This is a genomic window from Enterococcus sp. HMSC078F03, from assembly GCF_001811595.1.
Lineage (GTDB): Bacteria > Bacillota > Bacilli > Lactobacillales > Enterococcaceae > Enterococcus > Enterococcus faecalis.
Genome location: NZ_KV805535.1, coordinates 4733 through 120075 on the forward strand (window position 1 = coordinate 4733; position 115343 = coordinate 120075).

Genomic DNA, 115343 nt, shown 5'->3' on the forward strand with positions numbered 1-115343 from the left:
AAAATAATTTTTATAGTCAATAAAAAGTGATGATTTGAATTTGGAATAATGATACTTCCGTAAGGCTCTCCGTAAACTTGGAGAGAGGTGAAATTCCTATGTGCTTTTGACAAAAGCAGCTGATTAAGAATTACTTCCATATGTTGATTTCAACACTTTTTCTATTATTTTTAAAACCAAATTCAGTGAGACAAATAGCATCATGTAAATTTAGTTTTTCTATTAAACGTTCTCCACTTTTTAGTTTTTTATAGTACTCAAATTTAATCCTGTATGTTTAGAGATTTCATTTGCAGTATAGTTTTGTAAAGTTTCTCGGATTATTGTTATATTAGCAATTTCATTACTCATAATTATGTTCCTTTCTTATCAAAAATATCAATGACTACAGTGGGCTTTTAGTAAAAAAGCGGGGTACTACAGTCTTTTTTTAAAACAAAAAAATACAGTATATACGTTTTCTAAATGCTAAGCACCAACGTTTACACTGTATTTAAGGGTTTGGCACCCAATGGGCTGTGAGGGGCTCGAACCCGCGACCCGATGATTAAGAGTCATCTGCTCTACCAACTGAGCTAACAGCCCAAATTAATACTTTGTTATTCTAACACCTAAAATAAAAAAGTGCAATACTTATTATCAGAATGTAGGAGTGAATTTTATGGATTTTCAAGATTATGAAAAAATATTTGAAAGTTATCCCTCGATATTGAAAATTACTGATTTAACTAAAATGTTAAATATTGGAAAAAATAAAGCTTATAATTTGCTGAAAGATAAATCAATAGAAAATATAAAAATTGGAGCAAGGTACAAAATACCTAAAAAAGTTGTCATTGAGTATATATTAAAAATACAAGATGAAGGTAAAAATCATGCTATAATAGAATAGTCAAAATTTTTGCCGATATTTCAGTTTAAGAGGAGAGATTGAATTGAAATTAAGAGCAAACATAATTGAGAAAAGAGGAACATTACAAGTAATTGTATCTTATAAAGACTCTAACGGAAAAATTAGACAAAAGTGGAAAGATACAAAATTAAAAAAGAAAGGAAATAAAAAACGAGCAGAAAAAATTAGAGATGAATTTTTACTAGAATTGGAAAGTCAATTAGCTATGGAATGTGAATGTGCTAATCCAGATTTATTGTTTTATGACTATTTGCTTAATTATTTAGAAGTATCAAAAAAACAAGTAGCATTTAACACATATGTTGGGTATAAGCATTATGTCCATAATCGAATTTACAAGTTTTTCTATCCTAAAAAAATTAAACTAAATAGGTTAAAGCCTTATCATTTACAAGATTTTTACCAATATATGTTAAATGATGACTGTACAGCTAATACGGTCATTCATTATCACGCATTTATACGCAAAGCTCTTCAAGAGGCTGTTATTACAGAATTGATAAGTACAAATGTAGCAGATAAAGTAAGAAAGCCAAAAAAGAAACAATTTGTTTCTCAAGTTTATAATCAACACGAGATCTTGAAATTACTTGATATTTTGTCAGAAGAAAAGCTCTATTTAGTAGTTCTTTTAACAGCATTTTATGGATTGCGAAGAAGTGAAGTTTTAGGATTAAAATGGTCTGCTATTGATTTTTTTAACAAAAAAATCGTGATAAACCATGTAATCATAGAAAATCCAGAGAATATGTCCCAGTTAATAAAGAAAGATCAAACAAAGAACTCTTCCAGCTATCGTACGTTGCCTTTGGTTGAAACGATTGAACGAGCATTAGTAAATCAAGCTAAATGGCAACAAGATAATCGTATTCTCTTAGGAGATGATTATATTTTAGAAGATAATGAGTACGTATTTACTATGGAAGATGGACGGTTGATGAAACCTCAATATGTAACACATCGTTTGAGTAAGTTGATTAAGAAAAATGGATTGAAAAAAATTCGCTTTCATGACTTGCGTCATTCTAATGCTTCAATAATGTTAGATAGTGGACAGAATATGAAATCCATTCAAGAATGGCTTGGACATGCATCATATTCGACAACTGCTAATTTATATACGCATTTAACCGCAGGAGTAAAAGATCGTGCAGCAGAAGCGTTAGAAAACGCATTTGGATTTAAAGAATAAAAAAACAAGAAACAATATCTTTGTGGTATCGTTTCTTGTTTTTAGACTTTTTTTCGTTGGCAATTTGTTGGCAATATATTGCCAATGAAAAATTCACAAACTAAAAACCTATTTATAAAGCTTTATAAATCTTTTTTCACAAGCAGAGCATTTGGTTAAGAGTCAGATGCTCTAACCAACTGAGCTATGCCCCCGTTGTATAAAATGGCTTTTCAGCTACCTCAATATTGTAGCACTCCGCTATTATTTATACAAGAGGGAATTTTTTTCAGTTGTTATTCTTGTGAAGATTGTTCTTTTTTTACAGGACAAGCTGTTTGACAATCTTCACAACTTCGCCCTTTTTTGATTCGTCGATAGGTGATGATTCCTGCTGTTCCAAAAATTAAAATGGATAAAATAATTGTTGCCATCCGTTATTACCCTCTTTCTAAAGAAGTGATTGCTTGGACACTTTCTTTGCCTGGCTTTGGTTTTCTTATAAGGAAGTAAAATCCAGCTAAAACAACGCCCATCGCTAAAAAAGTCCCCAGAGTTAGTGTACCTTTTTCGACTAACACATGGCCCAATTGATAAATCACAAAACTAACCATATAAGCCAAACCGCATTGATAACCAATGGCTCCTAATGTCCATTTAAGGTCTCCCATTTCACGACGAATTGCGCCAATTGCAGCAAAACAAGGTGCACATAATAAGTTAAAAGTTAAGAACGAATAGGCCGCGACTGGCGTAAAAGTGTGTTGCAGTGCGCCCCAGACTTCTACCCCGTTTTCAGAAACATCTTTCACATTGCCAAATAAAATGCCTAAGGTACCAATAATATTTTCTTTCGCTATCAATCCTGTAATTGTGGCAACTGCCCCTTGCCAATTCCCCCAGCCTAATGGGATAAATAGCACCGCCAACCCTTTACCTAGAAATGCTAGAATACTTTGACTTTCTGGAACGGGTTGAAACGTCACAGAATAATGTGACATGAACCAAATGAGAATACTGGAAACAAAAATAATCGTTCCTGCTTTTTTTACAAATGAGCGACATCGTTCATAGGCATGTCGAACCACACTTCTAAGCTGTGGCAAATGATAGGCGGGAAGTTCCATAATAAATGGTGCTGGATCTCCCGAAAAATGCTTGGTCTTTTTTAAAGCAATCCCTGATAACACAATGGAAGCAACCCCTAAGAAATAAGCAGAGGGCGAAACCCAACTTTGGTTAGGAAAAAATGCACCTGCAATCAGAGCGATAATTGGCAACTTCGCCGAACACGGCATAAAAGTCGTGACCATAATAGTCATTCGCCGATCACGTTCATTTTCAATCGTTCGACTAGCCATCACGCCTGGGACCCCACAACCTGTCGCAATTAACATTGGAATAAACGACTTACCAGATAGGCCGAATTTCCGAAACAAGCGATCCATGACAAAGGCAATCCGTGCCATATAGCCACAATCTTCTAAAAAACCTAAACATAAAAACAGGACGGCCAGTTGCGGTAAAAAGCCTAACACAGCCCCAACACCTGCAATGATCCCATCTAAAATTAAACTTTGCATCCATGGCGCTACTTGCCATTGCGCCAACCAATTTCCTACAAATTGAGGAACCCATTCCCCAAAAAAGACATCGTTTAACCAGTCTGTCCCCATTGTACCAACCGTTTGAATAGACAAGTAATAGACCAACCACATCACAAACGCAAAGATTGGCAACGCAAACCACCGATTGGTTACCACTCGATCAATCTTATCACTGTGAGTAAATGTCATTTCTGTTTTTTTCGTCGCACACAAAGCAATTAATCGAGCAATAAAGGCATAGCGTTCATTGATGATAATGGCTTCACTTTCATCTTGAAAGATTTTTTCAGTAATTTGAATGACTTCTTCAATTTCTTTTTCTTGAAAAGAACTCAATAATAATTGCTCTTTGGTTCGAACATCTCGTTCAAAAAGTTTTAAACTATACCAACGCTGTTGCGTTTCAGGAACAGTATTCCCTAAAATATCAACAATTTCAGCAAGTGCTGCTTCTAAGCGATTATCATAAGAAGGATAAATAACCTCTGTCTCTATGGCATTCGCTCGCTGCTTACTTTGTTTTAAAGCATGATCCAATCCACGATTCTTCAAAGCACTAATCTCAACGACAGGCACGCCTAAGCCATAACTTAACTTTTCACTATTCAATGTTTGGCCGTTTTTTTCCAACAAATCCATCATGTTTAACGCACAAACAACCGGTAATCCGGTTTCAATTAATTGTGTTGTTAAATAAAGATTCCGTTCCAAATTGGTCACATCGAGAATATTCAAAATCACTGAAGGTTGGTCCTCCAAAAGATAATCTCGTGCCACAATTTCTTCAGGCGTATAAGGAGAAAGAGAGTAAATCCCTGGCAAATCTTGAATAATGAGTGTCTTATCTTTCTTTGCCACCCCCTCTTTGCGTTCCACAGTCACCCCTGGCCAGTTTCCAACATATTGGTTGGCTCCTGTTAACATATTGAACGTTGTCGTTTTACCGCTATTAGGGTTACCAGCTAGTGCAATTTGCTGAGTCATTCGCTTTCCTCCTTCTCAACCAAGATTAGTTCCGCTTCACTTTTTCGTAACGTTAGTTCGTAACCACGTACATTGATTTCAATTGGATCGGCTAAAGGAGCTACTTTACGAATAAAAATTACTGTTCCTTTTGTTAAGCCCATGTCCATCAACCGACGTTTCACCGCTCCTTGTCCGTGGATCCCTACTATTGTAGCGCGTTCTCCAACTTTCAAGGTATCTAAGGAGACCCAAACTTTCTCATTCGCCGAGCGCTCCTCCACATGAATCGCTTGTAAAATCGTATCTGTCAGCGCAATTCGACTATTATGTAATAAAACAATACCATTTTGATTCTGATAATTGACAAGGACAACTGCTTGGCCTGCAACGACACCTAAATTGTTCAGATGTTTCTTTGTCTGAACATCTGCTTGGACGCTTTCGACTGTATAGACTTTCCCAACTTCTGCCTGCGCTAACGTAATCATTTACTTCCCTCCATGTGAAAAAGTTTCAAACGAAAATGAGAATCGTTCTCAATTAAAAGAATACGCTTGCTTACACGGAAAGTCAATGAATTTCTGGATGTATCTCCTGTTTTCTTCTATTTTCCTTCTATATAGAGACACTTTTTTCAGGTTACCATTTTTGAAAAAAAGTCAGCTCTTGTTTTTTATGTTACTAGCTACTGTAAAATTCCACTCATTCAATAACAAATCCGCTTATTTTTTCTTCTTGTGCCTAACTCAAATGTCAACACAATATTTAGTGTTTTTTCACTAAATGTTCTCTTTCAAAATTTTAATTTTTTTGTTTGTCAAACACTGACCAATGTGTTTTTTCTCCCAAAAACGAGGATTCACGTGTTTTCATTTTTCTTTCAAAAACACAAAAACTAGTATTATGAGAAAAACGCACCACAATATATAGTGTTAAAGTGTTGACTTTTTTCTACATAGATTTATACTAGTCTATGTAGAAAAAAAGAGGAGGAACTTTCAATGAACGTAAAAATCTTTTCAAAAAATAACTGTATCCAATGTAAAATGGCGAAACGTTTCCTAAGTGAAAATAACATCGCTTTTGAAGAAATCAATATCGACGCACAACCAGATGCTATCGACTGGTTAAAAGAACAAGGGTTCCAAAGCGTACCGGTAATCACATCTGAAGCAACAACCGTTGTTGGCTTCCGTCCAGACCAATTAAAACAATTGGCTAGCTAAGATGAAACTTGTTTATTTTTCAGTCACCGGTCAAACAAGGCGCTTTATTAAAAAATTGGATTTGCCTGCTTATGAACTTGAGCCAGCGAATCCTTTTTTTGAAATAAATGAGCCTTTTATTCTTGTCATTCCTACCTATGATGCAGAAATTACAGAGGTAGTGAATGACTTTCTTGATTATAAAAGTAATCAAGAACTGTTAGTTGGTGTAGCTGGTGGGGGCAACCGTAATTTTGCTGAATTATTTGTCTATACCGCCAAAGATATTGCCCGCGATTATCACGTTCCGCTTCTATACTCCTTTGAGTTTAGCGGAACAGACGAAGACGTGGAGACCTTTAAGAAAGTAGTGGAAGAAATTGAGTCTAAAAGAAATTAAAGATGTCAGCTATTTCAAACTGAATAACGAGATTAACCGTCCTGTTGATGGTCAAATCCCTTTAAATAAAGATAAAGAAGCACTCGCGGCCTTCTTTAAAGAAAATGTAGAACCGAATACACGTAAATTCAGCTCTGCTGAAGAAAAAATCAACTTTTTAATGAAAGAAGATTTTATTGAAACTGAATTCATCGAAAAATATTCAATGGACTTTATTGAAAAATTATATGCTTTCTTAGATGAACAACATTTCCAATTCAAGTCTTTCATGGCGGCTTATAAATTTTATTCTCAATACGCTTTAAAGAACAACGCCGGAACAGAGTATTTAGAAACATATGAAGATCGGGTTGCCTTTAATGCCTTGTATTTTGCGGATGGCGATGAAGAGTTGGCTTTAACATTGGCGGATGAAATGATCCATCAACGGTATCAACCAGCCACACCTTCTTTCTTAAACGCTGGGCGTAAACGTCGAGGTGAATTGGTTTCTTGTTTCTTAGTTCAAGTAACAGATGATATGAATAGCATTGGGCGTTCAATTAATTCTGCCCTTCAATTATCACGAATCGGCGGTGGCGTAGGGATTACTCTTTCAAACTTACGTGAAGCGGGCGCACCAATCAAAGGTTATGATGGCGCAGCAAGTGGTGTTGTCCCTGTTATGAAATTATTTGAAGATAGCTTTAGCTACTCTAACCAACTAGGTCAACGTCAAGGTGCTGGTGTGGTTTATCTAAACGTCTTCCATCCAGATATTGAAATGTTCTTATCTGCTAAAAAAGAAAACGCTGATGAAAAAATCCGTGTAAAAACGTTGTCTCTTGGTGTTATTGTTCCAGATAAATTTTACGAATTAACACGTAACAACGAAGATATGTATTTATTTAGTCCTTATAGTGTGGAACGTGAATATGGTGTGCCTTATTCCTATGTAGATATCACCAAAGAATATGATAACCTAGTGGCCAATCCAAACATACGTAAACGTAAAATTAAAGCCCGTGACTTAGAAAATGAAATTTCTAAATTACAACAAGAATCTGGCTATCCTTATATCATCAATATTGATACAGCTAACAAAAACAATCCGATTGATGGCAAGATTATCATGAGTAACTTATGTTCTGAAATTCTTCAAGTTCAAACGCCTTCTGTTATTAATGGGAAACAAGAATATGAAGTTTTAGGAACAGATATTAGTTGTAACTTAGGTTCAACTAATATTGTTAATTTAATGGAAAGTCCTGACTTTGGAAAATCTGTCCGCGCTATGACGCGTGCGTTAACTTTTGTAACAGATGCTTCTGAAATTGATGTCGTGCCAACTATCCAAAATGGAAATCGTTTAAGCCATACAATCGGACTAGGCGCAATGGGCTTACACACCTTCTTCGCTAAAAATCATATGGAATACGGCTCTGAAGAATCATTAGACTTTACAGACATTTATTTCATGTTATTAAATTACTGGACTTTAATGGAAAGTAACCAAATTGCGAAAGAACGTAACCAAGTCTTCCACAATTTTGAAAAATCAGATTATGCTTCTGGTGCTTACTTCGATAAATATATTGAAGGCAACTTTACACCAAAATTTGATAAAGTGAAAGAAATTTTTAAAGACATTCAGATTCCAACGGCTGAAGATTGGGCTGCGTTACGCGATGCTGTGAAAAAAGATGGTCTTTATCATCAAAATCGTTTAGCCGTAGCGCCAAATGGTTCAATTTCATATATTAATGATACTAGTGCCAGCATTCATCCAATTACTCGCATGATTGAAGAACGTCAAGAGAAGAAAATTGGTAAGATTTACTATCCAGCGCCTTATTTAGCTAACGATACAATCCCTTACTATACTTCTGCTTACGACATGGATATGCGTAAAGTGATTGATGTCTACGCAACAGCGCAACAACACGTTGATCAAGGAATGAGTTTAACCTTGTTTATGCGTTCAGAAATTCCTGAAGGCTTGTATGAATGGAAAGAAACACCAAAACAAACAACCCGTGACTTGAACATTTTACGTCATTATGCGTTCAACAAAGGGATTAAATCAATTTACTATATTCGTACATTTACAGATGATGCTGAAGAAATTGGCAGCAATCAATGTGAGTCTTGCGTGATTTAATGAAAAGCACTTAAATAAGGCGTTCTGCTTGAGCGTCTTATTTTTTAGGAATGTTCTCTTTTTAAACAGGACATTTTCAGATATACTGGACAAAGAAGAACGGCTGCACGCTCCTATTTGGACTCTGTAGAACGTTTTAAGCGAAGAAACGAGACAACTAGTCAAACAGACTGCTGTCCCAGCATACAGGAGGAATAACCATGGCAACGTATTATGAAGCAATTAACTGGAACGCCATTGAAGACGTCATTGATAAATCCACTTGGGAAAAATTAACCGAACAATTTTGGTTAGATACACGGATTCCGTTATCCAATGACTTAGATGATTGGCGGACTCTTTCCGATTTAGAAAAAACTACTGTCGGCTACGTTTTTGGCGGTTTAACTTTATTAGATACCGTTCAATCAGAAAGCGGCATGGATCAACTGAGAAATGATGTGCGGACGCCCCATGAAGAAGCCGTCTTAAATAACATCCAATTCATGGAATCTGTCCATGCCAAAAGTTATTCTTCTATCTTCAGTACATTAAATACAAAAAAAGAGATTGATGATATTTTTGAGTGGACAAATACCAACAAACATCTGCAATATAAAGCAGAACGGATTAACGAAATTTATAAAAACGGCACTCCGTTAGAGAAAAAAATTGCTAGTGTATTTTTAGAAACGTTTTTATTCTATTCTGGGTTCTACACTCCCCTTTACTATTTAGGAAACAATAAACTAGCGAACGTCGCTGAAATTATTAAATTGATTATCCGTGATGAATCAGTGCACGGCACGTATATTGGCTATAAATTCCAATTAGGATTTAATGAATTACCAGAAGATGAGCAAGATAAACTAAAAGACTGGATGTATAATTTACTTTACGAATTGTACGAAAACGAAGAACGTTATACAGAAGAATTATATGATGACTTAGGTTGGACCGAAGAAGTAAAAACCTTTTTACGTTACAACGCCAACAAAGCTTTAATGAACTTAGGTATGGATCCCTTATTTGCGGATACAGCCAATGATGTGAACCCGATTGTAATGAATGGTATTTCGACAGGAACTAGCAACCATGACTTCTTCTCTCAAGTAGGAAATGGCTATTTACTAGGAACAGTTGAAGCCATGAAAGATGATGACTATCTTTACGGTTTAGATAAATAGCAAAAAGCTAGAAACGATTAACGTTTCTAGCTTTTTATTTTACCAACTTCCTGAGGCACCGCCACCGCCGAATGAGCCGCCACCGAATGAACCACCACTGCCGCTACCAGAACTACTATGATTAGACGGATTGTATTGTGAGTTTAAATAAGCATACGTCAAAACACTACCATCATAACTATATAAAGTATCTCCTACTAATAAACGCCCAAAAGATTGTTTTTTTGCATTTGGATATATACTTAGTAAAGAACCACGCTTAGTGGCACGTCTTATTTTCCCTTTTGTGGCAAATAACGTTGCTCCATTAAGATATAAACAATAAAAAGAAGTCTTTTTCATCTTATTTAATACTTTCTTTGTCTGTTCTGAGTTATTTAGGACAGCCTTTGTTGGTAAACAATTCAAATAATCTTGATACATTTTTTTAACAAGTTTTCTTGTTCTTAAAATTTGTAAAATATAAACAGCACAAATGAGCATCCCAGCAATACTTGCCATTAAAAGAACATTTCTTTTCGTTGTGTTAGTGTTTAACTCTGTTTGTATATTTGTTAATTCATTATCCACTTGTGCGGTTTTTGAATTGATTGCAGCCGATACTTGATCAATAATTTTATTGAGACCTGTATTATAATCCTCGTCTCTAAAAGCCTCTTTTACTTCTTCATTATTAATAATATCATCCGCATAGCTATCCGTTAAAATACTCTCTAAGCCATATCCAACTTCCAAGCGAGACTCGCGATCCTCAATTGCCATTAGAAAAACCACACCATTATTTTTTTCACGATCCCCTACACCTAATTGATTAGCAATCTTATTGCTGTAAGATTCAACAGATTCCCCACTAGGTAACGCAGGAACGGTAATAAGCATAAATTGTGCGCCATTCGCATTTTTCAACAATTGTTGATTCAATTGAAACATTTTCTGTTTAAGTTGATTTGAGACAATACCTGCATTATCTGAAACATAGATATTAGCATCATTAATGTTCAACTGCCCATTCGTTCCAGTAATTGTCACTAATTCATTTTCACCAGTTATTTCTTGTTTAGAAAAGTTATTTATTGTTGTCTGGGTTGACGCTTCAGTCATTTTCCCTGCTAAAATATCGTCTCTCTTTTTTTGTAAGACTTGTTGCTTCTCTCTCAGTGCAGTTTGTTTTGCTTCATAGGAGATTCCCTTTCCTTCATGCCAAGCAGCCATTCCTAATATTAAAATCATACTTAAACTAATTACCACAACAATCGTTGTATTCCGCTGATGCTTTTTATAAAACAAACGAACTTTTTCTTGAATTTTTTCGACTTTTTTATCCAACCTTCCTCACTTCTTTCTTTTTAACCCAAATTTTCTATAAATTTTTTATTTAAATTTTACTTGTGGCACTTCTTTTCCCTGCTCTGTCGCAACATAGTTAGTTTTCTTCTCAAATCCTAAAAGTTTTGCAATTATTTTATCAGGGAATTTTGAAATCTGTTGGTTATATGTTTCAACAGCTTGTATATAGTTACGGCGTTCAACAGAAATTCGATTTTCAGATCCTTCTAATTGAGTCATTAAGGTTTTGACATTTTCAGAAGAAGCTAACTTTGGGTAATTTTCATTCAATACTGTAACAAAATTACCTAATCCTTTTTCAATTTGCTCATTTGCTTGCCCTTTTTCAGAAGAAGATTTTGCTCCTGCGTATGCTTTACGTGCTTCCGTTATTTCTTTTAAAACTTCTTTTTCTTGAGTCATACTGCCTTGAACACTACTGACAAGATTCGGAATTAAATCAGCACGTCTTTGCATTACATTCTCTACTTGTGACCATTCTGCTTCGACTTTATTATCTAAAGTAATCAATTGATTATAAGCTTTCATCACAAATGCACCAATAATCACAACGACAACAACAATAATACTAAGAAATTTATTTTTTTTATTCATCTTACTTATCACCTTTCTTTCTAACTCGTAATACAATCATAACTCTTTTGTAATCTTTTTGAAATATTAAACTTAAAAAATCAGTCCTAGGTCCTAGAAGAAAAGAGCGTGGGACAAAAATCACTTTGGATTTTTGTTCCACGCTCAAAACTGATAAACGGCGGGAACAGAACCAACTCCTTCGGAAATAAGCCGAAATTCTCCAAAAATTATAGAGCAATTTTCGGAAATTTCTTCTTATTTCTCGGAGCTAAACGGTTCTGTCCCGACCTCTTGTCATTAATTATAAATAGATGTTTCTACACATTAATCAATCGTAATTTTGTTACATTATTTGAAACAGATAGATCTTCGATAACATCGGCATACGTTAGGCCTTTAGGCAAATCAATAGTATAGATATTCGTATAGATTTTTGTATCATCCACCCAAGAAACATTGAAGTTCACATCATAAATTTCAATATGTTTTTCTTCAAAATACTGATTAATAAATTCTTTGGTTTCTTGTTTATGTTGATAGCGAATTTCTAATTTTTTGATTGTTGGTACGTGAATAATTCGTTTGACAATGGTTAAGGCAAATAATACACCGATAAAACTTGTTAAGGCAATCGTATAGTAGCCCATGCCCACCGCAATCCCTAAACCAGCAACGGTCCATAGTGACGCGGCTGTCGTCAATCCTGTGACACTTTGTTTCGTTACAATGATGGTTCCAGCACCTAAAAAGCCGATTCCACTTACAACTTGTGCGATCAACCTTGCTTGATCTGAACGAATGACCCCCGTCAAAGCCGGATTAGCTAACGCATCTTTCAATGCATTGATTGCAATTTGCGACTGAATTAACGCAATAATAGCCGCGCCCATACAAACTAAAATGTGAGTCCGCATCCCTGCTGGGCGATTCTTATATTGTCTTTCAAAACCAATTGCGCCACCCATCACCATCGCTAGGACTAACCGTAAAATAATTTCTGGAATTGTTAGCTGTAACATCCTTTTCACCTCTTCTTCTATTACTTCCAGTATAACAAAAAAAGGACTTGAAACATAAGAAAATCCTTATATTTCAAGTCCTTTTTCATCAACGATTATAATTTACTTGCAGCTGCATCATCAATGATTACAACAACATCTTGATGGTTTTGTAATGCACTTGCTGGCATGTCTGTTGTTACTGGTCCGTCAATCATTCCTTTAATGGCCTCTGCTTTTGCTTCGCCATAAGCCATTAAAATCATTTTTTTACCTTTCATGATTGAGCCAATCCCCATAGAAACAGCACGTGTTGGGACATCTTCTACTTTGTCAAAATAACGTTTATTTGCGTTGATTGTTGATTCAGTCAACTCAACGACATGTGTTAAGCTATCTAGAGGTGTGCCTGGTTCGTTGAAACCAATGTGTCCATTTTGACCAATACCTAAGATTTGGATATCTACTGGATGTGTATCGATAATTTTTTCATATTCTGCGGAAGCAGCATCTAAATCTTCTGCTTTACCATTTGGTACAAATGTTTCTTTAAATGGTTTTTTGTCAAATAAGTGTTTGTTCATGAAATAACGGTAACTTTGCTCATCTTCGCCACCTAAACCAACATATTCATCTAAGTTTACAGAAGTCATTTCTGTAAAGTCGACATCACTTGCTGTCATTTCTTTATATAATGTTTCTGGTGTACTACCTGTTGCTAAGCCTAAAACTTTCGCACCATTGTTCATACCTTCTTTAATTAATTCAAACGCTTTTTTGCCGCCTTCTTCTGCATTTGCTACACGGATAATTTGCATTTTGACACGCTCCTTACGGTTTATTTTGGTATAGTCCAATTATAACACCTTCTGAAAAAAATTTCTAGAATAAAAGAAAAAAACTTCTATTTCCATCAGAAATAGAAGTTTTCGAGCTTGTTTAACAGATTAATATTGTGGTGCGTTGGGATCCACATACGTATTTGGATCAGCATAAGCGTTTGGATCTGTGTACGTATTTGGGTCAACGTACGTATTCGGATCATAGGCTCCTTCTGCTGCTTGTTGCGTATTGCCGTTGTATTCTGTTTGACCGGCTGTGGTGTCCGCTGTGCTACTCGAACTAGTAGAGCTATTGGCACTTGAATCACCAGATTCACCAATCAGTGCAGTATCTGTAACAGCATAGCTAAACTGATTATAAAAGGCTAAATCTTTTTCACGTTCAGAAGCATGTTCTTTTAAACCAAGTTGTTTTCTAAGTGTTGTTTGTGTTTTGTATAAACTATTTGGATCTAGGACTTGATAATAAATATCATCAATAGTTGCACTGTATCCTTGTAATTGTTCAGAGTCAATTGTTTTAAAGGCAGACAAATATTTTGATTGGATGTCCATCATATCATCCCAAGTTAAGTCTGTTTTTACGTTGGCTTCAACAGCATCAAGAATTTTTCGATATTTTGAAACACCATCAAAACTCATGACTTTGCGCACGATTTTCTCAACAACTTCTCGTTGGCGGCGTTGACGACCCACATCTCCTTCAGGATCTTCGTGACGCATCCGCGCATAAGCCAAACCTGTCGTGCCATCTAACTTGATTTTACCTGCTGGAACAGTAATACCGTCCAACGTAAATTCACCAATCGTATTATCTACTTCAATACCGCCTACCGCATCAATCAGGTCTTTTAACCCTTTCATATTGATGGATACATAGTGATGGATGGGAATATCCAGTAATTCTTGGACTGTATTAATCGCCATTTCGGCGCCACCAAATGCATAGGCATGGTTCAATTTGTCTTGTGTGTCATTTCCAACAATATCTGTTAGAATATCTCTATCCAAACTGATCATTGTGGACTTGTTTTCTTTCGGGTTGATGGTTACAACCATTGTAGTATCTGAACGACCTTGTTCTGTTCGGCCTAAATCGCCTGTGTCAATCCCCATTAAAAGAACAGAGAATGGTTCTTGCGCATCAATATTGGCCGTGGCTCCTTTATTGGACTTACGGTTAACTGATTGATAGATCCCATTAATTGTTGAATTGGCATCTGAATACATCTTAATCCCGTAAGCACATACCCCAGCTACTACCACTAGCAAGACGCTCAAGAAGCCCAGTACTACTTTTTTCCATAGTTTCATAAGACACTTCCTCGTTTATCTAAGAATAATTCTTAATTCATGCCCTTTATTTTCTCATAGTTTGCTTATTCAAGCAATATTTTTTATTTTTTGGAACAAGAACTTAACACAATTGTAAAATAAAAGAGCGCTTTATCAAGGAACAATTGTTATTTTTGAGAAAGTGTTTGCAGAAATTCTTGATAATGTTTTTGTTCATTCGTTTCAGTGATAGTTATTTTCTCAAATGCACCATTTAGTAAATCAGTCAGTGATCCTTCAATCAAATGCGTAATCGTGGCATTCCCAATTAATTCCATCCAATAACTGCCATCTGACGTTTCGTGGACGACTGTTTTCACCATACCTCCAGCATTTTTGACGGTTATTTCTTCATAAAAAACACCATCTTTCAATAACGTATAAAGTAAACTGCTTGCGCACATAGCTGTCCCACAAGCACTTGTAAAACCTACACCACGTTCATACGTTCGAACAAATAGTTGATTTTTGCCAAGAATTTCAACAAAACTCACATTTATCCCTTCTGGAAAATATGGATTTTCATTATTTACATAGGTAGCGATTCGTTCAAATTCTGGCCCATTTAAGGTTTCGTGATCCACAAATGCTACAAGGTGCGGATTAGGCACTGCTACCGCTGTAAAACGAATGGTGTTAGATAAGGCTGGTACGATTTCATCAATTAATGTTTGGACCCCTAAATGCATTGGGATAGTGACTGCTTCAAAACTTACTGGCGAAATTTCCACTTGGTAAGTCGCTACTTCTTCAGCTAAATTGGGGGCTTGACGTACTTTCAAATCTGCAAACATTGTTTCAACTGTAAATGATTTTTCTTGGTTTTTTTCAGCTAAATAACGGGCAACCGTACGCAAGCCGTTCCCGCACATGCTTGCTTCACTACCATCGCTGTTAATCACTCGCATTCTAGCATTGGACGTGCCGTGAGTCCCTTCTCCTACCAAAAGTAACCCATCTGCTCCCGCCAATAATCCTGTTTCCCGCGAACATAACTGGATGCGCAATTGCTCAATTTCCTCAGCGGTTAAAGAACGCTCAAACTGTGTCTCATCCAATAAAAAGAAATCATTTTCTGACCCGTGTACTTTTTGCATCATAACATTCATTTTTTTAGCTCCTTCTTTATGTATCCGTTATCTTTCCCTACTTACTTTAGTATGCCATAAACGAACAACTATTTCGACCCTGGATTTGTAAAAGGAAAGAGTCAAATGACAGCCGTCATTTGACTCTTTCCTTCACAATTGGCAAATTTATTTTGCTGCTACAAAAAGTTCGTTTACTTTATCCCAGTTAACAACGTTCCAGAATGCTTCAATGTAATCTGGACGAACGTTTTTATATTTTAAGTAATACGCATGTTCCCAAACGTCAAGACCTAAAACAGGTGTTTGGCCATCCATTAATGGTGAATCTTGGTTTGGTGTTGAAGTGATTTCTAATTTACCGTTATTCACAACTAACCAAGCCCAACCTGAACCAAAGCGGCCAGTTGCAGCTGTTTTGAAAGCAGCTTTCATTTCATCAAAGCTACCAAATGTTTCATCGATTGCTTCTTTAATAGCGCCAGTTGGTTGACCACCAGCATTTGGTGCCATAATTTCCCAGAAGAATGTATGGTTTGCGTGGCCGCCACCATTGTTACGAACGGCTGTGCGGATATCTTCAGGAATAGTATTCATATCTGAAATTAAGTCTTCTACAGATTTTTCGCCTAATTCTGGATGTTTTTCAATCGCTGCGTTTAAGTTAGTCACATAAGTGTTGTGGTGTTTATCATGGTGTAAGTGCATTGTTTCCACGTCAATGTAAGGTTCTAATGCATCATAAGCATATGGTAATTCTGGTAATGTGTAAGTCATTTTTTAAATCCCCCTATTTTTTAGTATGTAACATACGTCTTTCATACAACTATTATGATAACAGAGTGAACCGCTTTCTACAAAATAGTTTGCTTGCCAAAAGAAAAGTTTTACAAAAGAGGGAGATTACCTTGTGTTTCCCTCATAAATTCGCTAGAATGACCTGTAGAAGAACGATGTGAGGAGTAAATAAATGAATACATTGCAATTATTTAAGCAGGCCTTTTTTTCAGTTTCAGAATTACGGCATGCGAAAAAAATGGCGTTTTGGAAAGTAATTCTCTATGCTGTTTTTTTAAGTGCTATTTTAGCACTACCTATTACCAAACAAGTCTTTTCTGTGCTACAAGAGGTGCAACAAGATGGCCAAAAAATTGCAGAAAAGTTGCCTGACTTTTCTATTGAAAATGGCACGTTGCAAACAAGGGCCAAAGAATCTGGCTTTATTTATCAAACCGACTCGATTATTTTTACGTTTGATCCAGATGGAAAGCGTACAGCCGCTGATGTCCAAAAAGATTTAATTGGTAATGCGTTTGGTTTAGCTTTTTTACAAGATGAATTTGTAGTCGCCTTACCAAATTCAGGCGCAACTGAATCAATTCTAGGCACCGACCAATTTATCTTCCCCTATAGTAAAGGAACCTTAGATGGCGTTAACGCTCAGAGTATCAAGACTGCGCTAAGTGAAGCAGCGATCCCCTGGTGGACAAAACTCATTGTCTTTTTAGTGGCTATCTACCCTGTTCTAATCGGTTTAGTTTTAGACTTACTGATTGCCGCTATCGGTGCATCTCTCTATTCAAAATTACGTTTTTATTCTTTACGTTTGATTGATTGTTTAAAAATTATTACGTATTGTGCTACCGTGCCAGTTATCTTAAGTGCTATTTTAAACTTCGTAAATCCGATGTTTAACGATGGCATCCTAGTTATTTTACTAAGTCTGTTCTTTTTCTTTGTCACAACCAAAAACGAACCACGGAATATCCCTGGTTCTTAAAAAAGGTGTTGTCTTTGAGACAACACCTTTTTGCTATTCTTCAAATTCTTCTTCATCTGTTAATTCAGGTAAGTCAATCGTGGTCACCGCAGATTGGCCAATTTGCGTTAAATATGCAGCTAATTCATCCACATTTTCCACAGGTGACACGGCTGCTTCAATTGCCATTGCTAAATTAAGTCCGGCGACCACTCGCAATTGCGGATAAGTGCCCATGGCCATCATAGCCACATTACAAGGTGTTCCTCCTTTTAAATCAGCTAATACAAGCGTCGGGACATTGCCAGCTTCTTTTAAGATTGCTGCCAGTTTTGCTTGCGTGCCGCTCAAGCCATCTTCTGCGGTCATTGACACAATCGCAGCATCTGCTAATTCCCCGACAATCATTTGAGTAGAAGCTAAGGTTTCTTCTGCCATCCGTCCATGGCTCATTAAAATTAATTTTGGTTTCATCATTTCCTCCTAAAAATACTGCTGATAAATTTTTGTTCGTGCTTTTAAAAAGCCACGTTCTTCACGAGTGGGATGAACCCGATTCGTTAACAAAATTAGGGCTTCTTTGGTTTCTTTTTTCATACCAATCGCCGTTCCAGTAAAGCCAGTATGATACAAATAGTCTACCCCAGCTTGCGTCTTTTTCACTTCCCAACCAAATGTACGTCCCCCTTGGTTCATAGACCAGAGAGCATCGAACATTTTTTCAGAAAATAATGGTTTGCCAGACGGGTAGCGATTGTTCATAAAACACTGAACAAAAGTGAGTAAATCTGGTAAAGTTGCAAATAAACCTGCACTGCCGATTGGCGCTTTCAGTTGATAGGCTTTCGAATCGTGGACCACTCCCTGAATAACGCCGCGTTGTTTTGTAATCTCTGTGGGCACTGCCTGGGCAAAATCGCTGACCGTAAAACTTGTATGCTGTAGGTTCATTGGTTGAAATACGTATGTTTGAAAACTCTCTTCTAATGAGCAGCGATCCAATACTTGAATAATTTCTCCCAATAAGTAATACCCTAAATCAGAATAAATGGTTTTCCCTCGTTCAGATAACGAATGCGTCAAAATGATTTCTTGCAAGCTTTTTTTTGTGACATTTTTCTTATCAGCAACATCAGCTGGCAGTCCGCTCTGATGCAGTAGAAGCTCCCCTATCGAACAAGATAGTCCTTGATAAGTAGGTAGGATTTCTCCCACAGTGGTTGAAAAAGCAAGCTGATTTGTATCGATTAATTGTAACATTCGATTTGTTGTCCCAATAACTTTCGTTAAGGACGCTAAATCATACAGGCTAGCTGATGAAACCTTTTGTCTTGCAAATGGACCAGTATTACCTAAAAAGCCCGTATACTGTTCTGATAAGCTATCTTCTGTGATCGTCCCCCAAGCGACACCCGGAACGACTTGCTGATTAATCAGTCTCTGAATTGTTTCTTGAATTGCGATTTGATTCATTGTTCACCACTTCTATGCTAAAACTTCTGAAATCCGTCCGTCATGTTCTGCTAATAGTTGTTTGGCTTTTTGAAAATCAACGTGGGCTTTCGCCATTACAATAGCTGGTGCCACTTCTAGCTGCGCTGCCTCCAAATATTCTTTGGCTTGCGATTCCTCGATTTCTGCTGCTTCTTTAATGATATTCGTGGCACGTTGCATTAATTTTTCGTTCGTTGGTTGTACGTTGACCATCAAATTTTGATAGATATTCCCTACTTTAACCATAATCCCTGTTGAAAACATATTTAACACCATTTTCTGTGCTGAACCCGCTTTCATTCTAGTTGACCCTGTAATGACTTCCGGTCCGACAATTGGCGCAATCCCAATTTCCGCCAATTGATTCATCGGACTTTGATTATTACAGGTCACGGAGATGGTTAGAGCGCCCACTTTTTTTCCGTATTCAATTGCAGAAACGGCATATGGTGTCCGACCACTAGCAGCAATCGCAATTACAACATCTCGGGCGGTCAATTGATGTTGCGTTAAATCTTCGATGGCTAATTCTTTCGAGTCTTCAGCGCCTTCAATTGCTTGATACATTGCTTTTTCACCACCAGCTAAAATACCAAATGCGCGTTCTGGCGACACACTATATGTGGGCGTTAATTCAATCGCATCCAAAGCACCTAAACGTCCAGACGTTCCTGCACCACAATAGATTAAACGGCCCCCTTTTTTAAATCGTTCTGCCGCTGCATCAATTGCTGCAGCAATCTGCGGAAGCACCTTTTCAATTGCTTGTGCTACCTTTTGGTCTTCTTGATTTATTAAAGTCACCATCTCTAATGTTGACACTTGGTCAATCTTTTTAGTCGCTTCATTTCTGGCTTCTGTCGTTAATCCTTCTAAATTCATTTGCTTGCACACCCCTACTTCTCTTTTAGACGGCTGACAAGTTGACTCGTTTCAATCATATTACGTTCAATTTCTGTGTCTAAATCATCTTGAATTGAACCTAAATACAGAACATCGCCAATTGCCATTGACGAAGCAATCGATGAAATAGCCCCAACTCGAATGAGGTGCTCATTATTGGGGACTAAAAGAACTTCATCGCTCAATGATCGCACGTTTTCTCCATCGTTACTGGTAATAAAAATAACCGTTGCGCCTCTATTTTTGGCAATTTCACAGGCAATTAAGGCTTCTTTTGTCAAACCACTATAGGAGACCGTGATCAAAATGTCTTGTGCCGTTGCATAATTTAAAAACTCCAACATCATGTGACTATCATAATTAAAAATTGCTTGGCGACCAGCGCGGTTAAACTTGTGATAAAGATTATAAGTCGTTAAAGAAGAGGCACCAATTCCAACCAAATGAATTTTTTCCGCTTTTTTAACATGCGCGATTGCTCGTTCCAAGGCTTGTTTATCCACTGTATAAAACAAATCCTCAATCGTAGCATTTAATAAAGATTCCACTTTCATACAAATAGTATCCACCGAATCATCTGCCGCTACAATTGGATCAATATCTTTTTTACCGTTACTGGCAGCTTGTACCGCTGCAATGGATAGTTTTAACTCTTCCCAGCTGTCAAATCCTAATTGTTTAGAAAAACGGGTAACTGACGCTGGAGAAGTTTCGCTATTGCTAGCAATTTCGTTTGCTGTTAATGAGAGAAGACGGGTCGGATCCTTCAGTATATAGTCTGCGATTCTCTTATTTACTTTGGAAAAGTCCTTATATTTTTGTCTGATTGAACGGATTGGCTCCATCTTCTCATCTCCATTTCTATTTTATGAAAGTTAAAATTGCTTCGTTTGGTTCAGAAGGGATCATCTGTGCGGTAATAGTCACCCCATTATCTGTTAAACGACGAACGGTTTGAATATCTTCATCGGTTAATGCAACAGATTTTTTAATTGCTCGACTGCCTTCTTTTTGAGAAATATTGCCGACATTGAAGCTCTGTAACGGAACACCGCCATCAATTAAAGCCGCCATGTCTGCAATGTCTTTCGTAATTAAAAAGACTTTTTCTTCATCATAATTGCCTGCTAAAATTTTTTCAATCGCTTTACGTTTTGATAAAATGGATAATTTAACTCCTGCAGGCTTAGCCATTTTTAAGGCACCAATTTGTAATTGATCTTTGACCGCGGCATCATTTACTACCATGATTCTTTGTGCGCCAACCGTATTTGTCCAAACAGTTGCAACTTGTCCGTGAATTAAACGCTCATCTACTCTTGCATGTACAATTGTCATAATAAATCTCTCCTATTATATACTATTTTTTTAAAATAAACCGCCAACCCAAGCCAACATTGGTTGTAAATTGCCTAAAACCATGCCAATTAAAATTAAAACAAAGATTAGCCGTGTTGAATTCATTTTCTTTTTCCCTAGTAACCAATAGGATAAAAGAACAATCCCTAAAGGAATTAATGCGGGTAAAATTTTATCCAACATTTCTTGAACAGATAATGTTACATCTCCCATTTTATAAGTTAAATCTAATTTGTAAGTAATTACCGAAGGAATCAAACCGCCGACCACCGTTAAACCTAAAATAGCTGCACCTTGCGTAAACAATTTCATTTTATCCGCAAATTCTGTCGCAATTTTTTTCCCTTGATGGTAACCAATCCAAGTGAATTTATAGCGAACCCAAAGGACCACTGCTCCGGCAATTAACGGGATCAGTAACCCAACAACCTGGCCCCCTTGCGCCATGTAAGCTGCAATCGAAAAAACAATCGCACGATAAATCGCGATAAAAATGGTATCACCAACACCAGCAAACGGACCCATTAGACCTGTTTTCAAACCAGTAATGGCCGTTTCATCTTCAATGCCAACTTCTTCTTCCAAAGCCATATCAGCTCCGACAATTAAATGTGACATGGCTGGCGTCGTATTCATAAAGCCAAGATGTGTCTTCAAGGCTTTCTTCATAGCTACTGGATCTTCACTGTATAGTCGCTTTAATGCAGGCATCATCACCCAAGCGTAACCAAGTCCTTGCATTTTTTCATAGTTCCAGCCCCACTGATAGCCAAAAAGATTACGGACGTAAACTTTATTAATATCCTTTTTTGTTAATTTGTTAGTCATCAATCTCAACCTCCTCATCATCTTCGTAAATAACCGTGCCACTTGTTGTAGCTGCGCCGCCTTTGTTATGATTCATCACATAAATCGCTGCTAAAGCCAAGCCAACCAGTGCGACACCTAAAACTGAGAAGAATTGGGCCCCATAAGCAAGTAACACGAACCCAATAATAAAATAAGGCCAGTATGTTTTAATTGGCAAGTAACGCATTAAAATAGCAATCCCCATCGCTGGTAAAATAGCGCCTGCTGCTTTTAACCCATTCATCACCCAAATAGGAATCCAATTGTTGATAGCGTTTACAACTTGTTCACCAAAAGCTAGGCCAATAAAAACTGGGATGACACGAGAAATCGTCCAAGGAAAAATTCCTAAAACATTGCAGCGCTCGACCCCTTTATAATTTCCTTCTTCCGCATAGCGATCTGCTTTATGTTGGAAAAACGTATTAGCCATTCTGCCTAAAATATCTAGTTGTGTTAATAATAACCCAATCGGAACCGCAACTCCGATACCATACTCTGCCCCTTTCCCTGAAATGATTGCATAAGCCGTTCCCATAATGGCCCCTGAAAGAAAGTCTGGGACTGTTGCTCCTCCATAAGTCGCTACACCTAATGTCATCAATTGAAGCGTTGCCCCAATCATCAAACCTGTTTGAACATCCCCTAAGACTAGGCCAGTAAACGTTGCAGCAAACAATGGTGTATATGGACCAATCTGAATAGAAATTTGGTCAAGTACACCAACAACTGTGTAAAGACATAAAATCAAAATAATACCAATCGATACTGTCATGCTTTCTCATCCTCCTTGAATGCGTTTTCTTTTTTGTATTTGTAGAATACCATTAAAGAAATATCATTTCAAGTTCTTTTTAAAAATATTTTTAAATGAAATTGCATTTCTTATATAATTTTTGTGCTATACTAAAAGAAAACGTTTTAGGAGTGATTATGTGCGGGTTTTGCTGATTTATTTCATAACTATTTTTCTATCCAATACAGTTGGGGCGCTCTCTGGGATGGGTGGAGGCGTCATTATTAAGCCTGTTTTGGATTTTCTTGGGTTCCATTCGTTAAATAGTATTGCGTTCTATTCAAGTGTCGCTGTTTTTGTCATGTCCATTTCTTCGACTTATAAACAGTATCAAAATGGTGTCCAAATTGAATGGAAAAAAGCCGCGAGTATTTCGTTTGGTTCCTTAGTCGGCGGTATGTTGGGTGATTTACTTCTTAATCAGGCGATTGCACTAGCGCCAAATGAAGAAAAAGTACAACTAATCCAATATATCATCATGTTGTTGACCTTGGTTTTGGTTCTTCTCTACAATCAATTTTCCAACTGGCACTTACACCTCAACGGATTGAGCATTTTTCTGATTGTCGGATTAGGCTTAGGGATTCTATCAACCTTTTTAGGCATCGGTGGCGGTCCCATTAATGTAGCTTGCCTTATTCTCTTTTTTGGAATGGATATCAAATCAGCAACTGTTTATTCCATCATTACTATTTTTTTCTCCCAACTCGCCAAACTTGGCAATATCGGCTTGACCACAGGGTTTGCGGTTTTTGATTTGACAATGCTTTGGGCTATTATTCCTGCCGCTTTATTCGGTGGTTATGTCGGCGGTCTTTTCAGTAAAAAATTATCTCAACAACGGGTCGCCCAAATTTATAGTTTAGTTGTTTTTTTAGTTATTTTGTTAAATATGTATAATTTGTGGACTGTTATCTAAAAAAGAAGCGCTTTGTCTATACGACAAAGCGCTTCTTTTTTAATTAAATCACAGTTAATTTAACATCTATATTATTTCTTGTTGCTTTAGAATATGGGCAAATTTCGTGGGCTTTTTTAACAAGTTCTTCTGCTTTAGCTTGATCTACCCCATCAATATGAACTTCTAATTCAGCACCAACGCTAAAGCCATCTTCTCCTTGGAATAAGGAAACACGTGCAGTTACTGTACTTTTACCTTCGACTTTTTCTTGATCCATCACTAATTCTAATGCACCGTTAAAGCAAGCACTGTAAGCCGCTGCGAATAATTGTTCTGGATTTGTTGTATTTTCTTTCTTGACACCTGGCGAAGCAACCGCATAAGAAAATGATTTATCCGGTGAGTGAACTTCTCCTGCACGTCCACCCGTATTAATGATAGTTGTTTCATAGATTTTTTTCATGTAAATTCCTCTCCTTTGTAAAGTTTTACACTTCTGAGAACTTGTTACTTACATAATTATTGTAGGAAACTTTGTCAGATACAGCAAACGTTGTGCTTGTGAATAATAAAAAATAACATTTAATGTTGTATTTTTGACGTAGAAAAAGAACCCATTCTATGATAGGATAAAGTGAACTTGTACATTTGTACACAAACTATTTTACAAAGGAGACTTTCCCTTGACACACTTACTTGATTATCAACCATTAAACCTCTACACAAACTATCAAGAAGCCGCAGAAAAAACACCAACTGTTCCAATTATTTTTGATGAATCCTTGCCTGCTTTTCCTGCACTTGGCTTAGAAACAACTTATGGTGAAAGCCATCAAGAAATTTTGAAACGGGCATATCAATTAGCCGCTTTAGGTGTAAAAAAAGGCGACAAAATTATTATTTATAAAAGTCCTAAATTCGACACGTATTTACTAGCTGTTGCAGCCTCATATCTAGCAGCCGTTCCTGTAATGGTTTCATACCATTTACCTTTTGAAACAATTGAAGTATTCGTTGATCGTTTAGAAGATCCTTATATTTTATTTGATGATGTGACTGCTGAAAAAGTTCAAGCTGTTCGTAACAGCTCTGCCAATAAAAAACTTTCGGTTGCTTCTCTTTTAGAAGCTGATGCCACGGAAGTTCCTCAAGACGAACTGACTAAAGACGAAATTGCCTACATGACCCACACCTCTGGAACAACAGGTATTCCTAAACTTATCTGTCATTCCAATCACTCTATGGGTTGGCGTACAAAATGGCAAAAAACCATTTTTACAAAAATTGCTGAAAAGAAATTAGTTGGCTTTCATATTTCGCCAGTTCATTCTCGTTTTAACATTGGTGTGTCTTCTTTAATGGCCATGGGCTTCCCTATGATGCCTTTAGCAAATGCTTCGAGCGAAAAAGTCGCTGAAATGTTCAGCACCTATCAACCAATCGCTGTAGAAACACACCCCAATAACTTCGTTCAATGGGTTCGTTTGGCCAAAGAAAAACCTGAAGCTTTCGCTAGTGTCCATTATTATCATTCTACTTTTGATGCAATTAACAACGCTACAATGGTGGCTTTCTTAAAAGCATCTGCTGCCAATGAACCAATTTTCCTACAAGTTTATGGACAAAGTGAATGCGGGCCAATGATCTTACGAGCGCATACTTTAGAATCCCTAAAAGATTCAGATGCTCGTGACATGGGTGTTGGTTTAGAGGATTTAACACAAGCTCGAATTACCGATGAAAAAGGACAAGTTTTACCTGCGATGACGGATGGCCATATCCAATTCCTATCAAAAGGACGGGCCTTAACATATTACAAAGAAGATGCCCGCTTTGCAGAAAATGTCTACGGCGAATGGTGGGACAGCGGCGATTACGGAATGTTAGATGAACGCGGCCACTTATTCTTGAAAGATCGCCAAGTAGATCTAATTGAAAACATCGACAGTAATTTAGCTATTGAAGATCATTTATTGGATGCATTAGATTTCTTAGAAGAAGTGATTATTGTCCGTGGCAAAGAAAATGAACCTCAGCCAATTTTAGCGGTTGTCCCTGGGGAAGAAATGGATTGGGACGCTTGGTGGACACAAGTAGCCGATTTACCACATTTAAACGAACCTATCATTATGGCTTTTGATGAAATTCCTCACACAGCTACTATGAAAGTGCAACGTTTACAACTAGAAAAATGGTTAAAAGAACAATAAAATAAGATTCTTTGTCAAATAACGTTGGTCAAAAGAACGTTTAGGCCAGCGTTGGAGCAAGTGGAGCAGAAAGCTAAAAAGTTAACTCGTTGTAGGTTATCTTAAGCTTTAAAAAGAGGGGCAGTCGTCGTTTTGACGGCTGCCCCTCTTTCTTTTGTCTACCGTTAATTAAATCCTTTTTGTGAAGAACTTGACATGGGATGGTTCCCACAAATTATACTTAGCTTATTCAAAGAATGGAGTGTGCAAGTATGAAAATTTTAATTAAACAAGATTTCGACGCGATGAGCGAATGGGCAAAAATGTTACTTCTAAGCACGATGAGCCAAGATAAACGAGTGAATTTATCAATTACCGCTGGCAAAACGCCAACACTTGTTTACCAAAAATTAGCCTCGATTGTGAAAAATTCATCTGACTTTGATAATGTTCATTATTATAACTTTGATGAAATCCCAGTTCCTCATCAAAAGGAAGGCATTACCCTGACAGATTTGCGGACGCTGTATTTGACACCTGCAGAAATATCCGAGCAAAACATCCATCCATTAACTGTTGAAAACTTTCAACAACAAGAACAACGGATTGCTGACGCAGGCGGCTTAGATTTGATGTTAATTGGCTTAGGAGCAGATGGTCATTTTTGTGGGAACATGCCCACTACCACTCATTTTAAAAATGAAACCTATCAAGTGACCGTCACTGGTTCAGAGCCTTGGTTTGTTCCTGAAATGATGCAGCCAGGCATGACCTTTGTTACGATGGGTCCAGCCAGCATCATGAAAGTTAAGCATCTTGTCCTAATTGTAAATGGTGAACAAAAAGCTCAGATGGTCAAACAAGTGCTCCAAGGACCTGTCACAGAAACGTATCCTGCCTCTATTCTTCAACTCCATCCAAATTTAACGGTTCTCTTGGATGAAGCCGCAGCGAGTCAATTAGAAAAATAAAAAATTGCGCCTAGATTATGCTTCTCTGCATAGTCATAGGCGCAATTTTGTTATCATTACATGATTTTTTGATACTGACTGTATTTTAGCAAATTCGTCTGGGAAAGTGTAACACCAATACCAAGTCCCTGAGGCACAGTCATTGTCCCTTGCTCTAAAACAAAAGGTTCCGTGATGATATCTTCATAAAAATAGCGTTCCGTTGCTGAAATATCACCTGGAAAGGAAAAGGTAGGCTGTGACGCAAATTGCAAATTCAATGCGCGACCAACACCAGACTCAAACATACCACCTAACCAAACCAATAAATCATTTTCTTGGCAAAATGTGGCAATCTTCAACGCCTCGTGAATCCCACCTACACGAGGAATCTTCAAATTGATACTACGGCAACTGCCTAACGCTAAAGCCACTTGGCAGTCTTTGAGGCTGCGAATATTTTCATCCAAACAAATTCTTGTCTTCAGTTCTATTTGTAATTGTGCGTGATCTAAAAAATCATCTGCAGCAAAAGGCTGTTCAATCATCGCTAATTGATAGTGATCTAAACGTTGCAATTGAGGCAAATCTGCCAATGTATACGCTGAATTGGCATCGACCATTAAAGGCAAGTTAGGAAAATGCTGACGAATCAAAGCAACGGGTTCCACATCATAACCGGGACGAATTTTCAGCTTCACTCGTTGATACCCTTTTTCTACAGCTAACTGAACTTGTTTAAGCAATTGAGGTAACTCTTCTTGAATCCCTAAACTAATCCCTACAGGAATTTTCCTCCGCGTTGGTCCAAAAAATTCAGTTAAACTCTTCTGTTGCCGTTTGGCATATAAATCCCAGATGGCAGTTTCTAACGCAGCTTTTCCCATCCAATGCCCTTTAACTTCTTCAAAAATCGTTGAAACCTCTTGCGGCTGTTCAATCGCTTCTGTTAAAAGTAACGGAATTAAATGCTGTTGGATGATGAAGCGTTCGGTTACCAACGTTTCTTGCACATAATCAGGTTGCTCAAAAGCCACTAATTCGCCAAACCCTTGATTTCCTTGCTCATCCGTTATTACAAATAAATCAAACGCTTTTTCTTCCAGGCGACCATAGCTCGTGACAAACGGTGTTTTTAAAGGCAAACGAACCTGATAGGTTTCAATTGATTGAATGTTCATTCAGATGGCTCCTTCCAATAACGCTGTCACCTTTTCATAGAAAATCGTTGGTTGTTCCAAATGGATACAATGTCCTGCTTCAGGAAAAATTGTCAGCCTCAACAACGGTTGACGTGCCTGCATTTTTTTCGCAATCCCAATAAATTTTTGATCTTCGCCGCCTACCAATAAATCGGTAGGAATCGGCTGCAATTCTGCTAGACGTTCCCAGTAACTCTCTTGCGCTCCTGTACCCATATACCACAAACTACTAGCCAATCCAAAGGCCGATTGGCTCAAACGTTCCTGACGAATGGCCATTTGCTGTGCCACAGACAAGGCTTTTTGCGTTTGAAATAACGGTAATTCTTGCCAGAAATCAATAAAATCCACCAGCGGTTCCTCTAAGAGACGTTCCGCCAAACGATGATCTTGACAGATACGAGCCTGACGTTCTGCGGCGGTGGCCAAACCTGGTGATCCACTTTCCAATAAAAGCTGCTGTACCTTTTGTGGATAATGTAATGCAAAACCTAAAGCTGTTCGAGCGCCCATTGAATAGCCTAATAAACAAAAGCAAGGCAAATTTAGCGATTCGGTTAGTTCAGCAAGATCATGGCAAACCTGTTTCATGGTATAACGCTCTGGTGCTACCAAACTAGCAGTCGCGCCATGCCCAGGTAAATCAATGCCTAAAACGTTATAAGGTGTTTGACTGGGAAAAACAGCTGCAAACGTGGCTAACGTTCCTGTGAAACCATGTAAACAGACTAGTGTCGTTCGCTTTGCATCAAAAGGTGTTAACCATTGATAATGGTACTGCATCCCCCGAATTAACCGTTCCATGAAATCCCCTGTCTTTCTACTCGTCTACCAATTTCAGCTAAAATTGATTCGTACAAATGAACATTCTCTTGGCGATTTCCTTTGACTTCTATCACTTGAAATTGTGGTTCTTCAGCCGCTGTTTGTAAAATTTGCTTGAGCTCCGCGATTGTTTTGACTTCTTGATACGAAGCACCGTAAAGTTCAGCAACTAACGAGAAATCTAAATCAAGCGGTGTTCCAAATAAAGGCTCGAAATCGTCCTCACGTAAAGTTCGTTGAGATAGAAAAGAGAAAATCCCGCCACCATTGTTATTTAATAAAACAATTGTTAACGGCAACTGATAACGTTTAGCCAAAAATAAACCATTCATATCATGATATAGCGCTAAATCACCAATCAGTAAAACGTTTTGCTGTGTCGGTGCTACGGCACTCATCCCTAAAGCAGTTGAAACAATCCCATCAATCCCGTTGATGCCGCGATTTCCAAACATCCGATAAGGACGACTATCCATAAATCGATCTAAGTAGCGGATAGCCATACTATTAGATACAAATAACTGACCGTTCTCTTTCATCGTTTGGTGAACAGCTAAGCTGGCTGTTGTTTCATTTAATTCTGTCGCGTTCAGCGTTTCTAGAAGAACTTCAGAGACCGTTTTTTCCAGCAGGAGCCATTGTGCTAACCAAGTCGCTTCTGTTGGTTTGACAACCGTTAGCAGTTGTTCTACAAACGTGGTTTCCTTTGCCTGAATAACCGTTTGTGATTTTTTCAATTGCTCTTGCCATTGACCATTTTCGTCCACAAAATAAAAAGTAGTCTCTGTCGTTGTTAAGCGTTTCAACCATAACATGATGTTTTTAGAAATTGGCAGCGAACCAAAACGCACTACCACTTCTGGTTCTTGTGGCAAGGTCGTCACATTTAGAAACAGATCACTGTGTGCAATAACAACTTCACTATTTTGCCCATGTGTCACAATGTTTGCTAAAGGATCCGCTAGTAACGGCCATTGCAAAGCTTCGGCTAATTGAATAAATAACGCCGCTTCCTCCTCTGTATGACTGCCACCGACAACCAAGACGCCGTTTTTCTGGTACCATTGATCCGCTAAGTGTTGCACTTGTTCTGTAGAAAGGATTGATTGGCCAGCGAATAAAGCCGTTTGTTGAGAACTCTTTGTTTTTCTCTCTAAGTCAGGTAATAATGGTTCCCGCAAAGGAAAATTCAAATGAACAGGTGCAGCAGGCGTTTGTTGCGCGAATGCTGCTCCTTTAGCGCCTTGCCAATAGGCGTAATTCAACATCTCTTCTGTTGCTTCTGGCAAAGCCATTTCAACAAATAATTTCACATGATTTTGATACATTTGTAATTGGTCCATGGCTTGAGGAGCACCAACTTGACGTAACTCATGTGGCCGATCCGTTGTTAAAACAACTAAGGGTACATGGCTAATATTGGCTTCGCAAATTGCTGGATAATAGTTTGCAGCTGCTGTTCCAGAAGTACAAAGTAAGACCACTGGTTTTTGGCTCGCTTTACTTAATCCTAAAGCAAAAAAAGCAGCGGAACGTTCATCGACATCGACAAAAGTTTGGATTGCGGTTTCCCGATGAAGTAATAAAGCCAGTGGTGTGGAACGGGACCCTGGACTAATGACTGCTTGTTCAACCCCGCTATTTTTTAAGCCTTCAATAAAGGCCGTTAAATAATCGGTCATTGTTTCTTGATGATTCATTAAACCTGCCCTCCAATTCCTCGTAACATCGGTTGAAATTTTATTTTCGTTTCTTCTCTTTCTAGCTCTGCTTGGGAATCCGCAACAATACCACAACCTGCATAAAGAACGCCTTGCTGACCAGCAAAGACACCTGAACGCAAGGCCACAGCGAACTCGCCACTATCATCATTCCCTGAAATCCAACCGATTGGCGCACCATATAACCCACGACTCCCTGGCTCATATTGTCGAATCCATTCGACTGCCAACTCTTTGGGCTCACCGCCTAAAGCTGGCGTTGGGTGTAGCTGCATCACACTTTCCAAGAACGAAATTCCCGGTTTACGTTGACCCGAGATTGGCACATAAAGATGTTGTACATCTCGATTTTCCAAAATAATGGGTGCTTGAATACTGTTTTCAGAAGTCGTCATCTTCGCCAACTCTTTCGCTAAACGTTCCACCACAATTTGGTGTTCTCCGGTATTTTTGCGGTCTTGCAAAAGTTGTGCTCCTAAAGCTTTCGTTTCTTCTGGTGTTTGACCCGTTTTAATGGTTCCTGCAATACAAGCGGTCGCAAACGCTTCTTTAGTACCCAACAGAAGTCGTTCTGGTGTTGCACCAATGAAACTTGTGTCATTGGCTTCCAAAGCAAACAAATACGTATTTTGTTGTTGTGCCATTAAATTAACGAGCACTTGGTTACTTCGAATTTTTTCAGGACTGCTCACAGCAAGTTGTCGAGCCAAAACCACTTTTTTTAAAGGGCCATCTTCTCTTAAGACTGCTACGGTTTCGTTGACAGCTTGTAGCCATTCAGTCACGGCAACTTCTTCCTTGTCAATCTTTGTTTCCGCTACAGCTGGCAACTCCTCACAGGTAGCTAACAAGCGATCAAACTGAGCCACCAAAGTCGACCAACGTTCCTCGACTTCTTGTTCACTAGAACCTGAAAAGTTCAGCGTTCCATAAATACGTGAACCTGAAAAAGTAAATAGAATACTTGGTAGATAAAACCAACCTTCCCCTAACTCTCCCCAGGCCTCAGTAGGCGTTTGTTCTGTATCAAAAGGCAAACCGCCAAACAGAAGAGCCCCCGTACCAGAAATAGACATATTTTGAAAACGAGTTGCCGCCTCTTTTTTTAAAAAGTTGTTCAATTGATGCGTTTCTGTTTCTGCGCCTTTTAAGATAGTTTCATATCCGAAGCCAACCAAAGCAAAATCTTTTTTCGGCGTTTGCCAAAAAAAACGTTCTCCTTGGTATGCCTTTTCACCAGCGGCAAAAATTGCCAAGGCTGTTTGTTCTGTTTCTAATGGAAAAACCCAACTGAACTGACGGGCATTCTTCTGATAGGCTTGTCGTAATTCATCAGGCAATTTCATCTGATTAAAAACGCCTCTCTTTCTTCTGTCATGAAACGATGTTTGGCAATCTTTCCACTCGCTGTTTGCGGGAAAGAATGACAAAAATAAATGCGTTTCGGTCGTTTATATTTTGCCAGTTTTCGTGAACACTGGTCTTGAATTTGCGCTAAGGTGAGTTCTTGGTCACTAATCACATAAGCAACTGGGACGGCTCCCCATTGCACATCTGGTTCTCCTACAACTGCCGCTGCTTTAATTCCTGTTATCGCCTGTAACACCTGTTCAACCTCAGTGGGGTAAATATTTTCACCACCAGAGATAATGAGTTCACTTAAACGACTAACCAAATACAGGTAACCTTGTGCATCTAAATAGCCCATATCGCCTGTTTTAAACCAACCATCCGCTGTCCATTTTTCAGGTTGACGATGGTTAAGGTAACCTGAAACAACGTTTGGTCCCTTAAGTAAAATTTCTCCGACTTGCTTTTCTGGCTGTTCTTGTCCTAGTTCATCAACAATTTTGATCTGCATATCTTTTAACGGTTGCCCAGCAGAGCCGATTTTCAGTGCCGCATCTTCAAATTTCAAGGCAACAACTTGCGAACACGTTTCCGTCATCCCATAAGATTGAATAACTGGAATCCCTTTTTCCTCACACTGCGCTAATTTATCCGGTGCAATCGGTCCGCCGCCCAATAGCATTCCTTTAAAGCTGGCGCTGTAGCCAGCCTCAGGATAGACAGACAATAATTGTTGCAACATTGTCGCAACCACTGAAATGACGGTTCCACGGCCTTCTTGTAAATCTTGTGTCACTTGCTGTTCATCAAATTTATCGTAAAGGCGAATACTACAACCTAAGACGAGTTGTCGAACAACAATCGACAATCCGCTAATATGAAATAATGGGACTGCACACAACCAACAATCTTCAGCAGTAATCCCCATATTTTCTTGAGTGCCTCTAGCACTGGCCAGATGATTTTTAAACCGTTGCAAGACCCCTTTAGGCTGTCCTGTAGTTCCTGATGTATACATAATAGAAGCCACCGACTCTAAGTCACTTGGCTGTTGAAACTCCTGATGTGAAAGACTATGCTGTTTTTTAATCATTGGCTGAACGTCGACAAAAGAAATTTCTTCTAACAAAGCCTGCGTTTCAGGCGCACCAATAATCGTTTTAACTTGCGCATCTTTTAACTGAAAAGTCAGTTCAGCAAGTGTCAAATGCGTATTTAAAAATAATAACTCTTTCCCCAATTCCCATAAGGCTAGAATTGAAAAATACAACTCTTTGCTGTTCTTACTGAATAAAGCCACACGTTTTTCTTCTGGTGCAAGCACCTGTTGATATGTGGCTACCCAATGGCTGACTTCTTGTTGCACTTCTAAAAACGTCCAAGATTCATCCTGAAAATAAAAAGCAGGATGATCGGGACGTTTTTGTACTTGTTTATTTAACCAAGTCATTGGTTTATGGGAATTTAGGGAATTGATCGAAATCTGGTGTCCGTTTTTCTTTAAATGCATCTCGGCCTTCTTGTGCTTCAGCCATTGTATAGTAAAGAAGTGTCGCATCACCAGCTAATTGTTGCACACCAGCCAAGCCATCTGTATCGGCATTTAAAGAGGCTTTAATCATCCGTAAAGCAATCGGGCTTTTGGTTAACATTTCTTCTGCCCACTCCATTGTCACATCTTCTACTTGATCCAATGGAACAACGGTATTAATCCAACCCATATCTAAAGCTTCTTGGGCAGAATATTGTTTACACATAAACCAAACTTCTTTTGCTTTTTTATGGCCGATAACACGCGCTAAGTAACCTGAGCCGTATCCACCATCAAAGCTACCGACATTTGGTCCTGTTTGCCCAAACTTAGCATTTTCCGCCGCAATTGTTAAATCACAGACTAATTGTAAAACATTGCCGCCACCAATGGACCAGCCTTTCACCATTGCGATGACTGGTTTGGGAATGACACGGATTAACCGTTGTAAATCTAATACATTTAAACGTGGAATATTGTCTTCGCCAACGTAACCACCATTACCTCGAACTTTTTGATCGCCACCAGAACAGAATGCTTGGTCACCTGCGCCTGTTAAAATAATAACCCCGACATCTTCTTTATCACGACTAATGTTGAATGCATCAATCATTTCCATGACTGTTTTTGGTGTGAATGCGTTGTGAACATGCGGGCGGTTGATAGTAATTTTTGCTACTTTGCCTTCTTGCTCAAATAAAATTTCATCATATTCTTTAATTGTTGTCCAGTTTCTCATTAGGAAACCTCCTTCATTAATCTCATCTTTTCTATTATACACAAGAATCGGCACTTTAGAGAAAAAGTCGCTTGAATTTTAAGAAAAAACATGGCTATTTCAAATTTTCTTCATTCCTGTATAATAAATAAAAAACCTTTTATTCTCTCTTTTATTAGAAAGGACTGATTACTATTCATCTTTTAGAGTATTTAGGCATCACGATTCAACAGGTTTCTGCTGAGAAATGTCAGCTTACTTTAGCGGTAAAAGACGTGCATAAACAACCCTATGGCCTTGTCCACGGGGGCTTAAACGGCGTCTTAATTGAAACTGCCTGTAGTTTAGGTGCGAACGAAAACGTTCCTGAAAACACTTTTGCTGTCGGCATAGACTTACAAGTAAATCATCTTCGTAGTGTCCATGATGGTAGCCTTACCGTGATTGCGACACCCGATCACTCGGGAAAGACCCTTCAAGTTTGGGAAGCAAAAATTTATAACGCAGACCACCAATTGACGAGCGTGGGGCGCTGTACCTTAACAAATCGACAAAAAAAACAGTAATCTTTACAGGTTACTGTTTTTTTGTTTATGGTTTTTAATAAGTAATTAGATTACTTCGTTTATTTAATTTTAGTACCAACCATTTGCTAACCAGAATGATTTAGCTGCATCCCATGAACCATAGCGACCTGCTACGTACTGATCTGCCACGCGTTCTTGGTTGGCAGGTGAATAGTCACCATTTAAATAAGAGGCAGATAATTGGTAACGACCGATATACTGACCGTTTGTTGCATCGTAAGAACCACTAGATTCACGTTGTGCGATCCACTCTTTTGCATCACTGCTTGCGGCAGGTGCTGCTGGTTGCGCTACTTCTTGAGCAACAGGTTGTTGTACTTCTTGTTGTACTGGTTGTGCAACAGGTTGTTCAACTACTTGTTGAACTGGTGCAACTTCTACAGCTGGTGCTGGAGTATTAGCAACTTCTTTTTCTGAACGAATAACTAATTGTTCTCCTTCAAAAATTAAATCAAGGTTTGGCAATTTGTTATCAGAAGCAATTTTTTGAATTAAGCTATTGTCTCCTGCAAATTGATGAGAAATTGTTGATAAAGTATCTCCTGCTTTAACTGTATATAAGCTTTCTGCGTTTGCGTCTGTTCCTAAGAATAATCCTAAACCTGCGGCCAAAGTTGTTCCAAGTAAAATCGTTTTGATTGATTTCATGTATGTTTCTCCTTTGTAATTAAAAATATTTGATTGTTGCTCTTAGCTCTCGGCAACAACCACGTCTGCTTCGCTTTATCGAAACGACTTCACATACTTTATCATCGAATGGCCGGCCGTAGGTGAATATCTCGTGACAATTTATTACTAGAATGTCGGTTTTGTTACATTTTGTAATAAAAAGCTACTGGAAGCTTGATATTACCCTGTTTATATTTTGCGAAAAAAAGTTAAAAAAACAGGATTTTATTTTCTAGAAACCGTTTTCTAATCCTTGATTAGCCATTAAATGTCGGTTTTTTTACATTCGTTTCAGTCAAAAAGTAACAAAATGTTAAAGATACTAGACATGAGAATGTTTTTTTTAAAAACTCACGCCTAAAAAGAACAGGTGTTTTCTTTGAATTTTTTTATCATTCACTATTTTTATTTTTCCTTCTATTATATAGATAAATTTTTTGTCGTATTCGCTTTTTCGATTCTGAAAAAACACTAAGCACTTCCTATTGAAAAAAAAGAGTTAAACAAAAAAATCTTATATTTTGCTTGTTATTTATTCATTTTAATCTTATTCAAAAAAGGAACAGCTAAAGCAACTACGAAAACAAAGTATTGAAAATAAAGCAGAATAAATATTCATTTTTATTGTAATTCACGAATAAAAAACAAATAATCACTCGAACGCTTGTTATTTAAAAACGTAATCAGTTTTTTCTCTTTCTATTTTCCAATCTATGAGTAATAAAATATATGAATCTACATTTAAGTCATTTTATTATCAAATATTCTGAATATTATAAGAATTGGAGTTTTATCTATGAGTGACAAAGAACAACTTGAGAAATTAGACAAATCCTTTCTGGGACAACCGAAAGGACTAGCAACACTGTTCTTCACAGAAATGTGGGAACGTTTCAGTTACTACGGCATGCGTGCTATTCTAATGTATTACATTTACGATACCGTAGCCAATGGCGGTTTAGGTCTCCCCAAAGCAACTGCCTTAGCCATCATGTCCATTTATGGATCAATGGTTTTCATGTCCAGTATCATTGGCGGTTGGGTCTCTGACCGTGTCTTAGGTTCAAGGAAAACTGTTTTTATTGGTGGTTTGTTAATCATTGCTGGACATATTGTTCTCGCTACCCCATTTGGTGTCCCCGCCTTATTCGTTTCTATTATGTTAATTGTATTTGGGACTGGGATGTTAAAACCAAACGTTTCAGGGATGGTTGGCCATCTTTATTCAAAAACTGACTTACGTAGAGATGCAGGCTTCTCCATTTTTTACATGGGGATTAATATCGGAGCCTTAATCGCTCCCCTTGTTGTCGGAACTTTAGGACAAGAATATAATTATCATTTAGGCTTTTCCGTTGCTGCAGTAGGGATGTTCTTCGGGCTACTACAATATTATTTCCAAGGACGTAAATCTCTGGCTGGAATTGGTCAGGCCCCAACTAATCCAATGTCTAAAGAAGAGCAAAAGAAATTTGCTAAAGCATTTATGTTGGCAATTGTCGTTGCTTTACTTATTTTTGGTGGCGCCTATGTCACAGGACATTTAACAATTGATTTCTTTATTAATACCATCAGCGTGTTAGGAATCCTGTTACCTGTTTATTATTTCAGCAAAATGTTAACGTCTAAAGATGTCACTGCTGAAGAAAAACCAAAAGTTCTGGCTTACTTGCCATTATTCTTAGCAGCAATTGTTTTCTGGTCATTGGAAGAACAAGGTTCGTCTATTCTTGCTCTATTTGCAAATGAACGGACGCAAACGAGTTTGTTTGGCTTCCCGATTGCCGCTAGCTGGTTCCAATCATTAAATCCTGTATTCGTAGTTATTTTGACCCCTATTTTTGTTACATTATGGACAAAACTAGGTAAACGTCAACCATCAACAGTTGTGAAGTTTTCACTAGGGCTAGTCTTTGCTGGTCTTTCCTTCGTCCTATTAATGTTGCCAGGTATACTTTATGGTACCGAAGGACGGGTGAGTCCACTTTGGTTATTCTTTAGTTTCTTCATTATGATTGTCGGAGAAATGTGTTTATCTCCCGTTGGCTTATCGATTACTACAAAATTAGCACCGAAAGCTTTCGAAGCTCAAACCGTTGCTATTTGGTTATTAGCAGATGCCGCTTCACAAGCCATTAACGCTCAAATTGCTCGTTTCTATACACCTGGAACAGAGTCAGCATATTTTGGGATTGTCGGACTTGTAGCTGTCGTTGCTGGGATTCTCTTATTCATTGTGAAAAAACCAATCCAAAACTTAATGGGTGACGTCCGTTAAACCGTCAAAAAGTTGCCTTTCTCTTTTTTGAAAGGCAACTTTTTTATACAGCGTTTTGATAACGTTTTCATCAAGTGGTATACTAAATAGAAGGAGGACGAGGACATGCGTTACTTAATTGGCGGTATTTTTTTATTGATTAGTATCTGGCAATTCATTGTTACTGGACGGACATTTTCCTACTTAAAGAAAGAGAGCGGCAAAAGAACCTCACCATTTATTCTGTTAGGACTATGGAGTAGTTTAGTGTTTGCTATTATTTCATTTGCTGTGGCGATTGCTTCTTTCTTTTATGTGAGTTTTTAGTAGAAGGCTAGCCATAAGTAAAGGAGCGAGATTGCTAATCTCGCTCCTTTACTTATTTATTATGGTTGTTTTCCAATATAAGCTAAAATCCCACCATCAACATATAAGATATGTCCGTTAACAAAGTCAGAAGCGTTAGATGCTAAGAAAACTGCTGGGCCAGCTAAGTCTGCTGGTGTGCCCCAACGATTAGCAGGTGTTCGTCCCAAGATGAATTCGTTAAATGGATGCCCTGGTTCTCTTAATGGCGCCGTCTGTGGCGTTTCAATGTAGCCAGGTCCAATCCCATTACATTGAATATTATATTGTCCATATTCAGAAGCAATATTTTTCGTTAACATTTTTAGTCCGCCTTTTGCTGCCGCGTACGCACTAACTGTTTCACGACCTAGTTCACTCATCATTGAACAGATATTGATAATTTTGCCATGACCCTTTTCAATCATATCTGGAATAACCGCTTTTGCCATAATAAATGGCGCATTCAAGTCAACATCAATCACTTGACGGAACTCTTCTGCTGACATCTCCACCATTGGAATTCGTTTAATAATTCCCGCATTATTGACTAAAATATCAATAGAGCCGACTTCTTCTTTAATCTGAGCAACCATCGCTTGAACTTGCTCTTCATCAGTGACATCACACACATAACCACGTGCTTCAATCCCTGCAGCCCGATAATTTTCCAAGCCTTGTTCAACTGATTCAGGAGATAAGTTATTAAAAACAATTGTTGCTCCTGCTTCAGCTAGGGATTTCGCAATCTCAAAGCCAATCCCATAAACAGCACCTGTAATTAACGCTACTTTTCCATCTAATTGAAAATCATTCATTTTAAATTCCATGTTTTCTCCTCTTTCTTTAGTTTATTTTAATTGATCCATTGCAACCATATCCATGTCTGTGTACGTAATATTTTCTCCGCACATGGCCCAAATAAAGGAATAATTACTTGTACCAACCCCAGAATGAATTGACCAGCTTGGTGAAATAGCTGCTTGTTCATTACTCATTACTAAATGTTTCGTTTCGTCTGGTTTACCCATCATGTGGAAAATCCGCGTATCTTCTTCCATATCAAAATAAACATACGCTTCCATACGACGTTCATGTGTATGACAAGGCATTGTATTCCAAGCGCTACCTGGTTCTAAAATGGTGTAGCCCATTTGTAACTGGCAACTTTCACAAACGTTCGGATGAATGTATTGGTAAATTTTACGTTGGTTCAATGTTAATGGATCACCCGTTTCCATTGGGGTAATTTCATCAATACTAATTTTTACGTTGGGATATTTATGATGTGCTGGAACACAACTAATGTAAAATTTCGCTGGATTATCAGGGTTTTCTGAAGAAAAACGAACATGTTTTGTTTCTTTCCCAATATAATAGCCATCTTGTTTTTTCATTGTTTCTTTGGCGCCATCAATTTCAATAAAGCCTGGTCCCCCAATATTAATAACCCCTAGTTCACGGCGTTCTAAGAAATAGTCAACCCCTAATTCTTTGTCCAAAATAATTTCTAATTCTTCTGTGGTCGGTGTCACACCACCAAAAATCATCCGATCATTATGTGTGTAGGTTAAGCTGATTGCACCTGGAATAAAAACTTTCTCTACTAAAAATTCATCTCTCAATTGTTCTGTTGAATAGTGACGGATATCCGCCGGACTATGTGTATAACGTGTTTCCATATTTTGCATAACTAAAATCTCCTATCTATTTATTTTTCCTGAGCCCGTTGCCAAAAAAGCAAGGACTTCTTTTTGACTAAATTGATTACAATCACCATGGACAGTATGTTTTAACGCACTAGCCGCTGTCGCAAAATCAATGCAGGTTTGTGGATCATAGGCAGCTAATAAACCATGTAAAACCCCACCAGCAAACGCATCACCGGCACCGACACGGTCAACAATCGGTTGTAATCGATGACATTTGGACGTATAATACGCACCTTTGTACCATAGCGTTCCGATTAATTCATTATCTGTCGCTGAGTGTACTTGACGTTTGGTTGAATAAAATACTTGAATGTTGGGATAACGTTCTTGCATTTTTCGGTAGTACCACGTTAATGCGTCTTCAAGTTCTTCCTCTGGTTCTGGAATCTCCAGTAAATAACGAGCATCTAATACCCCAGCTGAACAAATATCAACAAATGGAAGAATGGCCTTCAATGCCACGCTCGCTTCTTTCTGGGACCAAAGTTTCCCTCGATAATTAATGTCAAAACTTACTTGGCACCCTGCTTGCTTCGCTGCTTTAACTAGCGCAACCGTCATACTTTGCCACGTTTTTGATAACGCCGCTGTAATTCCTGAAATATGAAAGATCTCTACTCCTGAAAACAGCTCATGTAAGTCCCATTCCATTTCTTCGATTTGAGCAAAGCTTGAACAGGCGCGATCATAGACAACACTGGCTGCTCGTTCTCCTGTACCAGTTTCCAAGTAATATGTTCCTAGGCGTGTTCCGCCAGTTCGTACAAATTCCGTTGAAACCCCATAACGACTTAAATGCTTTTTGGCGGCTTCTCCTAATGAATTATCGGGTACTTTACTAGCAAAAGTCACTTGGTGGCCATAGTTCGCTAACGAAATCGCTACATTCGCTTCACCACCGCCGTAATGTACAGCGAAATTTTCTGTTTGTGCTACGCGTATTCCGACAGGCGTGGACAAACGCAACATGATTTCTCCCAATGTTACGACTTTCCCCATGTGCCTACACCCCTTTGATTGCTTGGAATTTTTCCATATAGGCTTGGGCAACCTCACGAACTTTTTCAAAATCCCCAGTTGCTGCTGGCGCTAACAGATTGCCACCAACACCGACGGCCGTCACACCTGCAGCAAACCACTCGGCCATATTTTCCAAACTGACACCACCCGTTGGCATAATATTTAACTGAGGCAATGGCGCTTTAAATGCCGAAATAACTCTCGGTCCATAAACACTTCCCGGAAATAGTTTAATAATATCTGCTCCGCTTTTCAGTGCTTCTTTCATTTCTGTGATGGTCATACAGCCTGGCAAGTAGGGAACTTGATATAAATTGCAAATTTTAGCGGTTTCTTCATCGAAGCTTGGACTCACAATATATTCAGCCCCTGCTACAATAGCTAAACGAGCAGTCGTAGCATCCAAAACTGTCCCCGCACCAATGACTACGTCAGGATTTTCTTTGTATAACGCAACTAATTCCTGAATCACTTCTGTTGCTTGAGGAACAGTAAAGGTTAACTCAATCCCCCGCATACCGCCTGCTACAATAGCTTGACTAGCTTTTAGCGCTTCCTCTTTTGTCTTTCCGCGAACCACAGCAATCACGCCAGCATTTTCTAATTTTTGTAAAATTGATACTCGCTTCAACAGACTCCCTCATTTCTTATTTAGAAATATATATTTATTATAAAGAAATTCACAACTTCATTATACAGATAAAAAAAGAAAATGCAAACGTTTTTATAAAAATAAAAAAAGAAAGCCAAACAAAAATCTCAATCGACTTTTGTTTGGCTTTCTTTTTATACTATAATTTCGCTTCAATCGCTGCTTTTGTCGCTAAAAGGGCTTGATTAATCGTCGTTTTATTTTCCTCTGTCAAACGATATTTCGGCATGCTTACACTAAAAGCACCCGCAATTTCGCCATCTTTCATTAAAGATACTCCGCTACAGAAAATATCTTGTTCAATTTCTTCATCATCGTAAGCAACCCCCGTTTGTTGCACTTGTTTTAATTCTTTTTTCAAACGCAAGGGATTGGTAATCGTATTTTCGGTATAGGGAATTAATGTCTGCGTATCTAAATATTGTTGCACTTGTTCTTCCGAAAATTCTGCTAAAACGGCTTTACCCATGGCCGAATTATACAAAGGTCGAGTAATTCCCACTTTCGAAGACATGCGAATCGTTTGATTTTTCGGTTCTAATTTATTGATATACAGAATTTCATTATTATTTAAAATCCCTAAATGAATGGTTTCATCGACCGTATTTTGAAGGTTTTCTAAATAAGGTACCGCAATTTCAGCTAAATCGATTTGCTCCACACTTTGATTCGCATAGCGAATCAATTTTGTTCCTAAGCGGTACGTCTTGTTCGTGTCTTTTTGAACATAGCCAATTAATGTTAAGGTTTCTAAAATTTTGATTGCCGTTGATGCCGTCATTTCGGTATTCTTTGCAATTTCCTGTAAGGTTTGATCGGGTTGTAAACTTAGACAGTCCATGATTTTAGCCGCTTTTAACAAGACTGTTCCGTAAGGTTTTGTTTCTTTCATCGAAACCCTCCTTTTCCATATAAGAAATTATATAGAAAAATAAAGAAATTGCAAGAAAAAAAGAACTCGAAGATTCATTCAGTAACGTTTTACTTTCACTTCAGGTCTTTCTCCCAGTCCTATTTCATTCTTATTTTCTTTTCTTTAACTCATCAGAAACATCTGCATCCTTAGGAATTAAAAGATACTCACTGACTTCTGTGGTTTCATTAAATACGACATATAATTTTTGTTCTTCATCGAAATCGCCCAAATCAATCGCTACGTAATTGGGACAAACTTCTGAGATACCATGAAACATTTGACTAAAGATTTTTTTCGTCATCCCCACATTACGATGCTGCTCTTCTGCTTTTTCCACCGCACTTTGTAACGTATATCCTTCATCTAAAAAACGCTTGATCCAATGCACTTTGACGACTGTATGTAACCGATATTTCCGTGGACCGTTTGCGTCTTTCGCAATAGAAGAAATATACCCTTTTTCTTCCCAATAACGAAGTTGACGTGGTGAAACTTCAGCAATTTCACTTAGTTCACTAATTCCTATCAACAAATTTTCTTCATTTAATAAACGCTGAATCATTTTTGACCACATTAGTTTAACTTCCTTTCCCTTATCCTTTCCTTAATTGTAGTTTTTTTTACACCTTTGTCAAGTAAGTTGACAAAGATTCTAATTAGTTGTAAAGTAGTTAATACAATTTAATTTGAAACTTACAGAAAAAGGAGCGATATATGTGACTTCACAACAACCTGTGGATATTCACGGAAAACCTTATAACCGGTCGTTACTAGTCGGTGTTTTACTAATCGGAACATTTTGTACGATTTTAAACCAAACACTTTTAACGACGGCCTTACCTACATTAATGAAAGAATTTGATATCTCAGCTTCAAGTGTACAGTGGCTAACCACTGGATTCCTACTTGTGAACGGCATTATGATTCCCATCAGTGCTTGGTTGATTAACAAATTTAGTTCAAAAAAATTATACATAACAGCGATGTCAACGTTCTTAATCGGAACCATCATCTGTTTTGTAGCGCAAGACTTCGGCATGTTATTGACTGGACGTCTTGTTCAAGCCGCAGGGGTCGGCGTATCTATGCCTCTTTTACAAACAATTATGCTTTCAATTTTCCCGCCTGAAAAACGTGGCGCTGCCATGGGCACAACGGGAATTGTTATCGGATTAGCACCCGCTTTAGGTCCAACATTATCTGGTTGGATTATTGATTCTTATACATGGCGTGACCTTTTTGGGATGGTCATTCCAATTGTCGTTTTAGTCCTAATTTTGGCTTCATTCTTAATGAAAAATGTCATCCAATTATCTAATCCAAGTATCGATGTCTTATCGGTCATTCTTTCTACTCTCGGCTTTGGTAGCTTACTTTACGGCTTCTCAAGCGTTGGTGATAAAGGTTGGGGTAGCCCGCAAGTCTATGGATTCTTAATTGTTGGTGCGATTGTTTTATGTCTTTTTACATATCGACAATTGCATTTAGAACAACCTTTCTTAGAACTACGCGTTTTTAAATCAAAAGTCTTTACTGTTGCGGCCATTTTATCTGGCGTAACCAACATGGCAATGATTGGTGCCGAAATGGTTTTACCTTTGTATATCCAAAATATTCGTGGCGAATCTGCCTTCCATTCAGGGTTAATGCTTTTACCAGGAGCGTTAGTCATGGGACTTATGATGCCAGTAACTGGTCGCATTTTTGATAAAATTGGTGCCCGTCGTCTTGCGATTACCGGGATGTTTATTTTAACAGCTGCAACGTTACCGTTTGCTTTCTTAACAAAAGCAACACCTATTATTTATATCATTGTCCTATATGCGATTCGGATGTTTGGTATTTCGATGGTCATGATGCCTGTGACAACTTCTGGCATGAATGCTTTACCAATGAATTTATTAAGTCACGGAACTGCTGTAAACAACACCTTCCGACAAGTAGCCAGCTCAATTGGAACAGCTGTTTTGATTAGTGTTTTAACAAATGTTACCAAAGGCGGCTTACCTGCATCAGACTTATTAAAAACAGCCCCACTCGCTTATCGCGATCAAGCAACAAACGCAACATTAAACGGCTATCACGCAGCCTTCTTCGTGGCAACAATCTTTGGCGTTCTCGGCTTGGCGATTACTTTCTTCTTAAATAAAAAAGAAGCGATGCCGGTTAAGGAAGTAGGTGCAATGAAATAATGATTATTTTTCTTTTAATCCTTTGCGTGTTAGGCTTTGCCTACACAAATGTATTTGGCCGAAAAGTCTGGCATAAATTCTGTATGGTTATTTTTGGTTTAGGCTTCTTAGCTTCGTTAAGTCTTATCGTTTTAAACGATAAAGATCATTTTGGTATGACCGAAGTTACTCAGGACAAAACGTTTGAACTAAAAAGCAGTAGCGCAAGCAAAGATGGCCCCAACATGTTATTGTACCAGCCGTTGGGCGATGGTTCCGAAAAAGTTTATTTATATAACACACCAGATAAAAAGAAACTACAAAAAACAGGAACGGAAAACGTCACAAACACAGTTCAAAAAGATGCTCAAAAAGCCACATTAGTCCAAAAAACGACGAAATGGTCCTATCAAGAGTCTTGGGGCAAAACACTATTTGGCCTTGCTGACAACGATAACCAATTTGCAAAACAAGAAAACACCTTCAACGTTGCTAGTGACTGGCTAGTTTTAAGTGCTGATCAAGCCAAAAAATTAGGCGAATATATGGAACAACATGCCGCTGATATCAAAAAAGAAGGGACTGAAACAGTTGGCAAAAAAATGATGGCCGCTATGATGGCGAATCCATCAATGTCCCAAGAAGAACAAGCGAAACTCACCGAACAATATACCAAAGAGTTTCAACAAGAATTGATTCAGAAAATTCTTAGTGATATGAAATAAAAAAGCGAGCTTGATAGGATCATCAAACAAGATGCGACTACCAAGCTCTTCTTTTTAATTATAAATCGCTTTAATCGGATCCATCCTCGAGGCACCAATTGCTGGAATAATCCCGAAAAAGATACCTGTGAAGACCGAAACCAATGTTGAAATGGCAAAGATGGACGGCGTAATAATTGGCGTAATCGAAATATACCCACCGACCACAGTTGCCAATAAGTAGCCGCAGCCGACACCGATCAAACCACCAATCAATGTGATAAACGCTGCTTCCATTAAAAATTGGAATAAAATGACTCGTGGTTTAGCACCAATGGCCCGACGAATCCCGATTTCTCGTTTCCGTTCCGTGACAGACACATACATGATGTTCATGACGCCAATTCCCCCGACTAATAGGGAGATTGCAGTAATTGCCATCAGAAACATTGTCATACCCGTGACCATTTCTTCCATTTGTTGTTGGAGTTGTTGGTCTTGGTCGTTTTCTTTAAACGTTCCTTTCACTTCAGGATGATTTTCACTTAAAATGGTGATTGCCTGTCCTAAAATTGCTTCACGGTCCGCTCCCTCACGAACTTTAATATTGATGCCACTAATTGCTTTTGTTTTCGCTAATTTATTGTATGATTCTCGAGAAACAAAACTGCTCATAGCAGTTGCCCAATCATCGTTCATACCCAAACTATCTAAATCTTTTGGTGCTAAAATACCAATCACCTTGTACATATAACCACCAATTGAAACAGCTTTTCCAATGAGTTGGCTAGGATCATCAAGCCGAATTTGCGTTTCAAAGATATCATGATTTAAGACAATCGCATCTGTATTTGCATCGCTCGGTTGAAAATCACGACCATATAAAATATCATTCTGCCCTTTAGTCGACGTAATGGATAAATTCGCCTGCGCCCCAAAATAATCCATTGGTACAAACAAATTGTCTCCGCCCCCCATCATTGATTCACCATATTGAGGATAAATACTTTCAATTCCTTGAATGTCTTGTAATTTTTTCAAGTCCACACGGCTAAACGTATAATCTGGCTCTTCATAGGACATAAAATTGTCACTGCTACCATCCGACATTGTATAATGAATCTTCAAAACATCCGCGTTCACTGCACTGGATGCCTTCACAACTTGACGCTTCATCCCTTCACCTAGCGCAGAAATCGTTACGACTGATGTAATCCCAATAATAATCCCGACCATCGTTAAAAATACCCGCAACTTATGCGCCTTTAAGCTTAAAAAAGTACTAACAAATAAATTAGCAATCATCTAATCACCTCTTCTTCCAAAAAGCGACCATCTTTCATATGAATCACTCGTGAGGCATATTTTTTCATATCTTCATCATGTGTCACCATGACAATTGTTTTGCCCTGTTCATTCAATTCTTTCAATAATTCCATAATTTCTGTACCCGTTTCACTATCCAATGCCCCAGTCGGTTCATCAGCCATAATCAATAATGGATCATTCACCAAGGAACGAGCAATGGCTACTCTTTGTTGCTGTCCTCCAGAAAGTTCAGTAACTTTTGATTTGGCTTTTGTTTCCAAACCGACAATTTTTAGGTATTTTTCAGCAATCGCTTTTTTCTCAGCGCGGCTTTTTTTCCCTTCATAAACACAGGGCAATTGAACATTTTGACTAACATTTAAAGAATTAATCAAGAAAAATTGTTGAAAAATAAATCCTAGATATTCATTGCGAAAGGCTGATTTTTTATTTTCAGACAATTTTGAAACATCTGTTCCTGAGAAATGATAACTTCCGTCTGTTAAGCGATCCAAGAAACCAATAATGTTCATCAGCGTTGTCTTACCGCTACCGGACTTCCCCATGATTAAAATGAACTCTCCTTGATGGATGGTCAAGTTCAATTCTTTTAAAACATGTAGTTTTTCCTTACCTACTGGATAGAACTTGTTAATGTCCCGCAATTCAATGAGGGGTTGATTTGTATTGTTTGCTTCCACCATCAAGCCCTCCTATTTCGACGCATCTGTCATTGATTCGTTGGTTGCTGATTCATCAGAAGCAATCGCTGCATCTGATTCCACAATATCACCGACTTTTACTGGTTTTTTTGAAGAAATAACCACTCGGTCGGCTGATTCTAAGCCAGATTCAATCGCCATTTTGTCGCCATTTTCTTGCCCAACTTGGACATCACGACGAATGATGGTTCCAAAATCATTCACTAAAACGTAGGCCTGTTCACCCTCTTTTTGAATTGCTTTTTTCGGTAACTCAATCGCCCCTAAATCGCCTAAATCAATGGTTGCTTGCATATGATAGCCATTTTTGACTTTGTCTAAATTGGCCAACGCAATTTTGACGCTATAACTAGACATCGTTGTGCCGCCCTCTGGATTGCCACTCGCGGCATCGCTGTTGCCTTCAGGAGGATTATCATCGATGTAAGAAATTGAGCCATCCACAACCACATTATTGGAAACAGAAGTTAGTTTAGCTTTTTGCCCAACACTAATTTTAGTCAAGTCCTTTTCATTCACTTTCCCAGCTAAATAAAGATCTTCTGAAGTTAACCGTAAAATCGGTGAGTTGGCATCTTTTACTTCTGGAATTGATACGCGACCTTTGAAATTAGCCTTTGTGGAAATATATTGCTTCGCTCCTAAATCCGCTAAGGTTTCATTGGTGAAGGTAATCTCTTCATCTACTGCATCAACTTCTGTTTGATATTGTTCATTTAAATCATCCCCAGACATCGTGCGGTCTTCTTCTTTAGTTTTATTAAATTTATCAATGGCCCGATTCCACTTATTATAGATATTCGCCCGCTTCGTTTCTAATTTGGCTAAGCTATTTTGTTGTGCCTCAATTTCTTTTGTGACCGACTCATCTTCATAAGTAAATAATTCTGTGCCTGCATCTACGACATCGCCGTTTTTCACCTTAATCTCTGGATCCTTTGTTATTTTTTGATCGCGCGCAAAGGCTTCCATTTGTTCCGGTTGGATGACACCATTAATATAAATTTGCTGCAAGTCAGGAACGTCAAAATAGTCAATTCCCCAGTCATCTTTAGGCGCTTGCTTGACAGCTACTTGTTGTGCATTTTTATTTAACGCATTCACAGTTACGATGCCCCCAACCGCAATTACCGCAACTGCCCCCAATATAATTATCGTTTTCTTCTTCATTTTCTTCGTTTCATCTCCTCATTCTGTCTATTTTCCCCAACAAACTAAATTGCTCGGTCGTTCACTTATACCTATTTAACCATGCTTGAATTCAAGAAACAAGGGCCTTTCTCTAGGCCTTTAGTCTGATTTATTTCATTTTTGTTCATTTTTTTATTTATTTCACGACAATAAACAACCATTGTTGGGTCTTTGTGTTTCAACAATCAAAAAAGGTTATTTTTATGTTATTTATAACTAAACTATGCGCAATCGAGATTTTTTGCTTCTTTTTTTATTTAAGGTACACTAGAAGAAACAATTGAAAGTGAGGGCTTGCCATGAAAGTCATTATTTTTGGCGGTAGCGGTTTTTTAGGTCAACAAATCGCGAAAATTTTAGTTCAACGCCAACATCAAGTCATCAGTGTTTCACGTCATGGAAAGCCTACCACGCTCTCCGCATCTTGGAGCCACCAAGTGCAGTGGGTATGCTCCGATGTTACTCGTGACACGAATTGGCAAGAACAAGTCCAGCGTGCTGACTGGGTCATTGATACAGTAGGTATTTTATTTGAAAATCCACGAAAAAAGAAAACCTATCAACGGCTAATTCTGACGCCCGTGAAAAAAATCAGCTCTTTTTTAGCACAACAAAAAAAGCCAGCTAAGTTTTTATTTATTTCAGCCAATACTGTTCCTTTCCCTTTGAGAAAATATATGGATGCCAAATTGGCAGCGGAGGAACTAATCCACCAAGAAGTCGCCGAAGCGGTGATTTTTTATCCTAGTTTACTTGTAGGTCAAGAACGTACCGGCACCATACTTTTTAGTAAATGTATTTATTTTTTTAAGAAAATCCCCTTTTTAAAGAACTTATTTATTGGCTATGATCCCGTGCCTGTGGCAGAAATGGCACAAGAAATTGTTCACGTTTTAGAAGGCGGCAATTCTATTTATACACACAGAAGGACCCGCTAACAATTTATCTCTCAATCGTCTCTGTCTAGAGGCGGTTTTTTTGTGTTACAATACAACTGTTCGAAGGAGAGAAGAAGCATGAAAAAAATTGCCATTATTGGCGGCGGCATTATCGGAATGACGTTAGCTAATTATTTAGATCCACAAAAATTTGACATTACCGTTTATGATGAAGGGCTCGGCCAAGCGACTAAAGCGAGCGCCGGGATTATTTCCCCTTGGCTATCCAAACGTCGGAATAAGAAATGGTACCAATTAGCGCGAGAGGGCGCTGCCCTATTTCCAAAGCTAGTCAAAGATTTTCAGCTGACGGAGGATATTTATCGTCAATCAGGGACTGTCATTTTGCGCCCGGCAGCCGCTTTGGCAGACTTAGCCCATTTGGCAGAGGAGCGTAAGCAAACTGCACCTGAAATTGGAGAAATCACGATGTTGTCAGCAGTTCAAACAGCGAAGTTCTTACCGCTACTTAAGGAAACTCCCTCACTTTTTATTTCTGGCGGCGGTCGCCTAGATGGACCAGCTTATCTAAACCATCTTCAGAAACGCGCCGAAGCCAACGGGGTCACTTTTTGCTCACAACGGGCGCACTTTCGACAACTGAATCAAGGGTGGGAAATTGTCACAAATTCAGAAAAAAAGAGCGTTGATTTTCTCGCTTTAACACCTGGTCCTCATTTAAAGGAATTACTCGCTACTTTAAATTTATCTGTGGACATTCGTCCCCAAAAAGGACAATTATTAGTTTTCGAGACCCCTTTTACAAACAGTCAGCAATGGCCTGTTGCTATGTTAGATGGCGAAGCCGATTTAATTCCTTTTAATCAAGGAAAAATTTTATTAGGTGCCACCCACGAAAATGATCAAGCCTGGGATTTAGAAGAGACTGTTAGCGCTTTTCAACAACTAACTTCTGGGACTGCGCCATTTCTAAAAGAAGCAGAGCAGCTTTTTAAGCAACCCATGCATTACCGCGTCGGTACACGTGCTTATACATCCGATTTCGCTCCGTTTTTTGGCCCTTTGCCAGAAATGCCCCACCTTGTGGTTGCTAGCGGACTTGGTTCATCAGGACTCACTACTGGCCCATTCATTGGTTACCAATTAGCTGAATACTTCAATACAGGTGCCTTCAAAGGAGAGCTTTATCAAAAACCACTTAGTCAATATGTAAAAAACAACCCCTCACTTTAATCAGTGAGCGGTTGTTTTTTTCCCTTTAATTAAGAAATGTGAAGTATCTTGGTAGAAGGATTTTGTTATTATGCTACTTGTGGTCGCGCATAGCGTTCTACGTTTTGTTTAATATTTTTAACCGTTTCTGGATCTTCAATGCCCGTTACTTCAGCGATCACTGTATCAACACTTTCTTGGTCAAGCATTTCCTGTAATTGACGGCTTTGTTCATCTTCTGGATCATGATAATTAAAGACAATACCAATCATTGCTAATAAATGCGGCGACACTAGATTGCGTTCCTGTAATTCACGGATTGGTCGAATAAACCGTTCTTGCGCACCTAATTTTCTGATTGGTGTCCGTGCTACACGTGTAATAGCATCTGAAATATATTTATTTTGGAAACGTTGAATAATTTTTTCAATATAGGCTGCATGTTCTTGTTCATCAAAATTCCATTTGGCCACTAAAAGTTTACCGGTTTCCTGCAAAACTGATTTGAGTTGTGCTACCACTAAGGCATCCTGCATCGCTTCGTCAATGGTTTGATAGCCTAACAACGCCCCTGTATAGGCAACTGTAGCATGGCCAGTGTTTACACTAAATAATTTTCGTTCAATATACGGCTCTAAATCAGCAACGTAATGAACGCCTTCTAAATGAATCTCTTTGGCTTTTCGGTTGGTATCATCAATGACCCATTCACAAAAAGGCTCAACTTGAACAAAAAGTGGGTCTTCATGTTTTTGTAATGGAACAATCCGATCAACCGCCGCATCAGGAAAACCAATCCATTGTTCAGCATAAGCTGGATTTTTCAAATATTTGGCCACTTCTTCTGCTAAAAAGGTTGAACCACCAATCATATTTTCACAAGCGATAATATCCAGCGGCTTTTGGCAATTTGCTTCGGCACGTGCATCAATTCCTTGGGCAATTAATTCAGCAATTCTTGGTAAAATATTAGGACCAATCGCCGTCGTGACTAAATCGGCTTCCGCAATTGCTTCTACTACTTTTTCTGGTTCTGTCATGTTATTTAACCCAGTCACATTTTCAACGTTAATTTGTTGATGTGAGGCATCAGCCAATTCAATTGTATAACTTTTACGTTCTTTTAACGCTTGAATGATGGTTTCATTAACATCCACAAACGTAATATGAAACCCGTTTTTAGCTAAAATTTCGCCGATAAAGCCGCGTCCAATATTTCCTGCTCCAAAATGTACTGCGTTCATTCTTATTCTCTCCTTTAAGCAATGGCTAAATTTTCTGTTATTTCTTCTTTACTTAATGCGTCGGCAAGTTGCACCACGTTATCCATATCACTACAATAAAGTGCAATTTGTTGGACTAATTGCAAATGTTCTTCACCGACTCCGGCAATCCCAAATAATACGGTAGCTATTTTTTCATCTTCTTCGGTGCCAAAATTAACGCCCTCTGGGACTTGCACTACACAGATTCCTGATTTTTTCACTAATTTTTTGGCTTCTTCTGTTCCATGAGGAATGGCAATAAAATTCCCCATATAAACAGATAGCAATTGGTCTCTTTCAATCATTGCTTCGATATAAGCGGGCTCAACACAGCCTGCCTCGACTAGTTTTTCGCCGCAAAAGCGAATAGCTTCTTCTTTTGTATTAAACTGTTGATTTAATTCAATTGAAATATTCGTAAGATTTTCCATTGTTTTCTTCCTCTCTAGGCACTTTCTTTTAAAAGCGAAACCACTGTTTCATATTTTTGGGGATTAACCATACTTTTTACTGATAAGTGTGTCGCTTTCGGTGCTTTTTTACGGGCTTGTTCCGTTAGTTCAGCTTTTGTGACAATTAAAGCCTGTGTTTGTTGAGTTAATTCATTAATATTAATTTTTCGAATCGGCATTGAAATTTTCTCTTTATCTAAAATTTCTTCTAAGACTTTCATTCCCATCGTTGCTGACCCGACACGGTCATCGTGAACCAAAAGAATCTCATTGACATTTGCTAAATCTCCCTCAATTTCAGAAGCAGGTGTTGCTTTGGAGGCTGTTGGTTGTGCGTCGTTTTTTTCTTTGGTACCTGATAGTTCAGCCACAATTTCATCATAACGTGGTGAGTTCAAGAAATTTTCAACTGCTACAAAGGTTGCATTAGGTGCTTTCTGTTTAGCCCGTTCTTGCAATTCCGCTTGTGTGACAATCAATGTATTTCCCTCATCGGTCAAATTATTAATGGCCCGATTCGTCACAGTTTGTACTAAACCAGCCTCTTGGACCTTTTTCCGTAAGATAGACGCCCCCATTGCACTAGAGCCCATCCCAGCATCACAAGCAAAAATAATTTGTTGAATTCCTGACAATGAAGCACTACCATTTGCGACAGTTAATCCTTTTGATGCTGCTTTAGCCGCTTGGGTTTCTTTCACTTTTTGGGCAAATTCATCACTTTCTTCTTTCGCATCTGCTTTTAAAATGACTGCGGATACTGCAAAGGAAACAGCAGTTGCTGCCAAAACACCTAAAATAACTGGTAAGTAAGAACCCATTGGTGTCATCGCTAAAATAGCTATAATGGAGCCTGGTGAAGCGGGCGCACGTAAACCAGCATCTAACGTTTGGAAAACCAAACTACCTGTCGCACCACCTGCAATAACCGATAAGAATAATAACGGTTTCATCATTACATATGGGAAGTAAATTTCGTGGATACCACCAAGGAAATGAATAATTATTGCTCCCGGCGCAGAAGATTTTGCCGCACCTTTTCCAAAAAACATAAATGCTAATAAGACACCTAACCCAGGACCAGGGTTTGCTTCTAATAGGAAAAGAATTGATTTACCAGCCGATAAGACTTGTTCTGTCCCTAAGGGTGTTAAAATGCCATGATTAATCGCATTGTTTAAAAAGAGCACTTTTGCCGGTTCAATAAAAATACTCGTTAATGGAATCAAATGAGCATTTAAAATGATTTCCACACCACGTGCCATTGCAGCAGTCAGCGCATCGACAATTGGGCCAATCGCTGAAAAACCAAGTAAAGCTAACGCAAAACCAATTAATCCAGCTGAAAAATTGTTTACTAACATTTCAAAACCAGCTTTAATCCGATGTTGGAAATACTGATCAAATTTCTTAATTGTAAAGCCACCAAGTGGACCCATAATCATGGCACCTAGCATCATCGGAATATCGGTTCCCACAATCACGCCCATTGTCGCAATTGCGCCAACTACGGCACCGCGATCACCTGCAATTACTTTCCCACCAGTGTAGCCAATTAATAATGGAATTAAATAGGTCAACATTGGGCCAACCATCGTGGCAAAGGCTTTATTTGGCAGATATCCATCTGGGATAAATAGCGCTGTCAAAACGCCCCACGCAATCAACGCCCCGATATTGGGCATCACCATGCTAGATAAGGTACTGCCAAGTCTTTGGACTTTTGCTTTAATTGATACTTTATTTTTTTCTGGTACTTGTTCCATTTTTATTCCCCTTCTCTCAAGTAACTTTTCTTGTTGACTAAATTGTATCCGCTTTCCAAATCTGGAAAAAGTCGTACTTTGGCACAAACCATTGTGCCAAAAGTTGAAAGAAAAAAGCACGTGTTCTCTAGTTACGAAAACCAGAAAACACGTGCTTATTCCATTTCTAATAATTTCAATAATAAATGAACAACTTTTTATGCTATACTCAAATTGGCGACTTGCCTCGAAAGGAGGTGCATCACATGTACGAGATTGTCACAAAAATTCTTGTGCCGATTTTTGTCGGGATTGTCCTGAAACTTGTAACCATTTGGTTGGAAAAACAGAACGAGGAATAAACAAGTTGCTTCCAACCGCTGCTGTCTAAACAGCAAAAAAAGACACCCTACCACAATAGGGTGTCTTTTTAGTGCATCCATGCACGACTTTGTCACAAGTTACTTTAAATTTATCATAGGGCCTATTTTTTGTCAAGGAATCTTCTTATCTTTTTTGTTTAATCTCTTAAATAAAAATATTTTAATTTTTATTATAAAATTATTTCAATAATTATTGAGCATTTCAGAATGAATTGATTTTTTACTACCAATTTTTTCCAGATGTAACTTTAGGCTTGAGCCAGAATTTTTTGCGCTTCATCGATTGTTTGACAATCACTGAGCCGCTGAATGTTTTCGAGATCTGAACAGAAAAAAGCTAATTCTTGAAGCATGCTTAGTTGCCGTTGACTTTTTAGAGCAACGACAAATAACAAAGTAGCTATTTTTCGATCTGCTTCCGTACCAAAGTTGACCCCATCAGGCACTTGAATAAAGCAAATCCCTTCTTTTAAAACTTGTTCATCTTGTCCTTCCGCATGAGGCAATGCCACGAAGTTACCGATATACACGCTGACTTTTTGTTGGCGTTGATACATTGCTTTGACATAGTCAGGCGTGACCAACTGATTTTTTAGCAGTAATTCACCAGAAGCTGCAAGTGCTTCCTCCCAACTAGCATACGATTGATTCAACATTATTTGCTCCGCTGTAATTTCAAACATCTCTCAACACCTAGCCTTTCATTTCTTCAATTAATAATGACGAAAGCAACTGATAAACAATGGCTTCATTTCCTGAATGAAAAATTTCTGTATTTAAATCATTCATAATAATCGCACCACTGATTTTTCCTAAAATTTTCCCGATCGTTTCATCAATCGGCATCGGCGCTAGCATGAGTAACATACGTTGTAACTGCATCGGCTTTTTATCCATACCTTCAATCATAAGTGGCTGGGCCAGATTAAAAATACAAAAAACAGGCTGTGTCACTGCTGTACTTGAGGTATGGAATAAGGCCATTTCCGTCTGAGGAATCCCAATAGGCGCTTGCTCGTAACGTTTCATCAATTGCTGACAAACGATTGCACTATCGGTGATTAAATCTGCGGAAAGTTGCGCGAGGGCTTGTTGAACGGTTTCTGCCAAATCCGCTTGATTATTTAAATCTGCTATGAAAAATGTTTCTAATAGTTTACTAATTTCTTCCATGAAAGCGACCACTGTTTCGTAGCTTTCTTCGCCACCTGTTTTTTTCACAGGTGCTTTCCTAAGCGAGCGTTTTTCGTGACTAATCCGCTTAAACTCTTCTTTCAATTGGCGGATTTCATCGTCTAAAAGTAACGGTGAGATCAATTTATATTTGCCATTATATCCTGGTAATAACGAAGTGGAAATCACTAAGTCATAGTTTTCCTCAACATTCACCTTACCTAAATCCGCAATCCGAAAAAAATGAATCTGGTTGATAAAAGGAAAGTAGCGCCGTAATCGCATTTCCAACATACTTGTCGAAGCCAAACCGCTAGGAGAAAAACCAGCAATATCAACTTCCATAATTTTGGGACTCCGTTCTAAAGAATTAGCAAAATGAAGTACCATGTAGGCAATTTCCTCTTCCGATAGATTCTTTTGCGGAAAAATTTGCGGCAACGCTTGGCGTAAAGCCGCAGCTATTTCTTGATATTGATTCATGATCCGTTCTAAAATGGGATTCGTTAAATCTTCTTCTTGTAAAACCGCCCGAGAAAAAACACCTGATAAATGCGTCAACAACATTTTATACAAATTGGTATCTTCGAAAAAATTAACTTCCGTTTCTTGACTTACTGCTTCAATCAGTTGTTTCACTGCATAAGCCAGCTGAGTGTCAAAATGTTCATCAAAAAAATCTTCATCAAAAGAATTAGAAAAATCACTTAATAAGCTAGCAAAAAAAACAATCTCACTGACAGCGTATAGTTGTTTCGTTTCAGCAGCGACTTTTGAAAAAAGTCGTTTAGAACAATTTAGAAAAGCCTTATTCATCTGCCCAGTATAGGTCTCATCAGCTAAATAAAAACCTGCAGTGACTCGATCCATCGCAATTGTTAACATTAAAATCAAATGTTGTAATTTGCGATCACTTAATGCTGGAAATAAAGTTTCTACTTCTGGCTGAACAATTTTTTGTGCAAATGCTAAATGTTCTGCATGAATAAACTGAAAGAAAAAATGGTCGCTTGTTGTTAATTCGGTAAAATGAAAAAATTGGTACTCATTAATTTCCATACTTAGAATATTCGCCATTAGAAGACGGCGATATTTTTCAGAACCAGTCACTTCATAACCTTGATTCCGAGAAATCGTCAACGGAATCCGAGCAATCCGTGTTTCTAATTGTTTAATATCGGCATAAAAAGTCGTATTACTAATACAATACGTTTCCAGAAAATAATGCATAGAGACTGGCTCTTTTGTTTGAAGTAATGTCAATAAAATCGCATGTTGCCGCGCCAAAGTAGAAAGTTCCTGTGTCTCTTCTCCTAAAATAGCAGCCTGAATTTCCGTCATCGCTGCTTCATCTGCTTGAATCGAAAAGCGCCCACGAGCTACTTTTTCCAACGTCGCGCCCATCGATGCTAGCGAGGTTTCTAAATTTTCTAATTCACGATATACCGTCCGGCGGCTAACCTTTAACAAATTCATCATGCGGTTTACTGAAACGGGGGTAGGACTATTCACTAATTCCGTTAATAGAACAGTTTCTCTTGTCGTTAAAAACATCTATCAGTTCCTCCTTCCAGCCATTCTTGATACTCTTTCTTATTCAAAAAACTAGTAACTACGTATAAATTTTGTTGCGTTAGATCTAAATGATAGGCTTGCGCCAGTTCACGAGTCACTACGTAGGTTGTCTCCTTGGTAAAAAAGACTGTTTCCAGTGGCTCTTTAGATACTTCAATCGCGACTCCTTGTTTCGCCGCTTGTTGCCGCAATAATTCCATTCCCATTGTTTGCGATCCTCGAACATTCTCGGCATATAAAAAAACAAGCTTCTGTATTTGTTTTGTCGGGTTCGTTTCAGTAGACTCTGAACCAAGTGAAGATTGCTCTTGAGAAGAAGCAGTCAGTTTGGCTAAAACTTGCGGGTAATAGGATTTAATTTCTAAAAAATTTTGAACACTCACCATATCCTTTTCTGGGACGTACTTTTGTGCTAACTGTTTCAATTCTGCTTGAATGACCACTAATGTCTTAGGCTGCCACTTCATCTGATGAACGGACTGGTAAGTCACAGGCATCTCCAAGTTCACCGCTTTTAATTGTCGGCTTAGCAAACTAGCCCCCATGGCACTTGAGCCCATTCCTGCATCACAAACAAATAAAATTTGCTGATAGTTAGGTGTGACTGTTTCCACTTGGTCTTCCTCCTTCTCCTTCATCTTTATCATTGAAACTGGTTCAGTTCCTCGTTGACGTTTTAATAACAAGCTTGCTATTGCAAAAGAGCACAGAAAGCTAACAAAAATTCCACTAAAAACCGCCAGCCTTGCCTCAGTCGGGGCATTGGCTAAAATCGCAACCAATGAACCTGGCGAAGCAGGAGCGCTTAACCCCACATTAAATATTTGAAAAACAAGCGTACCACTCATTCCTCCAGCAATTACTGCTAAAAATAAGCGCGGATCCATCAAAACAAACGGAAAATAAATTTCATGAATACCCCCAATCAATTGAATCATGGTGGCGCCTCCTGCTGTTTTTCGTTGTCCTACAGGACCAAACAGCAGAAAAGCAACCAAAACGCCCACGCCTGGTCCAGGGTTTGTTTCCAATAAAAATAAAATGGACTGACCTGTTTGACTAGCACCTTCTAAACCTAGAGGCGTTAATAAGCCATGATTAATCGCATTATTAAAAAATAACACTTTTAAGGGTTCTAAGAAAACGTGAACCAATGGTAAAAGATTGGCTTCAATTAACCAAGAAGAAAATTGATACAGCCAAAAACTAGCGCTTTCAACAGTAGGAGCTACAACCAGAATACCAAAACAGCAAAGCAGTCCTCCCACAATTCCTGCTAAAAAGTTTTTAGTCAGCATCTCATAGCCTTCTTTAACTTTCGGTAAGAAAATTTGTTCAATTTTGGCGAAAGTATATCCTGCTAAAGGCCCAATAAACATAGCACCAAACAACTGTGGAACATCTGTGGAAACAATCACGCCCACTGTCGCAATAGCAGCAACAACGCCGCCACGTTGTTCCTCGAACATTTTTCCGCCTGTAAAACCAATTAAAATCGGTAAAACAACTCGAATCATTATCGTTTCGACTTCAGAAAGAGCTAGCCGTAGATTCCCAGTCGTATAGCCAGCCACCAAAGACAATAAGCTCCACGCAATAAAAATACTCAAATTTGGCATAATCATCCCACTCAAACGATGACCAAAACGACGTAAATAGGGAATTACTTTCACAAACTTATGTTTAAAAAAGAGCGAATGCATTTCTTTTTCCTTCATATTCCTTGTCCCTCGCTCTCTATGTAGATAATTAGAATACTTCTATTATATGAAATTTCACAAAAAAATAGTATAGATTTTTGTAAAATAATTCTTTTATACACCTCACAAGAGAATCCGTTTACATTAATAGAAAAAACTTTTATACTAAAAGAAAGAAACTCTTCGGATTGGAGGCCAATTATGGCAATCAAAGCAATTGTAATGGATATTGATGGTACCTTGTTAACTTCAGAAAAAAAGATTTCACCAAAAACGCGACAAGCACTAGTAGCTGCACAAAAGCAAGGCCTCTCACTGATTTTGGCTTCTGGCCGCCCGACTAACGGTATGCGACCCTTAGCAGATGAATTGGAGATGGCTCATTATAACGGACACCTACTTTCCTATAACGGCGCTTGTGTCACCCATCATGGCAGTCAGCAACAACTATTTAACCAGACAATTTCAAAATCATTGAGTCAACAAATTTTAGAGCATTTGAAACAATTTGACGTAATTCCAATGATTAATGATGAAACATTTATGTATGTCAATGATGTTTTTCATCACACCTTACATTTAGAGACTGGTGATTTTAATATTATTGAATATGAATCACGGGGCGGCAACTTTCAATTATGTGAGTGGCATGATTTAGCCGCCAGACTAAACTTTCCCTTGAACAAAATTTTAATTGCTGGTGAACCCGCCTATTTACAAAAATATCATGAGGCCATCTACGCGCCTTTCAAAGAAACCGTCACCGCTGCTTTTTCCGCTCCTTTCTATTTTGAATTTACCGCAAAAAATATTGATAAAGCGCGTTCTTTAGAAAAACTAACCCTACAGTTAGGTATAGCTGCTGAAGAAGTAATTGCTTTTGGTGATGGGCACAACGATTATACAATGTTGGAATGGGCCGGCACGGGGATTGCTATGGAAAACGCCGTTGAAGAGCTTAAAAGCATCGCAACGGAAGTCACTTTATCCAACGACAATGACGGCATCGCTGTTGCATTAGCCAACTTTCTTTAAGATCGTTGGTTGATACAAGCGTACGCCGTCATTTTTTATTGCCTATTCAAATGTCGTGATTTTTTCTGGTGCTAAACGAACAGATTCATAGCCAGTTTCCATGCCCTTACCCACAGATAAAATCATTACTGGGACATAGCGCTCTTGATCTAAACCAAATGTTTCGGCTAATTTTTCCGCTTCAAAACCACCGATTGGATTTGTTTCATATCCGTGAGCTCGTGCCACTAACATAAATTGCATAGCTGCTAAACTCGCATCAATTTTTACGATGTCATTCATTTGTTCTCTGCTTAAACTTTCATAATGGGGAATAATTGCTGCTAATTGTTGGTCCCGCACTTCCTTAGGCATTTTACCACTAGCATAAGCTTGATTGTAAATTTCCTCTCCTCGCTCATGGCAGTTTAGATCACCAAAAATTAAGAGCATTGCAGAAGATGTTTCATTTTGACGCGTATTAAAGCGAATTAAGGGTTTTAATTTTTCTTTGCCTGCTTCACTTTCCACTACGACAAAACGCCATGGCTGCATGTTAACAGAAGAAGGGGCGGTGGTCGCTTCTTGAATCATTGTTAACATTTCTTCATGAGAAATTTTATGGGTTTCATCGTACACCCGAACCGATTTGCGGCCAAAAACAATCTCTGAAAAATCATTCGTTGTATATGTTGTCATTCTATCATACCTCTTTCGTTGTAATGCTTTGATCTAGTTTTGTCAAAAGTTCTTTTAATTGGCGACAGTCGTCCTTTGTAAATGTACTGGGAATAATTTCTGTTACCGTTTGTTGCTTGGCTGTACATTGCTGCAGTTCTTGTTGTGCTTTTTCTGTTAAATGCACTAGCACTTCCCGATTATTTTCTGGATTTCGCTGTCGTGTCACATACTGTTTCTCTTCTAAAATTTTCAAATGGCGAGTGACCGCACCACTATCGATTTTTAAGTGTTCTTGAATCTCTGTTTGAAGACACGGCTGACGTTCTTTTAAAATCATCAGCAACTCATAACGAGTCAAACTCAAGCCAACTTGCTCTTCAAAAACTTTGGTAATTTTTTGATCTAATACCTTTAACTGACATAATAATTGGCTGACTTCCCGTAATGATAACGACATAGTTTCCTCCTTAAAAAGATGACTCGTCAACAATTGACTAGTCAACTATAACTGTTTCTTTCTAAAAATGCAACCTTTTTTACAAGAAAAATAGAACAATTGACAGAGAGAAACTACAGTATTCCCCATCAACTGTTCTATTTTAATCAATCTATTTTTCGGTAACAGGTTCTGCTGATAACCGCTTAATCCCTAAACCAGTAAATGCACTGACCATTGAGAAGACAGGCGATAATAAGCTAAAGAAAACAAATGGTAAGTAAGTCAACGTTGGTACGCCAAAGGTCCCCGCTACGAAGCTACCTGCAATCCCCCAAGGAATGAGGTAGTTAATAACCGTCCCACCATCCTCCAAGGTTCTGCCTAAAACAGTCGGATCCAAGCCTTCTTTTTTGTAAACTTCTTTAAAGGCATTCCCTGGTAAAATAACCGATAGGAATTGTTCACCAATAAAAATATTTACGCCAATTCCTGTTAATAACGTTGATAAAATCAATTTCGGTGTACTGCTCATTTTCTGCGAAACAACTTCCATGACCGCAGAAATCAATCCTAATTCCATTAATAAGCCACCTAGAGACAACGTTAGAATAATAAGTGCCACAGTCGGCATCATACTCATAATTCCGCCACGACTTAGTAATTGATCAATTTGTGCGTTCCCCGTTTGAGAAACAAACCCATTTTCCAACGTGTTTCCTAATGCCTGCAACGATACTTTCGGATTTTGAATAATAATCATAATTACTGCCACAATAATGTTTAACAAAATCGTGATAATCGCTGGAATTTTGCGCCAGGCACAGATTAACATTAAGGCTAATGGTAACAATGACCAAATGGAAATGGTAAAGTGGTCTTCCAATACTTGAATAACTTGAACTACTTCTGTCAGACTTGTATTCGCGTACGTTTGCCCTAAAATCATAAACAAGATTAAAGAGACGATAAATGCTGGTACAGTCGACCACATCAAGTTTTTTATATGTTTAAATAAATCCGCTTCAACAATCGCTGCGGCTAAGTTTGTTGATTCTGATAAAGGCGACATTTTATCACCAAAGACTGAGCCAGAAACAATCGCACCCACAACTAAAGCAGGGTTTAATCCTAAGGTACTGCCAATACCGAAAAAGGCAATTCCAATTGTTGACATCACTGTAAAAGCACTACCTACTGCACTGCCGACAATCGCACAGACAATAAAAACTGACGGCACAAACCATTTAACACTAATCATTTTAAAACCAAAAACCATAATCGTTGGAATAATTCCTGCTTGAATCCAAACGGCAATCAATGCACCCACTAAAATGAAAATAAAAATTGGAATAATCCCTGGCTTCAAGCCATCAACAATCCCTTTATGCATTTGATCAAATGGTACTTTACGAAACATTGCGTAGCCTAAAATCAATGCAATCACAAACAAAATAGTAATATTTGGCGATATCTTTAAGCCAATTACTCCTGTCGCAATAGCTGCCACAATAATTAATAACACGATACTTGCTTCTCGAACACTCACGGTCTTCTTTTTCTGTTTTTCTTTCATTTCGTTACTCTCCTCTAATCTTTTTTCTGAATACTCTGACATTAAAGGACCTTATGATAACGAATAACCCCTCCACAACTCATTGAAAACGCCTCCTAAAGCTACATAAAAAGAGAGATTCATCCTTAAAGAATAAGGACGAATCTCTCCGCGGTACCACCTTAATTAGAAGCTTACTTGCTTCTCGCTTATGTATTATGTAATTGTTACTACTTATTAGTGTAATTCACAAATAGACTTGATCGATTCGCAGCAACCATCGACTTTCTGAACAAAACATCTATTTCCTACTGGGCTAATAATTTATGAATCTCAATATACCAAGAAGAAACCGACTTGTCAACGAAAATAGTATAAAAAATTTTTTCACACGCCAACAAAAATTACTTTTTCTTTTTGTAAAAATAGAAAAGCGCCTCCGTTCTCACGAAAGCGCCTGTTAATTAGTGGGTTGTGCCACCTTGTAGTTGAATATCTTCTTGCGTTTTTACCGCTGCTTCAATCATATAGAACAAAGAATCTGTGATTGCTTCTAATGACATAGAAGCAAACGTTGGTTTATCAATTGTTTGTTCTGGTAGGAACGGAACATGAATAAATCCGCCACGAATAGTTGGATATTTAGTGTTAATTAAGTGTAGTAAGTGATACATAATATCATTACATACAAAGGTTCCTGCTGTATAAGAAATCGCTGCAGGTAATTGATGGTCATGACAATTTTTTACCATCGCTTTAATCGGTAAATTTGTAAAATAGGCTGTTGCTCCATCTTCAACCAACGGCACATCGCTTGGTTGTTGACCTGCATTATCCGGGATACGCGCTTCCGCTAAATTAATCGCTACTTTTTCAACAGTGACTGTTTGACGGCCGCCTGCTTGTCCAACACAAATCACCATATCTGGTTGATGGGTTTCAATTGCTTCAGCCACTTTTTCACCACTAGTGCCAAAAACAGTTGGCACCTCCACTTTAATAATTTCAGCTCCTGCAATTTCAGCAGGTAATTTTTTGACTGCTTCAAAGGCAGGATTGATTTCTTCTCCTCCAAATGGATCAAAGCCAGTAACGACAACTTTCATTTCGATCATCCTTTCTTATTTGAATAGAATCATATAAACAATTTGGAAAATTAACATGAAAAGTGCAATCGGCAATTGATTTTTAATGACGCCGTACTTATCTTTCATTTCCAACATGGCTACAGGTACGATATTAAAGTTCGCAGCCATCGGTGTTAACAGTGTACCACAAAAACCACATGTTAAGGCAACCATCCCAACTAATGCGGGATCTGCACCTAAAGAAAAGACAAACGGCACACCAATTCCGACTGTCATCACGGTTATTGCTGCAAAGGCATTGCCCATGATAGCCGTAAAAATAACCATTCCCACAGCATAAATAATAATCCCTACATTGACATTTCCTGCTGGTACTACGGCACTAACTCCTTTTGAAATAATCTCACCAACACCAGCGCTAGTAAAAACAGCACCTAAACAAGCTAATAGCATTGGCAACGTACTAAGCGGACCGACTGTCTCTAACATTTCCGCCGCATCATCAAAAAATACTTTCGGCGTATTATTTTTAGAAAAGAACATCATGATGAAAATCGCTACAAAGACACCAACACCGACACCGACTAAAGCCCCTAAAGTAGTCAATGTGGCAAAAAGAATTGCAAAAACCCCGATACTTAGTGCGGGAATAAAAATCTTCATTCCTAATTTTTGAGACATTTTTTCCATGTATTCTTTCGAAGGTAAGCGACTTTCTCCTTTTGTCACTTTTTGAAGAATTGCCGGAATTGTCATCACAAAAATAAGTACGCCACAGGCAACTGGTGGAATAAACCGACCAAAACCGATTAAGATCCCTAAAATCCCCCAGAATAAACTAGTCCCATACGCATGTTGATTGGTTTTATCACGAAAACTACGAAAACTTGTATATAACAAGATAATACCCATAAAAATATAAAGGACTTCCAATAACTTTGCACTCAAATCAATACTTGGATCTGTGAAAAAACTCATTTCAGTCCCTCCTGTCCATAATATTTTTTACGTAATCTTTTTTCTTTTAAAGTAAAGTAAATACTTGCCGAAATTAAGGCAACTAAGGCGACTGGTACTTCCACTAAAGCCAATTTACCTAATGTCACTTCATAGCCTAAATCTTTCAATGTTGATTGAACAAGCAATGCCCCAGCCCCACCAACAAACAGAACTTGACCAAAGAACCAACAGATATTTTCCATGGCTGAAGCCATCCCTTTTAGTTCTTCTTCATACTCTGGCACCATTGGTAAATTTTTTGATTCAATTGTTCCTAACGCCATTGGCAAAATAATCGGACGCACAAAACCTGCTACCCCACCGAAACTTACGTTAAAAGCGGCGAAGATAATCCGAAAGACACCATAAATGTCAATAATCACACCAGCAGATACCTTTTTGAATCGTTTAATCAACGTAGCGGCTGACTCTTTCAAGCCATTTCTCTCTAACGTTCCTGTTGCTAACATAATAATAATAAAGATAGCCATGCCTCGATTATTCACAAAGGTTGTTCCTAGTGTTTCTAGCATTGATGTCAAACCAAGCCCGCCAGTAAAAGCCGTCACTATTAAAGCAACCATCACAATCAAGATAGCATCAAATTTCAATGCGAAGCCGACAATGACGATCAATACGCCTAATAAAGGTAATAAATCCATCAAATCTCTCCTTCTTAAAATAAAATTTCACTTTCCATTATATGCCAATTTTCGCTCATTTGTAAGACTTTTTTAATTTTTAATGTTATTTTTTCTAAAGACACAGTTTCCAACACTTTTTAGAGCTACCACTCGCACTTTTTTCTTTTTTCCGCTAGAATAAAAGAAACAATAACATTGAGGAGGATTTTTATGTTCCAAACTTTTAGAGAAAATTTTCGGCGCCATACCCTATTGCGCGACGCCGTCTTTATCGTTATCGGAAGTGCCATTGTCTTTAATCCCGGTGCTTTCTTCCAGTTCGTCGGTTATTTAATTGCTGGTTATTTGATGCTTTTAGGGTTAATTAATATTTATGATGACTACAAAATAAAAAAACAAACGGGTAGCTGGGGACTTGGTTTCGTAACAGGTTTAATCTTTGTCGTCTTAGCAGTAGCCTTTTTATTTTTTGCACCAGTGATCGTTTCGATTCTGCCGTTTTTATTAGGGATTAGCATTGTTATAAACGGCCTCGTTCAATTGACTTTTGCTTTAAATACTCGTCAAACAGGCGCGCTTATCTACAGTATTCTGGTTTTAATCGCTGGAGCTGTTTTAGTTTTCAACCCCTTCAAAAGTCTCTTAGTTTTGATGCAAGTCTTTGGATTTATCCTGATTTTCATGGGTGTCATTGAAATTATTGGTCATTTTAGAAATAAAGCTTAACGAAAGGAGCAACTTATGGATAAAGAAAGTACCAAGTGGATCCGCTTTTTAGGTGGGAAAAATTTACTTTACACATTAACTATCCTTTGTCTAATTGCTGTAACTATCTTTTTATTCAACACTGTTTCATTTATCTTTAAACCAATTTTTGTTATTTTTAGTGCCGTCTTAGGCCCGGTACTTTTTGGTATTATTCTATTTTATTTGCTTAATCCAATGGTGAAACGCCTTGAGAAAAAAATTCCCCGTGTTTGGGCGATTGCGATTCTCTATGTCTTAATTATTGCATTACTAGTGTTAGCTGGACTGCAACTTTTCCCAATTATCCAAGACCAAACGGAAGAATTAATCAAACAATTCCCAAGTTTTTGGAAAAGCACGCTCCAAGCAGTACAAGAATTTATGGCTAAAACACCTTTTGCAAAAGATTTAGAATCCGCTAATGAGTCGATTAATCAGCTCTGGGGCAAACTTGCAAACTCCTTTAAAGACTTTGCAGGGGATTACCTACAAACAGGCGCACAAGGTCTGGGAAGCGTCTTTTCTGCAGTCTCTTCTACTTTCCTAACCTTGTTTACAGGACCTATCATCGCCTTTTTCCTTTTAAAAGACAAAGAAAAGTTTTATCGCTTTGTAAAAGGCATCATTCCCCCAGCTTTTCGTCCTGATTTTGATGAATATAGCCAAATTGCCAACATTCAAATTGGCGATTATCTAAAAGGTCAAGTCATTGCTTCCTTGGTTTTAGGGATTATGTATTGGCCAGCTTTTCTATTAATTGGTTTACAATTTGGTAGCATTTTAGCTTTAGCTGCGGGTATTTTATGTATTATTCCTTATATCGGGCCATTTATTGCCTTTATTCCTGGATTGATTATTGCCTTTCAGGATTCCACATTTATGGTAGTAAAATTTGTTATCGTCTGGTTTGCCATCCAATTGATTCATGGAGATTTTGTTATTCCTCGTGTGATGGGCGATAAATTAAAAGTCCATCCGATTACTATTTTACTTGTCTTGTTAGTTATGGGTGAACTGTTTGGTTTAATGGGCGTTATTTTTGGGATTCCAATGTATTGCCTAGTTAAAGTGACAGTCATTTATTTATTCCGCAAATTCAAACAACGCTATAACCGCTTTTATGGTGACAATGGCGAGTATGAACACACGAATTTTACTAAAGATCAATATTTAAAATAATACAATGAAAAAGAGCGTGGGACAAAAATCACTTTGGATTTTTGTTCCACGCTCAAAAACTGATAAACGGCGGGAACAGAAGCAACTCCTTCGGAAATAAGCCGAAATTCTCCAAAAATTATAGAACAATTTTCGGAAATTCCTTCTTATTTCTCGGAGTTAAACACTTCTGTCCCGACCTTTTTTTTACCATACTTCTCTAGCAATTTCTTGAAGTAATTGAACTTTGCGCCATTGTTCTTCCTCCGTCAAACGATTTCCTTCTTCCGTCGAAGCAAAACCACATTGCGGACTAATACTTAAGTTTTCTAAAGGAACAAACTGTTGGGCTTCTTCAATTCGTGCTTTCACTTGTTCAGTCTCTTCTAATTCAGGAAACTTAGAAGTAACTAAACCTAAAACGACTTTGCTGCCATTATTTTGCCAATGTCTTAATGGTGAAAAGTCCCCTGCACGATCTGAGTCATATTCCAAGAAGAAACCATCATAATTCGTAGCAAATAATTCTTTTGCTATCGGTTCATAACCACCTGAAAATAACCAAGACGAAGCATGGTTCCCACGGCAAATGTGTGTGGTTACAGTTAAATCTTCTGGCTTGCCAGCTAAGGCTTCATTAATAATCGTGGTACACACTTGTGCAATTTCTTCTGGCTGTATTCCTTTCGCTCGTAATTCTTCTTGTTTTGTCTGATCCGCTAGAAACGCCCAATTTGTATCATCAAATTGCAAATAGCGGCAACCTTTCTCGTAAAAGGCCGCAATTGCATCTTTATATGTTTGTGCTAAATCCTTATAAAAAGCACCAATCTCTGGATAAATTGTTTGAATGCGCGAGGTGCCGTCGTTGGATAAAATTTCTTGACGTAAAATCATGGTTGGACTAGGGATCGTTGCTTTGGCTACCGTGCCATCACCAACTTCCACCACCTCTTTTAAAAATGAAAAGTCCTCTAAAAATGGATGTTGCGCAGGAAAAGATATTTTATCCACTACGCGGATATTATAGGCCGGAGCTGCTTTTCCATGAAAGGTTTGGTTATACCCCGTTTCTGGAATATAGCCTGTCACGCCATTTAATCCTTCTAAGAAATCAATATGCCAAAAACCGCGACGAAATTCACCATCTGTGATTCCCCGTAAGCCGCCAGCTTTTTGTTTTGCTACTAATGCTTTGATTTCTTCATCTTCAATAAGACGTAGCTCTGCTTGAGATAAAGCACCTGCTTGGACCTTTTTCCGTGCTTTCTTAATTGTTTCTGGACGTAAAAAACTTCCCACATGATCAACTGTAAAAGGAATCTGACTACTCATTTGCCTCACTCTTTCCTATTTTTATTTATAAAAAAACGCCCTTTTACTAGCCGTAACTAGTAAAAGGGCGATTATTATCGCGGTACCACCTTTTTTCGGAAAGATGACTCTTTCCCTTCAACTGACAATCATAATCAGCGGTCTTGTTAACGAAAGACATTACGTTTTTGCCTACGTTTCGACAAAAATTCCTCCTAGGCCATTTTTCGATACAGACATCTAACTTTTTTCACCAACCAAAGTCTCTCTACCAGCTGTCTTGCATTTACTTTCCTATTCAACGGAAATTATTAGATTATAATTAGAATACCACGTTTAGCAAATTTGTCAACGGAGACGGATGAAATAGTAACGAAAAAAGCAGCTTCTTTTCAGAAGCTGCTTACGTCTATTTTTATCATTGCTGATTAGGCAGAGTGTCCTACAATTGTGCTACCTGAGTAACCAAAACCGACACGTGTAATACCTGGGTTAATTTCCCAATCACGGTGACCGCTACCTGAAGCTGTTACCATGTTTGTTTCATTGTACCACGCCATGATTACTGAGTTACCTGGAGCCCACATAATTGCGATAACTTCATCTCCGCGAGACCAGTGATCATTTGGGATACCACCTGCTTCAACTTGTGCTGCACGAGCAGTTGCAGAAGCTGCTAAACCTGCATCCCATACTACTGGACGTAAACCTAATGATTGACGTAGAACGTTCAATGCATTGATTGTTGGATCAGCAGAAGGTGTTGGTGTTGGTGGTGTTGGTTTCTCTGGTTCTGGTGTAGGTGTTGGTGTAACTGTTCCACCACCAGTTTGGCCACCATTATTTCCATTATCACTTGGTGTTGTAGGTTGTACTGGTTGTTCTGATGAAGAAGAGCCAGTATTTTCTGTTGCACTATTATCTGTACTTGGTGTAGTTGTTTCAGTTGTTTGTTGCGTGCTTGATTCAGTTGCTGAGCTTGAGCTTGCTGGTGCTTGTGCTTCTGTTGTTGATGAAGAGGCAACTGGTGCTTCTGCTTTCACTTCAGCTTTAGCTGGTTTTGCAGCAGCTTGTTTGGCTTTTTCAGCTGCAGCTTTTTGTTCAGCAGCTAAACGTGCTTGCTCTGCTTCAGCAGCTGCTTTTTGTTTTTCTAAGCCAGCTTTAGAACTTTCAGCAGATGATTGTTCTAATGCTAATGAAGCTTTCATTACGTTTAATTCAGATTGTTTAGAAAGTAAATCTTGACGTTTTGTTTCTAATTCAGCTTCTGTTGCTTCAAGTTGTTTCACTTTTTTCTCGTTTTCAGCTTTTTTATCAACAACAGCTTGTTTGTCTTCTTTTTGTTGTTGCATTAAGTCGTTGTTGGCATTTACGATTGTTGAAACAGCTTGAACACGGCTGATTGCGTCTGCAACTGAGTCCGCATCTAAAACTGCATCTAGCATTGTTGTGCTTTGTCCATTAACTTGAACATCGCGTGCTTGATTTTTGATTGCTTCGTTACGTTTTTCAATACGTTGATTCAAGTTTGTAATTTCTTGTTGTAATTGTTCTGATTTTGCTTTTAGTGTTTGCTTTTGTTCACGTAAAGCCATGCTTTCATCAAATACTGAAGATACTTCTGCTTCTAAAGAAGATACTTGTGAAGCTAAATCCCCTTGTTTTGCTTTTAATGATGAAATTTCTTGATTTTTTTCTTCAATTTTTTTATCAACATTGTCCGCCAAAGCGATGCTTGGGGTAGCAATTGCTGATAGCGTTAATGAACATAGTAATACTGATGCAAATAGACGTTTCTTCACTTGTCATTCCTCCGAATTAATTTCTAAAGTTTATTTAAAATATCTTAATCTTTTCTTACGACAAAAACATTCTACCACACCCATATTTCAATTAAGCAATAGAAATGTTACAAAAACATTTCAGATCATTCCTTCTTTCTTCATAATAGGTAAACTTACCTTTTGTAAGGTTTTTACACCTTGTCATGACTGGTTTTCACGTGTTTTCAATTGTTAAACAATTCTTCGATTTTTTTTCATATTTTTTCTTTTTTTATTCAAATTTTGCTTCTTTTTTGTCGATATATGCTTTTTTTCGTAAAATTAATCATTTTTCCTTCTTTTTATCAAACGTTTTTGTTACAAAATTCGTTATATTTTGGTAATGAATCAAGAAAAAGGCCGCTTCGTTGAGCCGCCTTTTATTGCTTTATTTAAAGAATTATTTTAGTTTCTCTGCTTAAGTAAATAGAATCCAGATAAACCTACCAATAAACCACCTAATAGTAAGAATACTCTTTGAAATTTCTGGGTTTCGTTTGTTTTTGGTAAATGTGTGTCATTGGGTGTAGCCTTCGTTATTTTTTTTGCTGTTGTGTTCGTCTCTGCTAAGAAATTATTATCCTTGAGTTCTGAGGTTGCTGTGGTAGTTTCTAAAACAATTGTTTTTTCAGCACTCGAATTTGTCGTAGCAGTCTCAGAACTTAAAGACTCATTCGTACTTGTATCTGTTGTGCTGGAAACAACTTCTTTACGACGATTGGTAAGGATAAATTCATCCTTTGTCTTTGTCATTATACTGTCAAATTCAGATGGCACGTTCACTTCTTCTATCTGATATATAAAGTCTTCACCCCTGTTATTAAACTTTGGTAATACTACTTCTGCGCCATTAACCGTTACTTGATTAATCAGCTTTTGATAGCCTTCTTTTTTGGTTAGTTGCATGACTTCTGAAGTAGACCAAGCAGCTTCTTCTGTTGTCGCTTTTCGAGTTACTTGATATTGAATTGCTTCTGGAATTTCTTTTTCTGCAATATTTTCCCAGTTCTTAATCAATTTTAATTGTACAGTAGGTGCTTTAATTGCTGGAATCGGAAAATCAACTGCTTCTTCTTCTGGAGTTGGCTGTAACGTAGTACGATCATTACATAAAAACCATGTATCTCCTTTAAAATCATTTGTTTCTGTGTTCAATCTAATCTGATAAGTTAATGTTAAACGTTCGTTCTTTCCTAATGAAATAGTAGAAATATGGAGCACTTGATTTTCTTCTGTAACTACGACATCAGTCAATAAGTCACTAGCCTCTAACCATTCACCCGTTGGTATTTTTCGCCAACCTTTTAGTTGGTAGTTATCTTCTGTGAAATTCCCAGCACCTTGTAAAAGAATATTTTCTCCCATCGGATCGATAATGAGCCCCTCATGGATAGTATTATTGATACTCCCAGCTAATTCTTTCAGCGCAGTGCCCAAGCCAGATAAATTTTCATCAATAATCAAATAATTTTTAGGATCAGAAGCTATATTCCTACTAATATACTCTCCTCTTAACGAAGGATTAGCTGCAATTGAATAATAAGTATCTCCTGATTTTTTTAGAGAAACAATGGTTCCTAACGTATTATCTGTCACTGTTGTACTGTTTGTTTGGATAGCGTTAGCATCAGTAGAAGCACTGTTACTTGTATAGTACTGATTGGATTCTGTTTGAAACTCTTCCATGTAGGACGATGTATGGTAACCGTTGTAATCGATAATTTCACCATTATTGGGATAGATTTGAGCATTTTCTCTAGGTAAAAAACTAGCATTTGCACTCCCATCACCAATATGAACCAACATCTTTTTTGCATTTGGACGACTTTTTTCAGCCAATAAACGTTGCCCTTCTAGCAAGCCTTTTTGCATAAATGTACCTGAATGTGGTTCGGCTGTATTTCTTAAAAAGTCTTATAAGTCATTCATGTCTGTAGAAAAATCCGCGGTGGAGTAAGTTAGTCGATTATAGGCAACAATACCAATTCGAACATGACCATCTGTTAATGAATCTGAAAGTTCTTCGCCGAATTGTTGCAAGCCTTTCAAAGCGTTGTTTAATTTTTCACCTTTCATTGATGAAGAATAGTCAATCACTAACACTAGATCAATGGGGCTTTCTGTTTGATTTCCTTTTACATCTAAAGTCACATTAAAAAGCCCTTGCTGGCCTGTTACAGCCGCCACGCTTTTCTTCAAATAAGCTTCATCTCCATAATTCACATATTTTTCTTCGTCAAATGTCGCTTCAGGGGCATGACCATAATCATAATTGTATGTATCTCCCTCACTAATTCCGTTCGTTAAATAATGACCTTGTTCGTCATTTTTATAGTTAAAATTGTATGTTTCTGCGGAAACGTCTATACTAAAAATAATCATTAGGAAAAAGAACATAAATAAAAATAAGGTTGTTTTTTTCAATTTTTTTAACTCCTTTGTGGTAAGTAATTTCTCATTCAAATGAAATTTGAGCGATATATGTAACTTACTACAGAAATAACTTTTAAGGAGACAAAAAAATGTACTTGCTAAGTACATTTTTTTAAACAATCGAATAAAAAACAAGTTATACTTATTTTAACAAAAAGAATCGAACCAATTGGAGAAGAATAATGGAAATATTAGACACTTTTTTCGGCTCAGAAGTTAAAAAGGAATTGGATTTACTGCGTTTGTTGTACCATAAAAAAAACTTTATTCGTATTGAAACACTTAGTCAATTGTTACAAATGGATCGACGTTCAATTAATAAATACTACGAATCCTTAATTAGTAAACCTTATGTATTGGCTAATAATTGTTCACATATTTTCTCTGCCGAGCGAGGTAAAGGCTATTGTTTCATGGGATCAAAAAAAGAATATAAAATTTTGACGAAGCAAATTTTGCAAAGTAGTCCGTATTTTACATTGCTCGAAAAACTATTCTTTGAAAGCAATGTTCATTTAACAAAATTTAGTATGGACCAATTCTTATCCGAATCAACTGTTCGGCATAAGGTTGCTGAGTTAGATACCATTTTAAAAACCTTTGATTTTTCGATCCAGAGAACCAAAGGCGAGATTCGTTTAGTTGGTGCTGAACCACGCATTCGTTTTTTCATGATTGCTTTCTATTGGCGCGTTTTTTCTGGTCTCGATTGGCCATTTGCTGACGTTTCGCAAACAAAATGTGAAACCCTTGCGAAAGAACTGATTGCTTTAGGCTATTTTCCAGCTAATCAATTGAATATGAAACTTATTTGTTATATTTTAGCGGTAAATATTATTCGTTATCGAAAGGGATTCCAGATAAATTTCCTGCTTTCTGAATCTATTTCTTCTTTATCTGATGAAGATCAAGAAGTACTGCTTCAATTTGTTGATACTCATCATCTACTAAAAGAACATTTAGAAAATCAATTAACGAACGCCTTTCTGTTACCCAAGAGTGAAAGCCAGCTGATTTTTTTATTTCTATTAACAAATACAACAGTACAACTCTCGAACAAACATTTTATAGATTTAATCGAACCTAACCAACCATTTTCAGAGACGAATTCTTTTATTAAAAAGATTCTTCACTCCCTTGAAACAGAAAACCCTCATGCCTTTGAAACGACAAAAAACAGGGGCTTATTCACAAAACAATTAGTGGCTGGTCTTCTTTTCGTAGAGTTATTTGAACAAATGGATTTTACACTTACTGGCTACAATATTAAGAAGTATTTATTACAAAATTTTGCTCATTTATTTGAGCATGCACAAAAGATAGTCGCCGAGCAAGACATCTATGTTTCGAACCCAGCTAAACAAACTGGCTTAGGCCTTCAATTATCGACGGCCTACACGTTAATTACTGCTCCAACAGCTTTCAATCAAACAATTCACATAAAAATAGAAACAGACTTACCTACACCGATTGAAGCGATTATCATTCAACGAATTCGTGAAACGTTTGCAAGTTTCTATCACCTTGCAATTAATCAATTGTCTGAAGAAGATAGGTACGACCTTTATTTAAGCACTACGCCTTTGCTGCAAGTAAAACAAGCTGCACCATTTTTATTAATTAATGCGCAAGTTTCTTTACCTGACTTACTAGCGATTCAAGAACAATTAGATCGGTTGGTAGCAAAGAAATGATTTAATTCTGTTATAAATAGAACTCGAGGAACAAAAAAATAACTAAAACAGGATCAATCAAACACATCTTCACCTTTATCAAAAAAAGCTCAAAAAGTTAGTTGCGCAAACTAACCTTTTGAGCTTTTTGATTTTTTTCTTAACGAATGATTTCGACTTTTTTGTCTGTCTTGACTGTAACACGGCCGTTTTTAATAACATATAACCGTTCTGGAATATCAATAATCGCATGTTCAACCACTTTTGTGTCTAATAAGACTAAATCTGCTTTATTCCCAACTGCGACACCGTATCCTTCTAGTCCCATCGCACGAGCAGGACTTGTTGTTACCATTGGTAGCACTGTTTTTAAGTCATCCGCTCCACCTAGGTGCCCAACAGGAATGGCTAGCATCGCTGTTTGAACAATATCCCCTGTGCCATATGGTGTAAAAGCATTGCGAATATTATTTGTAGCAATACAGATATTCACGCCACCATCGCGTAATTTACGGATTGGCGTAACCGCACGTCGAACATTGTACTGATCACCGCGAGCTCCTAAATGTAAATCCGTTGCTGGTAAAGCCATCACGCTAATATTTGCTTCCGCCATTTTTGCAATAATAGGCGCCAATTCTGCTTCAGGTAAGGCATGCAATGCCGTTAAGTGGCCCACTGAAACACGGCCTTGGTAGCCTTCAGCGATGGTTTTTTCACATAAATATTCAATACTCATATCATCAGCTTCATCGGCAAAATCTTGGTGTAAATCTACATCTTTATCATATTTTTTAGCAATTTCAAACACTAAATCAATATGTTCTTTCGCTGGTGCATCATTATAAGGAATACCGCCGACAACGTCTGCGCCCATATCCATTGCTTCATACATCATTTGTTCTGTTCCAGGGGCTTTAAAAATTCCTTCTTGCGGAAACGCAACTACTTGCATGTCAATTAACTCTTTGTATTCTTCTTTCAAACGCATAATTGTTTTGAAGCCAGTAAAACCTTGCGCTGGGTCAAATTCTGCATGCGTTCTTAACGCCGTGGTTCCATGAACGATTAACATTTCTAAGGCACGTTTAGCACGGTCGTAAATGTCTTCTTCGGTAAATGTTGGTTTTAATTCCGCGGTTACTTCAATCGCTTCTTTCAACGTACCTGATTTATTTGGTTTACGATCAGCGATTAATGCCTTGTCCAAATGTAAATGGCTTTCTACAAAACCTGGGATTAAAACACGACCATCTGCTTCGATGACTTCTTTGGCATCGCCAGTAATAACTGGGGCGATTTCAATGATTTTTCCTTCTTTAATAGCTACATCTTGTAATGCTTCACCGTCTTGAAGACGAACTTGTTTAATTAATAAATCCATGTTTTCCACTCCCTAAATTGTTTTTTATCCAAAGATTAAACCGATAACTAATAATAGTACAGAGGCAATACTTAACCATTTCACGTTTCCTTTAACTACATCCAAAATTGGAATTTGGAAGCCTGAAGATAAAGCTTGCATAGTAATATTAACGAAACTCATTTGACTACCTAAACCAACACCCATTGCTACAAAACCTAATGCTAACGGCGGGAAGTTCAACGATACAGCAACTGGTAGCACTAAAGTTAAAACAGAACCTACGTAGGCCCCAGCTGGAATCCCAATTAAAATCCCTGTTAAAATGGCAACTGGCACGACAATAAAGGCTGGTGCATTTTCAGCAACACCTGCGATGACAGCAAACGTTCCTGTTTGTGCAATAACATTAATAAAGGCTAAGAAAATCCCTACTTGGAATAAACGAGTCAAAATATATGTAGACCCATCTACCATCGCTTCGACAGATTTGTTCATTGAGAAATCTGTACATAAGAAAATTAAAACTAATGTTAAAATCATGTATACAAGTGGCGTAAAGAAGGCAAAACCAATTAAATCATTCACAATTGGTCCAAAAATTACAGCAAACAATAAGAAAATGGCTGGCAAGGTAATTTTAAATAATTCACCATTGCTCTTTTTATCAAATTCATCATCTGCCGACTCTTTAAAGCCAACATTTCTATGTTTCGTGCCCCAAAAGGCTAAAACAATCGCTAATGCTACGAAGAATAACCAGTAAGGTCGCATGGTTGAAACATATGAACCGACACTGATATCACCTAATTTTGAAACAATACTTGATTCTAATGAAGCGGGTGATGTTGTAAATGATACCGCAGCAGCTAAAGACATTGCTGCAATTAATTCAGGAACAACGCCAACTGCGGCAAAGGCCAATGGCGCAATAACCATCGCACTTCCGCCACCAATTCCTGACATATATGTGGCTGCGGCTAATAAGATAACAATAAAAGCTGAAACATACTCGACTTTTCCTTTTGTGCCTCGTTTGGCTAAAGTTAATGCAGCTGAATAACTACCTGCTTTAAAGACCGCCATCGCAACAGCTGAATTAATGATGGGAACGGTAATTCCTAACATCATTGGGATAGCTTCCAACATCTGTTTATTCGCTTCTTTTAGTCCAATGCCACCAATCAGCATCGCTAAGACGCCACCAATTAAACCAGCAATAATCATATCGACTTTCATAAACAATAGAACCAAAACAACAATCAACGGAATAATCACAACTAATGCCATGATTCCTGTCGGGGCAACTACATCCCCAATCTCATCAGCAAAGGCCGCAACTGGCACAAAAATACTAACTAAAAATGCAAAAATAAGTGCTACTTTTGACGATTTTTTCATTTTACTTTCCTCCAATAGAAAGAAGGCGAGAGCAACGCAGCAGCGAATACTCTCTGCGCTCCTCATTATTTGGCAAAGGCACCTTGCCCGCCATATTTATCGTAATGTACAATCTCACTAACTAAATAATCATAAATACTTTGTGGAATTTCAATGCCTTCTGACATGGCTTTTTGATAGTTTAGCTGACCAATTTCTCCTGGATAGTAAACTTGTTGAAACCCTTCTGCTGTAGGCACACTATGAAGTTCTTCCACCATTTGATTAATATTTTCTTTAAATCGTTCAGAATCTGTAAAGCGGCTTGGATCAATGACTAAGAACATCTGACCCAGATTCCGTTTCTCCGTTAAATCCGCATACATGGAGCTGACATGTTTACCAAAAGGTAAGCCTAACAACGAACCAGCTAAGACATCGACCATCATCATTAGTCCATATCCTTTTGGTCCTGAAATCGGTAATAAACCTCGTACTTCATAAGGATCAGTCGTTGGCTGGCCTTTTTCGTCTACTGCCCACGTGTCGGGAATTTCAACATCTCTTGAACGTGCATCTAAAATTTTCCCCCAAGCCTGTACTGTCGTAGCCATATCAAACACGACTGGTTCATGACCTGCTCTAGGTGCTGCAAAAGCGATTGGATTTGTCCCAAAATAATTGCTTGTACCACCAAACGGTACCACCATTGGATCAGATTGACACATCGAAAGAGCAACCATGCCTTGTTCCGCTGCTTTTTTAACATAATACGATAACGTCCCGCTATGACTCGTTTGAGAAACACCAACATATGCTAACCCTGATTCTTTGGCTAGATCAACTGCAGCAGCTAATGCTTCGTTACAAACAAATTGACCCACGCCATTATCGCCATGAAAAATGGCAGTGGACGGTCCAGTTTTTTCAAATGATAATTCGGGGTCAATCGTGATCCCGCCTTTTGCAATCCGTTCCGCATAATAATCCATACGAACCGCCCCATGTGAATGAATACCGCTAGCATCTGCAAAAGTTAAATGTCGAGCAACTTCTTCGGCATGTTCAGAATGTAAACCAGCAGCTTCTAATTTTTGTTTCATCAGCTTTTCTAATTTCTCCGGTGTAACGACAACCATTTCTTCCATTGCGCTTGCTCCTTTATCATTAATCTTAAAAAAGGGAAAGAAAACAAGTGATTTTCTTCTTCGTCCTTGCATTTCCTCCCTTTTTTTCACTACTTATTGCTACTGTTAAAGACAGTATAGTCAATTTCATCCACTGATTTTGCAACTAGAATAGCAGAGTAAACATCTGAATTGACATTTAAAATTGTTCGTAACATGCCAACAAACCATTCGACGCCTGCAAAAATTGCAATACTCTCAATGGGTAAACCCATTTGCGGAACAATCACTGCCAGTGAGACTAAGCCCGCACCGGGAACAACTGCGTTTGCTAGTGAGACAAACGTTGCTGTAATTGCTAAGTAAATCATTTTCGTAATATCAAACTCTAGCTGATACATCTGAGCGATAGTCATTACAGTAAAAGCCATATGCATCGCTGAACCGTTACTGTTTAACGACATACCTAACGGCAACACTAAGTTAGTAATTCGCTTACTTAAACCTAATTTTGTTTCTGTTTCTTCCAAAGCTACTGGTAAAGTAATTGCTGAAGAAGTTGTCGCCAAGGCCATCACAGACATATTTTTCATGTTTGTAATTAAACGTAGTGGACTTACTTTACAGTACAATGTGATAACCAAAATCCAGATGCCCAAAAATAAAATAGTTCCTAATCCATAGACCAATAGATACTTCACTAACGGTAAAATAATTTGAAGGCCTAAGTGACTAATTGTTGAAGCAATTAAAGCAAAAATCCCCAGAGGTGCTAGATACATGACGTATCGAATGACTGTAATGATAACTTCATTAAAGTCCACAATTATTTGGAAGAGTTGTGTCTCTGGATGGCTTTGTAAGTATTTATTCAGTGCTAAACCAAAAAATAATGCAAAGACAATAATTTGAATAATCGATCCTTGAGTCAGTGAATCAAAAATATTTTTCGGAACGAAATTTAAAATCGTATCAGTGATTGAGATTTCTTGCGCTTTAATAGAAGCATCTTGGAAGCCAGTCATTTTAACACCGTATCCTGGATTAAAAATGACTGCCATTAGGACGCCCCATAAAGCGGCAGCTAAGGAGGAAATCCCGAAAACAGCGATTGTTCTACCCCCAAGGCTCGTTAGTTCTTTTGGATTAATACTGCCAACTGCTTGGACAATTTGCCCTAAGATCAAGATAGGAATAGCCATTTGCATCAGTCGCAAAAAGACATCTCCAACTATTTTCAAGTAATTGCCGCTAGCAGGAATCAAGAGTCCTACGAGGATTCCTACGACAACAGCAATTGCAATTTGGGTGATCATGGACGGTTTTTTCATGGTAAACTACCCCTTTTGACTGATCACAGTTCCTGCTTCTTTATCGATGTTTTCTAAGTTTTCGATAGAAGTAATGATTGCTTTCCGTTTGTCATCACCTTTTACGAAGTCTAAGGCAGCTTCGATTTTTGGTAGCATACTACCAGCAGCAAAGTGACCTTCTTTAATGTATTCTTCTGCTTCGGCTACACTGATTTGTTCTAATGCTTTTTGATCTGGTTGATTGTAATTAATGTAGATGTTATCAACGCCTGTCAAAATAATCAAACGGTCTGCATCAACGTTTTCAGCTAAAACACGTGCAGAGAAATCTTTGTCGTTAACCGCTTCCACACCTACGTATTGTCCGTCTTCTGCTACGACAGGAATGCCCCCGCCACCAGAACAGATAGTTAAAACGTCCGCCTCTACTAAAGCACGAACCGCCTCTTTTTCAACAATTTCTTTAGGCATTGGTGATGGAACAACTTTTCGGTAGCCACGGCCAGCATCTTCCACATACGTAGAGCCATCTTTGGCTGCTTCCGCGTCAGCTTCTTCTTTTGTATAGAATGGACCAATTGGTTTTGATGGTTTTTTAAACGAAGGATCTTCTTTGTCCACACGCACTTGTGTAACTACAGAGATAACTGGTTTAGCAATGTTACGTTTTTCAAACTCATTAGTTAAAGCATTTTGTAACCAGTAACCGATGCTTCCTTGTGTCATCGCAACACAAGTATCCAATTTCAACGCTGGATTTTTTTCACTTTCTCCTGCTTTTTGTTGTAAAAGCAAATTCCCTACTTGTGGTCCGTTTCCGTGACAGACAATGACTTGTTCCCCTTTGGCAACAAATTCTGCAATATATTTGGCCGCGTGATTAACGACGGCTTTTTGGCCTTCATCTGTTGGATCCGTATCTAAAATAGCATTCCCACCTAGGGCAATTACGTTTAAACTCATTGATTGATTCGCTCCTTTTTAGTAAAGCAAAGACAAAATCTTTTCAGTATCGACGGATAAGAAATAATTTGTTTACGAAATGAAAGATTTTGTCTTGCTCATTTTGATTGTTTCAGTCATTATCGAAGGGATAATTAACCTAATTTCGGTTTACTTTCATCTTTAGCTAAGAAAGCAAAAGCTAGTAAACCAATAACTAATAGTACACAAGAAAGATAGAAGCCAACTTGCATTGAGCCTGCTGTATCTGCTAAATATCCTGTGACATACGGTGCTAGGATTGACCCTGACATCCCGATAAAATTATAGGCACTTAACGTTGTTCCTAAGGCCGCTTTTGGTGCATGTTTGGTAACAAAAGTCACCATAATTGGATCTAACGCTAATTTCCCTGTTAACCCATAAAGAATTAAAACAGAAATTAACAATGTCCGATTTGTTACAAAAGCAATCGCAAAGACAGATAGGATTGCTAAAGGTACTAATGTAAAGACTAATTTTTTCGTCGCACCTGTTTTATCATTCAAACGAGCGAAGATTAAGGCGCCTGGAATAGAGGCCCATGGTACAAGTGATGAAATGAAACCAACGCTCGCTCCTGTAAAGCCACGTTCAGCAATTAAAAATTGTGGCAACCAAGTAATAATGACAAAGTTTGCATAAATACTTGTGAAACATAAAATAAATGCGGCTAATAAATTACGATTTGAAAAAATTTCTTTTAATGAGATCTTTTCTTGCGGTCCTTCTTCAGCAGCTGCTCGTGCAGCTTCTTCGCCAGGACGAATCACTTTTTCTTTCAAAATTGTATAGAAAAGAATTCCTACGATAAACGTTGGAATCGCCATGATAAAGAATGGTTTGCTCCAATGTTCACCATTTTCTAAAACCAACTTACTTGAAAGTAAGTACCCACCTGATGTACCGAAGGCCATCCCACTATTGATGATGGCATTACCGATGGTCCGTTTACTTGCTGGAATCGCTTCTGTCGATAGCGCATATTGCGGGCCATAGTAAGCGCCTTGACCAATACCAGCAATTGCACGAATGACTAAAAACATAACAAAGGTTGTCGCTAATCCACTAAAATAAGTAGAAATAGCAAGAACGATAAACCCAACAGCAATGACTAATTTCCGCCCAATTTTATCGCCAATCATCCCAAAAGGAATCTGTGCAACAGCATAGGTTAGAAAGAAGATACTATTGGCTAAACCAAGTTGTGTGTTACTTAGACCAAATTGTTCTCCAATGACCCCCATCACTGGATTAAAAATAGTTCGTGTTGCGTACATTAAAATCCAGCCTACGAAGAAAATGGCTACGACTTTAATCCAGTAACTATTGCTCACTTGCACTGCTTGATTTTTTTTACTATTCTCCATGTCTTCTCCTCACTTCTCATCTAACTCTACAGATTGTAAAGCTAGTAACATTCCAAATGACATATCTTTACCAGAGGAATGTCCGATTTGTATAATTCTGTCAATATTTTCGTCAACTCTATTATCCCGATGGTTCTCCAAATCCAAGAGTAACTGATACAACAATGAATTTACATATCCTTTAGCCGAGCTTGCAATATAGCCTTTACTAACATCTGTTGTGGATAAATTTGCTGCCGAAAGAGTAGCGGCTAACGCCGCAGCTCTTTCATCAGCAAGTATGAACAGAATTGTTTGATACGCTACTAAAATGTCATCACCACTCGGGGTTAACCCTTTGCCCCGACCAATCAGATAATTCGTTACTTCTTGCCATTCCGATAGTGTCCAAACTTTTTGTTTTTGGCTCATTTTTTTGAAAATATGCTTTGCTCGTTCGTCTAAAGGCAGGCCAATTCTACGTTCTAAGTTTCTCGCTAATAAGCGGTCTTGCAACAAGCGTAATTGGTCTTTTTCTAACTTGAAATGAGTAATGTTTAAAGAAACGACCTCAGCAGGTGTGAGTTGGATCGTTTTCACGCCGACTGTACTGTAAAAGGTCAACTGATTTTCTGTGATTTTGACTTTATTACCTTGTTGTACATACGGAAAGATTTCTTGAAACAATTGATCTGGCAAAAACATACCAAAGCTTGATAAATAATTATGGAAGTTCGCAACATTGATTAATTGATCCTGGACTTTCAGATTAAATGAACGTTCAAAAACACTGTGAATGGTTCCCATCTTGCCATATTGGTGGATAGGAAAAATGTAGTCACTAATGACTAGTTGGTTATTCAACCGTAATGCCTAGTTTCTCAGCATACGCTTCTAGGGCTTTTTCAAAACAGCCTAGAGGTGCTCTAACTGTCCCTGCACCAATTTGACCAACACCGGCATTTTTATGTGCAATCCCTGTATTGATGATTGGTGTAATTCCTAATTCCACCACTTTACGGATATCAATTCCTAAACAAGTTCCTTGGAAATCCCAAGTTGGAATTGAAAATGTTGGGTTGTGTCCTTCACAGATTTTTGCCATTTCATTTGAGGTTGCTAACGCATCTTCAAAGCCACCTGCACCAACAAACCGTGTTACGCCAGGTGCAGCTACCATAGCCATTGCTCCAACGCCTACTGTTTCAGTAATTGCACTATCCCCGACATCAGGATTTCCGTCTTCTTCGCTGAAACCAGTGAAGTAAAGACCTTTTGGTGTATTTACTGGTGCGGTATGCCATTGATCGCCTGTTTCTGCAATCCGGACCCCAAAGTTCACGCCGTTACGAGTCATCGTTGTGACAATCGTTCCGTTGGTATCTTTACGGGCACCATCAACAATTGCTTTTCCAGTTGCCATCATGACATTTAAGAAGAATTGATCTGTGTCAGCTAAGAATTTGATTACTTCGTATTTTTGATCTTCTGGAATATCTGTTTTGATAATTAATGGAGACAATTCTTTTAAGAAGTTCAAAGATGCGGCAATATTTCTTTGGTGGAACTCGTCACCCATTGTAATAGAGCGCGCAATCAATACGTTTAAGTTCAAGCCTTCTTCAGAAAGTTTCAAAGCTTTCGCAATAGTTGGTCCTAAAACATCTTTAATCCAATCTAAACGATCAACCACTTCTTGTGAATAAGCACCAAAACGCAATACTTTACCGATACCTTCATTCAAGATACAGTATGCTTCGTTACCTTCTAAGCGATTTTCTACAACAAAGACTGGCATATTACCAGAAGTAATACCGCCCATTGGTCCAACTGCTTTTACATGGTGACAAGGAATGAAACGTACTTCGCCAGCTTCAAAAATCTTCAAAGCATCTTCTTCGTTGTCTGCCCAACGTTCGAATAATGCTGCACCGATACAAGCACCTTTCATTGGTCCAGTCATTTCAGACCATTGGATTGGTGGTCCAGCATGAAGTAATGTTTTTTGTGCGTCATCATTTAATTCTGGAATCACTGATTTTGCAGGTACCACATCTACTAAGAATGGTTGTGCATTTTTAATTTTGTCTGTTACTTTGTGATTTTCAGCTTCGATTTGTTCACTGTAATCTTCCAAAGCATCCAAAATTTTAATCATTTTTTTATTGCCGTTGGCACGCGGACGCCAGTTAAATTGAACAGTTTCGCCACCGTAATCAACGATTGATTCTGTAAAGCTTTGTAACCCAACGTTAATGATTCTTGGTTTGGTTGTTAATAGTTCCATTACTTTTTCGCCTGGTTTTGGTACATCGACAGTTGGTCCGTTGTAAGCAACCACTTCTTTATCGTCTTCTGAAATTTCGATTCCTTTTAACAATAAAGCTAATTGAACAGCTTTAGCATTGCTTTCTGCAACTAAAACGCCGCCTTCTTTCAAACGATCAACCGACGATTGGTAATTTTGCGGATCTTTCGTCGTCCCACAAACAGTTGCAACAAAGTAAAGATCACGTCCGGCTTCTTTGGCTGTGGCACGCGCTTCTTCAATTGCTGGTAACAATGCACCAACCATGTCTTCATGAGCACCGTAGCCTAACACCACATCGAATAAGATAATCCCAGTTTTTTCATCTTGTGCGTATTCACGAATTTTTTCGATACGAACATCTGGGTCAATCATTGGGTGGGGACGACCTTGTGTATACATATCATCGCCTAAGTCAATGACTTCATAACCGTGAGATTTCAAGACATAACCTTCTGCTTTCACTAAACCGCCAAGGTCTAAAGCTTCAGAAATTAACATACCTGCTTCAGAAGCTAATGTACCACCTGAATATAAGCCTTTTACAACTTTATCTTCTGGTAATGTTGGTACAGCTGGTTTTGCTAATGCTTCAAAGTAATTTTTCTTCACGGCCACATCATTTGCTAAATCAACAGCAATTTTAGCTGTTTCTTCTAATGTATGAGCTAGATAAACTTTGCCTTCGTGACTTGTTGGTTTTTCTCCTAAGAAAATCGCAACGACTGGTTTTGAAATACTTTGTAATAATTCAACCACTTCATCACGAACTTCTTTTGCAGGTGGTTTAGAGATGACTGTAATCACATCGGTTGGTTCGTGATTTTCTAAGGCCACAATAGCATCTTTCACAGTGATAGCGCCTACTTTGTCGCTTAAGTCACGACCACCAGTACCAATGGCGTGAACAACTCCGCCACCTAAGCGGTCAATAATCGTTGTAACTTCTTGAATCCCTGTTCCTGAAGCACCAACAACCCCAATGTTTCCTGGAGAAACAACATTTGTAAAGGCGATTGGAATACTTGAGATAATACCAGTTCCACAGTCAGGGCCCATCATTAGTAAGCCTTTTTCATGCGCTAATTTTTTCAAACGTACTTCATCTTCAATTGACACGTTATCCGTGAAAGAGAACACGTGTAAATCATTTTTTAAGGCACGTTCCATTTCTGGCGCACCATATTCACCAGGAATACTGAATAGCGCTACATTCGCCTCTGGTAAAAGATCAAACGCTTCTGACCAAGAAGTTGCTGCTTGTGCTTCTTCACTAGTTCCCTTTGCTGATAAATCATCTAAGAATTCATCAATCGCTGGCATAACTTCTTCCATGATGTTTTCTTTTTCACTGTCAACCACAATCATCATGTCGTTTGCAGATGCACTATTGGCCTCATCCGTTAACAAGTTCGTGTTGTTAAGGATGTCTTTGTTGGCATCTGTTCCCATCATGATTTGACTCATGGTTACACCATCTAATGCATTGATTTTATTGGTCAATAACATTAAGTTGATGGAGTCTTGGTAATTGTTTTTCAAAATTACTGTGTGTAACATTGTTCATCCTCCTATCTATTCCTTACAATGCTATTGTATCGAAACGAGAAAGTGTTTTCATCGGACATAATTCTAAAAAAATGGTATAATTTTTATCCATAAGAGGAAAAAAGGAGAAAACGATGAAATTAAGAGAGTTATTATCGATAGGTGACTTAAAAAAAGGTAAAATTTTGACGAAAGAGATTGGTTTAGACAATGAAGTTGATTCGGCAATGGTCTTAGAAGCGATTGATATCGAGAACTGGAGTAGAAAGAATCAGTTAATTTTGACTTCTTTCTACGCATTGCATGATCTACCCGAAAAAGAGTTGGAAAATTTTTTCGTAAAGATGCGCCGAATTGGCATCAGCGGCTTAATTTTGAAAACAGATCGATTCATTAAAATGATTCCAGAGTGGTTTATCGAATTATGTTTCAATTATGAAATTCCTTTAATTAAAATCACACAAGACATTAGCTATGAAAAAATTCTATTTACGATTTACGAGCCTTTGTTGAATTATCAGTCGCATGTCTTACGTACGTATTACGATGTGCGCCAACGTTTCACCAAATTAGAGCGCCACTACCCAACGGTTGAGACGATTATGCAAGAATTTTATGACATCATTAAATTACCCTTCGCTTTAAAAATGTTGGATAAACATCTGGAAATTAGCGATGGTGACTTACCCCATGATGCGATTGTGCTCTCAAGAGAAAAACTAAAAAACAGTGAATTCACTAAAAATGATTACTCTCTTTTAACACTTTATTCTCATGCCAACCCCAAAAAACAGTTGGCACTAGAAGTTTCTATTTTCAATAGTTATTCCACTAATTGTTTACTTCTGGTTTATTTACAAGATGAAAAGGTTAAAGAAACGGATTTAGTGATTATCGAAAATGCGATTGATGTCTTACAAGAAAAATTCAATACCGAAAATTTGTTAAAAAAAGAACGGTATACTCGTTTGAACAACTTAGCGGATGCTATTTTACAAAATACACCACAAAATCCTGACGAGCTAAACAGTTTGCTTCGTGAAGTGCAAATGCAAGAGCTAGATTCTTACCAAGCGATTGCTTTTTCTACCAAAGACACCAATACACAACTCATGAAAGAACGAATTATTGCCTTACTTCGTACCCTGCGTGTGAAATCCATCTTCTTCGATCAGCTAAATTATTCGGCGGTCCTTTTTAACTTCAATGAAAGTGATGGAAAAATTACAAAGCTGCAATTAAGTCGTTTATTAGCTGAACTTTTAGAAGAAAACGACACGCTTACCGTTGCCGTCAGCAGTTTAAAATCACGAGAAGGGATTAAAGAGCTACTGATTGAATGTCTGGACATTCTGCGCTTTAATGAAACTTTTTATAACGGACCAATTGTCACCTTAGCCGATATCGGGGTATTTAAAAATTTTATCCGCGAAGACCAATTGGAAAATTTAGACGAATTAATTCCTCGCGCACTTTATCAATTAGCCGAAAATAACTACGATTTGTTTGAAACCTTGTACAGTTTTTTCAAAAATAATCGCAACTATAAACAGACCTCTGAAGCGATGTTCCTTCATTCAAAAACGATTCGTTATCGTTTAAACAAAGTGGAACAACTTCTTGATATTGACTTAGCCAATCCCTTGCAATTGTTAAATTATGAAATTGCCACATACATTATAAAGATGAGGAGACGTGCACTTGAAAAACAATCAAACACTCGCTAATGGCGCAACAGTTACTATCTACCCCACTACGACTGAATCAACGAACTATGTCGTCTATTTACATGGTGGCGGGATGATTTATGGAACCAAAAGTGATTTACCAGAAGAACTGAAGGAGCTGTTTACAAGCAATGGCTATACCGTTTTAGCGCTGGACTATTTGTTGGCTCCAAATACAAAAATCGATCACATCTTAGGGACGCTAACAGAAACCTTCCAATTGCTAAACGAAGAGATTATTCAAAATCAGCCATTTGGTTTGTGCGGACGTTCCGCTGGCGGTTATTTAATGTTACAGTTAACCAAACAATTACAAACACTAAATTTGACTCCACAATTTTTAGTCAATTTTTACGGCTATACAGATTTAGAATTTATTAAAGAGCCACGAAAATTATTAAAGCAAGCCATTTCCGCTAAAGAAATAGCTACCATTGACCAAACAAAGCCTGTTTGGGATGATCCTTTTCTTTCTCGCTATCTGCTGTATCATTACAGTATTCAGCAAGGGCTATTGCCGCACTTTTACGGATTACCAGAAAATGAGGACTGGTCTGCTTACGCACTGTCAGACGAAACATTAAAAACGTTTCCACCTTGTTTCAGTACAGCTAGTAGCTCAGACGAAGAAGTGCCGTTCCGCTATAGCAAAAAAATCGGACGGACCATTCCTGAGAGTACTTTTAAAGCGGTTTACTATTTAGAACATGATTTTTTAAAACAAACCAAAGATCCTTCGGTCATCGCTTTATTTGAGCAATTGGATAGCTGGTTGAAGGAACGATAAGCATAACAAAAAAAGAAGCGAGAAATCTCGCTTCTTTTTGTTATTTTTGATAAAGTGTGGTTCCTTTTACCACACTGATTTCCACCGGTGTCTGACGAGCGACAAAAGCCGCCGCACATTCTGCTTCAGTGAGTAAGTAAGTTGCTTCAGCACCAACTTGCGGCCAATTTGCTTGCCCTTGTTCATCTAAAGTCGTGATACCATCTGTCACTAAGCCTAATAATTGTGTTAAAGCATCTTGATCTTTCACATTAAAAAGTTCACCTAAACGAGCCAATTTTTCTTGTAATGAGCCATCACCATAAGGAGACCAGCAATCGTAGATATTGTCACAACCAAGATGGACATTGACTCCATGACGTAACAATTCCATAATTGGCGGAATCGTGTTAGGTGTGATTGGCACGCTGGAATTAATATGAATTTTTTCTGCTGCTAAAGCGTCATAAACTTCGTCACGTTCTTCACCAATGAAATCATTTAACCCGAAGGCATGACTGATAAATACTTTGTCTTGTAGACCATATTCTTTCGTTAAACGAATAATTTCTTTAATCGTTGTTGTCCCAGCTTCATGACGGTCATGTAAATGAATATCCACACCGACACCATGTTTATCTGCTAAGCGGAATGTTTCAGCCAATGATTTTTTGTAATCACCATCTAGTGAATAAGGATCCACGCCACCAATAAAATCGGCACCTTTTGCCAATGCTTGATCAACTAATTCAACGGAATCTGAACGTAGTAAGCCGTGCTGTGGAAAGACGACAATTTCTACCGCAAATGGTTTCGCTTGGCCCAATGCTTGGACTTCATCAAAATAACGTAAGTCTGTCATCGGTTCCACGTCAACATGTGTTCTGAAGGCTGTCGCGCCATGTGGTAATTCTAAGTCAATTAAATGATTGGCGCGTTCAGTTAAAGAAAGTTCTAAACTATCTAAATAAGGGATTTCTGCTTCGACACGTTCCACAATTGACTTCGCTGGCGTCACCGGATACCACGGAACACCTAGTTTACTTTTATCAAAGTGACAATGTTTTTCAATCAAACCTGGTAAAATCAATTGATGGTGACCATCAATAATTGTCAACCCAGGTTCTTCTACCAATTCTTCATTGGGGATGATTTTTGTAAATACTCCATCTGTTACTTCAATTGCCACTTCTTTGGTTACTGTCCCAGATAACCAGTCACCTTCTTTTTGATACCCTGTTTCAATTCGAACATTTTTTAACCAATAATTCATGCTTTCCTTCACTCCTACCTGTATTTATTCCTTCCCGAAAGGACACAATACTTAGTTGTACTGTGCTAAAATTTTACTAATTTCCGTATAACCTTTTTGATTGGCATAGTCCATTGCTGTTCGACCAGAATTGTCTTTAATGGATTGATCCGCACCATTTTCCATTAACAATTTTACAATATCTTGGTAAAGTTGGTTCCCTTCACGTAGCCCCACTGCCTCAATCAACGCTGTATAGCCAAAGTCATTTTGGAAATCTATGTCTTCTCGTCCATCTTCTAACAAGAGCTTCACATTGTCAATATGTCCTTTTTCAGCTGCCGGAATTAACGCATTGCCACCGTAACGGTTATGCTTAGTTAAATCTGGTGTCGCATTTTTTAACATATACGCTAAAATCTCCGTACGTCCTTGCGCTCCCGCATAAAGATAGGGACTATCACTAATGCTATTTTGCAGATTAATATCGGCACCCCGATCAATCAACGCTTTTGCAATCTCAATGTCATTATTGTGAACAGCGATATTGAGCGGTGTGTTGCCTTCTGTGTCGACTTCATCCACTTGATAAGTAGTATCTTGTAAAATTTCCTTGACCTTCTTCGTATCTCGTTGATTGGCTGCTTCTAAAAGCGCACCCACTTCATAGGTCTTCATCGGTTCTTTCACTTCCTCTTTTGATGTTGTTTGAGCTACCGAACGGGTTGTACTGGTGCTTTCAGTTTTTGCACTACTTTGAGTAGTCACCGTTTGACTATTTTTTGACGCTGCGGAGGGTGTTTCTCCTCCTTGACACGCAGCAAGTAATGGAATGGTCACGACACTTAATAGCCCCATTAAAATTTTTTTGTTCATTGTGCTCAACTTCCTTTCCTCGAGAGAAATATGAGATTTTTCTCCAGTGGTTCTAATCTAACGAATCTTTTTTTATTTGTCGATTAAAACGCTTTCTCTGTTTTTCTATTTTAAAAAGAGAGAAACCAAAAGCAGGAAGTCCTGCTTTTGGTTCCTATTCTCATGTCTAGTTTTTAAAAGGTAAATGTTGGATTAAAAGTTCCTTGGTAAGGTTCATGTTCCACGAATACTTGAATATCATTACCAGCGTTATCTTTGCCCATTCGAGTATACGTAAATCGATCATTGTTTAGTTCCGTTAATTCTAGCGCCGCACCGTAACGATTCGTACCAATAGATACATGGGCCCGAATCTTGTTATTGTCCACCACTTGGAAGTACCCAAAGTCGCCGCGGGTTTCACCCGTTTGTAAATTGAAAAATTCATATTTACTTGTGTTTGGATCAAATTTCGCTAAACTAATGAAATTTTGATTGGCCGCTGTCACATCATTCCCATTTTTATCTACGACTTTTGTGCCATTCCACAATGTTGTTCTTAAAATTTTATCCCCTGATTTATTTGTCACAATTTTGCCAGTTTGATTGGTTAATGCTTCACGTCCATTTGTAAAAGCTAATTTTTTCCCATGATAAGGGATGTGTTCCACGTAAACTTCAACATCATTCCCCAGTTTATCTTTTCCTAAACGTTTGTAAGTAAATTTATCTTTACTCACTTCAGTTAAATCCACTATGGCTTGATAATTTTGTGTCCGCGAAATTAAAATTCGTTTTGTACCATCACCTGTCACAAAAAATGTTCCTTCGTCACCACGGGTTTCCCCAGTATTTTTGTCGAAAAACTCGTAAAAACCGGTTTCACCATCATATTTTGCTAACCCAATAAAATTAGCATTTTCTGCCGTTAAATCATTACCTGCAGCATCATAAACTCGGGTTCCTTGCCAGTCCGTACCAGATAAAATCTTAGTCGCCTTGTCGCCTTTTGTTTGGCCATTGTTTTGATGTTTACCTAAATTTGCTGTAGCACTGTTTGGATTGGCTGCATGATCTGCAAATGCTGGACTTGCATAACCTGCTATCAGTAACGTACTTAATGTTACTAAAGTAATCGAACTTAATACTTTCTTTTTCATAAAGCATCGCTCCTTTTCTTTGATAAACCTATCTTAACAAACGATTCTAAACTACCACTGTCAGAAAAATGAACAATTTATAAACGATTAAAAACAACTATAAACTATTTTTTTGTTAAAAATAAAGTGGTCAAAAGAATCCTTTACTTTCTTTTGGCCACTTCATCTACTCGTAATTGACTAATTAGAACGTGAAGTTTGGCGTAAAGTCGCCTTCATACGGTTCATGTTCCACAAAAACTTTAATTTCTTTGCCGTTATTGTCTTTACCCATTCGTGTATACGTAAAACGTTTATCATTTAATTCTGTTAATTCTAATGCAGCTCCATATTTATTGTCACCAATTGAAACATGGGCACGGATTTTGTTATTATCAATTACTTGGAAGTAACCAAAATCTCCACGAGTTTTACCCGTTTCTAAATCAAAGAATTCATATTTACTTGTTTTATTATCAAATTTTGCTAAACTAATAAACATTTTATTTGCTTCAGTAACATCGTTACCGTCTTCATCTAAAACTTTCGTGCCATTCCATAATGTGGCCCCTAAAATGTCATCGCCAGGTTCATTGGTAACAATCTTGCCAGTTTCTGTTTCTAAATCTTTACGACCGTTCGTAAAAGTTAACTTTTTGTCAGAATAAGGGACATGTTCTACAAAGACTTCTACATCTTTACCATCTTTATCTTTCCCCATTCGCTTATAGGTAAATTTATCTTTCGTCACTTCCGTTAAATCAACCACTGCTTGATAGTTTTGTGTATCCGAAATTAAGATACGCTTTTCGCCATCGTCTGTCACGAAGAATGTGCCTTCATCGCCACGGGTTTCACCTGTTTCTTTGTCGAAAAATTCATAAAAACCTGTTTCACCATCATATTTTGCTAAACCAATAAAATTAGCATTTTCTGCTGTTAAATCATTATTGTTTTTGTCGTAAACTTTTGTGCCTTGCCAATCAGTACTGGATAAAATTTCTGTTAATTCTTGTCCTTTTGATTGCTCTTTAGCTGCTTCTGCTGAACTAGAGACTGCAGTGCTTGAGCTAGCTGCACTTGATTTATCTGTTGCAGAGTTGGCTCCGCCAGCACAGCCTGCAATCAACAACGTACTAAAGGTTAATAAGGTAAGCGCACTAAAAACTTTTTTCTTTTTCATGGTTGGTAATCCCCTTTTTCTTTTTGATATATCTAGAATAGCAAAGCCTTATAAACTCCTACTTGCCGAAAAATGAACAAATTATAAACAAATGAAAAAAAGTTAATAACAATACTAGCTTTTTTTTGTTCACTTGTAATACACTATAATTAAGAAATAGATTAAAACCACTAGGAGGGACGCTTTTGACCATTAAACGCCGCTTTTTTATTTCTTATATTAGTGCCATCATTATTACTTTAGCCTCTGTTTTAGCTGTTTTATCCTTAGCTTCTTACATCACATTAGGAACTGTCCCCAGTTTGCCCCAAGCTTACCGAATGATGAATAAGCAACGACCATTGACCGCTAACGAAGAAGAAAGTTATTTATCCTTAGATCAATTGTTAAAAAAGTCACCGAAATTACTAGATACGCCTTTAAGTAAAGAATTAAAGGAAACGATTCAAACAATTGAGGAAAAAGGATTAAGTGTGATTATTCGAAAGAATGCACGGTTTCCTTATTATTCGGATAATTTAGTAGAAAAATCTTTGTCTGTACATATTCCAAACTACGAAATGAATAATATTATGCCAACTGGCACACTGGATAATGCAGGGCGTCTATATCATTATGTCAAATCCGATTTTCATTATTTAGATGGTTCTAACGGGAGCTTTATTGTCTTGAAACGCGAAAGCAGCCTTTTTGAATTCTTCACACGCTGGATTATCTGGATGATTTTGTTAATTGTCCTTGTAGCAATTGCGGCAGCTTGGCTCATTAATAAGCGCTTAACCAAAACCACTATCGAGCCATTAGAAGCATTAGAAAAAGCGACTAAAACATTGGGTAAGGAGGCCCAAAAAGAAAATCCATTTACACCAACTAACCACCAAACCGTCTCAACGGAAGTCAAACAGCTTCAACTTAGTTTTGAACAAATGTGGCAAGATTTAGAAGAAGCCAATGCGGAACGCGAAAAATATGAAGATAATCGGAAAGAATTAATTGCCAATATTTCTCATGACTTAAAAACACCAATTACTTCTATCATTGGTTACGTTGAAGGCTTGATGGATGGTGTTGCCAATACCGAAGAAAAAAAACAGCGCTATTTAACGGTCATTCATGAAAAAAGTTTAGGCCTCAATGATTTAATTGAAGAATTATTTTTGTATTCTAAATTAGACCTAGACCGTGCTGTCTTTACAATGGAAAAGACCAATTTCACTCGTTTTATTGCACATATTCTTGAAGAATACCGTTTGGAACAAGAACTCGTGATTACTTCTGTACTTCCCACCGAAGCCTTATACGTTCAAATGGACCCCACGCAGATGAATCGCGTGATTACCAATCTAATTCAAAATAGCATTAAATTTGCGGATCCCACTAAAGAACAACTAGCCTTTACGATTTCTTTAACGCATAATCAAACAGACTTAGTTTTAACCATTACAGATAACGGCATTGGTATCGATAAAAAAGAATTACCTTATTTATTCGAACGCTTCTATCGTGTAGACAAATCTCGAACCCCAACAGTTAAAGGAAGCGGCTTGGGATTAAGTATTGTCAAACAAATTATTGACTATCATCAGGGAACAATCACTGTCACAAGTAAAAAAGGAGACGGCACCAACGTGATAATTACGTTGCCGTTGTTGGAGGATGAAAAATGAAACCACATGTATTAATTATTGAAGATGATCCAAGCATTGCTGATTTGCAAAAAGATTATTTAGAAATTAACGATATGACTGTCACAATTGAACATGATGGAAAAAAAGGATTGGAAGCAGCTTTAAATGAGCCCTTTGATTTAATTATTTTAGATGTGATGCTGCCAACTATGGATGGTTTTGAAATCTGTCGTGCAATTCGAAAAAAAAAGCAAACGCCGATCATGATTGTTTCGGCTAAAAAAGAAGATATTGATAAAATTCGTGGGCTTGGCTTAGGTGCTGATGATTATATAATCAAGCCGTTTAGTCCCAATGAATTAGTCGCTCGAGCAAAAGCCCATATGAACCGTTATCAATTGCTAAGCAAAGCAGAACAACCACCACAATTACTAAAAATCAATGAAATCGCTGTCGACACTGCCGCCCACAAAGTGTTTGTTTTAGAAAATGAAGTTATTTTTACAAGCAAAGAATACAAATTGTTGGTTTTCTTGATGGAACATCCTAATCGCGTGTGGAATAAAGAAGAACTTTTTGAAAGTGTCTGGGGATTTGATGCCTTAGATACTGAGGTTTCGACTGTCGTTGTTCACATTAAACGGATTCGGGAAAAATTAAAAAAAGCCAATCTTTCTGACTCTCCAATTGAAACACTCTGGGGAAGTGGCTACCGCTTCAATCGATAAAGAGAGCAAAAATAAGTCGGAGCCTATTTCTAGGCTCCGACTTATTTTTTTATTAATTTACACGAGAAAATTTTTGATAAAGTTGGTTGAAAACAATCATAAATTGTTCAATTTCTGCCATTGTATTGCTTTCATCTAAACTAATGCGCACAGCGGAAGTCGCCAATTCCCCAGGCACATGCATGGCATACAAGGTGCTGCTAGCCATTTTTTTTCGGCTAGAACAAGCACTCGTAGTCGAAATATAAATCTGTTTTTCTTCCAATGCATGGACTAGCACTTCGCCGCGAATCCCTTTCAAAGCAAAACATAAAATGTGTGGCGCAAAATGTTCATTATCTTGTGAAAAAACAGTCACATTTTGAAATTCTTCTAGCGCCTTTAATAAATAACTCCGTAATGTCGCCACATGTTGCGGCCGTTGTTGTTCGTTCTCTAAATGCAAACGCAACGCTTTGGCCATTGCCACAATTGCTGGTACGTTTTCTGTCCCACTGCGTTGGTTGTTTTCTTGTCCGCCTCCTGTTAAAAGCGGCGCTAAACGTTTTCCTTGTTTCCAATACATAAAACCAATGCCTCGTGGTCCATGAAATTTATGTGCAGAAAATGTTGCAAAATCCACCCGATCCGTTAACCACTCTGAGTAATTAACTTTCCCAATTGCTTGAACGGCGTCTACATGAAAATGAATTTTAGGAAACTCCACTAAAACCTCGCTAATTTCTTTAATTGGTTGAATCGTTCCCACTTCATTGTTGACTGCCATAACAGAAACCAAAATCGTTTCTTTTCTAATTAATTTCTGTAGTTCCTCGACTTTTACACGACCTTCTTTATCCACTGGCGCATAAGAAAGTTCAAAACCTAGTTCGACTAATTGTTCCGCTGTTTCTGTAACTGCTGGATGTTCCACTGCAGAAATAATAATATGATTACCAAATTCTCGTTTTTCGATTGCCGTTCCTTTTAAAACCCAATTATCGCCTTCAGTTCCGCCACTTGTAAAATAGATTTCATTTGCTGAAACATTGATTAGCTCCGCAATCTGCTTCCGTGCTTGTTGTAAGAGCCGATTCGCTTGGTTGCCTAAGTCATGCAGACTAGACGGATTGCCAATAATCCGCTGACTGGTTTTTACATATGTATCTAAAGCCTGGGGGTAAATCGGTGTAGTTGCACTATTATCAAAATAAATCATTTGTCACCCTTCTTTTTTAAAATTCTTTCCCATTATATACTTTCTAAAGTATCACTTCAAGTCACCCCCACGCCATAAAAACAGAGGCTTGTCTGTCGACAAACCTCTGTTTAGTGATTGTTTAATTAAATTGCTGTTAGATTAGGGTTATTGATATTTTTAAAATAAAAATCTTCGATTCGTTTGAACGCCCCTGGCTCAACAGCTTCCAATGCTGTTCCAATTTCATCTAATGCATCTTGATAACGGAATTCTGTCGAGAATAAATACATGCTTTTATCTAAAGCCGTTCGGATGTTCTCGTGAGTATGACGATAGCGGTTTGCATATTGCATCATTTGTTCTGTCAGAGCTGCTGCATTGACTAAATCTTTTGTTTTCTTATCTAATAACTCTAAATCATCTTCGCATAAGTCACACAAACGATTGATTTCATCCATGTTAATGCGCATTTTATTTAAGGCTCGGCTTAAATCTTCAATTCGATCCGTTGCCACATAGAAAAATTCTAAGTAATCAGCAGACAAACCTGGTAATCGTTGCTTTTCAACATACCGTTTGATACTCCGTAAACGGAATTCGTATTCGTCGACTTTTTCTTGGGCGACTTTTTCGCCTTTTCTTAGTTCTTTCAATGAAGCATCAATTTCTAATTGTTGATTTTCAATATCATCTAAAATCTTATAGCATTCTTTATAGAACGCTTGAATTTCAGAGTAAGGAACGGTATGTTCTTTCATTCGAGGTTCCAAGTCTTTTTGACGGCGAATAATTTCTTCAATTTCCGTTTGGAAACCACGACTACGTCCTAGCTCGTTGTTATTTAAGGTGTAGCTTTGTGATACATGGTCCAATTCAATCATTAATTGACGGTTATTTTTTAAGGAATGAGAAATATAATCGTCAATAATTTTTTGATTGGTCACGACATATTTCTTCGCTTCAATCTCACGTTCCATCACTTCATATAATGCATCAATCGCCGTTGCTGTGTCGCGATTTGCGACCTCTACTGCGGCAATCTCTGTTTTCTCTAAATCAGCCATTGAATTCTCGACACGTTTTTTCGCATGTTGAATTTCTTCAGCAAAGTTTTGTTCAGGGAACACGTAATCGTCAGCTAATAATTGGTTGTAGCCTTCTTCGATTTCTTTTAATTGATCTGGGAAAGTTTCATTTAATTCTTCATACATTGGTGGAATCCGTTTCATTAAGTCTTCCAATTCATACGTATGACGTTCCGCATCTTCTAGGACTTCTCGAGCCTCGATTGGGTCCCCCGATGTATTTAGTGTGACAAATTGTGTGAATTCAATTTCGACGTTTCTTAATTGTTTTTGTATTTCGGAGTATGCTGGACCAAAGCTAGCTTTATCATCTTTTAGTGATTTACTTAATTCTTCATAGACATCCAAAGCTTTTTGAACTTCTAATGAATTGCGCTCTTCACTTTCACGTAATTCTTTCAAGCCATTACGAATGACTTCCACTTCGGCTTCCATTTCGGTCATCGTTTCATTCGCTTCCACGACTGCTTTCTTCGCTTTCATGAAACGGAAAATTTCATTTTGATTTTCGACTTCATAAATTTGACTCTCTAGTTCGGCGAAAGAACGCGTTGATAGTTCTACCCAACGTTGATTCCATTCACGGAAACTATTTTGACTCTGTCCAACTAGATGCATTTTTTTAATGTCATCGATTTCTTCAAAGACTGGCAAGTCAAACAGGGCTTCTTTACGAACTTCTAATTCATCTAATTGTTCTTGATTTTTTTTGCGCATAAAATAACCAATTAAGTATAGCACCGCAGCAATAATAACGATTACTAGTACTAAAATGATAATCCAATTATTCTTCATTTTGGCTCCTCCGATAATTTTTCTATAATAAAAGAAAGGTTGTTTGTTCTCTTCACACGGTTATCTATTGTTCCTGACCCTTGAAAAAGGGCATTCTTGCAGAAATACCTATAGAAAATTATAGCACAAACTGTATATTCATTCACTAGTTATAACAAATTTTTTTAAGAAAACCCGCGATCTTCTTACGAAGGGGTTGATTTACTGCTTTCATCGATCCGATTTTCACTAATTTTTTTACAAATATCACTTAGTTGTGTTAAGAAGGCATCCGCTTGACTTTGATCCATCCCAAAGTGTTCATCACGCATAGCCCAAACTTCTAGCCCAGCTTCTTTGGCAGAAGCAATGCCTTTTTCTGAATCTTCAATGGCTATACATTCCTGTGGCGCAACAGCTAATTCTTGTAACGTGTGCAGATAAATATCCGGCGCCGGTTTACTTTCTTCGAAATCTTCCCCACTCACGACCGCATCAAAATAACTACTTAATTGCCCCACTGTCAAAACCTCTTCAATTGCGTCTTTTGTGGAAGAAGAAGCTAATCCGATTTTATAGCCTTGTCTTTTTAAAAATTGTAAAACACGTTTCGCATTTTCATCAAGCACAGCTAAATAATCTATCGGATGCGCTTTTTTATAGGCTATGTATTGTTCATTTAAAAAAGCAATATCTAGCTCTCTTTTGTTGACTTGTTCAATCTTTTGCCATAATGAACGCATATCCGCGCCGACTAATTCCGGCAAGGTTAGGCCCTCAATGGTCAAATCAAATTCCGCTAAAAATGCTTTACGTCGCTCATAATAATAAGCTTCGCTATCTACTAGGACACCGTCCATATCAAAAATAATGGCAGTTTTGGATTCTGTCATACTATTTAACTCCTTCGTTACGACTCATATCTTTACAGTTTAACAAAATTTTAAGAAAAAATGAAGAACAAATATTTTCATGATTTCCTAACTTTCTGAAAATAAGTGGTTGCTTTTCTAAATGTTTTTCGGTATCCTTTTACTAATCTACAAATGAGAAAATAATTAAAAACAGGAGTGATAAACGTGAACGTAGTTAAATTCGGCGGTAGCTCGCTAGCATCAGCACCACAGTTACAGAAAGTCTTACAAATCGTCAAGGAAGAGCCGCGCCGAACGTTTGTCGTTGTATCCGCTCCTGGAAAGCGAACCCCGCAAGATATTAAAGTGACTGATTTATTGATTCAATACTATCAGCGCTACTTAAATAATGAGGAAATTGAATCGACAATCTCTGCCATCATTCGTCGTTATGAAGATCTTTTTGATGAATTACACTTGGATAAAGCAGTTTTAGCTGATATTGCTATTTCGATTCGCCAATTAGCCACTTTACCAAAAGAAAACAATGCTTTTTTATTTGACTATTTTTTAGCTAGCGGCGAGGACAATAATGCAAAAGTTGTTGCCAGTTTTTTCAATCAGAATGGCTTAGATGCTCGCTACATTAGTCCAAAAGAATTAGGTCTCCTAGTGACACCTGAGCCAGGCAATGCCCGCATTTTACCAAAAGCTTTAGAGAAAATTAGTGCCTATCGTGAGACTCAACAAATCTTGGTTATTCCAGGTTTCTTTGGTTATACAGAAGCCGGCGAAATTTGTACTTTTTCTCGTGGCGGTTCCGATATCACAGGGTCCATTGTTGCCGCAGGTGTTCAAGCAGATTTGTATGAAAACTTTACCGATGTGGACGGAATTTATGTCGCCCATCCTGGAATTATTGAACAGCCTCAAACGATTCAAGAATTGACCTACAGAGAAATGCGGGAGTTAGCTTATGCAGGATTTGCCGTCCTCCACGACGAAGCTTTAATGCCTGCCTATCGCGCAAATATTCCAGTCGTTATCAAAAATACTAACAACCCACATCATCCTGGCACCCTAATTACCACTTCTCGCAAAGTGAAGCATGCCCCTGTTGTAGGAATTGCTAGTGATCAAGGGTTCGCAAGTATTTACATTAGTAAGTATTTAATGAATAGAGAGTTAGGTTTTGGGCGACGGCTTTTAGAAGTACTAGAAAAATTAGCCTTAAGCTATGAGCATATGCCCTCAGGAATTGATGACATCACAATTGTTTTAAGAGAAGACCAGTTAACAACTGAAATTGAAAATAGACTGATGGCCCAACTCCAAGAAGTTTTAGCGCCTGATGAGTTACGCATCACGCATCACCTTTCCATGATTATGATTGTCGGGGAAGGCATGCGCCAACGAATTGGGGTTACTGCTGAAAGTACAATGGCGTTAGCCAAAGAAAAAATCAACTTAGAAATGATTAACCAAGGATCTTCGGAAGTAAGTATTATGTTTGGTATCAAAAAAGAACAAGAAGAAAAAGCCATCAAAGCCTTATATCGGACGTTCTTCCATGATTAATGAAAAAGACGAATGAGAAAACTCATTCGTCTTTTTCATTGGTCTCAGTAATTTTCAATTGGCGTTGAATTTCCGCTTTAATTTTAGCTTCTGGCGCAAAATCTTGTTCCCAATTTTCAGGTTTTAATACTTTATTTGTTTCCGGATCATAATGTGGCTGTCCATCTGGAAATAATTTTCCCATATTGGCTTGATGAACGATTTCAATAATTTTTGTTGGATTGACGCCCATTAAGCAAAACGAACCATAAGTAAAATACAATAAATCGACTAGTGCATCCACTTCCTCCACTAAAGGATCAGATACTGGTTTGCCTTTCGCCAAGACTTTCTGCTCTGCTTTATCGACAGATTTTTTTAATCCGTTGACCAATTGTTGAAAAAGCACCTGGTCATTATTAGCAGCACTATATAAAAATTCTACAAGTTCTTCAACTTTAAACTCTGCTCGTCGACTGGCTAGCTCTGGCGAAAAAGCAGTTGGTTGCTCTGGTTGTTGTGGATTAAAAACCTCGTGGAAGGCACAAGCCATTTCATAAGGGGATTGCTTTTCAGACATTCAGCTACCTTCTTTCTCAAAATAAATCTAATTGTTTTGGATTCAAATCATCGTAACTCAAATTCAAGACTTTTTGCATCTGTAGAGCGTTTTCTGCGGCATCGCCGCCAGAATTATTATTAAAAATCACGCCTACTTCTTTAGCTTCTTGCGACATTTTTAAAACAGCTTCGCTTAAATCAGCGATTTCCTGCGTATTATAATGATAGAGGGTTCTTTTTTTACGCCACTCTGCATCATTGGCTAACCAGCCAGCCGCATTACGTCCGTGAAACCGGAAGAGCACGAGATTAGGATTCGTTACATACGGATAAAAGGGCACTGGATTCGTAGGAATCTGCGGTTCATCTACAATCACAAGTGAAAATTTATTTTCTTTCATAAATTGCAACATTTGTTTTACAAAGTTTGGTTGATACCATGAATTATTTCGTAATTCAATGGCGATGGGTAGGTCTTTAAACCAGTGACGAATTTTTTGCAAGTAAGCGACATTTTCTTTCGTACAACCAAATGTTCCTGAAAATTGTACCAGAAAGGCAAATAATTTTTTACTTTCAATTAATGGGGCCATACTTTCTAAAAAGGCGGTGATCATTTCTTCTTCACTTGCATAATAGGTCTGCCACTCACCTTGACAACTGATTCCACTATAAACTTTCATGACAAAGCGAAAGTTTTCGGGAACTGCTTTGACCCATTCAGCTACTCGTTCTTTGGGAGGAATCCCGTAATACGCCGTGTCCATTTCAACTAGCGGTAAATGACTGGCATATTCATAAAGCGTGGCCCGTTTTTTTCCAGTTAAATAGTCGTGTTCACTAAAAGATGTTAATCCTAAGCGAATCATGTCCTTCCTCCTCTGCGTAACTTTTTATTTTTCTAAACCGTCATCTCAACTTAGTTGGTCCAATCGATATTCGCTTCACAATAGGTTTGACCATCAATCCGAATCTCATGGCGCGTTTTCAAGTGATTTTCTTGTTCGACAATTTCGTAATGACTTTCGACTTCTTGGCCATATTCTACTTCTTTGTCAAATTTCACAAGAATTTTTTTCGGTTGATGCGTTGTTAAAAAGTCATACCCTAACACATCCAATAACCAATTAAAGTAAATCGCATTATTAACATGTTGATTGCCATCAATATCAAAAAAACGCACACGATAAGGTAAAAAGTTCCCCTCTGTGACCTTTTCAATTTTTTCATGGCGATAAATTTTAGTGATTTTTTCAGAATCAAAAGGTGCAATAATTTCTGGTAATACACTACTGATTTTCCGATTTTTTTGATCCATTAAGACAAAGGTTGATTTCACAAAGACACATTCATTGCCTTCTTCATCATGAACCCAAAAGTTACGATAACAAAAATATTTGTTATAACTCATAGCTTGCGTTGTAATTGCTACTTTTTCACCAACTTTTGGTAAACGGTGAATCTCTATTTCATAGTTGGTGATGACCCAGCCTAGGCCAAATTGGGCGACATAAGCTGCATTTCTTCCTAGTAATTCTGTTTGTTCTTCTGATACTTTAATGACAACCGCTAACAAAGCCGGTATTTTCATTGCACCAGTAAAATCGCCGTCATAGTAGGCAACTTCATAAGAGGATGTATGTTTTTTTTCCACGAAATAATCTCCTTTTTCCAATGGCTACTTTCGTGTCATTGTTTCTTCTTAAAAGTATACCACGTGATTTCTTCAATTGCGATTCCGAATGAAAAATTAACAAAACTTTGAAAAACACTATTATTTATATTATTTAAAAACATTCTTAATATTACTTAAAAAATATTGTTTTATTTTTAAAAATAACATTTCTTATTATTTGTATCCGAAAGATTATTATGTTATATTCCTATCTGTAAGCGCATACAAAATAATTTTTTAGGAGGTTTTTTTCGTGAAAAAGAGTTTATTAACAATCGTCCTGGCTTTTAGTTTTGTTTTAGGTGGCGCTGCATTGGCCCCTACTGTTTCGGAGGCTCATGGTTACGTAGCAAGTCCTGGAAGTCGTGCTTTCTTTGGTAGTTCTGCTGGTGGTAACTTAAATACAAATGTTGGTCGTGCACAATGGGAACCTCAAAGTATCGAAGCGCCCAAAAATACGTTTATTACTGGTAAATTAGCCAGTGCAGGTGTCTCAGGTTTTGAACCTTTGGATGAACAAACAGCTACTCGTTGGCACAAAACAAACATTACCACAGGTCCCCTTGACATCACTTGGAACTTAACTGCCCAACATAGAACTGCTTCTTGGGATTACTATATTACTAAAAATGGCTGGAATCCCAATCAACCATTAGACATTAAAAACTTCGACAAAATTGCTTCAATTGACGGCAAACAAGAAGTTCCTAATAAAGTTGTTAAACAAACAATTAATATTCCGACAGACCGCAAAGGTTATCATGTCATTTACGCTGTTTGGGGCATTGGTGATACGGTGAACGCCTTTTACCAAGCGATTGATGTGAACATTCAGTAAAAACACTCACATCTTAAACTAAATTAAAGGAGTTCTCAAAAAATGAAGTTAAAAAAAATAATTCCTGCTTTTCTCCTTCTTTCAACCGTAGCAGTTGGCTTGTGGTTAACGCCTACTCAAGCTTCTGCAGATGCTGCGGATACGATGGTAGATATCTCTGGCAAAAAAGTGTTGGTTGGATATTGGCATAACTGGGCCTCAAAAGGACGCGATGGTTACAAACAAGGAACATCAGCATCACTGAACCTTTCAGAAGTAAATCAAGCCTACAATGTCGTACCGGTTTCCTTCATGAAAAGCGATGGTCTGACACGGATTCCTACGTTCAAGCCTTATAACCAAACGGACACTGCCTTCCGACAAGAAGTCGCACAATTAAATAGTCAAGGTCGCGCAGTTTTATTGGCACTTGGTGGAGCAGATGCACATATTCAATTAGTCAAAGGCGATGAACAAGCCTTTGCGAATGAAATCATTCGTCAAGTGGAAACATACGGCTTTGATGGTTTAGACATCGATTTAGAGCAATTGGCGATTACTGCTGGCGACAACCAAACCGTTATCCCTGCTGCGTTGAAAATAGTCAAAGACCATTATCGAGCACAAGGAAAAAATTTCATCATTACGATGGCGCCAGAATTCCCTTATTTAAAACCTGGTGCCGCTTATGAAACATACATTACTTCCCTAAATGGTTATTATGATTACATTGCCCCACAATTATATAACCAAGGCGGCGACGGTGTCTGGGTTGATGAAATTATGACTTGGGTTGCTCAAAGCAACGATGCTCTAAAATACGAGTTCCTCTATTATATGTCTGATTCATTAATCCATGGCACACGCGGCTATCTACAGATACCAAACGATAAATTAGTCCTTGGTTTACCAGCAAATCGGGATGCTGCTGGTAGTGGCTATGTTGTTGAGGCTACCCCTGTAGCCAAAACTTTTGATCAGTTAGCAAAAGACGGTAATCCTATCCGTGGCTTAATGACTTGGTCTGCAAATTGGGACGTTGGTCAAGATGTCAACGGCAAGTCCTACAACAATGAATTTGCGACACGTTATAGTAACCTCGTAAAATAAAAGCTATTTTGAGACAGAACACCGCATTTGGTTCTGTCTCTTTTTAAATTTTACTCACCTGTCTTTCAATAATCCAAACAATGTTCTCTCGCTTTCTAACCAATTAATTTTAAACCAATCACAGAAACAATGATTAAAAAAATAAAAAATATCCGGCGTGGGTCTTTTGATTCACCTAAGAGCATTCCTAAAATAGCGCCTCCTGCTGTACCAATTCCTGTCCAAACCGCATAAGAAACGCCCATCGGTAATTGTCTCATCCCTAAATATAAGAATAAGAAACTACCACTAAACGCTAGAATTAAAATTAACAATGAACGTAAGTCTTTTTTTGTTGTAAATAGTTTAATTGAACCTACGCCAAAAATTTCAAAACAGCCTGCAATAACTAAGTATAACCAACTCATCTTGTTTCCTCCTCTTTATTTCCAGTTACCATTTTTAAGCCAATTACACCTATTAATAACAGCAACAGAAAAAGAACTTTTCCTATGCCCAATGGTGTGTGGAATAAAAAATGATCTGTCACAATAGTTCCAGCACTACCTAAGCCAACAAATACAGCATAGGCTGTACCGACTGGCAATTTCTCTCCTGCTTTAATCAGCGCATAGAAACTGATAAAGATTGCGATTACTGTCCCTAAAATCTCCCACCATGTTGTGCTATGCTTCATGCCAATGACCCAAATCACTTCACAAAAAGCGCCAAAAATAACTTTTAACCAAGCTTTACTCATCTTGTTTTCCTTCCCTTCCAAACAAAAAAAGTGCCAACAAACAGTTCAGCTATGGCCTAAGAACTGTTCATTAACACTTTAGTCGCAAGCATCCGGCGATGTTTACGAAAGTTTATGTATTAAAATATCTCAGGCTATTATATTCTTATTTTTAAAAAAAATCAACTAAAAAATAATAGTTCGAATTCGAGACATTTCTTTTGCATTTTTAGGACTAATCATTTAAACTTACTTTTAGTAAGTTAGTTAATTAAAAAATTATTTTTCTTTTAGGAGGATTTTTATTATGAATACACAAATTTTAGGTTTACACCACGTCACTGCCATGACTTCAAGTGCTGAAAAAATTTATCACTTTTTCACCGATATTTTAGGTCTACGTTTAATTAAGAAGACTGTCAACCAAGACGATATTGAAACATATCATTTATTTTTTGCTGATGATGCCGGCTCTCCCGGAACAGACATGACTTTCTTTGACTTCCCAGGCTTACCTAAAGGAACCAAAGGAACGAATACAATTTCTCGTACTTCCTTCCGTGTAAAAGATGATGCTGCTTTGGATTACTGGGTATCACGCTTTAATGAATATGCAATTGATCATGGAGAAATTCAAGAACGTTTTGGCAAAAAGTATTTAGAATTTGAAGATTTTGACAATCAACGTTACCAACTTATTTCTGATGAAAAGAACCAAGGTGTTGCAGCCGGCACGCCTTGGAAAAAATCTAACGTCCCTAGCGAACACGCTTTAATCGGCTTAGGTCCAGCCTTTGTAACTGTCGAAAATTACGAACATCTGCAACTAGTTTTAACTGAAGTTTTAGGGTTCAAATTGATTGATGCTGAAGGTAGTTTCCATTTATTTGAAGTTGGCGAAGGTGGGAATGGTGCCAGCATTATCGTAGAGCATCGAGAAGATTTGCCAGCGGCCCAAGAAGGCTACGGCAATGTCCATCACTTAGCCTTGCGCGTTGCCGATGAGGAAGCACTACGTTTCTGGATTGAAAAAATTAATCGTTTGGAATTTCCTAATTCTGGCTTTGTGGAACGTTTTTACTTTAAATCTGAATATTTCTTGGCAGCAACACATGTGTTATTTGAACTGGCAACCGATGGTCCTGGGTTTTTAGAGGATGAAACCTATGAACACGCTGGTGAAAAATTATCATTACCGCCATTTTTAGAACCAAAACGGGCAGGGATTGAAGAATTTGTGCGTCCTTTCGATACTTCAGATGCGAATGTTCAAAGAAATTAGTATTTTTTCTAGGAGGTTCCTATGATTCATTACAATAGTAACGAGTTATCTGCAAAAACAGCGTATAAATTTTTATCAGGAAGTATTATTCCTCGGCCAATCGCTTGGGTTACAACACAAGATACAGCTACAGGTGTCGTCAACGCTGCTCCCTTTAGTTTCTTTAATGCGGCGGCAGCTGAAATTCCTTTAGCAACGTTGTCCATTTTACGACCAGACAAAGAGCCTAAAGATACGGCACGAAACATCTTGGCTACTAAAGAACTTGTCATCCATTTCGTTAACGAAGACGTTCTTACTCAAATGAATCAGACTTCGGCGTCTTTAGCAGCAGAGATCAGTGAAATTGACACATTCGGTATTGAAACCATTGCCAGCCAGACTGTTACTGTTCCAGCAATCAAAGCCGCGCCGATTCGGATGGAAGCTCGCTTACATCAATATGTACCTATTGCTAACCATGAAGGTCAAATTATTACGGATTTATTCATTGTAGAAATTACCGATTTCTATTTTGATTCAGCCGTTTTCGATGAAGAACATCAGTACATTTTACCTGAAAAACTCCAACCGATTGCTCGTTTAGCAGGCAATGATTATACAACATTGGGCGAAATCCGTGAAGTTCGCCGCCCAACGTAAAAAGAAGGCCCCCGCCATGACGGCGGGGGCCTTCTTTTTCTGTTTTATGCTAATGCTCCCATTGGATCCCAAGGTGCCAAAACAGTTGGCGCTTGTTCCCAAGCTTTTTTCTGTTCGTCAGTTAATAAATCTTTGTGCACAACGATTTGATAAGTGTATTCGTCCATCCACGCATCGCTCATGACGAAGAAGCCATTTTCACCGACTTTTTCGCCCCAGCTATTTTCCACTTTCCATTTTGTTGTTTGACCATCAACGATATCAACACCTGTTAAAACCATGGCGTGTGTCATTAAGCTTTCACCAAAGTCTAAACGTTCTGCTTTAGTCATCGTAAAATCAATATCAAAAAGATCGTTCATATCGTAAACATCTAATGCCATAATTCCTGTGTCACGTGTTGAAGATTGTCCGACATCACAACCAAACCAAACAGATTCGCCTTGTTCCAATTGTGCAGCAGCTAATTTTTTGAAAGCAGCCATTTCTACATTTAAATATTTAACTTCTTTGCCGCCGACAACATTCCCTAACATTTCAACAGTGTATGTTTTGTTGAAGGGTTTATCTTCTGTAGGAGCATTAATAATACTTACATAATCATGTAAATTAACGCCAACGTATTTTTCAAAGAATGTTTGCGGTGTTAGATTTTGATCCAAATGATAATTTTTTTCTTCGTCACGGTATTCAAAATCAAAGGTTTCTGGCGGCGTTCCTAAAGAGATTGCTAAGAAATTATAAATTTCTTGTAACATTGCTTCTTTGTTTTTTTGGACTTCTTCAGCAGAAGCGCCTTTTTCAATTAAACTACGTAAAATTGTTGCATCTTTGCGTAATTTTTTATTTAAATAGTTGTTTAAATCACGTGAATTGGAACTGTTGCTGCTTTCAGGCATTGCCGTTTTAGGCACTACGCCATATTTATCAAAAATTGAAACGATCATATCCCATTGCCCACCATCTTGTTGTGGTGTAGCTAATAAAAAGGCCACTTTACGACTAGTCAACGGTTGATCGGCTGTTGCAATAATATTTTCATAGAAATAATTTGATTTTTCATATTTATCCCAGAAAAATGTATAGTTTTGTGATAATTCAAAATCTTTTAATTGAAACGCATTTAACATTCTATGTCTAAATGTATTTAATGCCGCAAACATCCAGCAGCGACCGCTTTGTTTTTGATTGGCCACTTTTCCAGTAGCTAAGTCGACTGAAAAGACGGGTACGTTATTCACGGCTCCTTGTACAGATTCACCTGAAGCGCTGATACCATTTTTTACTACACTACGTTGTAAGGCATTTTGTTTATTATTGTTCAAGAAATCTTGATGGAATTTCTCTGTTAATTTTGGTTCAATTGCTGTCATATTTTCATCGTCCTTTCATTTTACGTTCTTCTTCATTATATGCTTCTCTTTAAGTAGAAACAACCATTTACTCTAAATTCCTTGCTTTCCAACTCTTTTTGTATTAGTATATATAATACAGATAGCACAAATAAGACAGGAGTGATTCGATGCTTTTAGAAATAGATGAACAAAGCGAACAGCCCATCTATCAACAACTCATTGATCAAATCATTGTAGGCATTGCCAAAGGTGAACTGGTTCCCAATGAAAGTTTGCCTTCTATCCGACAATTGGCGGACGAAATCGGGGTCAATATGATGACTGTTTCAAAAGCTTATAATAAGTTAAAGCAATCAGGTTATATTGTGACTGACCGTCGTAACGGCACCAAAATTGCCGCAAAGTTACCTGCTACCGCTGTTTGGCAACAGCAATTGCATGAGCGTTTAGAACTTCTGTTGGCTGAAAGTTTTTTACATCAGCAATCCGAAGCAGAAATCCAAGCACTTATTCAGAAAATTTATCAAAATTTTGATTCGAAAGGGCGTGCATTATAATGGCGGTATTCTTTTATTTCATCCTAGTTTCTGTCGCTTTTTTTATGGCATTTACTATGGGGATTTATGCAAATCCTCACAAAAATATTATTTTGGAAAATACTTTACCAGAAGATAAACTACAAGATCCCAGCGTTCAAGCAATCCGAAAACGTTATAAAAAACGCTTGGTTCAACTAGCAGCTGTTTTTAGTGTTCTTAGTTTACCTTTGTTATTTATTCCTTATGATTCGATTTTATTGTTCCTTTTTCTGTTACTTTTATTTAGTTTTATTGGCAGTGGCTACTATCTGCAAATTGTTTATATTCGCAAAATGGCCGCTTTAAAAATGCAAAACGGCTGGTTGTTGCCTAAACGTCCTCTCTTAATCGATACGCAATTAGTTTTAAATAAAAACCAGAAACTTATTTCATTTTGGTGGTTTTTACCTGCGATTATTCTTACTTTTGCTGGGGGCTTTTATTCCTTGCAAACGGCGATTGGTTCCTGGATTCTTTTCTTAATTACTGTTTTGATGTTAAGTTTGTTCATTGGCGGCTATTATTTTATTGCGCGCTTACCTGTCAAACCGCTAACTAGCGACTCAAAAATTAATCAGCAAATCAATGACTTATTTCGGCATCATTGGTCTGTTTTAATGGTTTTATCCGCCTTAGTTTTTGCACCGCTAACCATTTTACCAACTTTCACAATTGTAATTGATTATACGGTTGCGATGGCCCTTACTTTTTGTTATTTTATTCTTTTGTTTGTTTATGTAGGCTTTCTCTTCTACTACCTATTTTCAATGCGCAAAAAACAAGATCAATTCGTTTTACAGGCTGGCGATTATCGCTATGGGGATGATGATCAATATTGGCGGTATGGGATTTATATCAATCCAAAGGACCCCAAAATCATGGTTCCTGATCGCATTGGTATGAATTTATCTATTAACCTAGGACGGCCTGCTGGGAAAATTATTCTAGCCGCTACTGGTATTTTAACGATTGCAGTGCTGTTCTTTGCCACAGTACCAATGTTTATAAATGATTTTTCTAGTCATGCCTTTCAAGCAACTATTGAAAAGAAACAAATTGAGTTATCTGCCCCATTAGCAAAAACAAGGTCAATTCCTTTTAACCAAATCACTGCTGTTTCTTTGATTGATGACTTACCTCAAGAACGCATCCGCACAATGGGTGCTGCGACAGATAGTTACTTAACAGGAGAATTTAAAGTCGCTGGAAAACCTGCTTATTTACTAATTTATACAAAAAGTCATCCGATTCTGAAAATAGAAACGCGGGAGAAAGTTTATTATTATACTGCGCGTGATGGTCAAGAAACGACTAAGATTTATCAGGAAATCAAAGCAAAACTTCCATAACAAAAAAACAGGGCCTACTCATGATGGTAGGCCCTGTTTTTTGTTATTCGCTGACAACCTTGAATTTTGTATCTGCCAACGTGGTATTCAGTTCATCCTGGCTTACTTCACGATCTGCTGTCACAACGGCTGTTTGATCTGCCAAGTGAACCGCAACATTCGTTACGCCGTCAATTCCACTAAATTTTTCAGTGACCGCTTGAACACAGCCATCACATTTCATCCCATCAATTTTTACTGTTTTTTCCATTTCACTTCATCCTTTTCAATTTTATTTTTGACTTCCACTAGTTCTTTTCACCGTCGAAGGTTTAAATCCTTTTAAGCGTAAAGCGTTTAGTAAGACAGAGACTGAACTAAAACTCATAGCTGCTGCTGCAATCATCGGACTTAACAAAGGTCCACCAAATAAGTGTAACACACCCATAGCCACTGGAATACCTAATGTATTATAGGCAAATGCCCAGAAAAGATTTTCTTTGATGTTTTTGATGGTCGCTTTACTTAATTCAACTGCTGTAGGCACATCCATTAAATCACTACGCATTAGCACAATATCGGCCGATTCCATTGCAACATCTGTGCCTGAACCAATAGCAATCCCCACATCTGCTTGGGCAAGTGCTGGTGCATCATTAATCCCGTCACCCACCATCGCAACTTTTTTGCCTTCTGCTTGTAGTTTTTTCACTTCTAACGCTTTATCTTCTGGTAAAACTTCACTTAAGACACGATCGATACCTACTTGTTTCGCAATCGCCTCTGCAGTACGCTTGTTGTCTCCCGTAATCATCACGGCTTCGATCCCCATTTTATGCAAACGTGCAATGGCTGTTTGACTGCTATCCTTCACAGTATCTGCTACCGCAATGATACCCGCAAACGAACCATCTTTTGCCACAAACATTGGGGTTTTCCCTTCTTCTGCCAAACGATCCGCTTGTTGAACAAACGTTGATAGCTCAATGCCTTCTTCTTTCATTAATTTTATATTGCCCAAAAGTAGGACTCGTTCGTTGACTGTCACACGGATGCCGTGACCTGGAATCGCTGAAAAATCGCTTCCTTCTGCTAATGGCAATTGACGTTCTTTAGCCGCTCCCACAATTGCTTCACCTAGGGGGTGTTCTGATCCTTGTTCTGCAGAAGCTGCTAATGTTAGTAACTCAGCTTCTGAAAGTGCTGAATCAGCAACTAAAATATCCGTAACCACCGGTTTGCCTTCTGTAATAGTTCCTGTTTTATCAAACACGATTGTTTGAATTTTGTGAGTGGTTTCTAAAGCATCCCCACTTTTTATTAAAACGCCATTTTCAGCGCCCTTACCTGTTCCCACCATAATCGCAGTCGGCGTTGCCAAGCCGAGCGCACAAGGACAAGCAATCACTAACACAGAAATGGTAATTGTCAAAGCGAAAATCCATGACTCTTGTCCTAAAAAGAACCAAGCCAAGCCAGAAAGAACAGCCAAACCAATGACGATTGGGACAAAAACACCCGAAATTTTATCAGCTAATTGTGCAATCGGTGCTTTTGAGCCTTGCGCATCTTCCACTAATTGAATGATTTGGGCAAGGGCCGTCTCTTTTCCCACTTTTGTTGCCTTGAATTGAAAGCTGCCATTTTTATTGATGCTAGCACCAATTACTGCATCACCGACTTTCTTTTCAACAGGCAAACTTTCGCCCGTTAACATGGCTTCATCCACAGAACTACTGCCTGAAACAATCACTCCATCAACAGGGATTTTATCTCCTGGGCGAACAATCACAATGTCATCCAACTGAACAGCATCAACTGGCACTTCAATTTCTGCGCCATCACGTAAAATATGGGCAGTTTTCGGTGCTAAACCCATTAATTTTTTTATCGCATCTGAGGTTTTCCCTTTTGAAACAGCTTCGAAATATTTTCCTAATGTAATTAAAGTTAAAATAACACCCGCTGATTCATAATAAAGAGCCATTGTAAAACTTGTGTCTCCTAAGAATATCATGACTGTGCCATATAAACTATACACAAAAGCAGCACTGGTTCCTAAAGCTACCAAAGAAAACATATTTGGATGCCCTTTAAATAACGCTTTAAAACCAACTGTGAAAAATTCTCTGCCGACATATAGGACGGGTAACGTCAAAATCAATTGAACCATTGCAAAGGTCGTCGCATGTGTCATTGGATTCAACAAATCCGGCAATGGTAAGCCTACCATGTGTCCCATCGCAATATAAAGAAGTGGCACTGTAAACACCGCTGAGATCCAAAAACGTTGCCACATCTCAGCAATATGTTTTTGTTTCTTTTCACGATCTTGGTCCGCTGTTGCACCTGCAGCGACTTCTTCTGTCGCCTGATAACCTGCATCCGTAACTGCTTTGATAATTTCAGCACTCGTTACTTGATGGTCGTCATAACTAACCACCAGTTTTTCCGTGGCTAAATTAACAATCGCTTGTTGAACACCAGATAATTGGTTCACAGCTTTTTCAATCGTTTGGGCACAGGAAGCACAACTCATTCCTTCAATCGCAAACGTTCGTTGCTGGGCTGGGCTAATCGCCTTGTAGCCAGCATCTGACACAGCTTCCTTAATTTCTTCTTCTGTGACTTCCGTCTGATCATACGTGACACTTAATTTTTCCGTAGCTAAATTGACACTTGCCTTTGCCATCCCAGGTAACTTCGCCGTAGCCTTTTCAATCGTTTGGGCACAGGAAGCACAGCTCATCCCTTCAATATCAAACGTTTTACTTTCCATTTTTTTCACTCCTTTTTAAATTAAATGACATTGGCATTGACCAGGAATACAGTTGCAAGGGACGGATTCAACCGCCGTCTTGCGCTTCTCTTTCAAGAGTTCCTCTAATCGATCCAAATCGTCATAACTCAACTGACTCTCTGTTAAAATTGTTTCTACCACGGAACCAACTTTACGGCTGCACACCTTGGCTAAAAGTTCGTCTGCCACCGTTTCAACGCTCTGACGTTCTTCTACTAGCGGATAATAAATATATTTATTGCCTGCTTTCTCCGTCCCAACTAACCCTTTATCTGTTAAACGACTTAGTAACGTCTTGACGGTCGTTGATTTCCATTCTTTCTTCTCATTTAAAAGTGTATGCACTTCACGACTCGTGGTCTTGCCTTGGGTCCAAATAACCCGCATGACTTCCCACTCTGCATCTGTAATTGTCGCTAATTTATCTTTTGCCATACTCGTTAAATTCCTCCTTCATCAATAAAAAAAGAGTTCAAGGTTATTGACTACAAACGTAGTCGTTTATCTTGAACTCATCATATAGCTATTTTATTTTTTTGTCAACAACTTCTGCTCATCTTTTTTTATTGCAACGCAGATTCTTGTTTTTTAACAAAGTATTTCAATAAGAACGGTGCAACTAAGGTCGTTAAGATAATTACCACAATCATGCTCGTATAATACGCTTCTGAAAGTAATTTAGATTGGTAGCCAATTTGCGCAATGATTAATGCCATTTCCCCACGCGAAACCATCCCAGCACCGACCATTAAAGAACTTGTATTGGAGAAACCAACCATTTTCGCTCCCCAGGCGCCGCCCAGTAATTTCGTTAAAATCGCCATAATCGTCATTACCAAAATAAAAGGTAAATCCTTTCCTAACGTGTTAAATGTCACTGATAAGCCAATGCTGGCAAAGAAGACGGGAATAAACACGGCATAGCCAATAGCTTCAATATTGAAATCTATTTCTGTTTTTGCATCCGTTTGTCCCACAGCAATCCCTGCAAAAAAGGCACCTACGACAGAACTTAAACCAACTAAATCAGCCAAATAAGCCATGCCCAAACAGATAATCAATGACATGATAATAACAGACGACCCAATGTTCATTTTTTGACTTAAACGTAGTAAATAGGGAGCGATAAAGCGGACCAAAAAGAAAATCCCAATAAAGAATAAGCCTTGTTCAATTAACTTAACAATAAAGCTGACTTCTGTATTGCCGCCTGTACTTGCACCAATCATGCCGACAGCGACGCTTAAAATAATCACGACCACGATATCGTCAACGACAGAAGCTCCAAGAATCGTTGCACCTTCTTTACTACTTAAAACATTCAACTCTCTTAATACTTCTACTGAAATGCTGACCGACGTTGCTGCTAAAACTAACCCAAGGAAAAAAGCTTCTTTCCAAGAAAAAGCAAACAGCTGACCAATCAACATAGTAAAACCAACCGGTAAAACGATGCCCAAAATAGCAACCATGACACTAGGTTTCGCATATTTTTTCAATAATTCCAATTCACATTCCATTCCAGCAATAAACATCAACATAATGACACCAATTTCTGAAAAGTCATGCACAAACACATCTTGATGCACAATATTTAACATCGCTGGACCTAACACAATCCCTACTAGCAATTGCCCAATTACCGCAGGAATTCCTACTCTTTTACAAGCAACACCTGCTAAAGTCGTTGTAATTAAAATCAAACATAAAATACCTAAAAATTCCATTCTATTTCCCTCTTTCTCTATTAACCAATCATCACTGATTCTTTTGGATATTGAACTTTCGACTGACTTTCCAAGCCTTTCTTAATTAATGACAATAACACCGTGTACACACCCACACGACCGACGAAC

General features: G+C 38.0%; 108 protein-coding genes, 1 tRNA gene, 2 pseudogenes and 1 other annotated feature (1 of these 112 cut by a window edge). Of the genes and pseudogenes, 34 read left to right on the forward strand and 77 right to left on the reverse strand.

The features are described from left to right. Window positions 1-130: 130 nt before the first annotated feature. Both HMPREF2810_RS15955 and HMPREF2810_RS01820 read right to left on the reverse strand, forming a co-directional pair. Window positions 131-351: pseudogene (locus tag HMPREF2810_RS15955) on the reverse strand (hypothetical protein). Between the two features lie 161 nt (window positions 352-512). Beyond that, a tRNA-Lys gene (locus HMPREF2810_RS01820) sits at window positions 513-585 on the reverse strand. 76 nt (window positions 586-661) lie between these two features. Here HMPREF2810_RS01820 and HMPREF2810_RS01825 point away from each other — a divergent pair. Both HMPREF2810_RS01825 and HMPREF2810_RS01830 read left to right on the forward strand, forming a co-directional pair. Continuing rightward, window positions 662-892: a helix-turn-helix domain-containing protein gene (locus HMPREF2810_RS01825; protein ID WP_002383716.1), complete on the forward strand. Its 231-nt coding sequence runs from the start codon at window positions 662-664 to the stop codon at window positions 890-892. Between the two features lie 43 nt (window positions 893-935). Further along, complete coding sequence (locus HMPREF2810_RS01830) at window positions 936-2105, forward strand: tyrosine-type recombinase/integrase (RefSeq protein ID WP_002383715.1); 1170 nt, start codon at window positions 936-938, stop codon at window positions 2103-2105. Between the two features lie 275 nt (window positions 2106-2380). Here the strand turns inward: HMPREF2810_RS01830 and HMPREF2810_RS01835 are convergent, their stop codons facing one another. From HMPREF2810_RS01835 to HMPREF2810_RS01845, 3 genes are read right to left on the reverse strand one after another with little or no spacing between them, the layout of a single operon-like run. Then, window positions 2381-2518, reverse strand: a complete 138-nt coding sequence (locus HMPREF2810_RS01835; protein ID WP_002383714.1) for a hypothetical protein — start codon at window positions 2516-2518, stop codon at window positions 2381-2383. 6 nt (window positions 2519-2524) lie between these two features. Further along, window positions 2525-4675 carry a ferrous iron transport protein B gene (gene feoB / locus HMPREF2810_RS01840; protein ID WP_002383712.1) on the reverse strand — a complete coding sequence of 717 codons (2151 nt, stop codon included), beginning with the start codon at window positions 4673-4675 and terminating at the stop codon, window positions 2525-2527. Further along, the gene (locus HMPREF2810_RS01845) at window positions 4672-5145 is read right to left on the reverse strand and encodes a ferrous iron transport protein A (RefSeq protein WP_002355361.1); all 474 of its coding nucleotides are present in this window, start codon (window positions 5143-5145) and stop codon (window positions 4672-4674) included. Before HMPREF2810_RS01845 ends, feoB begins: the two co-directional genes overlap by 4 nt. 513 nt (window positions 5146-5658) lie before the next feature. On the opposite strand from HMPREF2810_RS01845, the gene HMPREF2810_RS01850 reads away from it, so the two are divergent. From HMPREF2810_RS01850 to nrdF, 4 genes are all read left to right on the forward strand, one after another. Continuing rightward, a complete protein-coding gene (locus HMPREF2810_RS01850; RefSeq protein WP_002355360.1) occupies window positions 5659-5883 on the forward strand; it encodes a redoxin NrdH in 225 nt (74 codons plus the stop codon). A gap of 1 nt (window position 5884) precedes the next feature. Beyond that, a complete protein-coding gene (gene nrdI / locus HMPREF2810_RS01855; RefSeq protein ID WP_002355359.1) occupies window positions 5885-6262 on the forward strand; it encodes a class Ib ribonucleoside-diphosphate reductase assembly flavoprotein NrdI in 378 nt (125 codons plus the stop codon). Beyond that, a complete protein-coding gene (gene nrdE, locus HMPREF2810_RS01860) occupies window positions 6243-8402 on the forward strand; it encodes a class 1b ribonucleoside-diphosphate reductase subunit alpha (RefSeq protein ID WP_002355358.1) in 2160 nt (719 codons plus the stop codon). Before nrdI ends, nrdE begins: the two co-directional genes overlap by 20 nt. 200 nt (window positions 8403-8602) lie before the next feature. Beyond that, the gene (gene nrdF / locus HMPREF2810_RS01865) at window positions 8603-9568 is read left to right on the forward strand and encodes a class 1b ribonucleoside-diphosphate reductase subunit beta (protein ID WP_002355357.1); all 966 of its coding nucleotides are present in this window, start codon (window positions 8603-8605) and stop codon (window positions 9566-9568) included. Window positions 9569-9607: 39 nt separating this feature from the next. On the opposite strand, the gene HMPREF2810_RS01870 is transcribed toward nrdF, so the two are convergent. The 7 genes from HMPREF2810_RS01870 to HMPREF2810_RS01905 form a co-directional block, all read right to left on the reverse strand. After that, a complete protein-coding gene (locus HMPREF2810_RS01870) occupies window positions 9608-10894 on the reverse strand; it encodes a TPM domain-containing protein (protein ID WP_002383710.1) in 1287 nt (428 codons plus the stop codon). A 45-nt stretch (window positions 10895-10939) separates the two neighbouring features. Then, on the reverse strand, window positions 10940-11509 hold the full coding sequence (locus HMPREF2810_RS01875) for a LemA family protein (protein ID WP_002383709.1): 570 nt from the start codon (window positions 11507-11509) through the stop codon (window positions 10940-10942). 299 nt (window positions 11510-11808) lie between these two features. Next, the gene (locus tag HMPREF2810_RS01885; protein ID WP_002355354.1) at window positions 11809-12510 is read right to left on the reverse strand and encodes an MgtC/SapB family protein; all 702 of its coding nucleotides are present in this window, start codon (window positions 12508-12510) and stop codon (window positions 11809-11811) included. 95 nt (window positions 12511-12605) lie between these two features. Next, window positions 12606-13307, reverse strand: coding sequence for a glucosamine-6-phosphate deaminase (gene nagB, locus HMPREF2810_RS01890; protein WP_002383707.1), 702 nt, complete (start codon window positions 13305-13307; stop codon window positions 12606-12608). Between the two features lie 129 nt (window positions 13308-13436). Next, complete coding sequence (locus tag HMPREF2810_RS01895) at window positions 13437-14645, reverse strand: LCP family glycopolymer transferase (RefSeq protein ID WP_002383706.1); 1209 nt, start codon at window positions 14643-14645, stop codon at window positions 13437-13439. A 149-nt stretch (window positions 14646-14794) separates the two neighbouring features. Further along, window positions 14795-15775: a diaminopimelate epimerase gene (gene dapF, locus HMPREF2810_RS01900; protein ID WP_002361202.1), complete on the reverse strand. Its 981-nt coding sequence runs from the start codon at window positions 15773-15775 to the stop codon at window positions 14795-14797. Window positions 15776-15922: 147 nt separating this feature from the next. Then, complete coding sequence (locus tag HMPREF2810_RS01905; protein ID WP_002383705.1) at window positions 15923-16531, reverse strand: superoxide dismutase; 609 nt, start codon at window positions 16529-16531, stop codon at window positions 15923-15925. A 193-nt stretch (window positions 16532-16724) separates the two neighbouring features. On the opposite strand from HMPREF2810_RS01905, the gene HMPREF2810_RS01910 reads away from it, so the two are divergent. Continuing rightward, window positions 16725-17534 carry a DUF1189 domain-containing protein gene (locus HMPREF2810_RS01910; RefSeq protein WP_002383704.1) on the forward strand — a complete coding sequence of 270 codons (810 nt, stop codon included), beginning with the start codon at window positions 16725-16727 and terminating at the stop codon, window positions 17532-17534. Window positions 17535-17567: 33 nt separating this feature from the next. Here the strand turns inward: HMPREF2810_RS01910 and HMPREF2810_RS01915 are convergent, their stop codons facing one another. From HMPREF2810_RS01915 to HMPREF2810_RS01945, 7 genes are read right to left on the reverse strand one after another with little or no spacing between them, the layout of a single operon-like run. Then, a complete protein-coding gene (locus HMPREF2810_RS01915) occupies window positions 17568-17987 on the reverse strand; it encodes a PTS sugar transporter subunit IIA (protein WP_002363016.1) in 420 nt (139 codons plus the stop codon). 9 nt (window positions 17988-17996) lie between these two features. Continuing rightward, window positions 17997-18986, reverse strand: coding sequence for a serine hydrolase domain-containing protein (locus HMPREF2810_RS01920; RefSeq protein ID WP_002383703.1), 990 nt, complete (start codon window positions 18984-18986; stop codon window positions 17997-17999). A gap of 12 nt (window positions 18987-18998) precedes the next feature. After that, window positions 18999-19889, reverse strand: coding sequence for an N-acetylmuramic acid 6-phosphate etherase (gene murQ, locus HMPREF2810_RS01925; RefSeq protein ID WP_002361198.1), 891 nt, complete (start codon window positions 19887-19889; stop codon window positions 18999-19001). A gap of 14 nt (window positions 19890-19903) precedes the next feature. Then, on the reverse strand, window positions 19904-20755 hold the full coding sequence (locus tag HMPREF2810_RS01930; RefSeq protein ID WP_002355339.1) for a MurR/RpiR family transcriptional regulator: 852 nt from the start codon (window positions 20753-20755) through the stop codon (window positions 19904-19906). A 16-nt stretch (window positions 20756-20771) separates the two neighbouring features. Next, window positions 20772-21248, reverse strand: coding sequence for a PTS sugar transporter subunit IIB (locus HMPREF2810_RS01935; RefSeq protein ID WP_002355337.1), 477 nt, complete (start codon window positions 21246-21248; stop codon window positions 20772-20774). Between the two features lie 30 nt (window positions 21249-21278). Continuing rightward, on the reverse strand, window positions 21279-22097 hold the full coding sequence (locus tag HMPREF2810_RS01940; RefSeq protein ID WP_002355336.1) for a PTS system mannose/fructose/sorbose family transporter subunit IID: 819 nt from the start codon (window positions 22095-22097) through the stop codon (window positions 21279-21281). Then, on the reverse strand, window positions 22090-22893 hold the full coding sequence (locus HMPREF2810_RS01945) for a PTS mannose/fructose/sorbose/N-acetylgalactosamine transporter subunit IIC (RefSeq protein WP_002358431.1): 804 nt from the start codon (window positions 22891-22893) through the stop codon (window positions 22090-22092). The genes HMPREF2810_RS01940 and HMPREF2810_RS01945 overlap by 8 nt, the downstream gene beginning before the upstream one ends. 169 nt (window positions 22894-23062) lie before the next feature. Between HMPREF2810_RS01945 and HMPREF2810_RS01950 the strand changes: the two genes are divergently transcribed. Beyond that, a complete protein-coding gene (locus tag HMPREF2810_RS01950; protein ID WP_225581367.1) occupies window positions 23063-23833 on the forward strand; it encodes a sulfite exporter TauE/SafE family protein in 771 nt (256 codons plus the stop codon). A 43-nt stretch (window positions 23834-23876) separates the two neighbouring features. Here HMPREF2810_RS01950 and HMPREF2810_RS01955 read toward each other — a convergent pair whose 3' ends face one another. Further along, window positions 23877-24278: an organic hydroperoxide resistance protein gene (locus HMPREF2810_RS01955; RefSeq protein WP_002355332.1), complete on the reverse strand. Its 402-nt coding sequence runs from the start codon at window positions 24276-24278 to the stop codon at window positions 23877-23879. A gap of 220 nt (window positions 24279-24498) precedes the next feature. On the opposite strand from HMPREF2810_RS01955, the gene HMPREF2810_RS01960 reads away from it, so the two are divergent. Continuing rightward, on the forward strand, window positions 24499-26025 hold the full coding sequence (locus HMPREF2810_RS01960) for an AMP-binding protein (RefSeq protein ID WP_002361196.1): 1527 nt from the start codon (window positions 24499-24501) through the stop codon (window positions 26023-26025). Between the two features lie 251 nt (window positions 26026-26276). Next, entirely contained in the window at window positions 26277-26975 is a 699-nt protein-coding gene (locus HMPREF2810_RS01965; RefSeq protein ID WP_002379076.1) for a glucosamine-6-phosphate deaminase, read from the forward strand. Between the two features lie 56 nt (window positions 26976-27031). Here the strand turns inward: HMPREF2810_RS01965 and menC are convergent, their stop codons facing one another. The 6 genes from menC to menB are packed head-to-tail and all read right to left on the reverse strand — an operon-like array spanning window position 27032 to window position 34376. Next, on the reverse strand, window positions 27032-28135 hold the full coding sequence (gene menC / locus HMPREF2810_RS01970; RefSeq protein WP_002383700.1) for an o-succinylbenzoate synthase: 1104 nt from the start codon (window positions 28133-28135) through the stop codon (window positions 27032-27034). Next, on the reverse strand, window positions 28136-28960 hold the full coding sequence (gene menH / locus HMPREF2810_RS01975; RefSeq protein WP_002383699.1) for a 2-succinyl-6-hydroxy-2,4-cyclohexadiene-1-carboxylate synthase: 825 nt from the start codon (window positions 28958-28960) through the stop codon (window positions 28136-28138). Then, on the reverse strand, window positions 28948-30681 hold the full coding sequence (gene menD, locus HMPREF2810_RS01980) for a 2-succinyl-5-enolpyruvyl-6-hydroxy-3-cyclohexene-1-carboxylic-acid synthase (RefSeq protein WP_002383698.1): 1734 nt from the start codon (window positions 30679-30681) through the stop codon (window positions 28948-28950). Before menD ends, menH begins: the two co-directional genes overlap by 13 nt. Then, window positions 30681-32048, reverse strand: coding sequence for an isochorismate synthase (locus tag HMPREF2810_RS01985; RefSeq protein ID WP_002383697.1), 1368 nt, complete (start codon window positions 32046-32048; stop codon window positions 30681-30683). Before HMPREF2810_RS01985 ends, menD begins: the two co-directional genes overlap by 1 nt. After that, window positions 32045-33502 (reverse strand): o-succinylbenzoate--CoA ligase, encoded by a 1458-nt coding sequence (locus HMPREF2810_RS01990; RefSeq protein WP_002383696.1) that lies wholly within the window; start codon window positions 33500-33502, stop codon window positions 32045-32047. Before HMPREF2810_RS01990 ends, HMPREF2810_RS01985 begins: the two co-directional genes overlap by 4 nt. 4 nt (window positions 33503-33506) lie before the next feature. Beyond that, entirely contained in the window at window positions 33507-34376 is an 870-nt protein-coding gene (gene menB, locus HMPREF2810_RS01995) for a 1,4-dihydroxy-2-naphthoyl-CoA synthase (protein ID WP_002383695.1), read from the reverse strand. A gap of 110 nt (window positions 34377-34486) precedes the next feature. Here menB and HMPREF2810_RS02000 point away from each other — a divergent pair, with 110 nt between their 5' ends. Continuing rightward, on the forward strand, window positions 34487-34867 hold the full coding sequence (locus HMPREF2810_RS02000) for a PaaI family thioesterase (protein WP_156190052.1): 381 nt from the start codon (window positions 34487-34489) through the stop codon (window positions 34865-34867). 69 nt (window positions 34868-34936) lie between these two features. Here the strand turns inward: HMPREF2810_RS02000 and HMPREF2810_RS02005 are convergent, their stop codons facing one another. After that, window positions 34937-35536 (reverse strand): aggregation-promoting factor, encoded by a 600-nt coding sequence (locus tag HMPREF2810_RS02005; RefSeq protein WP_002355317.1) that lies wholly within the window; start codon window positions 35534-35536, stop codon window positions 34937-34939. An 817-nt stretch (window positions 35537-36353) separates the two neighbouring features. Here HMPREF2810_RS02005 and HMPREF2810_RS02015 point away from each other — a divergent pair. Both HMPREF2810_RS02015 and HMPREF2810_RS02020 read left to right on the forward strand, forming a co-directional pair. Then, window positions 36354-37835, forward strand: coding sequence for a peptide MFS transporter (locus tag HMPREF2810_RS02015; protein WP_002383692.1), 1482 nt, complete (start codon window positions 36354-36356; stop codon window positions 37833-37835). Between the two features lie 105 nt (window positions 37836-37940). Continuing rightward, a complete protein-coding gene (locus tag HMPREF2810_RS02020; RefSeq protein ID WP_002383691.1) occupies window positions 37941-38141 on the forward strand; it encodes a hypothetical protein in 201 nt (66 codons plus the stop codon). 59 nt (window positions 38142-38200) lie between these two features. Here the strand turns inward: HMPREF2810_RS02020 and HMPREF2810_RS02025 are convergent, their stop codons facing one another. The 6 genes from HMPREF2810_RS02025 to HMPREF2810_RS02050 form a co-directional block, all read right to left on the reverse strand. Beyond that, window positions 38201-38989, reverse strand: coding sequence for a gluconate 5-dehydrogenase (locus tag HMPREF2810_RS02025; protein WP_002355302.1), 789 nt, complete (start codon window positions 38987-38989; stop codon window positions 38201-38203). 21 nt (window positions 38990-39010) lie between these two features. Continuing rightward, entirely contained in the window at window positions 39011-39850 is an 840-nt protein-coding gene (gene kduI, locus HMPREF2810_RS02030; RefSeq protein WP_002355301.1) for a 5-dehydro-4-deoxy-D-glucuronate isomerase, read from the reverse strand. A gap of 12 nt (window positions 39851-39862) precedes the next feature. After that, the gene (locus HMPREF2810_RS02035; protein ID WP_002383690.1) at window positions 39863-40870 is read right to left on the reverse strand and encodes a sugar kinase; all 1008 of its coding nucleotides are present in this window, start codon (window positions 40868-40870) and stop codon (window positions 39863-39865) included. A 4-nt stretch (window positions 40871-40874) separates the two neighbouring features. Then, window positions 40875-41522 carry a bifunctional 4-hydroxy-2-oxoglutarate aldolase/2-dehydro-3-deoxy-phosphogluconate aldolase gene (locus tag HMPREF2810_RS02040; RefSeq protein WP_002383689.1) on the reverse strand — a complete coding sequence of 216 codons (648 nt, stop codon included), beginning with the start codon at window positions 41520-41522 and terminating at the stop codon, window positions 40875-40877. Window positions 41523-41682: 160 nt separating this feature from the next. Then, window positions 41683-42435: an IclR family transcriptional regulator gene (locus HMPREF2810_RS02045; protein WP_002355294.1), complete on the reverse strand. Its 753-nt coding sequence runs from the start codon at window positions 42433-42435 to the stop codon at window positions 41683-41685. Window positions 42436-42565: 130 nt separating this feature from the next. Next, the gene (locus HMPREF2810_RS02050) at window positions 42566-43033 is read right to left on the reverse strand and encodes a MerR family transcriptional regulator (protein ID WP_002383688.1); all 468 of its coding nucleotides are present in this window, start codon (window positions 43031-43033) and stop codon (window positions 42566-42568) included. 142 nt (window positions 43034-43175) lie between these two features. On the opposite strand from HMPREF2810_RS02050, the gene HMPREF2810_RS02055 reads away from it, so the two are divergent. Both HMPREF2810_RS02055 and HMPREF2810_RS02060 read left to right on the forward strand, forming a co-directional pair. Next, a complete protein-coding gene (locus HMPREF2810_RS02055; protein WP_002383686.1) occupies window positions 43176-44651 on the forward strand; it encodes an MDR family MFS transporter in 1476 nt (491 codons plus the stop codon). Beyond that, a complete protein-coding gene (locus tag HMPREF2810_RS02060; RefSeq protein ID WP_002383685.1) occupies window positions 44651-45355 on the forward strand; it encodes a DUF4811 domain-containing protein in 705 nt (234 codons plus the stop codon). Before HMPREF2810_RS02055 ends, HMPREF2810_RS02060 begins: the two co-directional genes overlap by 1 nt. 54 nt (window positions 45356-45409) lie before the next feature. Here HMPREF2810_RS02060 and HMPREF2810_RS02065 read toward each other — a convergent pair whose 3' ends face one another. Genes HMPREF2810_RS02065 through HMPREF2810_RS02075 form a run of 3 tightly spaced genes read right to left on the reverse strand, consistent with a single transcriptional unit; the run spans window position 45410 to window position 48534 of the window. Beyond that, window positions 45410-46639, reverse strand: coding sequence for an ABC transporter permease (locus tag HMPREF2810_RS02065; RefSeq protein ID WP_002389717.1), 1230 nt, complete (start codon window positions 46637-46639; stop codon window positions 45410-45412). Next, window positions 46636-47346: an ABC transporter ATP-binding protein gene (locus HMPREF2810_RS02070; RefSeq protein ID WP_002383683.1), complete on the reverse strand. Its 711-nt coding sequence runs from the start codon at window positions 47344-47346 to the stop codon at window positions 46636-46638. Before HMPREF2810_RS02070 ends, HMPREF2810_RS02065 begins: the two co-directional genes overlap by 4 nt. A 9-nt stretch (window positions 47347-47355) precedes the next feature. Beyond that, on the reverse strand, window positions 47356-48534 hold the full coding sequence (locus tag HMPREF2810_RS02075; RefSeq protein ID WP_002383682.1) for an efflux RND transporter periplasmic adaptor subunit: 1179 nt from the start codon (window positions 48532-48534) through the stop codon (window positions 47356-47358). 320 nt (window positions 48535-48854) lie between these two features. On the opposite strand from HMPREF2810_RS02075, the gene HMPREF2810_RS02080 reads away from it, so the two are divergent. Together HMPREF2810_RS02080 and HMPREF2810_RS02085 are read left to right on the forward strand one after the other, a co-directional pair. After that, window positions 48855-49493, forward strand: a complete 639-nt coding sequence (locus HMPREF2810_RS02080) for an NAD(P)H-binding protein (protein ID WP_002383681.1) — start codon at window positions 48855-48857, stop codon at window positions 49491-49493. A gap of 78 nt (window positions 49494-49571) precedes the next feature. Beyond that, the gene (locus tag HMPREF2810_RS02085; RefSeq protein ID WP_002383680.1) at window positions 49572-50687 is read left to right on the forward strand and encodes an NAD(P)/FAD-dependent oxidoreductase; all 1116 of its coding nucleotides are present in this window, start codon (window positions 49572-49574) and stop codon (window positions 50685-50687) included. A 68-nt stretch (window positions 50688-50755) separates the two neighbouring features. On the opposite strand, the gene HMPREF2810_RS02090 is transcribed toward HMPREF2810_RS02085, so the two are convergent. The 3 genes from HMPREF2810_RS02090 to HMPREF2810_RS02100 are packed head-to-tail and all read right to left on the reverse strand — an operon-like array spanning window position 50756 to window position 54149. Next, entirely contained in the window at window positions 50756-51910 is a 1155-nt protein-coding gene (locus tag HMPREF2810_RS02090) for a mannitol-1-phosphate 5-dehydrogenase (RefSeq protein ID WP_002383679.1), read from the reverse strand. Between the two features lie 14 nt (window positions 51911-51924). Then, entirely contained in the window at window positions 51925-52362 is a 438-nt protein-coding gene (locus HMPREF2810_RS02095; RefSeq protein ID WP_002355279.1) for a PTS mannitol transporter subunit IIA, read from the reverse strand. A 14-nt stretch (window positions 52363-52376) separates the two neighbouring features. Beyond that, window positions 52377-54149, reverse strand: a complete 1773-nt coding sequence (locus HMPREF2810_RS02100) for a PTS mannitol transporter subunit IIBC (RefSeq protein WP_010715007.1) — start codon at window positions 54147-54149, stop codon at window positions 52377-52379. 245 nt (window positions 54150-54394) lie between these two features. Here HMPREF2810_RS02100 and HMPREF2810_RS15855 point away from each other — a divergent pair, with 245 nt between their 5' ends. Continuing rightward, window positions 54395-54490: a type I toxin-antitoxin system Fst family toxin gene (locus HMPREF2810_RS15855; RefSeq protein ID WP_015543884.1), complete on the forward strand. Its 96-nt coding sequence runs from the start codon at window positions 54395-54397 to the stop codon at window positions 54488-54490. 269 nt (window positions 54491-54759) lie between these two features. Here HMPREF2810_RS15855 and HMPREF2810_RS02110 read toward each other — a convergent pair whose 3' ends face one another. Genes HMPREF2810_RS02110 through HMPREF2810_RS02120 form a run of 3 tightly spaced genes read right to left on the reverse strand, consistent with a single transcriptional unit; the run spans window position 54760 to window position 58977 of the window. Further along, entirely contained in the window at window positions 54760-55194 is a 435-nt protein-coding gene (locus HMPREF2810_RS02110) for a PTS mannitol transporter subunit IIA (RefSeq protein ID WP_002355276.1), read from the reverse strand. Between the two features lie 10 nt (window positions 55195-55204). Further along, entirely contained in the window at window positions 55205-57238 is a 2034-nt protein-coding gene (locus HMPREF2810_RS02115) for a BglG family transcription antiterminator (RefSeq protein WP_002383677.1), read from the reverse strand. Further along, window positions 57229-58977 carry a PTS transporter subunit EIIC gene (locus HMPREF2810_RS02120; protein ID WP_002383675.1) on the reverse strand — a complete coding sequence of 583 codons (1749 nt, stop codon included), beginning with the start codon at window positions 58975-58977 and terminating at the stop codon, window positions 57229-57231. The genes HMPREF2810_RS02115 and HMPREF2810_RS02120 overlap by 10 nt, the downstream gene beginning before the upstream one ends. A gap of 183 nt (window positions 58978-59160) precedes the next feature. Between HMPREF2810_RS02120 and HMPREF2810_RS02125 the strand changes: the two genes are divergently transcribed. After that, the gene (locus tag HMPREF2810_RS02125; protein ID WP_002383674.1) at window positions 59161-59994 is read left to right on the forward strand and encodes a Cof-type HAD-IIB family hydrolase; all 834 of its coding nucleotides are present in this window, start codon (window positions 59161-59163) and stop codon (window positions 59992-59994) included. 42 nt (window positions 59995-60036) lie between these two features. Here the strand turns inward: HMPREF2810_RS02125 and HMPREF2810_RS02130 are convergent, their stop codons facing one another. The 6 genes from HMPREF2810_RS02130 to HMPREF2810_RS02155 all read right to left on the reverse strand — a co-directional run bounded on the left by HMPREF2810_RS02130 (window position 60037) and on the right by HMPREF2810_RS02155 (window position 65394). Continuing rightward, the gene (locus HMPREF2810_RS02130; protein WP_002358386.1) at window positions 60037-60672 is read right to left on the reverse strand and encodes a nitroreductase family protein; all 636 of its coding nucleotides are present in this window, start codon (window positions 60670-60672) and stop codon (window positions 60037-60039) included. A 4-nt stretch (window positions 60673-60676) separates the two neighbouring features. Next, complete coding sequence (locus HMPREF2810_RS02135; protein WP_002362972.1) at window positions 60677-61111, reverse strand: MarR family winged helix-turn-helix transcriptional regulator; 435 nt, start codon at window positions 61109-61111, stop codon at window positions 60677-60679. 151 nt (window positions 61112-61262) lie between these two features. Next, on the reverse strand, window positions 61263-62708 hold the full coding sequence (gene nhaC, locus HMPREF2810_RS02140) for a Na+/H+ antiporter NhaC (protein ID WP_002383673.1): 1446 nt from the start codon (window positions 62706-62708) through the stop codon (window positions 61263-61265). 401 nt (window positions 62709-63109) lie between these two features. Beyond that, entirely contained in the window at window positions 63110-63751 is a 642-nt protein-coding gene (gene pcp / locus HMPREF2810_RS02145; protein ID WP_010715006.1) for a pyroglutamyl-peptidase I, read from the reverse strand. A gap of 15 nt (window positions 63752-63766) precedes the next feature. Then, window positions 63767-64711: a DUF979 domain-containing protein gene (locus HMPREF2810_RS02150; RefSeq protein WP_002355267.1), complete on the reverse strand. Its 945-nt coding sequence runs from the start codon at window positions 64709-64711 to the stop codon at window positions 63767-63769. Further along, the gene (locus HMPREF2810_RS02155) at window positions 64708-65394 is read right to left on the reverse strand and encodes a DUF969 domain-containing protein (RefSeq protein WP_002355265.1); all 687 of its coding nucleotides are present in this window, start codon (window positions 65392-65394) and stop codon (window positions 64708-64710) included. Before HMPREF2810_RS02155 ends, HMPREF2810_RS02150 begins: the two co-directional genes overlap by 4 nt. 192 nt (window positions 65395-65586) lie before the next feature. Between HMPREF2810_RS02155 and HMPREF2810_RS02165 the strand changes: the two genes are divergently transcribed. Both HMPREF2810_RS02165 and HMPREF2810_RS02170 read left to right on the forward strand, forming a co-directional pair. Further along, on the forward strand, window positions 65587-66102 hold the full coding sequence (locus HMPREF2810_RS02165; RefSeq protein WP_002381189.1) for an HdeD family acid-resistance protein: 516 nt from the start codon (window positions 65587-65589) through the stop codon (window positions 66100-66102). Window positions 66103-66117: 15 nt separating this feature from the next. Continuing rightward, window positions 66118-67302: an AI-2E family transporter gene (locus tag HMPREF2810_RS02170; protein ID WP_002383671.1), complete on the forward strand. Its 1185-nt coding sequence runs from the start codon at window positions 66118-66120 to the stop codon at window positions 67300-67302. 186 nt (window positions 67303-67488) lie between these two features. Here HMPREF2810_RS02170 and HMPREF2810_RS02175 read toward each other — a convergent pair whose 3' ends face one another. After that, window positions 67489-68616: a 5-methyltetrahydropteroyltriglutamate--homocysteine S-methyltransferase gene (locus HMPREF2810_RS02175; protein WP_002383670.1), complete on the reverse strand. Its 1128-nt coding sequence runs from the start codon at window positions 68614-68616 to the stop codon at window positions 67489-67491. A 60-nt stretch (window positions 68617-68676) separates the two neighbouring features. Beyond that, window positions 68677-68906: a binding site (T-box leader), on the reverse strand. Between the two features lie 117 nt (window positions 68907-69023). Next, window positions 69024-70397 (reverse strand): PcsB-like coiled-coil domain-containing protein, encoded by a 1374-nt coding sequence (locus tag HMPREF2810_RS02180; RefSeq protein WP_002419226.1) that lies wholly within the window; start codon window positions 70395-70397, stop codon window positions 69024-69026. Window positions 70398-70582: 185 nt separating this feature from the next. Between HMPREF2810_RS02180 and HMPREF2810_RS16195 the strand changes: the two genes are divergently transcribed. Then, on the forward strand, window positions 70583-70762 hold the full coding sequence (locus HMPREF2810_RS16195) for a hypothetical protein (protein WP_033591568.1): 180 nt from the start codon (window positions 70583-70585) through the stop codon (window positions 70760-70762). Between the two features lie 61 nt (window positions 70763-70823). Here HMPREF2810_RS16195 and HMPREF2810_RS02190 read toward each other — a convergent pair. After that, a pseudogene (locus HMPREF2810_RS02190) lies at window positions 70824-72959 on the reverse strand (vWA domain-containing protein). Window positions 72960-73033: 74 nt separating this feature from the next. On the opposite strand from HMPREF2810_RS02190, the gene HMPREF2810_RS02195 reads away from it, so the two are divergent. Further along, window positions 73034-74545, forward strand: coding sequence for a helix-turn-helix domain-containing protein (locus tag HMPREF2810_RS02195; protein ID WP_002383667.1), 1512 nt, complete (start codon window positions 73034-73036; stop codon window positions 74543-74545). Window positions 74546-74684: 139 nt separating this feature from the next. Here the strand turns inward: HMPREF2810_RS02195 and HMPREF2810_RS02200 are convergent, their stop codons facing one another. The 8 genes from HMPREF2810_RS02200 to fdrA all read right to left on the reverse strand — a co-directional run bounded on the left by HMPREF2810_RS02200 (window position 74685) and on the right by fdrA (window position 85905). Continuing rightward, entirely contained in the window at window positions 74685-75908 is a 1224-nt protein-coding gene (locus HMPREF2810_RS02200) for an amidohydrolase family protein (protein WP_002383666.1), read from the reverse strand. Window positions 75909-75932: 24 nt separating this feature from the next. Continuing rightward, window positions 75933-77354 (reverse strand): citrate transporter, encoded by a 1422-nt coding sequence (locus tag HMPREF2810_RS02205; protein WP_371079487.1) that lies wholly within the window; start codon window positions 77352-77354, stop codon window positions 75933-75935. Then, window positions 77354-78415, reverse strand: coding sequence for an ureidoglycolate dehydrogenase (allD, locus tag HMPREF2810_RS02210; protein WP_002413499.1), 1062 nt, complete (start codon window positions 78413-78415; stop codon window positions 77354-77356). Before allD ends, HMPREF2810_RS02205 begins: the two co-directional genes overlap by 1 nt. An 89-nt stretch (window positions 78416-78504) precedes the next feature. Further along, window positions 78505-79725: a dicarboxylate/amino acid:cation symporter gene (locus tag HMPREF2810_RS02215; RefSeq protein ID WP_002361159.1), complete on the reverse strand. Its 1221-nt coding sequence runs from the start codon at window positions 79723-79725 to the stop codon at window positions 78505-78507. Window positions 79726-79731: 6 nt separating this feature from the next. After that, complete coding sequence (gene arcC / locus HMPREF2810_RS02220) at window positions 79732-80670, reverse strand: carbamate kinase (RefSeq protein ID WP_002355252.1); 939 nt, start codon at window positions 80668-80670, stop codon at window positions 79732-79734. 134 nt (window positions 80671-80804) lie between these two features. Beyond that, window positions 80805-82058, reverse strand: a complete 1254-nt coding sequence (locus HMPREF2810_RS02225) for an MFS transporter (RefSeq protein WP_002355251.1) — start codon at window positions 82056-82058, stop codon at window positions 80805-80807. A 9-nt stretch (window positions 82059-82067) separates the two neighbouring features. After that, window positions 82068-82901: an oxamate carbamoyltransferase subunit AllH family protein gene (locus HMPREF2810_RS02230; protein WP_002415952.1), complete on the reverse strand. Its 834-nt coding sequence runs from the start codon at window positions 82899-82901 to the stop codon at window positions 82068-82070. Then, entirely contained in the window at window positions 82894-85905 is a 3012-nt protein-coding gene (gene fdrA / locus HMPREF2810_RS15160) for a bifunctional FdrA/YlbE family protein (protein ID WP_002355249.1), read from the reverse strand. The genes HMPREF2810_RS02230 and fdrA overlap by 8 nt, the downstream gene beginning before the upstream one ends. A 122-nt stretch (window positions 85906-86027) precedes the next feature. Between fdrA and HMPREF2810_RS02245 the strand changes: the two genes are divergently transcribed. Both HMPREF2810_RS02245 and HMPREF2810_RS02250 read left to right on the forward strand, forming a co-directional pair. After that, window positions 86028-87620: a PucR family transcriptional regulator gene (locus tag HMPREF2810_RS02245; protein ID WP_002383661.1), complete on the forward strand. Its 1593-nt coding sequence runs from the start codon at window positions 86028-86030 to the stop codon at window positions 87618-87620. Further along, complete coding sequence (locus tag HMPREF2810_RS02250; RefSeq protein WP_002383659.1) at window positions 87595-88407, forward strand: alpha/beta hydrolase; 813 nt, start codon at window positions 87595-87597, stop codon at window positions 88405-88407. Before HMPREF2810_RS02245 ends, HMPREF2810_RS02250 begins: the two co-directional genes overlap by 26 nt. A gap of 40 nt (window positions 88408-88447) precedes the next feature. Here HMPREF2810_RS02250 and HMPREF2810_RS02255 read toward each other — a convergent pair whose 3' ends face one another. The 4 genes from HMPREF2810_RS02255 to HMPREF2810_RS02270 all read right to left on the reverse strand — a co-directional run bounded on the left by HMPREF2810_RS02255 (window position 88448) and on the right by HMPREF2810_RS02270 (window position 92815). Further along, window positions 88448-89659: an amidohydrolase family protein gene (locus HMPREF2810_RS02255; protein ID WP_002415950.1), complete on the reverse strand. Its 1212-nt coding sequence runs from the start codon at window positions 89657-89659 to the stop codon at window positions 88448-88450. 51 nt (window positions 89660-89710) lie between these two features. Beyond that, on the reverse strand, window positions 89711-90514 hold the full coding sequence (locus tag HMPREF2810_RS02260) for an ankyrin repeat domain-containing protein (RefSeq protein WP_002383656.1): 804 nt from the start codon (window positions 90512-90514) through the stop codon (window positions 89711-89713). Between the two features lie 173 nt (window positions 90515-90687). Continuing rightward, window positions 90688-91653: a DUF4822 domain-containing protein gene (locus tag HMPREF2810_RS02265; protein WP_002383655.1), complete on the reverse strand. Its 966-nt coding sequence runs from the start codon at window positions 91651-91653 to the stop codon at window positions 90688-90690. Between the two features lie 184 nt (window positions 91654-91837). Then, window positions 91838-92815 carry a DUF4822 domain-containing protein gene (locus tag HMPREF2810_RS02270; RefSeq protein ID WP_002383654.1) on the reverse strand — a complete coding sequence of 326 codons (978 nt, stop codon included), beginning with the start codon at window positions 92813-92815 and terminating at the stop codon, window positions 91838-91840. A gap of 323 nt (window positions 92816-93138) precedes the next feature. Here HMPREF2810_RS02270 and HMPREF2810_RS02275 point away from each other — a divergent pair, with 323 nt between their 5' ends. Next, complete coding sequence (locus tag HMPREF2810_RS02275) at window positions 93139-94482, forward strand: sensor histidine kinase (RefSeq protein ID WP_002416569.1); 1344 nt, start codon at window positions 93139-93141, stop codon at window positions 94480-94482. Beyond that, window positions 94479-95171 (forward strand): response regulator transcription factor, encoded by a 693-nt coding sequence (locus HMPREF2810_RS02280; RefSeq protein ID WP_002355236.1) that lies wholly within the window; start codon window positions 94479-94481, stop codon window positions 95169-95171. Before HMPREF2810_RS02275 ends, HMPREF2810_RS02280 begins: the two co-directional genes overlap by 4 nt. Window positions 95172-95223: 52 nt before the next feature. On the opposite strand, the gene HMPREF2810_RS02285 is transcribed toward HMPREF2810_RS02280, so the two are convergent. The 3 genes from HMPREF2810_RS02285 to HMPREF2810_RS02295 all read right to left on the reverse strand — a co-directional run bounded on the left by HMPREF2810_RS02285 (window position 95224) and on the right by HMPREF2810_RS02295 (window position 99103). Next, the gene (locus tag HMPREF2810_RS02285; RefSeq protein WP_002383651.1) at window positions 95224-96369 is read right to left on the reverse strand and encodes a cysteine desulfurase family protein; all 1146 of its coding nucleotides are present in this window, start codon (window positions 96367-96369) and stop codon (window positions 95224-95226) included. Between the two features lie 125 nt (window positions 96370-96494). After that, window positions 96495-98231 carry a septation ring formation regulator EzrA gene (gene ezrA / locus HMPREF2810_RS02290; RefSeq protein ID WP_002375789.1) on the reverse strand — a complete coding sequence of 579 codons (1737 nt, stop codon included), beginning with the start codon at window positions 98229-98231 and terminating at the stop codon, window positions 96495-96497. 185 nt (window positions 98232-98416) lie between these two features. Then, a complete protein-coding gene (locus HMPREF2810_RS02295) occupies window positions 98417-99103 on the reverse strand; it encodes an HAD family hydrolase (RefSeq protein ID WP_048942481.1) in 687 nt (228 codons plus the stop codon). A 186-nt stretch (window positions 99104-99289) separates the two neighbouring features. Here HMPREF2810_RS02295 and HMPREF2810_RS02300 point away from each other — a divergent pair, with 186 nt between their 5' ends. Continuing rightward, window positions 99290-100642, forward strand: a complete 1353-nt coding sequence (locus tag HMPREF2810_RS02300) for an aspartate kinase (protein ID WP_002385384.1) — start codon at window positions 99290-99292, stop codon at window positions 100640-100642. 22 nt (window positions 100643-100664) lie between these two features. Here the strand turns inward: HMPREF2810_RS02300 and HMPREF2810_RS02305 are convergent, their stop codons facing one another. Genes HMPREF2810_RS02305 through HMPREF2810_RS02315 form a run of 3 tightly spaced genes read right to left on the reverse strand, consistent with a single transcriptional unit; the run spans window position 100665 to window position 102836 of the window. After that, on the reverse strand, window positions 100665-101201 hold the full coding sequence (locus tag HMPREF2810_RS02305; protein ID WP_002383648.1) for a pyrophosphohydrolase domain-containing protein: 537 nt from the start codon (window positions 101199-101201) through the stop codon (window positions 100665-100667). Window positions 101202-101217: 16 nt separating this feature from the next. After that, window positions 101218-102051, reverse strand: a complete 834-nt coding sequence (locus HMPREF2810_RS02310; RefSeq protein ID WP_048942479.1) for a DUF72 domain-containing protein — start codon at window positions 102049-102051, stop codon at window positions 101218-101220. 50 nt (window positions 102052-102101) lie between these two features. Then, on the reverse strand, window positions 102102-102836 hold the full coding sequence (locus HMPREF2810_RS02315; protein WP_048942477.1) for an acyl-ACP thioesterase domain-containing protein: 735 nt from the start codon (window positions 102834-102836) through the stop codon (window positions 102102-102104). 274 nt (window positions 102837-103110) lie between these two features. Between HMPREF2810_RS02315 and HMPREF2810_RS02320 the strand changes: the two genes are divergently transcribed. Both HMPREF2810_RS02320 and HMPREF2810_RS02325 read left to right on the forward strand, forming a co-directional pair. Continuing rightward, a complete protein-coding gene (locus HMPREF2810_RS02320; RefSeq protein ID WP_002355225.1) occupies window positions 103111-103695 on the forward strand; it encodes a lytic polysaccharide monooxygenase in 585 nt (194 codons plus the stop codon). 42 nt (window positions 103696-103737) lie between these two features. Beyond that, entirely contained in the window at window positions 103738-104784 is a 1047-nt protein-coding gene (locus tag HMPREF2810_RS02325; RefSeq protein WP_002383898.1) for a chitinase, read from the forward strand. Between the two features lie 95 nt (window positions 104785-104879). Here HMPREF2810_RS02325 and HMPREF2810_RS02330 read toward each other — a convergent pair whose 3' ends face one another. Beyond that, window positions 104880-105191, reverse strand: a complete 312-nt coding sequence (locus HMPREF2810_RS02330; RefSeq protein WP_002361148.1) for a DMT family transporter — start codon at window positions 105189-105191, stop codon at window positions 104880-104882. Beyond that, window positions 105188-105544, reverse strand: a complete 357-nt coding sequence (locus HMPREF2810_RS02335) for a DMT family transporter (protein WP_002383900.1) — start codon at window positions 105542-105544, stop codon at window positions 105188-105190. The genes HMPREF2810_RS02330 and HMPREF2810_RS02335 overlap by 4 nt, the downstream gene beginning before the upstream one ends. Before the next feature lie 265 nt (window positions 105545-105809). Here HMPREF2810_RS02335 and HMPREF2810_RS02340 point away from each other — a divergent pair, with 265 nt between their 5' ends. Both HMPREF2810_RS02340 and HMPREF2810_RS02345 read left to right on the forward strand, forming a co-directional pair. After that, complete coding sequence (locus HMPREF2810_RS02340; protein WP_002355221.1) at window positions 105810-106784, forward strand: ring-cleaving dioxygenase; 975 nt, start codon at window positions 105810-105812, stop codon at window positions 106782-106784. A 21-nt stretch (window positions 106785-106805) separates the two neighbouring features. Next, window positions 106806-107426: a flavin reductase family protein gene (locus HMPREF2810_RS02345; RefSeq protein WP_002383902.1), complete on the forward strand. Its 621-nt coding sequence runs from the start codon at window positions 106806-106808 to the stop codon at window positions 107424-107426. A 44-nt stretch (window positions 107427-107470) separates the two neighbouring features. On the opposite strand, the gene HMPREF2810_RS02350 is transcribed toward HMPREF2810_RS02345, so the two are convergent. Then, window positions 107471-108799, reverse strand: a complete 1329-nt coding sequence (locus HMPREF2810_RS02350; RefSeq protein WP_002358357.1) for a C1 family peptidase — start codon at window positions 108797-108799, stop codon at window positions 107471-107473. A 149-nt stretch (window positions 108800-108948) separates the two neighbouring features. Between HMPREF2810_RS02350 and HMPREF2810_RS02355 the strand changes: the two genes are divergently transcribed. Then, window positions 108949-109338, forward strand: coding sequence for a GntR family transcriptional regulator (locus HMPREF2810_RS02355; protein WP_002358356.1), 390 nt, complete (start codon window positions 108949-108951; stop codon window positions 109336-109338). Beyond that, complete coding sequence (locus tag HMPREF2810_RS02360) at window positions 109338-110708, forward strand: DUF5808 domain-containing protein (RefSeq protein ID WP_010715002.1); 1371 nt, start codon at window positions 109338-109340, stop codon at window positions 110706-110708. The genes HMPREF2810_RS02355 and HMPREF2810_RS02360 overlap by 1 nt, the downstream gene beginning before the upstream one ends. A 43-nt stretch (window positions 110709-110751) precedes the next feature. On the opposite strand, the gene HMPREF2810_RS02365 is transcribed toward HMPREF2810_RS02360, so the two are convergent. From HMPREF2810_RS02365 to HMPREF2810_RS02385, 5 genes are all read right to left on the reverse strand, one after another. Next, the gene (locus tag HMPREF2810_RS02365; RefSeq protein ID WP_002355215.1) at window positions 110752-110958 is read right to left on the reverse strand and encodes a heavy-metal-associated domain-containing protein; all 207 of its coding nucleotides are present in this window, start codon (window positions 110956-110958) and stop codon (window positions 110752-110754) included. A 21-nt stretch (window positions 110959-110979) separates the two neighbouring features. Further along, on the reverse strand, window positions 110980-113466 hold the full coding sequence (locus HMPREF2810_RS02370; RefSeq protein ID WP_002383906.1) for a heavy metal translocating P-type ATPase: 2487 nt from the start codon (window positions 113464-113466) through the stop codon (window positions 110980-110982). A 15-nt stretch (window positions 113467-113481) separates the two neighbouring features. Next, window positions 113482-113922: a CopY/TcrY family copper transport repressor gene (locus tag HMPREF2810_RS02375; RefSeq protein WP_002379040.1), complete on the reverse strand. Its 441-nt coding sequence runs from the start codon at window positions 113920-113922 to the stop codon at window positions 113482-113484. 128 nt (window positions 113923-114050) lie between these two features. Next, the gene (locus HMPREF2810_RS02380; RefSeq protein ID WP_002355211.1) at window positions 114051-115214 is read right to left on the reverse strand and encodes a cation:proton antiporter; all 1164 of its coding nucleotides are present in this window, start codon (window positions 115212-115214) and stop codon (window positions 114051-114053) included. A 20-nt stretch (window positions 115215-115234) separates the two neighbouring features. After that, window positions 115235-115343, reverse strand: partial view of a TrkH family potassium uptake protein gene (locus HMPREF2810_RS02385; protein ID WP_010715001.1) — the end only. The gene runs 1259 nt beyond the window's last position; only the last 109 of its 1368 coding nucleotides appear in the window; its start codon lies beyond the right edge, outside the window; its stop codon occupies window positions 115235-115237.

What these genes read in the sequence shown, in the direction of transcription:
- HMPREF2810_RS01825 (WP_002383716.1), top strand. Translation starts at nt 662, where the DNA reads ATGGATTTTCAAGATTATGAAAAAATATTTGAAAGTTATCCCTCGATA.
- HMPREF2810_RS01835 (WP_002383714.1), bottom strand. Translation starts at nt 2,518, where the DNA reads ATGGCAACAATTATTTTATCCATTTTAATTTTTGGAACAGCAGGAATC.
- feoB (WP_002383712.1), bottom strand. Translation starts at nt 4,675, where the DNA reads ATGACTCAGCAAATTGCACTAGCTGGTAACCCTAATAGCGGTAAAACG.
- HMPREF2810_RS01845 (WP_002355361.1), bottom strand. Translation starts at nt 5,145, where the DNA reads ATGATTACGTTAGCGCAGGCAGAAGTTGGGAAAGTCTATACAGTCGAA.
- HMPREF2810_RS01850 (WP_002355360.1), top strand. Translation starts at nt 5,659, where the DNA reads ATGAACGTAAAAATCTTTTCAAAAAATAACTGTATCCAATGTAAAATG.
- nrdI (WP_002355359.1), top strand. Translation starts at nt 5,885, where the DNA reads ATGAAACTTGTTTATTTTTCAGTCACCGGTCAAACAAGGCGCTTTATT.
- nrdF (WP_002355357.1), top strand. Translation starts at nt 8,603, where the DNA reads ATGGCAACGTATTATGAAGCAATTAACTGGAACGCCATTGAAGACGTC.
- HMPREF2810_RS01875 (WP_002383709.1), bottom strand. Translation starts at nt 11,509, where the DNA reads ATGAATAAAAAAAATAAATTTCTTAGTATTATTGTTGTTGTCGTTGTG.
- HMPREF2810_RS01885 (WP_002355354.1), bottom strand. Translation starts at nt 12,510, where the DNA reads ATGTTACAGCTAACAATTCCAGAAATTATTTTACGGTTAGTCCTAGCG.
- nagB (WP_002383707.1), bottom strand. Translation starts at nt 13,307, where the DNA reads ATGCAAATTATCCGTGTAGCAAATGCAGAAGAAGGCGGCAAAAAAGCG.
- HMPREF2810_RS01895 (WP_002383706.1), bottom strand. Translation starts at nt 14,645, where the DNA reads ATGAAACTATGGAAAAAAGTAGTACTGGGCTTCTTGAGCGTCTTGCTA.
- dapF (WP_002361202.1), bottom strand. Translation starts at nt 15,775, where the DNA reads ATGAATGTTATGATGCAAAAAGTACACGGGTCAGAAAATGATTTCTTT.
- HMPREF2810_RS01905 (WP_002383705.1), bottom strand. Translation starts at nt 16,531, where the DNA reads ATGACTTACACATTACCAGAATTACCATATGCTTATGATGCATTAGAA.
- HMPREF2810_RS01910 (WP_002383704.1), top strand. Translation starts at nt 16,725, where the DNA reads ATGAATACATTGCAATTATTTAAGCAGGCCTTTTTTTCAGTTTCAGAA.
- HMPREF2810_RS01915 (WP_002363016.1), bottom strand. Translation starts at nt 17,987, where the DNA reads ATGAAACCAAAATTAATTTTAATGAGCCATGGACGGATGGCAGAAGAA.
- HMPREF2810_RS01920 (WP_002383703.1), bottom strand. Translation starts at nt 18,986, where the DNA reads ATGAATCAAATCGCAATTCAAGAAACAATTCAGAGACTGATTAATCAG.
- murQ (WP_002361198.1), bottom strand. Translation starts at nt 19,889, where the DNA reads ATGAATTTAGAAGGATTAACGACAGAAGCCAGAAATGAAGCGACTAAA.
- HMPREF2810_RS01930 (WP_002355339.1), bottom strand. Translation starts at nt 20,755, where the DNA reads ATGGAGCCAATCCGTTCAATCAGACAAAAATATAAGGACTTTTCCAAA.
- HMPREF2810_RS01935 (WP_002355337.1), bottom strand. Translation starts at nt 21,248, where the DNA reads ATGACAATTGTACATGCAAGAGTAGATGAGCGTTTAATTCACGGACAA.
- HMPREF2810_RS01940 (WP_002355336.1), bottom strand. Translation starts at nt 22,097, where the DNA reads ATGACTAACAAATTAACAAAAAAGGATATTAATAAAGTTTACGTCCGT.
- HMPREF2810_RS01945 (WP_002358431.1), bottom strand. Translation starts at nt 22,893, where the DNA reads ATGACAGTATCGATTGGTATTATTTTGATTTTATGTCTTTACACAGTT.
- HMPREF2810_RS01955 (WP_002355332.1), bottom strand. Translation starts at nt 24,278, where the DNA reads ATGAAAAAAATCTATGAAACAACTATCATTAATACGGGTGGACGTGCA.
- HMPREF2810_RS01965 (WP_002379076.1), top strand. Translation starts at nt 26,277, where the DNA reads ATGAAAATTTTAATTAAACAAGATTTCGACGCGATGAGCGAATGGGCA.
- menC (WP_002383700.1), bottom strand. Translation starts at nt 28,135, where the DNA reads ATGAACATTCAATCAATTGAAACCTATCAGGTTCGTTTGCCTTTAAAA.
- menH (WP_002383699.1), bottom strand. Translation starts at nt 28,960, where the DNA reads ATGGAACGGTTAATTCGGGGGATGCAGTACCATTATCAATGGTTAACA.
- menD (WP_002383698.1), bottom strand. Translation starts at nt 30,681, where the DNA reads ATGAATCATCAAGAAACAATGACCGATTATTTAACGGCCTTTATTGAA.
- HMPREF2810_RS01985 (WP_002383697.1), bottom strand. Translation starts at nt 32,048, where the DNA reads ATGAAATTGCCTGATGAATTACGACAAGCCTATCAGAAGAATGCCCGT.
- HMPREF2810_RS01990 (WP_002383696.1), bottom strand. Translation starts at nt 33,502, where the DNA reads ATGACTTGGTTAAATAAACAAGTACAAAAACGTCCCGATCATCCTGCT.
- HMPREF2810_RS02005 (WP_002355317.1), bottom strand. Translation starts at nt 35,536, where the DNA reads ATGAAATCAATCAAAACGATTTTACTTGGAACAACTTTGGCCGCAGGT.
- HMPREF2810_RS02015 (WP_002383692.1), top strand. Translation starts at nt 36,354, where the DNA reads ATGAGTGACAAAGAACAACTTGAGAAATTAGACAAATCCTTTCTGGGA.
- HMPREF2810_RS02020 (WP_002383691.1), top strand. Translation starts at nt 37,941, where the DNA reads ATGCGTTACTTAATTGGCGGTATTTTTTTATTGATTAGTATCTGGCAA.
- HMPREF2810_RS02025 (WP_002355302.1), bottom strand. Translation starts at nt 38,989, where the DNA reads ATGGAATTTAAAATGAATGATTTTCAATTAGATGGAAAAGTAGCGTTA.
- kduI (WP_002355301.1), bottom strand. Translation starts at nt 39,850, where the DNA reads ATGCAAAATATGGAAACACGTTATACACATAGTCCGGCGGATATCCGT.
- HMPREF2810_RS02035 (WP_002383690.1), bottom strand. Translation starts at nt 40,870, where the DNA reads ATGGGGAAAGTCGTAACATTGGGAGAAATCATGTTGCGTTTGTCCACG.
- HMPREF2810_RS02045 (WP_002355294.1), bottom strand. Translation starts at nt 42,435, where the DNA reads ATGAAAGAAACAAAACCTTACGGAACAGTCTTGTTAAAAGCGGCTAAA.
- HMPREF2810_RS02050 (WP_002383688.1), bottom strand. Translation starts at nt 43,033, where the DNA reads ATGTGGTCAAAAATGATTCAGCGTTTATTAAATGAAGAAAATTTGTTG.
- HMPREF2810_RS02060 (WP_002383685.1), top strand. Translation starts at nt 44,651, where the DNA reads ATGATTATTTTTCTTTTAATCCTTTGCGTGTTAGGCTTTGCCTACACA.
- HMPREF2810_RS02065 (WP_002389717.1), bottom strand. Translation starts at nt 46,639, where the DNA reads ATGATTGCTAATTTATTTGTTAGTACTTTTTTAAGCTTAAAGGCGCAT.
- HMPREF2810_RS02070 (WP_002383683.1), bottom strand. Translation starts at nt 47,346, where the DNA reads ATGGTGGAAGCAAACAATACAAATCAACCCCTCATTGAATTGCGGGAC.
- HMPREF2810_RS02075 (WP_002383682.1), bottom strand. Translation starts at nt 48,534, where the DNA reads ATGAAGAAGAAAACGATAATTATATTGGGGGCAGTTGCGGTAATTGCG.
- HMPREF2810_RS02080 (WP_002383681.1), top strand. Translation starts at nt 48,855, where the DNA reads ATGAAAGTCATTATTTTTGGCGGTAGCGGTTTTTTAGGTCAACAAATC.
- HMPREF2810_RS02085 (WP_002383680.1), top strand. Translation starts at nt 49,572, where the DNA reads ATGAAAAAAATTGCCATTATTGGCGGCGGCATTATCGGAATGACGTTA.
- HMPREF2810_RS02090 (WP_002383679.1), bottom strand. Translation starts at nt 51,910, where the DNA reads ATGAACGCAGTACATTTTGGAGCAGGAAATATTGGACGCGGCTTTATC.
- HMPREF2810_RS02095 (WP_002355279.1), bottom strand. Translation starts at nt 52,362, where the DNA reads ATGGAAAATCTTACGAATATTTCAATTGAATTAAATCAACAGTTTAAT.
- HMPREF2810_RS02100 (WP_010715007.1), bottom strand. Translation starts at nt 54,149, where the DNA reads ATGGAACAAGTACCAGAAAAAAATAAAGTATCAATTAAAGCAAAAGTC.
- HMPREF2810_RS15855 (WP_015543884.1), top strand. Translation starts at nt 54,395, where the DNA reads ATGTACGAGATTGTCACAAAAATTCTTGTGCCGATTTTTGTCGGGATT.
- HMPREF2810_RS02110 (WP_002355276.1), bottom strand. Translation starts at nt 55,194, where the DNA reads ATGTTTGAAATTACAGCGGAGCAAATAATGTTGAATCAATCGTATGCT.
- HMPREF2810_RS02115 (WP_002383677.1), bottom strand. Translation starts at nt 57,238, where the DNA reads ATGTTTTTAACGACAAGAGAAACTGTTCTATTAACGGAATTAGTGAAT.
- HMPREF2810_RS02120 (WP_002383675.1), bottom strand. Translation starts at nt 58,977, where the DNA reads ATGAAGGAAAAAGAAATGCATTCGCTCTTTTTTAAACATAAGTTTGTG.
- HMPREF2810_RS02125 (WP_002383674.1), top strand. Translation starts at nt 59,161, where the DNA reads ATGGCAATCAAAGCAATTGTAATGGATATTGATGGTACCTTGTTAACT.
- HMPREF2810_RS02130 (WP_002358386.1), bottom strand. Translation starts at nt 60,672, where the DNA reads ATGACAACATATACAACGAATGATTTTTCAGAGATTGTTTTTGGCCGC.
- HMPREF2810_RS02135 (WP_002362972.1), bottom strand. Translation starts at nt 61,111, where the DNA reads ATGTCGTTATCATTACGGGAAGTCAGCCAATTATTATGTCAGTTAAAG.
- nhaC (WP_002383673.1), bottom strand. Translation starts at nt 62,708, where the DNA reads ATGTCAGAGTATTCAGAAAAAAGATTAGAGGAGAGTAACGAAATGAAA.
- pcp (WP_010715006.1), bottom strand. Translation starts at nt 63,751, where the DNA reads ATGAAAGTTGTCGTTACTGGCTTTGATCCATTTGGAGGAGAAGAAATC.
- HMPREF2810_RS02150 (WP_002355267.1), bottom strand. Translation starts at nt 64,711, where the DNA reads ATGAGTTTTTTCACAGATCCAAGTATTGATTTGAGTGCAAAGTTATTG.
- HMPREF2810_RS02155 (WP_002355265.1), bottom strand. Translation starts at nt 65,394, where the DNA reads ATGGATTTATTACCTTTATTAGGCGTATTGATCGTCATTGTCGGCTTC.
- HMPREF2810_RS02165 (WP_002381189.1), top strand. Translation starts at nt 65,587, where the DNA reads ATGTTCCAAACTTTTAGAGAAAATTTTCGGCGCCATACCCTATTGCGC.
- HMPREF2810_RS02170 (WP_002383671.1), top strand. Translation starts at nt 66,118, where the DNA reads ATGGATAAAGAAAGTACCAAGTGGATCCGCTTTTTAGGTGGGAAAAAT.
- HMPREF2810_RS02175 (WP_002383670.1), bottom strand. Translation starts at nt 68,616, where the DNA reads ATGAGTAGTCAGATTCCTTTTACAGTTGATCATGTGGGAAGTTTTTTA.
- HMPREF2810_RS16195 (WP_033591568.1), top strand. Translation starts at nt 70,583, where the DNA reads ATGACTGGTTTTCACGTGTTTTCAATTGTTAAACAATTCTTCGATTTT.
- HMPREF2810_RS02195 (WP_002383667.1), top strand. Translation starts at nt 73,034, where the DNA reads ATGGAAATATTAGACACTTTTTTCGGCTCAGAAGTTAAAAAGGAATTG.
- HMPREF2810_RS02200 (WP_002383666.1), bottom strand. Translation starts at nt 75,908, where the DNA reads ATGGATTTATTAATTAAACAAGTTCGTCTTCAAGACGGTGAAGCATTA.
- HMPREF2810_RS02205 (WP_371079487.1), bottom strand. Translation starts at nt 77,354, where the DNA reads ATGAGGAGCGCAGAGAGTATTCGCTGCTGCGTTGCTCTCGCCTTCTTT.
- allD (WP_002413499.1), bottom strand. Translation starts at nt 78,415, where the DNA reads ATGGAAGAAATGGTTGTCGTTACACCGGAGAAATTAGAAAAGCTGATG.
- HMPREF2810_RS02215 (WP_002361159.1), bottom strand. Translation starts at nt 79,725, where the DNA reads ATGAAAAAACCGTCCATGATCACCCAAATTGCAATTGCTGTTGTCGTA.
- arcC (WP_002355252.1), bottom strand. Translation starts at nt 80,670, where the DNA reads ATGAGTTTAAACGTAATTGCCCTAGGTGGGAATGCTATTTTAGATACG.
- HMPREF2810_RS02225 (WP_002355251.1), bottom strand. Translation starts at nt 82,058, where the DNA reads ATGGAGAATAGTAAAAAAAATCAAGCAGTGCAAGTGAGCAATAGTTAC.
- fdrA (WP_002355249.1), bottom strand. Translation starts at nt 85,905, where the DNA reads ATGTTACACACAGTAATTTTGAAAAACAATTACCAAGACTCCATCAAC.
- HMPREF2810_RS02245 (WP_002383661.1), top strand. Translation starts at nt 86,028, where the DNA reads ATGAAATTAAGAGAGTTATTATCGATAGGTGACTTAAAAAAAGGTAAA.
- HMPREF2810_RS02255 (WP_002415950.1), bottom strand. Translation starts at nt 89,659, where the DNA reads ATGAATTATTGGTTAAAAAATGTTCGAATTGAAACAGGGTATCAAAAA.
- HMPREF2810_RS02260 (WP_002383656.1), bottom strand. Translation starts at nt 90,514, where the DNA reads ATGAACAAAAAAATTTTAATGGGGCTATTAAGTGTCGTGACCATTCCA.
- HMPREF2810_RS02265 (WP_002383655.1), bottom strand. Translation starts at nt 91,653, where the DNA reads ATGAAAAAGAAAGTATTAAGTTCGATTACTTTAGTAACATTAAGTACG.
- HMPREF2810_RS02270 (WP_002383654.1), bottom strand. Translation starts at nt 92,815, where the DNA reads ATGAAAAAGAAAAAAGTTTTTAGTGCGCTTACCTTATTAACCTTTAGT.
- HMPREF2810_RS02275 (WP_002416569.1), top strand. Translation starts at nt 93,139, where the DNA reads ATGAATAAGCAACGACCATTGACCGCTAACGAAGAAGAAAGTTATTTA.
- HMPREF2810_RS02280 (WP_002355236.1), top strand. Translation starts at nt 94,479, where the DNA reads ATGAAACCACATGTATTAATTATTGAAGATGATCCAAGCATTGCTGAT.
- HMPREF2810_RS02285 (WP_002383651.1), bottom strand. Translation starts at nt 96,369, where the DNA reads ATGATTTATTTTGATAATAGTGCAACTACACCGATTTACCCCCAGGCT.
- ezrA (WP_002375789.1), bottom strand. Translation starts at nt 98,231, where the DNA reads ATGAAGAATAATTGGATTATCATTTTAGTACTAGTAATCGTTATTATT.
- HMPREF2810_RS02295 (WP_048942481.1), bottom strand. Translation starts at nt 99,103, where the DNA reads ATGACAGAATCCAAAACTGCCATTATTTTTGATATGGACGGTGTCCTA.
- HMPREF2810_RS02305 (WP_002383648.1), bottom strand. Translation starts at nt 101,201, where the DNA reads ATGTCTGAAAAGCAATCCCCTTATGAAATGGCTTGTGCCTTCCACGAG.
- HMPREF2810_RS02310 (WP_048942479.1), bottom strand. Translation starts at nt 102,051, where the DNA reads ATGATTCGCTTAGGATTAACATCTTTTAGTGAACACGACTATTTAACT.
- HMPREF2810_RS02325 (WP_002383898.1), top strand. Translation starts at nt 103,738, where the DNA reads ATGAAGTTAAAAAAAATAATTCCTGCTTTTCTCCTTCTTTCAACCGTA.
- HMPREF2810_RS02330 (WP_002361148.1), bottom strand. Translation starts at nt 105,191, where the DNA reads ATGAGTTGGTTATACTTAGTTATTGCAGGCTGTTTTGAAATTTTTGGC.
- HMPREF2810_RS02340 (WP_002355221.1), top strand. Translation starts at nt 105,810, where the DNA reads ATGAATACACAAATTTTAGGTTTACACCACGTCACTGCCATGACTTCA.
- HMPREF2810_RS02345 (WP_002383902.1), top strand. Translation starts at nt 106,806, where the DNA reads ATGATTCATTACAATAGTAACGAGTTATCTGCAAAAACAGCGTATAAA.
- HMPREF2810_RS02350 (WP_002358357.1), bottom strand. Translation starts at nt 108,799, where the DNA reads ATGACAGCAATTGAACCAAAATTAACAGAGAAATTCCATCAAGATTTC.
- HMPREF2810_RS02355 (WP_002358356.1), top strand. Translation starts at nt 108,949, where the DNA reads ATGCTTTTAGAAATAGATGAACAAAGCGAACAGCCCATCTATCAACAA.
- HMPREF2810_RS02360 (WP_010715002.1), top strand. Translation starts at nt 109,338, where the DNA reads ATGGCGGTATTCTTTTATTTCATCCTAGTTTCTGTCGCTTTTTTTATG.
- HMPREF2810_RS02365 (WP_002355215.1), bottom strand. Translation starts at nt 110,958, where the DNA reads ATGGAAAAAACAGTAAAAATTGATGGGATGAAATGTGATGGCTGTGTT.
- HMPREF2810_RS02370 (WP_002383906.1), bottom strand. Translation starts at nt 113,466, where the DNA reads ATGGAAAGTAAAACGTTTGATATTGAAGGGATGAGCTGTGCTTCCTGT.
- HMPREF2810_RS02375 (WP_002379040.1), bottom strand. Translation starts at nt 113,922, where the DNA reads ATGGCAAAAGATAAATTAGCGACAATTACAGATGCAGAGTGGGAAGTC.
- HMPREF2810_RS02380 (WP_002355211.1), bottom strand. Translation starts at nt 115,214, where the DNA reads ATGGAATTTTTAGGTATTTTATGTTTGATTTTAATTACAACGACTTTA.